A 112,030-nucleotide genomic window follows, 5' to 3' on the forward strand; every position below is an offset into this window, starting at 1 on the left:
GGCGCCCGACTGGTAGGCTCGGGCGATATCCTCGCGGCCCTGTTCGGTGCTCATCATGACAGCGGGAATGGTCCGCAGATCGGCATGACGCCGCACTTCCGCGAGGAAGGCGTAACCGTCCATCTTTTGCATGTTTATGTCTACGACGAACAATTCGAAGCGCTGGTGCAGCGCTTGCTCAAGGCCCTCGAGCCCGTTGATCGCCTCGCTCACGGCATAGCCGGCGCGCTTCAGAAGTTGGGAGCAGTACAGGCGGACGGTCAGGGTGTCGTCGACGATCAGGATCCGCGCCTTTTGGGCGCCATCGGAAGTGGTCGAGTTGGCCTCGGCAGGCACGCGTTCGGTAGCAGTCATGGTCATGCGAGCGGCCTCTGATGGACCAGCGCTTCGGGGAACTTGCGCGGCAGGAAGATGGGCGAAATCCGGCTCATGCTCTCGGAATGACCGAGAGCCACGAAGCCGCCGGGGTTGAGCGCGTCGAAGAAGTTTTCGGCGGTCTGGCGGCGGGAAAGGTCGTCGAAGTAGATGAGCAGGTTGCGGCAGAAGATCACGTCGATCCCGCGCATCCGCGACATCTGCACCGGGTCACTCACGTTGACGATTCCGAAGTCGATCGAATCGCGCAGGTCCTCGACGACCTGCCAGCTTTCGCTATCGACCTTGCGGAAATAGGTATCGCGCACCCGCTGGGGTACCCGGTGAAGCGCGCGTGCTTGGTAGATGCCGTTGCGGGCCTTGCCCAGAGCGCGGGTGTCGATATCCGATGCAATGATCTCGATGTCGAAATCGCTGGCCCTGGGCCAGTTTTCCAGGATCGAGATCGCGATCGAGTACGGCTCTTCGCCGGTGGAGCAGGGCACTGACCAGATGCGGATGCGTTCGCGACGCGGATCCTTGCGGTTTGCGATCTCGTCCAGCATCCGCTTGGTCAGGCAGTTGAACTGGTAGTCCTCGCGGAAGAAATAGGTCTCGTTGACCGTCATCTCGTTGATCAGCGCCTGCATCTCGGCACCGCCGGGCTGGAACTTCACCAACGAGAGATATTCACGAAAGCTGCGGCACTCGTTCGCCGCCATGCGCTCTTCAAGCCTGCGATCGATGAAATAGCGTCGGCTGGCATCCATGCTGATGCCCGTCTTCTTGTAGAAGAAGTCGCAGAACACCGTGACGTCTTCTGCGGATATCCGCGCCGCGCCAAGGTCTGGGGCTGGGAAGCTCGCCACGTTTCAGGCCTCGTGCAGGCGCTGCAGCGCGGTCTCGACCGCGAAGGCCAGGAACGGCTCGTCAGGGAACCGGGCCGCGATCGCTTCGAGAGCGGGCACGGCATCTGGCAAACCTGTTCCTCCAAGCGCTTCGGCGAGGTTGGAGCAGACGTTGGGGTCCGTCTCGCTCGCTGCGAGGCTGAGGAGCCAGGCGCCAGCGGCGCTGTCCTGCAGTTCGCCGGCCAGCAGCACGGCAAAGATACGCACGTCCGGATCTTCATCGCGGCCGAGCGGTTCGAGCAGACCGCCGGCGTGGGTGGGCATCGAGGCGAGTGTTTCCAGCGCGCCATTGCGCAGGGCGGCATCCGCGTCAGACAGCATGACGGCAACGCCGTGCGCGGCCTTCTCGGAATTGAGCGAAGCGAGCGCCAGGAAGGCAGCCTGGCGGACGAGGTTATCGCCTTCCTCGCGCAGAAGCGCGACTAGCACGCTGACGCTCTCGGGGTCGCCATGAAGAGCCTGCACGGCGCGACGGCGCAGCATCGGATCGGGATGATCGAGCCGCGGTTCTTCTGCAGCGTCTGCCGCAGCAGGGATCGCAGAGCCGGAACGCGCTTTCAGGAGGCCCATGTCATACTCCCCGTGTTGGTGCGCATCGCGCGCATCCGCGCGAACGCCACTCGTTCCAGCCGGGCCGCGATCTGCGAACCGTGTAGGATTTCGCTCGCCCCGCCGCGTTCGACCAATGCCCGCGGCATGCCGTAAACCACGCAGCTGTCTTCGCTTTCGGCGATGGTGTGGCCGCCAAGCCGCCGCAATTCGGCCAGTTCCGCCGCGCCATCGTCGCCCATCCCGGTGAGCAGGACACCGATCAGGGAATCGGGAGTCAGCGTCTTCATGGCGCTCGCGACCATGCGACTGACGCTCGGGTGCCAGGTAAACTCGCGCGATGGCGGTGTGGTGGTGGCCATCAATCGGCCACCACGCTCGACCACCAGCATGTCCGCATCGCCGCGGGCAACGTAGATCGTGCCGGCTTCCAGCTCGGTCTGGCGGCGCAGTTCCTCCACCTGCAGCGCGCAGCAGCTGTTCAGCCGTTCCGCAAAGTGGCGCGTGACCGTTCCGGGCATGTGCTGGCAGACGAGCACCGGCATCGGATAGTCCGGGCTGAGACCACCAAGCAGGTCCTCGAGGATGGCCGGCCCGCCCGTGGAAGCGCCGATCAGCGTAAGCGCCTCGCTACCCGGGCCGTAGCTCGCCAGGTTTCGGCCGCGCAGGGGCGGCGGATTGCGCAGGATCGTCTCGCGCTTGGCGACAAGGCGCTGCCGCAGGCCATCGCTCCTCCGGACGCGCGCGCCGACGGCCGCCTTCACTTTGGCGATGATCAGGTCTTCCTGCTCTCGCAACGCGGTCGACACGGTCCCACCGGGCTTGTGCACGAAGTCGACCGCACCAAGCGCAATGGCCTCGAGCGTTGCCAGCGCGCCTTCCTCGGTTAGCGAGGAAATCATTACAACGGGCGCGGGACATTCCGACATGAGCCGGCTGAGGCAGGTAAGGCCGTCCATCTCGGGCATGTTGATGTCGAGCGTGACCACGTCAGGGCGCTCTTCGCGCGCACGCTCGAGCGCTTCAGCGCCCGTGCGTGCGGTCGTGACGGCAAAGCCGCCCCGCATAAGGATGTCTCCGATCTGGCGGCGCATCAGCGCGGAATCGTCAACGACTAAGGCTTTCATCGCGGCAGTCTCGTAACCTTTGGCCTCTCTCTTCCTGGGGGTGCTGGTCAGGCCGCCTCGGCTGCGGGAACGGCGGTTGCCAGCATCTGCTCGGCATCCAGCAGCAGGATCATCCGCCTTGCCTCAGGCAAGTTGGCGACGCGGCGGATCATCCGTCGCTGGCGGTCCGAGATTTCAGGTGCCGGCTTGATCAGGTCGCGTCGGATACGCATCACCTCGGACACGGAATCGACGATGAAGCCGGTCTGGACGCCGCCCATGGTGAAAACCACGATGCGCTGGCGGTCGTTGTCATCAAGTGCAGGAAGATTGAAGCGGGCGCGCTGGTCGATCAGCGGGATCACCGCGCCGCGCAGGTTCATCACTCCCCGGATATAGTCCTCGGTACGCGGCACTTTGGCGAGATCCTCGGGCACGCGGACGATTTCCTGCACAGCGGCGATGTCGACGCCGAATTCTTCGTCCATCAGGCGGAATACGACGAACTGTTCCTCTTCGCCGGTACCGCCGGCGGCACGTGCATGGCTCGTTGCAGAAATCGCCATCGTCTCTCCCCCTGCTGCCTCTATCGCGCTTTCGAGCGCTCCCTCGATCGCGCGCCGATCGAACATGGCTTCGGCCGACAGGATCGAGACCAGGCGCTTGCCGCCATCGAGACGGCAGATCGCGCTGAATTCGGACAAGTCGGCATTCTCGGCCAGCATCGGCGGCATCGCGTCTATCCCGCCGCGCCGAACGCGCAGGACCTCGTTCACGCGATCGAGGACCACGCCGACGATCAGGCCCCCATCGCCGACCGAGACAACCGCGACACGGTTGTGGTCGGCGCGCTCTGCAGCAGGCAGTCCGAACAGGCGGCGCAGGCAGACCACGGGCAGCAGGCGGTCACGCAGGCTGATCACGCCCATCACGCTTGGCGCGGCGCGGGGAACCCGGGTGACGTTTTCCGGGAGCTGTACGATTTCCCGCACGCTGTGGATTGGCAGCGCATATTCCTGGCCGGCTACCTCGAAGCTCACCAGCTGGATTTCGTCCTGCGCCGTATCGGTCGCTTCGGAATGCGCCACCCCCGCGTTGGCCGTGGCTCCGATATCGCTCGCCTCGCTCCGTGCCAACGCGAGCGCTTCGAATTCCTGTTCGATGAGGCGCCCGCTATCGAGGATCATGACAAGGCCGAGCTCGCCCTGATCCTTGATCACGCCACGCAGCAGTTCGGAACGAACGCTGGTTTCGACCGAGGCGGCATCCTCGATGCGGCTGGTCTCAATCGTCACGACGCTGACCACGCGATCGACGACAATGCCGATCGGCTGGCCGTGGTCGAGGATCACGACACGCGTGGCATCGTCGGGCGCAACAGGTTCGCTGCCGAACAGGCTACGCGTATTGACGATCGGCAGGACCGTCCCCCGAAGGTTGGTCAGACCTTCGAGACTTTCCGGCGCCAGCGGCACCCGCACCACGTCGGGCATGCGGATGATCTCCTTTACCTCGTCGAGCGAGACCGCAAACGTCTCTCCCTCCACGGTAAAGATGGTGAACTGTCGCGACGTCCGCAGGTCGCCCGGCGTCATGCTTTCCGGCGCCGGACCGGCCACTTCGCCGGGAACGATTTTTGACTGGTACATCGCTTGAGTCCTCGCGCCTTGGCGGGATGAGTGGGGGCGGCAGCCTGGCGCCGATCCTTGCGGATCAGGCGTTGGTCTGCAGCTCGTCCGCCATCGACGCGATTTCCTCGATCGCAACAGCCAGTTCCTCGGCACCCTGGCTCTGCTGCTTGGCTGCGCTTGCGGCCTGGGTGCTCGCCTGATCGGCCTGCGTGGCGGCCGCAGCAATCTGGTTGATGCCCGTCTGCACTTCGGTCACCTGTCGCAGCATTTCGCTGGCACTGGTCTGGATGGCGCGATTGCCCTGAAGCACTTCGGACATGTCGTCGGTCACGCGGGCGAGGTCTGCGGTAATGACCTTGTTCTTCTCGACCTCGTCGAGAGCTGCGCGGCTTATCTCGTCGAGATCGCGGGCAACATTGGCGATCTGCTCCTGGATCGTCTTGACCAGGTCCTTGATCCGATCGGCGTTCTCCGACGATTCCTCGGCAAGGTTGCGGATATCGTTGCTCACTACCGCGAACCCCTGGCCGAACTCGCCCGCGCGCGCGGCTTCGACCGATCCATTCACCGCCAGCATGTTGGTCTTGATACCGACCGTGGTGATCGCTTCGACAATCTTGTCGATGCGGCGCGATACCTGCCCAAGCTGCGTGACCTGGGCGCGCAGTCGCGTGTTGCCCTCTACCGATTCCGCCACCCCGCTGATCATTTCGTCGACTGACGCGCGGCTCTGCGCGATCAGCTGCGAAACGGCTTCACCGCGCTCCAGGCCCGCCGTTGCGGCCTCGCTCGATCGCTCGGCCCCCTTGCGGATCTGCTCCATGGCAGCCGCCGACTGGTTGGCCGCCGCAGCAGACGTCCGTGCGCCTCCCGAGATCTGGTCGATGGCCACCAGGATCTGGCTTGCCGACCGGTTGATTTCTTCGACGGCCGACGACAGCTCTTCCGCCGCTGACGCAACTTCCTCGGCACTTTTGCGCACGTCGGTCGAATTCTTCATGTCTTCGGCGATTTCGGACAGGTTCTGTGCCGTCTGATCGCTTTCGCGCAGCGCAGAGCCCTGCTGCTCGAGCGTCGCCAGGACTTCCTCGCACGCTGCCGACTGTTCGGCCGCGGCGCTCGAGATCGCTTCCGAACCCTTCTGCGCCTCTACCACCGCGGTTTCCGATTCCGCATTCAGGCGGGCGATGTCGCTTGCCCCGGCAAGGATAGCATCCATGTCCGCGCGCAGTTCGCCCAGGCGCTCGGTCACTTCGGCGCCCTTCTGCGCTTCGCTGCGCGCGCCTTCGGCCGAATGGAGGATGCCCTCGGCAATGACCTGCACTTCGGCCTGGATCTGCGCAACAAGTGACTGGATTTCGGTCGCGCTCTTTTCGGAGGTTTCCGCAAGCGTCCGCACTTCATCGGCGACGACGGCAAACCCCTTGCCATGCTCGCCCGCGCGGGCTGCCTCGATCGCGGCGTTCAGCGCTAGGAGGTTGGTCTGGTCCGCGATGCGCGCGACCGCCTTGACGATATCGCCGATGTTGGTCGCTTGGGCTTCGAGGTCGGCAACAGTCTTCACCGATGCGGCCTGACGCTCCGAAGCGGTTTCGAGCGCGCGGACCGAGGCGCCGATCTGGACGCGGTTTTCATCGAGCAGCTTCTGCAGGGCGCGGGTCTTGCCGAGCGACTGGTCGGCTGCCACGCGGCAATCGCGGACAAGGTTCGCGATCGCGCCGACATTGTTGAGCGACTGCTGGGCGGCGCTGGAGGCTTGCTCGGCACCGGCGGAAATCTGGGTCATCGCGGACTGGAGCAGGTCCAGCGCTTCGGAGGCTTCCGTCACCCCGCCGGCGAGCTGGATGCTGGCGGCGGCGATGCGCTCGGCTGCCTGCTGCTGGCGGGCGTATGTGCGAGCAGCGCGCTTGCGGGCATCGGCCTCGCGGCTGCTCGCCCCATCGCTTGCAGCCGCCGGACGCGCTTTCGGCGCGCGTCGTTCGGCGAGCGCCTGGTTCGCCAGCACGCCCTTGTCGGGGCCGGCGCCATTGAGGTTTTCCTTCTTAACCAGGGCCATCGCCATCTCTCCGTTGCGGACCTGCCGGCAAGAAGAGGATGGGACTCAGACGTCCCGGAAAGCCGGCTCGTCACGGAAAATGGCGCTGATGCCTTACCGTCCGCTCCCCGTCAGGACACAGGTTATCCCTAAGGGGAGTGCGGTGAAGAGATGCTAACCCTTTTTCCTGTTCAGGCGAAAGGGATCTCGAGCCCCGGATCCGCTTTGGCGAGCGCCGCGCGCGCCTTTGTCGTGTCGAGCACGCGCTGGATGTAGGCGCGGATATTCGGGAAGCTGGAAAGGTCCTTGGGCACGAACAACCGACCGGTCGTCAACGTGAAGAAGTTCATCATGTCCGCTGCCGTAAACTGCTCGCCAGCAAGGTAGGGAACCTTGCCCAAACGCTCCTCAAGCGAAGCCCACGCAGTGTCGCCCCGCGCGGTCAATGCTGCTACTTGCGCCCGATCAACGCCCAACATTGCGATGATGATCTCCACCAGCATCGCCGGTTGCACGGTGCCTGCTGCATAATGGAACCAGTAGAGGTAGTCGGCATAATTCGGTGCATCCGGCGCCACGGTCAGCCGCCCCGCACCGTACTTGCCGAGGATATATTCGAACACCGCCGCGCTTTCGGCGAGGGTTACGTCACCGTCCTGGATCGTTGGCGCTGTCCCTGCCGGATGCAGGGCCTTGTATTCGGCAGGGGCCAGCCGGGTAACGGAATCGCGAGCGTAGAACTTCAGTTCGTAGTCGAGGCCCAGTTCCTCGCACAGCCAGACGACCTTGTCCGACTGGCTCACTCCCAGGTGGTGGACGATCAGCATCGATTGCGTTCCTTTCGCGTGCCGGGTGTGGCCGGACATCTGGTGTTCAGTGCATCCCGCCGTCGCAGCGGATGATTGCGCCTGTGACGAAGCTCGACGCATCGCTTGCCAGCCACAAGGCGGTGCCGACGATTTCTTCCGGCCTGCCCGGACGGCCGAGCGCGTTGGCCGACGTTTCGCGCATTTCTTCGGGCCAGGCCTTGGCGATGTCGGTCAGGAAGGGGCCTGCGCTGATGGCGTTCACTCTCACGTTCGGGCCGTAACCATGCGACAGCGACACGGTCATTGCGTTCAGCGCGGCCTTTGCGCCGCCATAGGGAATGGTGTTCGGGGCGGGGACCAATGCCCCGCTGGACGAAGTAACGATGATCGTGCCGCCCCGTCCCATCTTCATCCGATGCCCGATTTCGGCACAGAGCCGGAACGGGCCCTTGAAGTTGAGGTTCATGACGCTGTCGAACAACGCCTCGGTCACGTCTTGCGGAGGCACGGCCGGCGACATTCCGGCATTGGCGACAAGGATGTCGATCTGGCCGAACGCGGCGTAAGCCTGCTCGATCAGGCTGTTGACGTCATCCCAGCGTCCGGCGTGGACCGCGATGGCCGCCGAGCGCCGCCCTTTCCCACGAATTTCGTCGGCGACTTCGTTACAGGCCTCGATCTTGCGACTGGCAATGATCACATCTGCACCGGCATCGGCAAAGGCAAGAGCCATCTGCCGGCCGAGGCCCCGCGATCCGCCGGTGATCAATGCCACTTTGCCCGACAGGTCGAACAGGCCGGGATGCGACATCGCGCTCATCAGGCAGAAACTCCCCTTCTGGCGCCCGTCCAGAAAGGGAGCGGCCAGCTTGTTACTTGGTTGGACAAGTAGCGTGCATGGCGATCGGCATCAACCCGCCGCAGCCGGTGCGAACTTGTGTGTGTAGACTTCGTTGAAAACAATTAGTCCATCCTGCAGGCGGCAGTGGTCGAACCCGCGCATGCGGATCGCTTCCGCGCCCGTGCCAAAGTCCATGTACCAGCGACCGATGAAGCCGCCATCGATGGCCTGAACCCATTCGGGCGCATAGTCCCACGCAGGCACTGCTGCGAACAGCCCTGCAAGGTAGGCGCGCAGGGCTTCCTTCCCCTTCAGCCCGGCCGGCACCCCTTCGTCGTAATACTCGATATCCTCGTGATAGAACGAGAGTACGCCCTCCACCGACTTCGCTGTCCACTGTTCCAGCCACCGCCGGTTGAAATCCTCGATATCCATGAGCCTGTCTCCCTTTCACGCTCAGCCGCGCTGGATGCCTTCGACGATGTGACCCTCTCGGTCGGTGAACATGGCATAGCTGATGCCAAGCTGATCGAGCCGCGTGATCGGCGTGGTGGTCTTGCCGCCATTGGCCTCCACGCGGCCGGCAAATGCGGACAGATCGTCGGTATCGAACACGAGGATCGCTTCGCCCGTGCCAGGCGAGGTGTCATCGGTCAGGATAACCAGGCCAGCGCCCTTGCCGTCGGCCGAGGCCATGATCACTTCGGTCATCGGTCCGGCCGAGAACCGTCCTGTTTCCTTGAAGCCGCACACGGCGGCGTAGAAGGCCACTGATGCCTCCAGATCAGCCACCACAAGCTTCGTCATCGTCAATCTTGTCACGCATCTCTCCCGAACTGGTCGATTCTGACCACTAATTCATGGTGGAAGGCATTATCAGCGTTGACAACACAATTCGCCCGCAGGACCTTGGCACCAATCAAGGCAGGCCGCGCAGATGGCCGCCGCTTTGGAGTGGAGCTGAAATGGCGACCCTTGCCCGGGCGGATGCGCCCCCTCGAGATCTTTGCGCGGAAAAGCAGCAGCTTGCAGAAGAGGGCTTTTGCGTCGTGCCCGATGTGCTGCCGCTGGGTGAAGTCGCCGAAGTCGTTCGCCGCCTCTATCGTGCGGCGGAGGCGAGCGAGCGCAATGGTGTGGCCACCTACATGCCGATCCTCGATCCCAACGCAGCCAATGTGCGCGTGTTCTATCTTCTCGAACATGACGAAGTGTTCCGCGATCTGATCCGGCACCCTTTGGCGGTCGAACTAGTTCAGGCGTTGCTGGGGCAGGAATTCCTGATTTCGAACTTTACTGCCAACATCGCCCGGCCCGGCTCGGGATCGATGTTCCTTCATTCCGACCAGTCGCTCGTCGTGCCCGAGCCCTGGCTCGAACCATGGGCAATCAACATCATCTGGTGCCTGTCCGACGTGCATTTCGAAAATGGCGGCACCTTGCACATCAAGGGCAGCCACAGGTGGCGTACCCGCGCAGACGTGCCCGACAATGCGCAGGACCTTCTGCAATCCTTCGTTGCCCCGGCGGGGTCGATCGTGGCGATGGATGGTCGCATGTGGCACACGTCGGGCGCGAACATCACCAAGGATGAGGAGCGACCGCTGCTCTTTGGCTATTACACCAAGCCGTTCCTGCGGCCCCAGGTGAACTGGAACGTTGCGCTTAGCCATGAAACCCAGGCTTCGCTCGATGAGCGCATGCAGATCTGGCTGGGGCTCGGCCTGACCGCCAATACCGGCATTGTCGATGGACATGTCAATCGGCAGTCCGGGAACGGGGGCCGTTCGTGAGCGCCGCCCTCGAAACCGCGCGTCCCGTCGTCTTGCCAGAACCGACGCGTGATCTTGCCCAAGGGCTGCGCAACATCGCCGAACACGGCCTTACGCTGGTTCCCGACGTCCTGACCGGCGACGCCCTGAAATCCGCCCGCGACGCCTTGTATCGTGCGGCCGCATCCGACAGGGCCAGGGGGCGCGAGCAGAAGTTCTCGCTCGACTACGGCCACGATGACAGCAACCAGCGCGTGTGGAACGTGCTCAGCCGCGATCCGGTGTTCGAGGACTTGGCGTTCCATCCCATCGCCATCGAATATGTCCGCGCTCTGCTTGGATGGCCCGCGCTGCTCGGAAATCTCTCTGCCAACATCACCGGGCCGGGCGGGGGCGAAATGATCCTCCACGCCGACCAGATCTTCGTGCCCGAACCTTGGTCGGTCGAACCGCAAGGCATGAACGTGGCGTGGTGTCTCGACGAATTTACCGAGGAAAACGGCGGCACGCGCTTCGTGCCGGGCAGCCACAAGCTCAACCGCGCGCCGCGACCCGATGAGGCCGAAGTCGAGACGGCGGCGATCGTTGCCCCTGCGGGCTCGATCGCGATCTTTGAAAGCCGTGTCTGGCACAAGACCGGTCACAATCGCACGTCTGACCAGACCCGTGCGGGTGTCTTTGCCTGGTATACCAAGCCAATCTATCGCCAGCAGGAGAACTGGGCCCTGTCACTGCGCCCCGAGACGCGCCAGTTCGCCAGCGATGACGCGCTGACCTTGCTCGGTTTCAAGACGGAAGGGCTGGGCCTGGTCAACGGAAGGTCGCCCGACTGACCTTTTGCGCCTGGCCGGGTGCACCGCCGTCAGTGAACCTGCCGCTCCATTCCTTCCCAATAGGGAGCGCGCAGCGCCCGGCGAAGGATCTTGCCCGAGGCATTGCGCGGCAGCGTCTCGATCACGTCGACGCCCTTTGGGACCTTGAACCCGGCGAGCCGTTCGCGCGTCCAGGCGATTACGCTTGCCGGCTCGATGCTGTGGCCGGGGCGGGGGACGCAGACCGCCTTGACTGCTTCACCCCACTTCTCGTCCGGGACGCCGATCACCGCGACTTCTGCAACGTCAGGATGACCGTAGATGGCGCTCTCGACTTGCGCCGGATAAACATTCTCTCCGCCCGAAATGATCATGTCCTTGATCCGGTCCTGGATGTGAACATAGCCATCGGCATCGAGCGATCCCGCATCGCCCGTCGCCAGCCAGCCATCATCGGTCAACGTCGCGCGGGTTGCCTGCGGGAGTTTCCAGTAACAGATCATGTTGTTGGTCGAACGCGTCTGGATCTCGCCGACTTCGCCGGCATCCAGGACCCGCCCATCTTCGCCGACGATCCGCACCTCGACGCCGGGCAGGGGCCGCCCCGCAGAGCGCATCCGCGCATTGCCCTCGGGACTATGATCCTCGGGCGGCAATGTGCAGAACGTGCCCGCAGTCTCGGTCATGCCATAGGCCTGAACGAAGCCTGCATCAAACATCGCAATACATTCGCGCAGCAGCTCGAGTGGGATTGGGCTTGCTCCGTACACGATATAACGGATGCGGCTGAAATCCACGCGTGCACAATCGGGATGGCGTAGCAGCATCTGCAGCGCAGCGGGCACGATGAAGAAGCGTGTCACGCCCTTCTGCTCAACCGCGTCGAACACTTCGCGCGGGTCGAATTCGGCGAGGATCACCGCCGGGAGCCCCGCCGCTAGCGCATTCACGCCAAGCCCGGTCCCGCCGATGTGGGCGCACGGCATGGTGACAAGGATCGCCTCGTCATCGTCGAAGGCCTGGTGCGGCTCCTGCCCTTCATGCTGCTTGCGCAACCCGAACAGGTTCATGTTGGACAGCACCGCACCCTTGGGATTGCCGGTCGTGCCGGAGGTGTACAGTTGCAGCACCGGATCATGGGGCCCGGCGGGCGCAAAGACTGCGGGCCTCGCAGCGGCGATCCGTGCGCGCGCTTCGCTTGCGGTAAGACAGGCGTGGGTGTCAGCCGCTGTTTTGAAAGGTTCGACGAGGTGGTCGAAGCCGTCGCCCAGAAATACCGCCCGGGCCTCGGCATTTTCGGCAATCCAGGTTGCCTCGGCAGTTGCAAGCCGCCAGCCGATGGGGACCATCACGACACCGGCGCGTGCTGCCGCGTAGAACAGCGAGAAGTACAGCGTGCAGTTCTTGCCGATCCAGGCAATTCGATCGCCCTTGCCAATGCCGAGGTCCGCCAGCACACCCGCGATCCGCGCCGTCGTCTCCTCGAGCTGCGCGAAATCCAGCGTCCTGTCGGGCCCGTCGAGCGCGATGCGCTGCGGCCGGTCGGCCGCCCAAAAGCGGATGAACCCGTCGAATGTGAACAGATGCGCCGTTCGTGCGACCGTATCCGTCGCCGCGCGGGCGATCGTGCCTTGTTTCATCCCAGTCCCCTGCAACCTGCTTCGTGGCGGGCTGCTTTTGTTTAACTTCTTGTGAGCATGCGTCGCTGCCTATCGCTTGGCAACCATGCAAAATGACCAGGCAGACCGAGCCGCTCCGCCGCCTGCCAGGCAGGAGAGGTCGTGTCGCGCCAAGCATCGGCCAGGCGTCCGGCAGCCTTGAGTGCAACACGCTCGATCGGGGAGAGGTCCCATTCAGGCCCCAGTTCGAGCCGTTGGCGCACCACTGGTGGCAGGATCGACACCGCGCCTCTGGCAAGCGCGCGATGCAGGGCCTTCGGCGTGCCCGGCGCGGCTTTGCCCGAGGCGATGATGTTCAGGAATTCCGTGTTGATCGGGTGCGGTTCGAAATCGGGCAGAAGTTCCTCCATCATGGTCAGGAAGTCCGCTTCCGAAGCGGCGACTTGGGTTACGCCATAAAGCGCGGCAACCGGTGCGCCTTCCTCGAAGAAGCGGGTCTGGTCAGCTGGAGATAGAGGCCTGACGAATGTGTGATAGGCCTTCATGAAGCCATATGCCGCTGTCGCATGGACCCAGTTGAGCAGTTCGGGTTCAAGCGCCTTGTAGGGGCGACCCGCAGGTGTCGTTCCGCCCACCTTGGCGTGCATGCGGTTGACCCCGCCGATCACCTTGCGCGCCATGGATTCAGGGCCATAGACCCCGACCATCGCCGCCATCCCGGTGCGGCGTGAACGGCCGATGGGATCGACCGGATAGACCGAATGCTCCCACACTCCAGTCCGGATGCGGGCATCCGCGAACTCCAGCAGCACAGCCGCGACACCGCCGACACCCATCGCGATCATGTTGCGGAACACTTTCCACTGAACGGAATCGGGCGGCACGAGCGATGGCTCACCAGCCGGATGGCGGTAGTCGACGGTCCACTCGCGCTTTGCGGCAGCTCTGGCGCGCTCTTCCACCGTGGAATCGAATTGACCGTCTTCGGGATCACGTAGCGCCATTATTCGAACTCACTGAACCTATCACATGATATACGGCGTATCATCCGATAGGTTTCCCCGCAAGCGCTTAGCGGCTATGTACGGTGTGATGATCGACAGCCTGCTTTCCGCCGCCGTAACCACCCACGATGCGCCAGCCTTGCCCGAAACGACACGCGAACGCATCCTGCGGGTGGGCATGGCCTGTTTTGCGCAGGAGGGCTTCGCCGGGGCAACCACGCGCATGATCGCCAGTGCGGCGGGTGTGACGCTGCCGGTTATCGCGTATCACTTCGGCAACAAGGATGGCCTGCACCTCGCCTGCGCCGAAGAGATCGTGGAGCAGCACCGCCGGCGCCTGCTGCCCGTTGCAGCGGCTGCGCGCTGTGCCGCTGATGACGGAAGCCTGACCGGCGATCAGGCGCGCGTCTGGCTTGAAAAGATCCTCGCCGCGCTTGTCGCGGCCATCACCGCCGACGACGAGCAGCGGCTGGCTACCGATTTCGTCCTGCGTGAACTCAGCGAGCAGGGGCCGGGCTACCACCTTCTTTACGAGGAGCTGTGGAAGCCGGGCATGGAATTGGTGGCAGAGCTGATTGCCATCGCGCGCGGCAAGGGAGCCGCCGACCAGAGCGATCGGGTGGGCGCGATGATGCTGCTTGCTTCGTTGTCCTCGCTTACTCGTGACGAGCCGGTGGCCAGCGCCTTCCTTGGCGGGAGCGCGTCCGAAGACCCGCACAAGACGCTTATCGGTGAATGCGCTCTGCGTATGCTTTCAGGACTTATTGCCTCGTAACACGCCTTGCAGGTCTATCCCCCGCTTGTTATCAAGCTTGATAAACAAGTGACAGGAAGAGTGGAATGGACCTGGACTGGACGGCTGAGGATCTGGCTTTCGCTGCGCAGGCGCGCGAATTCTTCGAAAGCGAACTGACGCCCGAACTGCGCGATGCCGGCCGCTTGATGACCAGCGTCTACGGCGATCATGACCTTGGCATGGAATGGCAGGCCAAGCTGCATGCCAAGGGTTGGGCAGCCCCGCACTGGCAGGTCGAACACGGTGGTCAGGACTGGACAGACGCGCAGCATTACCTGTTCGAGCGCGAGCGCATCCTGGCGGGCGCGCCGCCGGTCTCGCCCATGGGCATCCACATGGTAGCCTACGTCATCCAGGCTTACGGTACACCAGAGCAGAAGGCGTTTTTTCTGCCACGCATCCTGTCGGGCGAAGTGTTCTTCTGCCAGGGCTACAGCGAACCACAGTCCGGCTCGGACCTCGCCTCGCTGCAGATGCGCGCCGATTCCGATGGCGATGATCTCGTCCTCAACGGCTCCAAGATCTGGACAACCCACGCGCAGCAGGCGAACTGGATGTTCTGCCTCGTGCGTACCACGCGCGGGCTTCGCCCCCAGCAGGGCATCACCTTCCTGCTGGTCGACATGACCACACCTGGCGTGCTTGTCCGCCCGCTGGTCATGACATCGGGTGAGACGGTGCAGAACCAGGTGTTCTTCACAGACGTGCGCGTGCCGAAGTCCAACGTCATCGGCGCGATCGACGATGGCTGGACGGTAGCGAAGTACCTGCTCGAATTCGAGCGTGGTGCGCGTGGCTATTCCGCGGGTCTCAAGGTTCGAGCCGAGGCGCTGCGCGAGCATGCGCGCACCACGCCCACGCCGGAGGGCATGCTTCTCGACGACGAGGTGTTCGCCTCGCGCCTCGCGCGCCTGATGATGAAGCTCGACGTGCTTGAAGTGCTGGAATTCAAGCTGCTTGCAGGTGCGCGGGACGATGGTTCGGTCGGCGCCCTTTCCTCGATGATGAAGGTGCTGGGCACCGAGCTTGCGACCGAGATGACCGAACTCGTCTATCGAGCCGCGGGTACCACCGGCACGGTCTACCAGCCACACGTTACCCGGCCCGGCGGCGCGGTGCCCAACTACACGCCGCCCGACGATGGCGGCAGCATCGGCGATGTGTGGCAGGCCCTTGCGCCCTTGCGCTATTTCAACGAACGTGCGGGGCCGATCTACGCCGGCTCGAACGAGATCCAGCGCAACATTCTCGCTAAGCGCGTGCTCGGTCTCTGACCCTGTCGGACACAAAAAGGGCCCCGGTACCAGCACGGTACCGGGGCCCTTTTTTGTCCTGGTTGCGGCTCAGGCGACCTTCAGTTTGCGATACCGCCTGGTGTGCGCGTCGGCATCGCCAAACTGGTTTTCGATCGCGGTCGTACGGCGGAAATAATGGCCGACGCGCAGTTCTTCGGTGAGGCCCATGCCGCCGTGCAATTGCACCGCCTGCTGTCCGATGTAGCGTGCCGCTTCACCGACCTGGGCCTTCGCGGCGGAAACCGCTGCTGGATCGTTGCCGCGCAGAGCGGCAAGAATTGCTGCAGCGGCGCTCTGCTCAAGCTGGATGCGCATGTCGACCATGCGATGCTGCAGCACCTGGAACGAGGCCAGGGCCTGTCCGAACTGCTTGCGCTGCTTCGTGTATTCGACGGTGTCATCAAGCAGCGTACGCATCAGGCCAACACCCTCGGCACAAACGGCCGCAGTGCCGGCATCAACTGCCGCTGCGATGGCAGCCGCTGCACCATCGCCTGCAGCAATCAGCGTCGCCGCCGTGCCGTCGAGCAGCAGATCGGCGGCAGGATGATCATCGATCAGGCGGTAATCCCGGGCGGGTACGTCACCATCGATGCGGAAGACGCCAAGCCCTTGCGGCGTCCGCGCCGTCACCAGCACGGTGTCCGCCTGCGCAGCCCAGCGCACCGCGCGCTTGGTACCGGTCAGCCGCCATACGTCGCCGTCCAGGGTTGCTTCGGTCAGCACCGAAAGTGCATCCCCACGGCTCTGCGCCTCTTCCCAGCCGAGCACCACGACCTTGCCGGCCGCAAGCGCCGTGCCGAGTTCGTCCTGTCCGCCGAGGCGCTCTAGCAGCGTGCCGACCGTCACTGCAGCCTCGATATAGGGCGTTGCCGCCAAGGCGCCGCCAAGCGCTTCGGCCACCACCATATGCGCCTGCGATCCATGGCCGAATCCGCCCCAGGCCTCGGGCAAGCCCGCACCGGCAAGGCCCAGCGCACCCTGCATCTCGTCCCAGAAGGCCCGCATTGCCGCCCCGCCACGCATCTCGCGCCGACGGTCAAAGGGCAGGTACTGCTTCAGCCAGCCAGACACGCTGTCGGCCAGCATGCGCAGGTCTTCGTCGAGTTCGAGATTCACCGAGCGTTCTCCCAAGGGTCGTTTATCAGTTCTGATAACGAGCCTTTTCAGAGAAGCAAGCCGCGCATGAGTGTTTCGACCGTATGCTCGCGATAACGTTCGTGCAGCGCCTGGTCGGCGCTCGGCAGACCGCCAAAAACCGCCGATAAGGTGAAGCGGTTGGAATAGAGACCGTCGGCAGATCCGATAGTGTTGAAATAGAACAGCTTGGGGTCGACGTCGCGGAATTCTCCCGCCGCGATCCCTTCAGCGATGATCCGGGCCTGGGCGGCGGCGATCGGGATCAGCAGTTCATCGGCGATGTGCTGCACGCGTTGCGGATCGGCTTCGCGCACCATCACCTGGATCAGGCGGTTGAGGTACGGGATCTGGTAATAGGTATCGAGGATGCCGCGCAGGTGCACCCGCATGCGCTCGGTGGGGGTTACATTGAGCGCGAACAGCCGGTCCAGTTGGCGGATGCGGCGATAGACGTCGCGATCCAGCAGCGCGAGTAATAGCCCTTCCTTGCTGCCAAAAAAGTAGCGGATCATCGCGTGGTTCACGCCCGCGCGCTGCGCAATGTCGACGATCCCTATCTCGATCGTGTCGAGTTCACGCATCAGCGCGCTGGTGGCATCGAGCAGCGCCTCCCGACTGTTTTCCCGCGATCCGCGTCCCGCGTTGGCGGGAAGGGGGGAAGGGTCTGCGCGATCGCTTTTGCTCATGACCCGGTTTGATCGCGCAAAGCGGCACTTGGCAAGCCTTTGCCGCGCCTGTCTGGCAAAAATGCCACACGTTTATGTTTGTTCGTTATCATGATTGATAACTACCTATCACATGATAAAAGCGCGCCGAAAGAGGTTTCAAGGGAGAGAACAAATGTCCTTCACCAAGACGCACCTGCTCTGCGCGCTTCTCGCCGGGTCCGCTCTGGCCACGCCAGTTCTTGCTCAGGCTCAGTCCACGCCTCAGGCCGATCAGGCCGATGCCGGCGATACGCAGGAAATCATCGTCACGGCACAGCGGCGCGAACAATCGTTGAGCGAAGTTCCGGTTTCGATCCAGGCATTCGGCAGCGAATCGCTCAAGAACCTACGCGTTACCTCGACCGAAGACCTGCCGTCGGTGGCGCCGTCGCTGAACATTTCGCGCGGGTATCAAGGCGTGCCGATCTACACGCTGCGCGGCGTCGGCTTCAACACGATCAACCTGTCGGCCACGTCGACCGTCGGCACCTATCTCGACGAAGTGGCACTCGCCTACCCGTTCATGAATTCGGGCCCCGTCTACGATCTCGAACGCGTCGAAGTGCTGAAGGGGCCGCAGGGCACGCTCTATGGCCGCAACACCACTGCGGGTCTGGTCAACTTCATCACCGCCAAGCCAAAAGATACGCTTCAGGCAGGGCTGACGGTCGAGGCTGGCAACTTCAAGACCTTCAATTCGGAAGGTTTCATCAACCTGCCGCTGGGCGAAAGCACTGCCCTGCGTGCCGCCTTCCGTACCGAGGACAGCTGGGATGGCTGGCAGAAGAGCGCCAGCCGTGACGAAACGCTGGGCGAAAATCACCGCTATGGCGGGCGCCTCACGCTGACGATCCGTCCCGTTGACGGCATGAAGATCGAACTCGCCGCAAACGGCTGGATCAACAAGTCGGATGCGCTAGCCGGGCAGGCTGTCGGCTTCACGCCGAATACCGATCCAGCCAATGGCACCTTGTTCAGTGCGTTCAATGCCGCGGGCGTCGCCGATTACGTCGCAGCCAACAAGAACAAGTGGGACCAGGACCATGCCGACTGGGCGCCGCTTTCGCAGCGCGGCCCCGACATCGGTCGCGGCGCCGGCATCAGCGATCCGCTGCGCGAGGACGACTGGTTCATCGGCTTCCGCGGCCTGCTCGAATTCGAGATCACCCCTGACGTCACGTTCGTCGCGCTCACCGGCTACAATAAGGTCAAGCGCAAGGCGACGTTCGACTGGTCCGGCGCGCCCTACGAGATCCTGATCCAGAAGGCCGAGGGCGAGGCGCGATCGATCAGCCAGGAAGTGCGCTTCCAGGGCAAGACGGGACCCGCGCAGTGGACAATTGGCGGGTACTTCTCGAACGACAAGGTGACTGACAACAACCGCACCCTGCTCGGCCAGAACGCCAACGTCGGGGCGGTACGCGGATTGATTTTCGGCCTTGGCCTGCTCAACTCGCCGTTCAATTCGCCCGGCTACACTGCTGCCGATGTTGCGACCTCGTTCCGCACCTACCGTGATACGGCCGATTTCGACGTCGAGACCAAGAGCGTGTTCGCCAGCGCCGACTGGACGCTGACGCCCAGCCTGACGCTGACCACCGGCATCCGCTATACCCGCGATACGCAGGACTACGCCGGCTGCTCGCGTGACTTCAACGGTTCGATGCAGCCCAACGTCAATCTGTTCAACCGCGCGTTCTTCTACCAGGTCTACGGTGCCTTCACCGCGCCGATCGGCGTCAACCAGTGCAACACCTTCGATCCGGCGACCGGAACGTTCGGCATCGTCAAGTCGAAGCTCGATGAGGACAACGTGGCCTGGCGCCTCGCGCTTGGCTGGGAAGTCACTCCGGATGCGCACCTCTTTGCGTCGGTTTCGCGCGGCTACAAGTCGGGTTCGACACCGGTCAATGCGGCCAACATTTCAACGCAGAACGGTCCGGCGCGGCAGGAAAAGCTGACGTCCTACGAACTCGGCGCAAAGGTCTCGCTCGCCAACCGGGCCGTGAACATCAACCTGACCGGGTTCTACTACGATTACGGCGACAAGCAGCTCGCGGTCTATTTCGCGGACCCGATCTACACGACGCTACTGCGGCTCGACAACATTCCGAAGTCGCGCGCTTACGGCCTCGACGGCGACATGAGCGTGAACATCGGGCAGCATCTCAACGTCGCGCTCGCCGCGACATTGCTCAAGACCGAGATCCAGGGCTACGTCGGCATCGACGCGGCCGGTCTTCCCAAGAGCTACGATGGTGCCACTTTCCCGCTCAGCCCCAAGTTCTCGGGCGCGGCGACGGTCACTTGGGACTCGCCGATCAACGACAAGCTGGCGTTCCGCGCGATCGTCAACGGTCGCTACCAGTCGTCGGCGAAGAACACGCTCGAGGATGATCCGCAGCTCAATCTGAAGCCCTACGGCACGATCAACGCCAGCATCGGCGTCCATGATGTCGATGACAAGTGGGACCTGTCGCTGTGGGCACGCAACCTGACCAACGAATACTATTGGGTCTCGGCCGCGACCAACGCCAACCTTGCGGTGCGCTTCCCCGGCCATAGCCGTACCTGGGGTGTCACGCTGCGGACCCTGTTCAAGTAAGCCGCAACATCTTGCGGTAAATGACGGAAGAATAAGGAAAGGGAGGCTTGGGAATGCAGCGCCGCGAGGTCGATGCCGTTGTTGTCGGAGCCGGATTCGCCGGCATGTACATGAGCTATCTGCTGCGGCAGGCAGGCTACGATGTGCAAGGCATCGAGGCGGCGGCCGACGTCGGGGGGACGTGGTACTGGAACCGCTACCCCGGTGCGCGTTGCGACATTCCCAGCCTTCTCTACCAGTATAGCTGGAACGAGGAGATCCGCACCTCCTGGAACTGGAGCGAGAAGTACGCGACCCAGCCCGAGATCCTTGCCTACGCCAACCATTGTGCGGACATCCTCGACATCCGCCCGCTGTACCGGTTCAAGACGCGGGTCACTGCCGCACACTGGGATGAGGCGGCGGACCGCTGGCTGGTGGACACGGACAAGGGCGAGGCCCTTTCGGCCCGGTTCGTCATCATGGCGACGGGCGCGCTGTCCGTGCCAAAGGAACCTGACTTCCCCGGCCTCGACAGCTTCAAGGGTCCCCAACTTATTACCGGCCGCTGGCCGCACGATCCGGTCGACTTTGCCGGAAAGCGGGTTGCCGTTGTCGGCACCGGCAGTTCGGCCATCCAGTCGCTGCCGCACATCGCGGCGGCCGCCAGCCAGGTCTACGTGTTCCAGCGCACGCCCAATTTCAGCCTGCCTGCGCTCAATTCCCCGATCTCTGCCGACGAGCGCGAGGCGTTCGAAGCGGCTTGGCCGCTATACAAGCAGGCGATCGATACGGGCGAGGCCGGCGTCGAACTGCTGCCCGAAGACTGGGACCCGACCGACGAGGAACTCGCCGAACACGTGAAGATCCTGTGGAACGGCGGCGGCCTTGTCTCGACGGTGCAGATCCCGCGCCTGACCAAGGACGAACGTATTAACGATGCCGCCTGCGACTTCGTGCGCAGCCAGATCCGCGCGCTCGTCAAGGATCCTGTGACAGCCGAGAAGCTCTGTCCGACAAGCTTCCCGATCTCGACCAAGCGCGCCTGCGTCGATACCGATTACTACGTCACCTACAACCGCGACAACGTCACCCTCGTCGACCTGAACGAAGGCGCGATCGAGGAGGTCACCACGCGCGGTATCCGCACGGCCAAGGCGGAATACGAAGTCGACATGATTGTCTGGGCGCTCGGCTTCGATGCCATGACAGGTGCGCTCACCCGCGTCGACATTCGTGGCGAGGAGGGCAGGGCGCTCAAGGATGCGTGGTATGCAGGCCCCGCGATGTGGATGGGCATGATGGTCGCGGGCTTCCCGAACCTTTTCACGATCACCGGACCCGGCAGCCCCTCGGTGCTGATGAACGTCATCCTTGCCGGAGAACACAACGTCGAATTCGTGCATGCCGTGGTAGAACACATGCGCAGCCAGGGACATGCTCGTGTCGCCGCCGACGAAGCAGCGCAGGATGCCTGGGTCGATCACGTCCGGCGCGAGGCGGAGGGCACGCTCTTTCCGCGCGCCAACTCATGGTACATGGGGGCCAATATTCCCGGGAAACCGCGGGTCATGCTTCCCTATGTCGGCACCGACTACAAAAAGCGCCTGAATGCCATACTTGAAGAGGGTTTTCCGGGCCTTCGCTTTTCGACCTGACGTTCAAAGGACACGAAGCTTGCAGCGCGGCCTTCGGGATGCTTGACCGGCGTCAAACGAAAGGGAGACGTCGCCGATGGCATCGCCAATCCGCCTGCACGGCTATTTCCGCTCGAGCGCGTCCTGGCGCGTGCGCATCGCACTCGCGCTGAAAGGCCTATCGTGGGAGACCATCCCCCACTCGCTCGTCGATGGCGAACAGCGCGATCCAGGCTTCCTTGCGCTCAATCCGCAGGGCCTGGTCCCCGCACTCGAGATAGATGGACTGGTTCTCACCCAAAGCCTGGCGATCTGCGAATACCTTGACGAGACCCATCCACAGCCTCCCTTGCTGCCACCCGACGCGGCCGGACGGGCACGGGCGCGGGCGCTGGCCCAGGCGATCGCATGCGATCTTCACCCGGTGCAGAACCTGCGCGTGCTCCAACGCATTCGCGCGATTGCCGGGAATGCCGATGCAGGGACGATCTGGGCCCGCGAAACCTGCGACCAGGGGCTCGATGCCTTTGCCGAGTTGGTCGGGGAAGGCGCGGGCGCGTTCTGCCTGGGCGACGCGCCGGGCCTTGCCGATCTGATCCTCGTCCCCCAGCTTGCCAACGCCCGTCGCTTTGGCTGTGACATGCGTTGGCCGCGCTTGCTGGCGATCGAGGAGGCGTGCCTTTCCCTCTCGGCGTTCGCGTCGACTGCGCCCGGTGCCGTTGAGCAGGGTTGAGTCGCCAATCCCGCAGGTGCGAAGCGCCAGCCAAAAAATGTCCGATCACTCAAGAAGACCCGAACCGGTTTCTTTAATTGTCTTGCCGGACAATCGGTTGGCGAGGTCGCTTCGTTGTGGAGAAATTTACCACTTCCGGTCCCTGCACATTTGTACAACGAACATTGGCAGGGAACGGAACGGTGGCAGTAAATAACGACTGTCTCCCGTAAAGGCAGGTGTCGCGCTTGCCGGATCAACCAGCGCCGCGCCCTTCGGGAAAATCCCGACCAAGCGTGGAGAAATGCGCCAGATGAGCCTGACGATCCGCACCCGCAACTCCACGATAACCGTTACCACGCCCTCAGGGTATCCGATCGGCACCGCCGCCCAGCCCAACAGGGCGAACGACACCGCACTCGATGACGCGGCATTCCACCTGCGTGAAGCGCTGGTCCATCTGGACCTGACCGAGAACCTGATCGCGGCAGCCTATGTCGATCAGGCACTCTCGATGCTGCGAGGGCACCGCGTTTCTCGCGCCAGCGAAGCCTGAGCGGTCCGGCTTGGTTCGCTGCGGGGTCAGGCGGCGCGCAAAGCGATAGCTACGCGACCTTCGAGTTGAACGGTGAAGTCCGCATTGCCTGCACCGTCGGCGACCAGCTCTTGCTCCAATGCACCTTCCAGCACATAGCGCCGACCCGGTTCCAGCTGGGAAAGTCCAATTCGCCGCGGGCCGGCGTCGGCGCCTTGCACCAGCGTCGCTTCCAGATCGGTTCCGTCGCTCCAGGCGCGCGCGACCAGTACCGCCGGGTATTCCAGCGTTTCGATCATCGGCCCGGCGAGCGCTGCCTTGGCCGGCCCCTCGGTAAAGGTGCGGCGGAAGTCGCCGGTTTCCATCAGCAGGCCCATGATCGCGGTGGCGTTGCTGATGTTGGATCCCTTGTTGAAGCGAAGGACGCCGTCGCGCACCTCCGGATCGCAATCGTGGAACAGCCCGGCTTTTGCCGCATGTGCGATCCGCGCATCGCCGAACTCGCGCGCCGACACAAGGTACGTGCCATAGGCGCCGACATGCCCGGTACCGTACTTGCCGGCATCCAGCCCTTCGCCGGGCATCACCATGCGTGGACCGGCCGCTTCCTCGACGATAATGGGCTCGATTTCCTCGCGGGCGATGGCCCATAGCTGGCGGGCACGCTGGGGCAGGAAGGCGCTTTCGAAGAAGGCATAGCCTGCCTCCCCGACGGGGAAGGGCACCGGCATCCCGGTCCACTGCGAACGCAGGCCGACGATCGAGCCCGAGCTATCAGTGAACTCCTCGTCGATGCCGCGCAGCCAGTCGGTCATGTGCCGGTCCACGAGCCGCGATCCGGTGACCGCGTCGTGGGTGACCAGGCTCAGCATCCCGTAGTGGTTGCAGATCGGATAGAGCCAGTTGGGTTCGCAGGCGAAGATGCCGAACTTGGCGACGGCGTAGTTCCGATCCACCGAGGCGTTGAGGCTACCGAAATCGTGTTTCCAGGCCTTGCTGTCGTTCAGCCGGAACGTCAGGCTGCCCGGCTCGAGATAGCGCCGGTCGCCGGTCGCGAGCGTATAGCCGCCGACATGGGCGCCGAACCAGCCGGTCAACATGATGTTGTCCTTGGCTGCCGGGTCCCAATCGGTGAAGTTGAAGTGGCCCCAGCAGCTCTCCAGCACCCAGTAGTCCCACACCTTCTTCTCGAGGTACTTCTCGATCAGGTTCCGCTGGGCAAGGCCCATGTAGCCACGGAAATTGGGGACGTAGGCGGTCTGCGCAATCGCCAGCGCGAAGCCCATGTGGTTGATCTGGTAGCGCAGCGCGGCAGGCTGGAACTGGTCGATCACGGTGAAGCCGCCGAACTCGCCCACCGGCTGCAGCGCGCGGTCGAGCAGATAGCGCAAGCCTGCAAGCTGCTCGTCGTCCATCTCGCGCTTTGCCGGATCGGGCTCGCGCGCCGATTGCTGCGTCACGTCCATGAACGCGCGCGGCAGGAATGCCTCGCGTGCCTTCGCCTTTTCGAGCCCTGCGGCATGCGCCCTGCGATTGTTGCGGGCGAAGGCAAGGATGATAGCGCCCGCTGCCAGCGGTGCGGCAATCGGTGCGCCGGCCCAGGTCGTCTCGCCTGCCATCGCGCTGGCCAGGATCGCGCTGCCAAGCCAGACGGTCGCCGGCGCGATCACGGCGCCAGCCCAGAACCAGGCGACGAGCGAGGCCACGAATATTACTGCCGTCAACGCGAACAGCAGCATCGCCCAACCCCCTACAGCGAGGAAGCCGCCACCCGGCACGATCAGGCCGATACCGGCCGCCTGAAGCGCCGGGCTCGATCCCAGCAGTGTCGGGGCAAGGCCGAGCGCGCACATGCCGAGGTAGATCGTCCAGGTTCGCCGCTGGCGCGCTGCGGTCACCGGTCCCTTGCGGCCACGGTGTGGCGAAAGCCCGGGAATGTCGCGGGAAAGGGGTATCGTGGCCATCAGTTCCTCCAGCCCAGCGGGGCGCAGATGTTCTTGTGAATAAGGGCAATGATCGCGGGATCGGTCGCGGACGCGGAGGCCGGAAGGGGGGCGGAAGCCACGGCCGGTCCCGCCAGCGCGGCGAGCACCAGCGCCTCCACCGCGAGAACAGGGTGCGACAACAGGCCATGGCGCCGCGACGCGGCCGCACGCTTCGGCGCGGGTGTCACCGTTGCAAGGCTCCACGCGACGGCGGCGTCCTTGCGCTCGGTGCGGGCAAAGCCCAACGCGCGCATCATGGCCCGCAGCGGTGCGAGCAGGCGTATCAACAGGAAAACCGCGAAAGCACAGCAGGCCATCGGCGCATCCATCTCCATGAGCTATTTTCTGGTCAAGCTATCCTAGAAAATGGATGCCGTCCAGCCCGTGGTTGCGATGCCGTCGCGTCTGTCGGTCAGGCCGGTGCGCTGCCCGGCGCCAGCCGGTCGGTGATGATCCGGTCGCGCGCGGCGCGCACGTCGCCCGCCGCGATCTGCACTTCGAGCCGCTCCCGGTCGTTGTTGCGATACCGGTCCTCGGCCTTGTTGATCGCTTCTTGGCTCAGCCCAAGCGTGTCGAGCGCCGAACGGGACATCAGCACGGCCGATTCCATCACTTCACGCACCACCAGCGTGGTCGGGGCATCGCGCAGCTTTACCATGGCGCGACGATCGAACGCCCGCACGAAGATGGCTGCGTCAGGAAAGGTTTCGTGTACCGCTTCGATCAGGTCGGGCGAAAGCTGATCGCCATCCAGGCAGAACAGGATGACCTCCGCCTCCGCCGCCCCGGCCTGACGCAACATGTCGATGCGCGTGCCATCGCCGAAATAGACCTTGGCGCCGAACTGTCCGGCAACGTCGATCATTTCCACGTCGGTGTCGATTAGTGTCACGTCGATCCCGCTCGCCAGCATCATCTGGCCGACTGTCTGGCCGAAGCGGCCATAGCCCACGATAAGCGCGCCGGCGCGCTCGCCGGTGGGGCCTTCGCGAACCTCGGCAGCGCCTGCCGGGGCCTCGCGGAAGCGTGCCGTGGCCATCATCAGGAATGGCGTCGTCGCCATCGACAGTGTCACCACCGCTCCGAAGATGCTCGCGGCCTCTGGTGCGATCAGAAGTGCGTTCTGCGCCTGTGCAAACAGCACGAAACCGAATTCGCCGCCCTGGCTGAGCAGCAAGCCCATGGCGAGCGCGGGGCGCCATCCCATCCCGAACAGGCGAGCAAGGCCGAAGATGACAACCGCCTTTACCGCGATCAACGCGAGCGCCATCGACAGGACGAAGACTGGATTGCGCGCGATCGCGCCAAGATCGAGCATCATGCCAACGGCCAGGAAGAACAGGCCGAGCAGGATCGAACGGAACGGTTCGACGTCGGCTTCCAGTTCGTGGCGATAGGGGCTGTCGGCGAGCATCACGCCGGCGATGAACGCGCCTAGCGCGGTGGAAAGCCCCAGTGCTTCCATCACCGCGGCGCTCGCCATCACCGTGAACAGCGCGGCGACCACGAACATCTCGCGTTCGCCAAGGTTGCCGATCAGGCGGAACAGCGGCCGGATCGCGAAGCGGCCCGCCAGCACGAGCCCCACAATCGCGCCGATCGTCTCCAGCCCGAGCAGCCAGCCCGGAGGTCCGCCCGCATCGGCGGGATTGCGGCTCAGCGCTGTGATGATCGTGATCAGGGGAATGATCGAAAGATCCTGAAACAGCAGGATCGAGAAGGTGCGTTCCCCAAAGCGCGTGCGCAGACGCCCCGCCGATTGCAGCATCGGCAATACCTGCGCGGTCGAGGACAGCGCGAGCGGCAGGCCCAGCGCAAATGCCGCCGGCGCGGAGAAGTCGGTGAACGCGAAGATCACGCCCGAAATGGCCAGACCACACAGGATCACCTGCAGGCCACCAAGGCCGACGATGTCCTTCTTCATCCGCCACAGCCGCGACGGATCGAGCTCCAGCCCGACAAGGAACAGCAGCAGCGTGATGCCCAGCTCGGCAAAGCCCAGCTTCTGTTCGGCCTGGCCGACAAGGCCCAGCGCCTGGGGCCCCACGACCGCGCCTGCCAGCAGGTAGCCCAGTGTGGCGCCAAGGCCCAGCCGCCGGAACACGAGCACGAAGACGAGCGCAAAGCCCAGCAGCAGGAAGCCATCGTGGAGCATTGATCCGGCTTCGTTCACTTATGGCCGCCTTTCAGTTGACCGGGCGACGATATGGCGAATGCCTGCATCGTCAAGCGTGCGTCCAATTCATGTCGAACGATAGGAATCAATTGACACCGGTGTAGGTTGCGGTGACGTATCGCCCATTCAGAAGGAGGATGCCCATGTCGATTTCCGGTACCTATGAATGCATTACAAAGAGCCCGATGGGCGAGCAGAAGTCTACCCTGACGATCACCGCCGATGGCGACAGCTTTACCGGCACCAATGCAGGCCCGATGGGTTCGGTCGACATCAGCGACGGCAAGATCGACGGCAACACGCTGACCTGGACGATGAAGCTGACCGCGCCGATGCCGATGACGCTGGAAGGCAAGGCCACCGTCGATGGCGATTCCTTCGCCGGCGAAGTGAAGGCAGGTCCCTTCGGAACCTTCCCGATGACCGGAAAGAAGGTCGGCTGACGTTTCCGTTCAAGGCGCTCCACCGTGCGTGGGGCGCCTTATCAGTGCGAGACGAACTTCGTCTTCACCCGTTTGATCGCGCCTGAAAATGCCAGCACGTTTACGCCTTCGCTGGTGATCATGCCGCGCACGAAGATCAGCCCGCCGCCCTTGCGGACAATTTCGCCCCGGGCATACAGCGGCACGTCGGCGGGTGCGCCGCTGACGAATTCCGAATTCATCGTCACCGTCACGCCGTGAACCACGTCGCCGTCCTCGGCTGCGATCATGAACAGCGCGAAGTCCGCAAAGGTCATCAGCGTTCCGCCGTGGACCATCCCGTGGCCGTTGAGGTTCTTGGTCGTCGGCAGGAAGCCGCACAGGATCTGGCCCCGTTCGTCGCGGCAGACCCTGAACGGGCCGGCCAGGCCCTCGAACGGGTCCTCGGGGAACCACTCCCACCACCCCTCGAACGGGGCGTCGGTAACCTGGCGCAGATAGCCGCCATTGAACGGGGGAGTGGGTGGCGTCGTCATGGCGATTCCGCTGCGACGGCAAGGGGCGCAGGTCAAGCGACAAAAAAGTCCCCCGGCCGCACATCGTGGCCGGGGGACAGTCGCGTCAAGCTTGTAACGTGCGGCAGGGTGTCGTTCGTCAGAACGCCGCGGTGAGCGAAAACACCACCGCTGCGCCGGCGATAGAGCCGGTGCCATCCTGCCCGCGCGAGAAGCTCGGCTGCAGGTAGGCGGCCTTTTCCTTGGTGATGTCGGTGTCGACGTAAGCGACGCCCACGGTCAGCGGGGTACCGGCAATGGCGTAGTCTGCACCGATCAGCCAATCCCAGTATTCGCCGGTCGGCGCGACCGAGGTGGCGAACGGCCCCAGGCCCTTGTTGCCCTTCGAATAGCCAATGTGGCCCTTCAGCGTCAGGCCGGTGTTGGGCACGCCCGCTGCGGCATCGCCCCACAGGTAGAGGTTGTCGTTCTTGTCGCCCGGGTTGGTATAGACACCGGCGGCGGCATCCGCGCCGGTTGCGTACCAGGCGCCTAGCGCTTCCTGTTGCGGAGCGTAGGCGACACCGGCAGTCAGCGTGACCGGGCCGGTCGTGCCCGAAACCTTGATATAGGGTTCGATGAAGTCGGTGTTGTCGAAGCCCTTGGGGTACATGTACCAGGTCGCGCCGACATCGATCGTCGCGTTGCCGACGGTCTTCTTGTAACCGGCGATCAGGTCCAGCTCCATGTTGGCGCCGCCGAAGGTGCCCCACCCGGCCAGGTTCGACCCCCAGGTGCCGACATAGAAGCCGCTTTCGTGGGCAATGGTCAGGCCGCCCTGGATGGCGAGATTGCGGTCCGACTGCGACACGCCGCGGAAGCGGTATTCGGAAACGAGGCCGACGCTGCCCGAAACGGTGATCGGCTTGGCTTCTTCGTCCTGTGCCATTGCGGGCGCGGCGAACGAGATCGACAGCAGCGCCGCGGACAGCGCGCAGAGGTTGCGGAACTTCATCTTGGAACGTCCTCCCTGACGTGGGTTTCCGTTCCACCTGCGGTCCTGGTGCGGCCTCTCTGGATGTGGAGACCATCGCCCGGGACTGTTCCTAGCTACGCACCACGCGTTGCCCTCCATTGGCTATTTCGTGACGAAACGTTGCTGTGTTCGCAAATGCAAAAAAATGCCGGACCGGCAGCCGATCGGGATCGGCGCCGGCCCGGCCAGCCAGGGTTGCCGGAAAACGGGGGTCTTTGCTTCCGGCGCACCCCGTCCGATCCGCAACGAACCGGACGGGGAACCATCAGGCCGAATGGGCCAGCGGCCTGAGGATCGGTTCGGGGCCGGTGACGTGCACCGCAGCGCCGCGCTGGCGTCGGCGCGCAAGCCATTCGCCGAGCGTTTCCGCCGTGGTGTGGTCCATCACCTTCACGCCATTGAGGTCGAGGTGCACGCCCTTGTCGGCCGGCACGCCTTCCAGCACGGCGTTGATCCGGGTGAGGCCCAGGAACGTCGCCGCGCCTTCCAGTTCGACCTTGTGGGTATCGACCATCTCGCGCTCGGCAACCTTAAGCTTGAGGTTGCGAGCGTGCGGCAGCAGTTCGAGCAGCGACAGCGCAAGGCCCACCAGCACACCGGTCAGCAGGTCAGTTGCCACCACCAGCACGAAGGTCGCGGCCCAGATTAGCGCCGGCACCACGCCGTGCGTCTTGAACAGATGGGTCGGATGCTTGAGGCTGACGAGCTTCCACCCGGTCACCACCAGCACACCGCCCAGCGCCGCCATCGGCACTTCGCGCAGCAGCCAGGGCAGCAGCGCCACGAAGCCGAGGATCCACGCACCGTGCAGGATCGTGGAAAGCCGGGTGCGGGCGCCCGCCTGCACGTTGGCCGAAGATCGCACGATCACTCCGGTCATCGGCAAAGCGCCGAACACGCCGCACAGGAAGTTGCCGATGCCCTGCGCGCGCAATTCCTTGTTGTAGTCAGTGCGCGGGCCATCGTGCATGCGATCGACCGCTGCGGCCGAAAGCAGCGTCTCGGCGCTGGCGATGAATGCGATGGCGATGGCAGACGCGATCAGCGATGGGCTCGTCAGCAGGCCCAGCACGCCCGCTTCGGGCAGGGCAAAGGCAGAGGCGATCGAATCCGGCACGGCGATCTTGGCGACCTGCAAGCCGCCGAGCCACGCCACCATGGTAGCCGCCAGCACGCCCAGCAGCGCACCCGGAACCAGCGAAAGTCTGGCGGGCTTCAGCTTGTCCCAGCCGATCATCACGCCGATGGTCAGCAGGCCGAGCATCAGCGCCAGTTCGGTCGAACGGATATCGCTCGACAGGCCAAGGATGCGTCCGGGCATCGCGGCCAGGTTTTCGATGCCGTTCGACAGCGGCTTCGCGTCGAACAGGATATGGAACTGGCCGATCACGATCAGCGCGCCGATCCCTGCAAGCATGCCGTGCACCACCGCCGGGGAAATGGCGCGGAACATGCCGCCCAGCTTGGCCACGCCCGCCACCAACTGGATGGCACCCGCGATCAGCAGGACCGGACCGAGCGCCGACAGGCCGTTGTCGCGCACGAATTCGAACACGATCACGGCAAGGCCGGCGGCAGGGCCGCTCACCTGCAGCGGCGATCCCGCGAACAGGCCGACAACGATTCCGCCGATGATCCCGGTCACCAGTCCTTTTTCGGGCGGAACCCCGGAAGCGATGGCGATGCCCATGCACAGCGGCATCGCCACAAGGAACACCACGATGGATGCGGTGAAATCGCGCGCGCCGTGCGCAAAAAGGCCGCTGCGCGGCGGGGCGTCCGCGGTTGCGGATAGCGAGGTCATTCGGCAGCCTCGGCCAGCGCGGGTTCCACGGCAAAGCGCGGCGCGGCAGGCAGCGCAACCGGCAACGTGCGGTCCTCGCGCATCACCACGAACTGGCCGCTGTCGCCATCGAGGCCCAGCACCTGGCCTGCGCTGATGTCGACGAACCAGCCATGCAGCGCCATTTCACCGCGCGCGATTGCCGCCGCCACCGATGGGTGCGTGCGCAGATGCGCGATCTGCGCCTTGATGTTTTCAAGGCTTACGGCGCGGACGCGATCATTTCCGTAAAGGTGGGGCGAACAGGTCGACACCACGTGTTCGGCTGCTGCACCGTGGCGCAGCCACGCGACCACGTTGGGCATTCCTTCGGGCGCCTCAGGGGCGGCCAGCGCCTTCATCGCGCCGCAGTCCGAATGGCCGCAGACGATGATGTCGCGCACGCCCAGCGCGACGACGGCATATTCGACGGTGGAGGACACGCCGCCGTTCATCGTCGCATAGGACGGGACCATGTTGCCTGCGTTGCGGCAGACAAACAGCTCGCCCGGCTCTGCCTGCATGATCTGTTCGGGCACGATACGCGAATCCGCGCAGCTGATCATCAGCGCCTTGGGGCTCTGGCCCTCGGTGGAAAGCTTGCCGAACAGCTCGCGGCTGTCGGGAAATACGGTCTTCTCGAAGCTGAAGACCCTGCCGATCAATTCGTTCATGTTCGCGTCTCCTATCCGTAGCGGATCAGGCGACCGCGGCGATATGCCGCGACTGCGAACAAAAGTTAATGGGTCTACCTTGCGGCTTTCGGGCCCCCGCGTAACGAAGTGTTTCGGCTGTTTCCCGAAGGCTTCAGACCACCGCGCCGGGCAGGCGGATCACCGCTGTCAGCCCGCCGCCATCGCGATTGAGCAAGTGCAGCGACCCGCGCTCCAGCTTCACAGCGCGGCGCACGATGGGCAGGCCAAGCCCCATGCCCGGCGTGTCGCGTTGGCGCGCGTTATCGAGCCGCACGAACGGCTGGAGCACATCGTCCAGCCGGCCGTCGGGGATGCCCGGGCCGTCGTCCTCGATCAGAATCACCGCATCGCGTCCTTCGCGCCGGACGGACACGCGTGCGCGCTCGCCATAATGGATCGCGTTTTCGATCAGGTTGGACAGCGCGCGCCGGATCGACACGGAGCGGGCCATGATCTCGAGCCGATCCTCCCCATCGTAGGTCGCGTCCTTGCCTTCGTCCTGTGCGCTGTCGACCAGGGTCGCCGCCATCGCCGCAAGGTCGATGCGTTCGGCGGGAATGTTGGTGCCGCCACTTTCCACGAAGGCTTGCAGGCTTGCCAGCAAGTGGCGCATCTCGGAAATGTCGCCGTCCATCTCGGCCAGCGTCGCAGGACTTAGCGACGCATTTTCTAGCCGCAGCTGCAACCGCGAAAGCGGCGTGCGCAAGTCATGGCCGATCGCCAGCATCGATTGCGTGCGGGTCTGCAGCGAACGGTGAATGCGCTGCTGCATCTGGTTGAACGCCCGGATCAGCTGGCGCACTTCCTCGGGCCCCGCTTCCTCCAACGGGCGGGGTTGGCCCGAACCGACAAGGCGAGAAGCCTCGACCAGCCGTTCGAGCGGCCGCAGCGTGAAGTGGAACAGCGCCCAGGCGAGCACTGCCAGCACCACCGTGGGCAGCAGGTACGACGCGATCCGGCCAAGGTTCAGCGTCCACGCACCGCTGGCGCTGGTCTCGAAGCGCAGCACGGTGCGGTCGGGCAGGATCATCGTGCCCGAGACGTTACCGCCGCCGGGCAGCGACTTGAGCGAGAGCTGGAGGTCGGATGGCGCAAGTTCGGGCGAATGCTCGACCACTTGTGCGCGCAGCGTCGACAGCGCGAGCGACCCGCTCGCCCGGCTGCCGTTCGGAGTCCAGGCCATCACGAAGCGCGGCGAGCTCAACGCCTGCGCAACGCCAGGCCGGTCCTTCACCGGCGTACGCTCGATTGCGCGGCTCGCCACGACCAGCGTTTCGGCGATGCGCGCGGCATCGTCCTGGCGCAGGGCGAAGGCGCTGGCGCGGTCGAACAGCAGGGTGTTGGCGGCAAAGTCGATGAGCGCGACCAGCAGCAGGATCGCAAGCAGCCGTTCGGGCAGACCGAAGCGTCGCAACAGGTTCACTCCGTGTCTGTAGCGGATTTGCGCGGCTCAGTCGCGCTCGACTTCGGCCCGCAGCATGTAGCCGACCCCCCGCACCGTCACGATCGGGGCATTGCCCCCGGCCGAGGCGAGCTTGCGACGCAGGCGGCTGACCAGCACGTCCACGCTGCGGTCCGAACTGTCGCCCAGCCGCGTGCGCGAAAGTTCGATCAGGCGCTCGCGGCCAAGTACCCGCTGCGGCTGGCCCACGAACGTGGCCAGCAGGTCGAATTCGGCGCCCGTCAGGTCGACCATAGCGCCCGATGGCGAATGCAGCTCGCGCCGTGCCAGCGACAGCGTCCAGCCGTCGAAGCGCACTTCGCCGCCGCGCCGGCCGCCGGTGCTGCCCGAGCTGTCCTCGCCCGTGCTTTCCGTCCGGCGCAACACCGCGCCGATACGGGCGAGCAGCTCGCGCGAGCTGAACGGCTTGGGCAGGTAGTCGTCCGCGCCAAGCTCGAGGCCCAGCACGCGGTCTTCTTCGCTGCCGCGCGCCGAAACGAAGATGATCGGTACGTCGCTCTGTCGGCGTAGCCGACGGAACAGCTCGATCCCGCTGGTGCCGGGCAGCATGATGTCGAGCACCACCAGATCGGCGGGCTCGGCTTCGAGCGCCACCCACATTTCGGCCCCGGTCGCGGCGGTACGCACGGCATAGCCGTGTTCGCGCAGCGCCCGCGCCGTCAGCGTACGCAGGGGGCCGTCGTCTTCGACAAGGACAATGGAAGGGGCGGTCATGCGGCTCCGATGGGCAGTGGTTGTCGAGAGAGGTGTTTAGGGGTGGGCAGGGGCGCTTTCAACCACGCCCCTGCGCCATGTCGGATCAGCGGACCTCTTCCTTGGTCACCGCCGCCTTGCGCAGAGCGAGCGCTTCGGCATGGGGATCGGGGCGTGTGCAGCCGCGGTTCTTGCTCGGATCGGGATGGCAGAACTTGCGCGGGGTGGCTTCGGCGGTCTTTGTGCCGGCACCCGGCTTGTCGAACACGGCGAGCGCGCTGCCGCAGTGCTGCGGGCGCGGGCCGCTGGGGTTACAGGCAAGGGCAGCGCCGGCCGGCGACACCGGAGCGGCGAAAGCGAGAGCGAGGGTCGAAAGCAGCATCGGAAATCTCCACCGCAGGGATTGCGATGACGACCAGCTAATGTGTCCAGCTTTTCCGGCGCTCCTCTAAGCCGTGACAAAGTATTTCCTGCGGTCGATTGCCGCCGGTTTTACGCGGCCGCCCCGTTCGAACGGGCTTGCCACTGCGATGGCGGACGTTTAACCGCTCGATTAAGCCAAGCAGACGTAGCGGAAAAGGGAGATGCGCATGACTGGTCCAAGGATGCTCGAAGGGATGCGCGTCGTCGATCTGACCTCGGTGGTGTTCGGCCCTTACGCCACGCTCACGCTCGCTGATCTCGGCGCAGAGGTGATCAAGGTCGAAGGCCCGACCGGGGACCAGTTCCGCTACGCCGGCATGCCGGTCAAGACTCGCGGGATGGGCGCGTGTCACATGAACCTCAACAAGGGCAAGCAGTCGGTCGCCCTCGATCTCAAGACCGAGGACGGCAAGGCTGGCCTCACCCGGCTGCTCGCAACCGCTGACGTGTTCATCCACAATGTCCGCGGCAAGGCGGTTGAGCGGCTCGGCTTCGGGTATGAAGCAGTCAAGGCGATCAAGCCCGACATCGTCTACGTCCACTGCGTCGGCTTTGGTTCGGGCGGCCCTTACCGAGATCTGCAGGCCTACGATGACGTTATCCAGGCCGCGACCGGCACCGTCGGCCTGCTGCCGCGCGCCGATGGCAACCCGCGCCCGCGTTACATCCCTTCGCTCATTGCCGACAAGGTCGCCGGTCTCCACGCCGCCTATGCGACGCTGGCGGCGATCGTCCACCGCCTGCGCACCGGTGACGGCCAGTTCGTCGAAGTGCCCATGTTCGAAGCGTTCAGCCATTTCATGATGCTCGAACATCTCTACGGCAAGACGTTCGTGCCGCAGCCCTATCCCGCCGGCTACCCGCGCCAGATCGATGCCGAACGCCAGCCGTTTCCCACCGCCGACGGCTGGATTTCGATCGTGCCCTACACCGACCAGTCGATCGGCCTGCTGGCGGAACTGCTCGGCGCGCCGGAACTGATCGAGGAGCCCCGCTTCGCCGATCCGCTTTCGCGCATGCAGAACATGACCGCCTTCTATGCCGAAATCGCCAGGCGCACCCCTGCGAAGACAACCCAGGAATGGTGCCGCATCTTCGCCGAGAATCAGATCCCGGCCATGCCGATCCGCGACTTTGAGGACCTCGTCGACGATCCGCACCTGCAGGCGGTCGATTTCTTCCAGCATCGCCAGCATCCCACCGAAGGTGAATACCTGCGCACCCGCGCGCCGGTCAGCTTCTCGGTCGGTCTGGACGAACCCGGTCCCGCGCCCACCATCGGCGAACACAACGACGCGTTACTGGGGAAGGGCTGATAGAAGGAGAGGGCCGGAGCGTCGCCCCGGCCCTCCAGCCTCGGATCTCAGGCCTCAGATCTCTTCCATGTCGTAGTCTTCCTTGCCCACGCCGCATTGCGGGCAATAGAAGTCGTCGGGAATATCCTCCCACCGCGTGCCGGGCGCTATGCCATCTTCGGGCAGCCCCAGCTCTTCGTCATAGACGAAGGCGCAGTAGCGGCAGCGGAACTTACGGAACGGCCGATCCGACATCGCGCCGCTCCCGTCAGTTGGCCAGCGTGAAGCGGATCGGCACCGACTTCGGCCCGCTGACGAAGCTCGATTGCGTCAGCTTCGGGGTGCCGGCCAGCGCCACCGTGTCGATCTTCGGCAGCAGCTCTTCCCACAGGATGCGCATTTCCATGCGCGCCAGGTGTTGGCCAAGGCACACGTGCGGGCCCGATCCGAACGCCACGTGCTTGTGGATCGGCCGGTCGATGCGGAACTCGAACGGAGCCTCGAACACGTCCTCGTCGCGATTGGCGCTGTGGTAGGACAGCATGATCCAGTCGCCCGCCTTCACCGGCTTTCCGCCCACTTCGGCATCGACGATCGCGGTGCGCATGAAGTGCTTGACCGGCGATGCCCACCGGATCGTTTCCTCGATGAAGCCCTGCATCGCCGAAGGTTCGGCCTTCAACTTGGCCAGCACATCGGGATTCTCGGCCAGCGCCCACATCGCCGCAGCGGTGGTGTTGGCGGTAGTGTCGTGCCCGGCGGTCGCGGCGATGATGTAATAACCCATCATCTGCCGATGGGTGAGGTAATCGTCGCCGATCTTGGCATTGGCGATCAGGCTGTTGATGCACGCTTCGGGGTTGGCGCGGAACTTCTTGGTCACCTCGCCGAAGTAGCCTTCCAGGTCCAGCATGGTCTGCTGCATCAGTTGCATCACCTGCTCGGGCGGCACTTCCTTCTTCTCGCGGTTCATGTCCGGATCGTTCGGCCCGAACAGCTCCTGCGTCAGCTTGAGCATGAACGGCTCGTCCTCTTGCGGCACGCCCAGCACGCGCATCACCACGCGCAAGGGGTACAGGAACGCCACTTCCGAAGCGAAGTCGACTTCCGGCCCCTTGGCCAGCATGTCGGCAACGAATTCGCGTGCGATCTCGCGGATCTGCTCTTCCAGCACTTTCAGCGCCTTGGGCGTGAAGGCGGGGAAGGTAAGGGCACGCAGGTCCTTGTGCTCCTGTCCGTCCACCTGCACCAGTGAGCGGATCAGGTTGCGCTCGCCACCGGTGACGAACTGGACGAAGGCATCGCCGGCCTTGTCGGTCAACGTCGCCGAACGGGCGGCGTTGTGGAACACGTCGGCGCGGCGCTCGATCTCGAGCACGTCGGCATGGCGGCTCGCAACCCAGAACGGGTCGAAGCCCTCGGGCTCGGCAATGTCGAACGGCGCATTGTGTCGCAACTCGGTAAAGGCGGCATCGAGCCGGTCGCGGTCCGCATAGGCGCGCGGATCGACGATCGTCTGGGCAATCTCGGTCTTGATGGTCACGGTTATCCACTCCCGGCTTCTGGCTTGTCGCAATTAAGATACTATATGGCCGTCCAGCAAGTTGCAAATTGTCCGCGGTCAAATTTTCTGCCATTTGGCCTCCTGACCATGACGAAAGTGCGAAAGACCCAGGCGGAACGCCGCCAGCAATCCGAGCAGGGCCTGCTCGTCGCCGCGGCAGAGGTCGTGCTCGAACACGGCTACACCGGCGCTACATTCGACCGCATCAGCGAACGGGCGGGTTATAGCCGCGGCCTCGTCACGCTGCGCTTCGGCTCGAAGGACGGGCTGGTCGCGGCGATGATCGAATTCCTCGGCAACCAGCTCGAGGAGATATATCGCGAGCGCCTCGAAACCGCGCGTTCGGGTCGCGAAAAGATGCTCGATTTCGTCGATGTGTTCATGCTGCGGCTGGAAGAGGATCGTCTCACCCGTGCCTATTTCGTGCTTCTCGCCGGCGCGCTCGGCAACCTCTTGCCTCAGGCACGCTATTTCCTTGAGCAGCATGAAAAGGTGAAGCAACTGCTCGTCGGCCTGATCCGGGAAGGCATGGCGGACGGCACGCTCAGGGCGAACATCGACCCCGAAACCGCTGCGCTGGCGCTCGGCTGCTTCCAGCTGGGCGTTGCCATCCAGCACCAGCTCGATCCGGCCATGCCGCTCGACGCGATGCGTGCGTTTGTGCGCGGCTTTGCGGGCCTTCCGCAGCCGGCAACGCCTATTTCGCCAGCGCCAGCCTGACTCCGAACGCGATGAAAACGCCGCCGGTCACCCGGTCGAGCGCCCGGATCACCGTTGGCCGTCGCAGCAGCCGCCCGGCGGGCGCGGTTGCTGCGATCAGGATGGCGAACCAGATCGCACCCAGAAGCACATGGATCATGGCGAGCAGGAAGGAAAAGGCCGCCACGCTCGCTCCGGGCGGAATGAACTGCGGCAGGAAAGTCACGTAGAATACACCGACTTTGGGGTTCATCAGGTTGGTCAGCAGGCCCTGCCGCAGCAAGCGGGCAGATTCGTTCTTAACTGTCGAGCTGGGCAGCACGGCGTCGAACGTCGAACGCGGATGCAGTACGAGCCGCGCGCCGAGATAGAACAGGTAGACCGCGCCCGCCCACTTCACCGCCGTGAAGGCCATTTTCGACGTTGCAAGCAAGGCGCCCAGGCCGACCGACACCGCCGCACCCCAGACAAGGCAGCCAAGCCCGATTCCGACCGCGGCGAAAGCTGCCGGGCGCGGCCCTGCAGCCGTCGCTGCGCGCAGGACCATGGCAGTATCGACGCCGGGCGTAACCGTCAGCAGGGACGCTGCGGCGACGAACGCGAGCAGGGCTTGCAACGTAGTCATGGCAATCCGTCTCGCTAATGATGGGTCCGGAATGCGGTTGTTGAGAGGTTATCGGCGACAACAGGTTGCCGCCAACGCCCTTGTTCGAAGCATGCCACAGGCAAGTTGACACGAACCTTGCGTATGCAAGGATACCATGCGCTTTCCTACATCAACGACGCGGCCTAGATTGCGGTCGATGATGGCAGAAAAAAATATCAAAACCAGATGCTTGATGTGACGCGAAGGCGTCGGCGCGATGGCCTGCACAATGCCTGAAGTTTTACGCCAGGACACTGTCAACTTCGTCAACTTGGTGGACTGGGAAACGCGCCGCTGGAGTTATCCATGTCGTGGAGATGACGGGTCCAACACCGTGGCAGGGTGCCGATTTGGATCCATGATCGCGGTGCTCGTGGGCCCCCACGAATTTGATTCGTGGATATCACGTCATCTATTTTTTCGGCGGGATATTCTCGCTGGCCGACCCTAACGACACGAGAACAAGACAAACGCGCTTTTTACCTGGGGAGGAAAATCATGCGCACCATGCTACTGGCATCGACCGCTCTTATCATGTCATCCGTGTCGGCTCATGCCGCACAGGCGCAGGCCCAGCCTGCTGCCGGTCCTGAAGCATCTGCCACGGCCGATAGCGGCATCGGCGAAATCATCGTCACCGCGCAGCGTCGCGAGGAATCGCTGCAGAAGGCCGGCCTTGCGATCGACGCGGTGAAGGGCAGCGATCTGCTCGAACGCGGCATAGCCAATGCCGGCGAAATGACCAAGGCGGTGCCATCGCTTTCGATCCCGCTGCCGGGCGGCAACGTCGCTTCGATCTTCATCCGCGGCGTCGGCAACATCACCACCAGCAGCTACAACGATCCTGCCGTGACGCCCAGCTACGATGGTGTCGTGCTGGGTCGCGGCGGCGGTCTTCTTGGCGCGGCCTTTTACGATCTGTCGCGCGTCGAAGTGCTCAAGGGGCCGCAGGGCATCCTGTACGGACGCAACGCCACGGGCGGTGCGGTGAACATCATTCCGGCGCGCCCCGAAATCGGCAAGAATGCGATGGGCTTCAATGTCGCGTTCGGCAACTACGACGCGGTTGACGCCGATGCGCACGTGAACCTTGGCGTCAGCGAAAACAGCGCCCTGCGTCTTGGCGCCGCCTATTCGACCCGTGACGGCTACAACCGCGATGGTACCGACGACGTCAAGCGCGGTTCGCTTCGTGCGCAGTTCCTGGTCGAGCCCTCGAGCGATCTTTCGATCCGCGTTGGCGCCGATTATACCCATCTGGGCGGACGGGGCGCCGGCGGCACCTACATCGGCGGCTTCATCCCCGGGGCATCTGGCTACACATTCGTGCCTTCGGGCCTGGATTCGAGCGAGGGCTTCAACACCCCGACTGCGAATGCCTTTCGCCAGCAGAACCTCGGCGCTCCGGCGTTTGGCTTCCTTTCGGCGATGAACCGCGATCAGAGCCAGGACAGCACGTACTGGGGCGTGAACGCAGAAATCAACTGGAAGACGTCGCTGGGCAAGGTGACCGTGATCCCGGCTTATCGCGAGAGCGTAGACCACAGCTTCTTCTACGGTCCTGCGTTCAACATCGCCAACACCAATGAAAAGGCCAAGCAAGCCAGCCTCGAAGCGCGTCTCTCCGGCAGCGCTGGCATGTTCGACTACGTGCTGGGCGCATTCTACTACAACGAGAAGATCAACGCGCTCAACCAATACAACCAGGAATTCGTCCTTCCGCTGCAGACATACAAGCAGAAGACTGAAAGCTATGCCGCGTTCGGCCAGCTGACGGCCCACGTGACCGACAGCTTCCGTCTGATCGGTGGTGCGCGATATACGCACGACAAGAAGTCGATCGATGGACTGATCAACAACTTCATCACCTTCTGCGGCGGTCTGCCCCCCGCTTTGCTCACCCCGCCGGCGTCGTTCGGCGCGGGGTGCGCGGTGCCGGGCAACATGCCCCATTTCCCAAACTTCCTGACCACGGGCGATACCATCAACTGGCTGGTCTCCAACGGCTGGATTGCCGCGAACAGCACAGACCAGCCCGGCTATCAGGTGTTCCCGCTGAACAACGGCGTGGGTGCAATCCTCAAGACCTATAACCCGGTGGTCGATACCCAAGGCTATTCGCGCGTGACGTGGAAGGCTTCGGCCGAATACGATGTGACACCAGACAACCTGCTCTATGCCACGGTGGAAACCGGCTACCGCGCGGGCGGCCTGCAGATGACCGAGAGCAAGACCACCTACAAGCCCGAATTCATCACCGCCTACACCATCGGCTCGAAGAACCGCTTCTTCAACAACCGGGTGCAGCTGAACCTTGAAGGCTTCATCTGGAAGTATCGCGACCAGCAGATCACCTACTTCACGGTAGACACGTCGGGCACGTTGATCAGTTCGAACGAAAACGCGGGCAGGGCGACGATCAAGGGCTTCGACGTCGACCTGGTGGTCAAGCCGATGGCGACGACGACGCTGAGCGCCAAGGTCCAGTACCTCGACAGCAAGTACGACGACCTGCACCTGTTCACTGCTGCTCCGCGTGACAACTTCGGCTGCCCGTTCACCCTAACGGGGGCAGTTGCCGGCGGTGCGCCGGTGAAAGACTTCAACTGCTCGGGCAATCCGTTGCTGTTCAGCCCGAAGTGGACGGTCAATCTTGGCGCCGAACAAGTCGTTCCGCTAAGCGATGCGCTTGAACTGGTCGCCAACGTGGATACGGCCTGGCGCGACAGCCAGTGGGGGGCGTTCGAATACCTCGATTTCGAACGGATCCCTGCATACTGGACGACCGATGCTTCGTTGACCCTGCGCAAGCCGGGTGGAGCATGGTCGCTCACCGGCTACGTGCGCAACATCGAGAACAAGCGCCGTAATCTCGCACCGCAGGCGTCGCCGCTTGGCGTTGCGGTGGGGCACTTCTCGGCGCCGCGGACCTACGGTCTGCGCCTTTCGGGCAACTTCTGAGGTTCCGGCCGGACGAACAAGGGGGCCACTGGAAAGACGGCTTCGACGGGCTCTGGCTCGATCGCGGTCCGCTCGAAAGTGGCCACCACTTTCTGTAAGCCGGCTCGGCGGCCGCCGCGTTCCTCACGGATCTGGCAGCGGCGACGGTCAACCGCGCACATTTTGGGCATGACGCACTCCCTGCTACTACACCTCCAACGCGCCCGCGGGAGATTGAGGCGCTGCGGAGATGGCAATGCGTTTCGGAAGGCTTGACCTTAACCTTCTCGTCGCTCTCGACGCGCTTCTGGCCGAGCGCAGTGTCAGCCTTGCGGCAGAGCGGCTCTGCCTCTCGCAATCAGCGACATCGAGCGCGCTTGGACGACTGCGCGAATATTTCGGCGACGAATTGCTCGTCGTGAAGGGCCGCAGCATGATCCTGACAGCGCGTGCCGAACAGCTGATCGATCCGGTGCGGGCCGTGCTCGAGCAGATCCGTACGACGGTGTCGGTCGCACCCCCGTTCGATCCGGCGACGGCGGATCGGGTGATCCGGATCATGGCGTCCGACTATTCGACCGAAGTGCTGCTGGCCGGCGTCCTGGCGGAACTCGAGCGCGTTGCACCGGGCATTCGCTTCGAAATCCAGCCGATGAACGATGCTCCGGGCGAAGCGATCGATCGCGGCTACATCGATCTTTTGCTGACGCTGGACTACGCGATTTCTCCTGACCACCCCAGCCGCGTGCTGTTCGAGGACGATTTCGTGGTGGTGGGCGATCGCGGCAATCCTGCGCTGGCAGGTGAAATGACGCGGGATGTCTATTTCAGCCTCGGCCATGTGACCCCACGGTTCGGCAAGTCGCGGGTCCCGGCCTTCGAGGACTGGTTCGTTCGCAGACAGAAGCTGCAGCGGCGCGTGGAAGTCGTCGCGCCGACCTTCATGTCGTTGCCAGGGCTGATCGTCGGCACCACGCGGGTTGCCACGATGCACCGGCGAATGGCCGAGATCGTCGTCTGGTCGCATCCCGTCGTCACGCGCGAGATTCCGTTCGACATTCCCTCCATTCGCGAATGCATCCAGTGGAACATTACGAACAATAACGACCGCTGCTTGCAGTGGATCGTCGAAAGGTTCGTGGCTGCAGGAACCTCCGATAGTGGCGCGACAAACAACGTGGTGTCTATTGCAGGGCACCTTTCGATGGATCGGACGGTGATAGATGCGGACTTCCGGAAGGATCACGGCGAGTAACGGGGGGAGGGCGACGTGATGGTGCGCCGCCGCTCGATGCAATGATCGAAAGCTAGTGAGAGGTCATTCCTGAGCGGGGGAGGGGAGTGGGCCAGCCAGTTGGACTGTCCCGCTGAAGCCCCGTTCAGCGGTCATCCCACAGGTTCAGATCGGGCGCGCCAGGATGACGATGCTTTCGCCCATGATCTGCGCGACGCGCGCATCGTTACCGCCGGCCTGTTCAAGATCGCCGATCTTGACGCTGTTTTCGACGACGACCTTGCTCCGCTGCCAGCGACGTTCGCCGAATGCGGCGAGGGCGGACTCCACATCTTCGGCATCGGCAAGCATCTCGCCGATAAGCAGGCCGTCTTCGACCGAAAGGCCGGCCCCGGAGGCGAGGTGCGGCGTGGTTGCGTGAACCGCATCGCCGATAAGGCCGATGCGGCCTGCGTGCCACGGCAGGGGCACAAGCAAGGCTTCAAGCGGACGATAGTTGATGGCCGAATCTTCGCTCAGCCCGTCGTGCACCGTCCTGATCGTGCCGGCGAGCGGAGCAAGCAATTCGCGCATCCGGGGCAGCAGCTCGTCATCGGGAATATGGGGATTGCCGGGCATCTTCACGTTCGCGAACAGATACATCTGGTCAGGTGAGCAGGGATTCACGCCGACCTTGTAGTCCGAGCCGAAATAGATTTCCGGGCTGGTGACCGCCTCGGGGCGCGGCGCGAGAAGCCGCCAGCAACCCTGCCCGGTAAAACGGGGTCTGGGTGCATCGGGACGGACGAAACCTCGGACCACGGAATTGAACCCGTCGGCACCGATCACGGCGTCATAGCGGCCGGTTTCACCCGTGCTGAAGGTGGCGGTGACTCCCGAAGCGTCCTGCGACAAATCGGTGATCGTGATGCCAAGCCGGACATTGGTGCCAAGTTCCATTACTTTCTTGGAGAGGATTCCGTGCAGGTCCGGACGCAGGATGCCGCCGGCGACCGGCAGATCCTTGTCGATCGGTGGCGGCAGCATCTCGCCCTGCAAGGTGCCGTCGGCGGAAAAGAACTTGGTGCGGTCGGAAATGTAGCCCTTTTCGCGGACAGCATCCAATACGCCGAGCGAATCGAAGGCACGCAGTGTCGGACCTGTAATGGTCATGCCCGCGCCCAGCGCACGCCATTGGGGATCGATATCGATAAGATCGACGTCAACGCCATGCATCCGCAGCGAGATGGCAGCCGACATCCCGCCAACGCCCCCACCAACGACAAGAAAGGCCTTTGCGCTCACCCGATTTCCCCATCTTTCGCGCAGTACGCGCTTTGCTTGTCGCTATTGCTTCAAGTTGCGCGCCATAAGAAACGCGTCTTTCCGAATGTGAGGTATCGACCGCAGCGAAAGCTCGCTGCGCACCGTGCGGGGCGGGTTGGAAATGGCCATGGGCCGGGGTGCGGATGAGACGGGTGCTGCAGCCTTGCGCGGGCAGGGGTTGGCGCGCCCTACAGGATTCGAACCTGTGACCACCCGCTTAGAAGGCGGGTGCTCTATCCAGCTGAGCTAAGGGCGCGCGTCCTTGTTCGGGCTTCCCATAAGCGTGCTTTGCGCGCCGTGCAAACCGCGATAGCAAGCTGAGCCATGACCCAGACGCCTCACGATCCAGCAGCCGCGCCCGCCGACCCGTCGCATCTTGCCCGCATCGGAGGCACAGCGGGGGGAAGGCGCCATTTCCGTTACTTCGACGTGATGATGGCCGCCTTCGTTGCCATCCTGTTGCTGTCGAACCTGATCGGCGCGGCCAAGCTGGCGAGTGTTCAGGGGATCACGTTCGGCGCAGGTATCCTGTTCTTCCCTGTCTCCTACGTTCTCGGCGACGTGCTGACCGAAGTGTATGGCTATGCCCATGCGCGTCGTTGCGTCTGGGTTGGCTTCTTCGCGCTGCTGTTCATGGCGATGATGAGCTTCGTCGTCGTCGCCATGCCGCCCGCGCAGGTCTGGGGTTGCGCGTCGAGTGCGGACCCGATGTTCGCCGAACTTGTCGCCAAGACATCGCCCGGCACGATCTGCCAGACGACGTATGAATCGGTGTTCGGCAGCACGTGGCGCATCGTTCTCGCCTCGGTCCTCGCCTTCTGGGCAGGCGAGTTCGTCAATTCCTTCGTGCTTGCCCGAATGAAGGTGTGGACCGATGGAAAGCACCTGTGGACCCGCACGATCGGCTCGACGGTGTTCGGGCAGGCGGTCGACAGCGCGATCTTCTATCCGGTCGCGTTCCTGGGCACCTGGACCACGCAGGCAGTATTGACGGTGATGGTGACGAACTGGGCGATGAAAGTGTTGTGGGAAGTGGTTCTCACCCCGGTGACCTACGTGGTTGTCGGCACGCTCAAGAAGCGGGAAGGGGTGGACGTGTTCGACACCGACACCAATTTCTCCCCCTTCGCGACTGTCAAGGAGGGCTGAGCGTCAGGCCGCTCTGGACGTGTCCGCGGGCGCGATCAGCGAACGGCGGTAGCGGCCCGGGGGCGTTCCGAACCACGCGCGGAACGAGCGCCCGAACGTCGACATGTCGGTAAAGCCGATGGCGGAAGCGACCTCTGCGAGCGAGAGGCTTTCGCGCCGGATGAGGTCGGCGGTCAGCCGCTTGCGTTCTTCATCCACGATCGCGTGGAAGCTCGTTTTGGCGCTCGCGAGCATGCGCACCATCGTCCGGTTGGAAACGCCTTCCCGCCCTGCCACTTCCTTCAGCCGTGGGACGCGGCGATCGCGTGCGAGATGGTCGCACACGATCTGGCGGATTCGGCCGACGACGTCGATTTGCTTGGCCCGCTGCATCCGGTCGCGGTGCGCCGCCAGCATGGCACTCCATTCGACCGGATCGTGCTGCGCGTTGGGAATTTGGGCCCAGGATGCGGGAAATTCGAAGCGATCTTGCGCTGCCTCGGTAACAACCGAGCATCCGAAGCTGCGCTCGATCACCCCAACGGTTGCGGTGTGTGAAGAGCGTAGGTGCAAGCAGGCTTCGACCATTCGCGGACCTGCGTAGATCTGCGCCAGCTTGGCCGCGACGATCAGCGCGACAAGCGCGGTGGCATCGGACACTGGACCCATTTCGACCGGGTGATCCACCTCGAACGCCGCGCGCCCATGCGGGACTGTCCGATAGCAGTAACAAACGTGCGGGATGCCGGCGGAGGCGGCATCGGCCATGATCCCGAATGTCGAGGCAAGGTCTGGCGCGCCAAGCATCAACAGCATGTCAGCGCTGGAGACGACCGGCCAGCTCATTTCAGCGAGGCGGCCGGCCAGTGCGGGCAGGTGACCGGCATCGATGATGTTGGCAAGAAGCAGCACGTCGTCCGACAGCGTGATCGTCACAGGTAACGCGCCCTGGTGGCCGGCAAGGCCGGTCCCGCGATAGAGCCATTCGGGCCAGCCGAGCCACTGCGCGAAGCTGCGCAACATGCCCGAGCGGACGGGGCGGTCCAGATCGCGTTGCAGCGCAATCAGACCACGCAGCGCCGCCGCCCTGGCCGCGCCGACGAGGGCGGTTCCGTCCGGGACCGGACCCGGTGCCGGCTCAAAGAAGCCCGTTGCCACAGCCACGGGCTCGATGGAATGGTTCGATGGCGGCATCATCAGTCGCAGTCCCCGGATCTGGCTGGACAAACGAGGAAGCGCTGCGCGCCTCTTCAAATTATCCAGCAAAACCAGAAAGATAATTCAGAGCGAAAATTCGTCTTTGTTTTGTCGCGACCGCTTTGTCGGATGCAAAACCACTGCATCCGAGCGTTAAGGGTATATGGTGTGGCGCATTTAGCCAAGTTGTTCCGGAATGCCGGATCATGTCTTTTGGGGAAAGTTGCTGCCGGACCGTTCACCATGACGCGCTGCAGACCAGGCTATCGCATTGCCTCATTTGGCGCGTGTTGCCCATTTTCGGTCGTCATTTGTCAAATGGACTGATGCGTCGGCATCTCTACTGTCAGCTTGCACGCCAATGTCGGGCGGTAACAGGGGACAGCGACGATGCACACCTTCAAGCTTACAACGGGTATTGCAGCCGCCGTGGCGATGGCTGTGCAGGCAATGCCGGTCGAGGCCCAGGCTGGGCTGCCCGGATCGGTGCGCGACCTTGTGGGAGCGAGGGCCGCGGGCGGCGAGCAGGAGATGACCCGGCGGGGGTTCAAGGAAGTGCACACCAGCACCAGCGGTTCGCGCAAATACGGCACATGGTGGAACGAGAACACCAACGAGTGCATCGTCGTGACGACCTATGACGGCCGCTACGAGGCGCTGGCCGTCACCAACCACGAAGACTGCAAGAAGAAGGGCGATGGCGGCAAGACGGCTGCGATCGCCATTGGCGCGGCGGCGCTGATCGGTGCCCTGGCGATCGCCGGCAGCGGTCACAAGGACAAGGACGAAAACTATCGCCGGGCCTACGACCGGGGATACCGCGATGGCTATGACGGACGTCGCTACGACAACTACGACAACAACTCGGGCTATTCGGACGGCTACAACGAGGGCCGGCGCCAGAGCAACCGGCCGGGCGGCGGCAACTGGGGCGGCAATGGCGGTTCGTGGAACAACAACGGCAGCGGGTGGGTCAACGTCAACGATCTGGTGAACCGCTCCACCGGCCAGGCGTGGCGCGAACTGGGATTCCGCGGCTTTCGTGTACGCGATGACAAGTACAACCGCGACGAGCGCTATGCCACGTTCTGGCGTCAGCGTTCCGGCCAGTGCATCATCGTGCGGGCGCGCTACGAGACAGTACGGTCGATCGAGGATACGTCGCCGCGCACTTGCGATCGCTGATAGCGGTCAAGATCCGACGTTATGTCGCACGAAGAAGGGACGCGCCGCGCCAGTCGGTCATTTCCGATGGTCTGTGCGCTGTTGCTTCTGGTCGCCCCTGCAACTGTACAAGCGCAAGGCAGACAGACGTCTTCTCCTGTGGAGTTCGCGCGCGATGCGGACGCGCTTCGTCCCGGTGAGTGGGTCTGGGCTGAAAGCATAGCGCCGGCGGGGCCAGTGCTGATCTACGTCGACGTCGCGCGCCAGATTGCCACGGTCTATCGCAATGGCGTCCGGTTTGCGGTTTCGACTGTTTCGACCGGCAAGAAAGGCTACGCAACGCCGACAGGCGTCTTCACCATCCTGCAAAAGGACAAGGATCACAGATCGAGCAAGTACAACAATGCGCCGATGTACTACCAGCAAAGGCTGACCTGGGACGGAGTGGCGCTCCACGCGGGCGGACTGCCCGGCTATCCAGAGAGTCACGGCTGCGTTCACCTGCCTATCGCGTTCGCCAAGTTGTTGTTTGGAACGACGCAGATGGGTGGGACGGTAATCGTCAGCGGAAGTGCTGGCGTGGTAACAACGGCCAGCGAGGCGAGCGTGCTGTCCGATGTTGATCATCTCGGAAAGCCGGCCGAGCATTTGCCGCTAGCAGGCGGGCAGCAATGGCGGTGGGAACCGCAGAAATCGCCGACTGGACCGCTGTCACTGATCGTGTCGCGCGCTGACCAACGCGTAATCGTATTGCGCAACGGGCGTGAGATAGGTCGTTCACGCATTACCATGCCCGACGTCAGCGACGAAACGCACGTATATACGTTCAGCGCCATCGTTGAGGGCAAGTACCTGTGGACTGTAGCGGGGGTTCCCGGCCATGGTCAGGGCGCGAGTGACCGGGTGCAGCCGTGGCTGGCTGAACGGATCGACATTCCGGCTGAGTTCCTTTCACGCGTGCGGTCACACCTCCAGCCGGGCGCATCGATCCTCGTGACGGACGCACCAGTGCTCAAGAGCAACAGCGGAAGGCACATGACTGTACTGGCATCGGCCGCCGACAGGTAAGGCGAGCAGGGTTCCAGCGGCTACGGCGCCAAGTAATCACCAGATCTTCACGCGCTGATCGGGCGGCAGGTAGAGCTTGTCGCCCGGCTTGACGCCGAAGGCATCGTACCAGGCGTCGATGTTGCGGACGACGCCGTTGACGCGGAACGGGTTGGCGCTGTGATTGTCCGACAGAGCCTGGCGGCGCAGTTCCTCGGGCACGGTGACATTGCGCCAGACTTGTCCCCACGACAGGAAATAGCGCTTATCGCCGTTGAGGCCGTCGATCACCTTGTCCTGCCCGCCCAGCTTGTCGGCGACATAGCGTCTATAGGCGTCATAGGCGATCGACAGCCCGCCCAGATCGCCGATGTTCTCGCCAAGGTTCTGCTTGCCGTTGATGTGGGTGCCGGGCACCGGCTCGTACTGGTTGTACTGTTCGATCAGGCCGGCCGTGCGCTTGTTGAATTCGGTGCGGCTGGCGTCGGTCCACCAGTTGCGAAGACGGCCGTCGCCGTCCGACTGGCTTCCGGAATCGTCGAAGCCGTGACCGAATTCATGACCGATCACCGCGGCGATCGCGCCGAAGTTCACGGCCGCATCAGCCTTGGGATCGAAATAGGGTGGCTGCAGGAATCCTGCCGGGAATGTGATCGAGTTGAGCGAGGCCATGTAGCCTGCGTTCACTTCCTGAGGATGATATGGCCACTCCCAGTCGCGACGTCCCTCGAGCAGCAGCGCACGCTGGTCGTCACGGCTCCAGGCTTCCTTGCGCCGGACATTGCCGAACAGGTCATCGGGCCGGATGACGATCGAGGAGTAATCGTGCCACTTTTCGGGAAAGCCGATGTGCTGGCTGACTTTCGCAAGCTTGGCTTGTGCCTCCGCGCGCGTGGCGTCGTCCATCCATGGAAGCGCAGCGATGCGGTCGTGGAATGCCGAGCGCATGTAGCCGATCATGTCGGAAACCTGGGCGCGATAGCTCTCGGGGAAATGGCGCGCGACGTAGATGCGGCCGATCTGCTCCCCGACCAGCCCGTTCGTGCTGGCGATCGCGCGTTGCAGCGCCGGGCGCCGCACTTTGATCCCGAGAAGCTTGCGACTGTGAAAATCGAAGTTCGCCTCTTGCCACTCGCTGCTCAGCAACGGCGCTGCACCGTCCAGCAGTGAAAAGCGCATGTAGTCGCGCACAGTGTCGACAGGGGTGGCCAAAGTCAGCGCCACAATGTCCTTGATGGCGCTGTCCGTGCGGACGTTGATCTTCGGGGAAACATCCAGTCCGCCAAGGCCCGCCAGGAAGGACTTCCAGCCGACGCCCGGCGCATACCGGTCCAGTTCGGCGAGAGTCATCGGGTGGTACATCTTCTCCTGGTCACGCAACCGGTCGAGCGGCCACTGCCGGCGCGCCACCTCGATCTCGAAGGCAAGCGTCCGGTTCGCGCGGCCTTCTGCATCGTCGAATCCGCCCCGCTTGAACGTTGCAGCCATATAGTCGCGCAGCAGCTTGCGCATCGTCGCGTATGGTTCGCCGTCACCCAGGTAGTAGTCACGGGCGGGAAGCGTCAGCGGACCCTGCTGCAGTGCTGCAAGATTGCTCTTCGGATTGGCAGGGTCAGCCAATACGCCACCGACCACGACGCCGCCTTGCCCAGGCTGGGTCATCAGGTGGAACAACTGCACGTGGGTGCGCGCTTCGTTCAGCAACGCTAGGTCCGGCAAGATCGGCTTCATGCCGAGTGCGTCAAGTCGGGCCTGATCCGAGAAGGCGCGGTAGGCGTCCGCGATTTGTTGCTCCGGCGAGTTGCGAGCGTGCTTTTCGGCAAGCAGGTCGTTGATGATGGCGCCGATGCGCTGCTCGTTCGCAAGATAGATCCGGGTCGGATCGTCGTAGCTCGTCAAGCCTTGCGGAATGACGGCGGTTTTGAGCCAACCCTCGTTGACGTAGGCGTAGAAATCGTCGCCCGGGCGGATGGTTGTCGAGAAGTTCTTCGTCTCGACCCCCCAGGTCCCGAACTGCGGGGCATCGGAAGCGAAGGCTGGCGCGCAGAGCGCCATGACCGCGGATGCCGTGGCTAGGAGGTGACGAATTTTCATGACGGTCGTCCTGTTGGTCAGACGCTCAATTCCCCGAGACTTCCGTGGGAGTGGGCATATCGGGGCTCAGCAGGCGATAGGCGACACCGCCCAAGGCTCCGCCAATGAGCGGAGCAACCCAGAACAGCCAGAGCTGCTGCAGCGCCCAACCACCGACGAACAGCGCCGGGCCGGTGCTGCGCGCAGGGTTGACCGAGGTGTTGGTCACCGGGATCGAGACCAGGTGGATCAGCGTCAGGCACAGGCCGATGGCGATCGGCGCAAAGCCCTTGGGGGCGCTGCCATGCGTGGCACCCATGATCACGAACAGGAACGCGAATGTCATCGCGACTTCGGCGACAAAGGCAGCGCCTTGCGAGTAGCCGCCCGGCGAGTGCTCGCCAAAGCCGTTCGAGGCGAAGCCACCGGCGAGGCTGAAATCCGGCGTGCCGCTGGCGATCGCATAAAGCACGCCGGCCCCGAAGATCGCACCCGACACTTGCGCTGCGATGTATCCAGGAAGATCGGATGCGCTGAAACGGCCGCCGGCCCAGAGACCCACCGAGACGGCGGGGTTCAGGTGGCATCCCGAGACATGACCGATCGCATACGCCATGGTGAGCACTGTAAGGCCAAAGGCCAGGGAGACCCCCGCAAGGCCAATGCCGACTTCGGGAAAGGTCGCGGCAAGCACGGCACTGCCGCAGCCACCAAGCACCAGCCAGGCCGTTCCAAGAAATTCCGCAATCAGTCGTTTCGCCATCATCTGCCCCCCAAACCGCGCACTCCAGATACGCGGTGGAGCGTAGTCCTGCCGGGCGTGTGCCAGTATAGGGCAAATGGCGTCACAGCGTGGGCAACACGTGACACGCTGGACGGCTTTGATCGGATCCGGTTGACACCAGACCTTTCCCGAGCACACGCCTGTGCACCTGGAAGGCGGAAGGACACGTCATGACACATGATCGCTTGCTTGCACTCGCTGCGGTTCTGTCGGGGGCCTGGCTCGTCGGCGGCTGTGCGGCCGATGCAGTACCGCCGCCGACAACGGCGATCGCGCCGGCTCCCGCTTCGCCCGGCGGTCTGACGGGGACGAGCTGGCGGTTGGTCGAGGTACAATCGATGGACGATGCGCAAGGTACGTCCAAGGTGGGCGAGCGGGTGTACGAGATCGACTTCGGCGCCGACGGCCGCGCTGCGCTGAAGCTGGACTGCAACCGGGGTGGGGCGAGCTACACGGTCGTGCCGGCGAGTGAGCCCGGGGCGGGCAGTGTCACGTTCGGGCCAGCGGCATTGACCCGGGCGATGTGTCCACCGGGATCGCTAGACACCAAGATCGCGCGTGACCTGCAGTACGTGCGCGGTTATCGCGTAGCTGGCGACACGCTGTCGCTTTCGCTGATGGCAGACGGCGGCATCTATGTGTGGAAGCGCGTACCCTGATCAGGCTGAAAAGGGGGCTTCGGATGCGTTGCGCAGGATCACTTCGCGCTGGGGGAAGGGTATGGTGATTCCCCTCTCCACGAAGAGGCGATAGATCTCCATCCGCAGTTGCGATCGCACGAGCGGTGCAGCGGCCACGTCTTCCACCACGCACAGCAGCTTGAGCACGAGCGCGCTATCGTCAAACCGGTCCAGCACGACGAGCGGTGGAGGCTCGAGCACGACCGCCGGCACGGCGCGTGTCGCATCGGTGATCGCAGCGAAGGCACGGCCGAGGTCGGTGCCGTATGCCACGCCGACTTCGAGATCGGTGCGCCCGGTGCGGTCGGCCAGCGTCCTGTTGCGGACCGCGCCGGTGATGATTTCGGAATTGGGAATGATGACGTCGTCCATCGCCAGCGTGCGCAGGCGGGTCGATCGCACCGATATCTTCTCGACCGTGCCGGCAAATCCGCCAACCTCGATCCAGTCGCCGACGCGGACCGGGCGCTCGACGAGCAGGATGATCCCGCTGACGAAATTGGCGACGACACCCTGCAGGCCCAGGCCCGCGCCTACCGAAAGCGCGCCCGCGACGATGGCGAGACTGGAAAGGTCGAGACCCGCCGAGACGATCGCGGCGAGCAGCGATAGCAGCAGTCCGGCGTATCCGATCACCGTCAGCAGCGCGGATTCGACTCCGCGTTCCAGCTCAAGTGCTCGGAACAAGCTCAACTGGATGATCCGTTGGATCCACTTCGTGACGCCGTAGCCGATGGCGAAAACGGCAAAGAATACCAAGACGTCGCCCGCCGAGATCCGGAACGCTCCGATCGCCACGCCATTGCGCAAGGTCGTGAAGAAGTCGCCGATGGTTGCTGCGCGGATGCCCCAGACCATGGCGATCACGGGAATGCTGACGGCGGCGATCACGACGGCATACAGCGCTGGCAGCAAGCGGATACCATGGCGAGACTCCGTGCCGGTCCGTTCGATCACGGCGTTGGAGATCATCGTCAGCCGCCAGAAGGTCAGTAATCCGAGCCCGATGACGGCGAGTGTAAGCAGCGTGGGCATCAGGAATTCGCGTGCCAGTTCGACATAGCCGGCCGCGCCGGCCACGAGCCCGCCGATGCCGATCAGGCGGATCAGCCACGCGATGTGAAGCCGGACATCGATCGCGCGCAGCTCGCCGGCCCCATCTCCGCGGGCAAGAGGAGAGAGGATCTCGGCAAGAAGCCATAGCAGAATGCTGCTCCCCACGAGCACCGGGAAGGCGAGAACCGCCTTTACCGCAGGCGAGAAGGGGTAATTCTGGCTCGCGGCTTCCACGGCGATTTCCCCAACCAGCGCGAGGCCGAGCAGCGTCACCAGAAGCACCGCCCGGCGCGCCGCCGCGTCGCTGACTGCGATGAAGCGCTGTTCGGCGGTGCTTGGCGAGAACAGGCTGCGCCCAACCCAAAGCGCAAAAGTGAGCAGCACGCCCGCAGTGGCGACGAGGCTGATGATGGCATAGCCTGCATCGACCTTGGGGACGCGCGTCATCACCACGAGCACGACGATCAGCACGATGGCGGACGGGATGATCAGTGTGCCGACATCGAGCAGGAATGTCAGCAGGATCGCGCCGCCACGGCTCTGGGCGCGGACAAGCGCACCGCCGAGGCGCACGCGGAAAGCGCGCTGGACGGCAATCGCGACATAGAGGCCGACCGTGGCGAGCATGGCGGTCAGCAGCAAGCCGAGCGTGGAGGGGCTCTCGGTTGTTCCGTCCGAAGGCTTCAGTTGCTGCCGAAGCCTGGCGTAGGCAGAAGCGAGCTCTGCCGGTGTTCGGGACCATGAGACTGGCGAAAGAGGCGTCGGCTCGCGGGCGAACAGGTCAGTCGATGTCTTGCGCGTGATCCTCTGATCAATCTCGCCAATGAGAACGTCTGCCGTAACCTGGGCGTCCTGCGCTTCGAGCATGGGCGCGCGGGCAATCTTGATCTGCGCTTCCAGTTCGGCCCGCTTGTCGGCAGCCCACGCGGGCTCAGTCTGATCCTTTCCGGGAGTCGGTCCCAGCGCGGCGAGTTGGGCTTCAAGAATGCGCAGTGCCACGCTGGGTGTCTGCGCGGCGCGGAAGGCCTGTTCCCGATCAGCGGCGAGAACCTTGCGCATGGCCTCGAGCGGCTTGATGTCTTCCGGCAAGGAAGGCGTGGCTAGCAGAACCTGCCGCGCCTGCACCGCATGGCGAGACCACAGATCGAGGTAGGTTGGCGGTGCTGGACGCGCGGAGATTGCCGGAACGGGCGGGGGGGAGGTTGTCTCCCCCACGGCCTTGGCGGCAGAGGCCTGCGCACTCAACGGGATCAGTGCCGCAAATACTGCGGCAAGAACGGCCGTGATGACACGGATGCGCGTGGCGATGGCAGCGGTCGGCACGACGATGATCCCTCCGGGATGACGAGGCAATCATCGTTGGATGCTTCGGGAGAGGCAACGATCAGCGTCGGATCGTCCACAGCCGCAGCGCAAGTGCCGAAGGGGCAATTGAAAAATCGGGGCCGCGGACACGTCCATGAACCGGGATTGGGCTGGCGGCGTGTCGCGCGGCGGGGAAGCCGGCTAATGGAAGGCTCAGTCCGCGATCAGGCCAATGGCGAGATAGACCAGCAGCAGCGAACCGAAACCGGCGAGCGTGCCGATCACCCAGGCAATGCGGACGAGGGTGACGTCGATCCCGAAATAGTCGGCGATGCCGGCGGACACGCCCATCAGCTTGCCGCGCTGCTTGTTGAGGCGGAAGCCGCGACGCGGCGCTTCGAGGGGGCGAACGGACGAGTCTTCGAAACGCAGGTCGGTCATGCGACGTACTCCATGGAATGGGCGGCAGCAGGCGCGACTGCCGAGGGGACGGATACGGTGCCGCTGATCAGCGTCAGTGAGAGCGCGAGTGCGACCGCGGCGGTGGCGACATGGGCGGAGAGAGAGCGGATGGCAGTCATGGTCTGGGTCCTTTTCAACTGATTTGGGTGGGCGATCCGTGGGTGAACCGCCGATGCACAATGCATTGCAGAAGCCGTGCCAAATCGTGAAAGCCGCAGAAAACAGGGAAAATGCGGACGCTCCGACTTTTGTGAACGTCAGTTGAATGCCAAATATTGGCGTCATTCACCGATCATTTGGTAAACCCGATCCATGCCCTGACTGGCAGTGGATGGGCAGGGAGCCGGCCGTTCCCCCTTTTCGGCAGGCGACGATCGTGGGTACGGGTCCTCGTCGCTTCCGGAGAAATCCGGCGGCTCCCGACATCTGGCCGTGAAGTCAGGGTCTTCACGCTTGCAATTTCGCAAGCATGGGCGTATCTCGCCATCAATCCCGACATTGTTGAGGCAAAGTCAGGGCTGGCGCCGCGAGGGGCCGGCGCCGGATGGCTTTGGCCATGTCGGCTGGATGCATTTGGAGCAGGTACTGGAAATATGGCGGATATCGCGCGGATTATCGAGGTTGTGGAGCCGGAGGCCAAGGCGCTCGGCTTCGATCTCGTGCGCGTGCGCTATTTCAAGGGCGGCGAGATCGGCGACGAGGAGCACACGCTCCAGATCATGGCCGAGCGGCCCGCGACCGGCCAGCTGGTGATCGAGGACTGCGCCGCGCTCTCGCACCGCATTTCCGATCGCATCGATGCGCTTGAAGAAGCCGGCGATGTGCTGATCGAAGAGGCCTATCGCCTCGAGGTCAGCTCGCCCGGGATCGATCGTCCGCTGACCCGCCCCAAGGACTTTGCCGCCTGGATCGGGCACGAGGCGCGGATCGAGCTGTCCGAGCTGATCGACAATCGCAAGCGCTATCGCGGCGATCTCGTCGGGTTCGATGCTGAAACGCAGACGATCTCGATCGACGACGAAGGCACCGTTTTCGAAGTTCCTTTTGGCCTTGTCGCCAATGCCAAGCTGATTTTGACCGACAAGCTTATCGCCGCTTCCCGGCCGCTCGATACGAGCGGTGCGGATGAAATCCTCGAAGAACAGGAAGACTGAACGTCATGGCCAGTGCGATTTCCGCCAACCGCGCCGAGCTGCTCGCCATCGCCAACTCGGTGGCCTCGGAGAAGATGATCGACAAGTCGATCGTCATCGAGGCGATGGAAGAGGCGATCCAGAAGTCGGCCCGCAACCGTTATGGTGCGGAGAACGACATCCGTGCGAAGCTCGATCCGCGCACCGGTGACCTGCGCTTGTGGCGCGTCGTCGAAGTGGTCGAGCACGTCGAGGACTACTTCAAGCAGGTCGATCTCAAGCAGGCCGAGAAGCTGCAGCCCGGTGCCAAGATCGGCGACTTCATCGTCGATCCGCTGCCGCCGGTCGATCTCGGCCGCATCGACGCGCAGTCGGCCAAGCAGGTGATCTTCCAGAAGGTCCGCGATGCCGAGCGCGATCGCCAGTACGAGGAATTCAAGGACCGCGCCGGCGAGATCATTACCGGCGTGATCAAGTCGGTCGAATTCGGCCACGTGATCGTCAACCTCGGCCGCGCCGAGGGCGTGATCCGTCGCGATCAGCAGATCCCGCGCGAAGTGCCGCGCGTGGGCGAGCGCGTCCGCGCCTGGATCATGAAGGTAGAGCGCCAGAACCGTGGCCCGCAGATCTTCCTGAGCCGCGCGCACCCCGAATTCATGAAGAAGCTGTTCGCGCAGGAAGTGCCCGAAATCTATGACGGCATCATCGAGATCAAGGCTGCGGCCCGCGATCCCGGGTCGCGCGCCAAGATCGGCGTGATCAGCCGCGACGGTTCGATCGATCCGGTCGGCGCGTGCGTCGGCATGAAGGGCAGCCGCGTCCAGGCCGTCGTGCAGGAACTGCAGGGCGAAAAGATCGACATCATTCCCTGGAGCGAGGACACCGCGACCTTCGTGGTGAACGCGCTGCAGCCCGCGACCGTGAGCCGCGTCGTGATCGACGAGGAAGAGAGCCGCATCGAGGTCGTCGTGCCCGATGACCAGCTTTCGCTCGCCATCGGTCGTCGCGGCCAGAACGTGCGCCTTGCCTCGTCGCTGACGGGTTCAGCGATCGACATCATGACCGAAGCGGAAGCTTCGGAGAAGCGCCAGAAGGAATTCGCCGAGCGCTCGAAGATGTTCGAGGAAGAGCTCGACGTCGACGAAACGCTGTCGCAGCTGCTCGTCGCCGAGGGCTTCAGCGAGCTCGAGGAAGTCGCCTATATCGACATTGCCGAACTGGCTGCGATCGAAGGCTTCGACGAGGAACTCGCCGAGGAACTGCAGAGCCGCGCAACCGAGGCGCTCGAACGTCGCGAGGAAGGTCAGCGCGAGGAACGTCGCGGCCTTGGCGTCGACGATGCGCTCGCTGAACTTCCGCACTTGACCGAAGCGATGCTCGTCACGCTGGGCAAGGCGGGGATCAAGACGCTCGACGATCTCGCCGACCTGGCGACTGACGAGCTGATCGCGAAGAAGCGCGGTGGCGAACAGCGTCGCCGCAATCCGAGCCCCGAACGGCGCGAGCGTACCGAGCGTGAGCAGGACAAGGGTGGCGTGCTGGGCGAATACGGCCTGAGCGAAGAGCAGGGCAACGAAATCATCATGGCAGCGCGTGCGCACTGGTTCGACGACGAACCGGCAACTGAGGAGGCCGCCGATGCGGAATCCTCGCAATGACACGCTAGGCGCCGAAAGGCCGAAGGCACGCCCGGCGGGGGAGACCCTGCCGGAGCGCAAGTGCGTTCTTTCCGGCAGCCACGGCGGCCGGGACGAGCTGCTGCGCCTTGCGATCTCGCCCGATGGACTGGTCCTGCCCGACCCGCTGGCGCGTGCGCCGGGGCGAGGGGCCTGGCTGGGTGTTGCACGGGCCGACCTTGAAAGAGCGATTGCCAATGGCAAGCTTAAGGGGGCGATGGCGCGCGCGTTCAAGGGTGCGCCACTGACCATTCCAGATGACTTGGCCGTTCGCATCGAAACAGCACTTCGGCGCACGCTGACTGACAGGTTGGGGATCGAACTGCGCGCGGGCAACATCCTGCTCGGCACGGAAAAGATCGCGCAAGGATGCAGGGCTGGCGCCGTGCGCTTGCTCGCGCACGCCAACGATGCCGGAAGCGACGGGCCCAACAAGCTCGCACAGGCGTGGCGGGTGGGCGAAGAGGCCGAAGGCTCGGGGCTCAAGGGCACTATCTTGCCGCTGGACCGGGCGGCGCTGTCTGTGGCATTGGGCCGCGACAACGTCGTGCACCTGGGCGTAACCGATGCCGCCGCGGCCGAGCGCATAGCCGGCCATTTGCGGCGACTGACACGTTTTCTCGGGGTTGGGAATGAAGGCCTCGTTGAGGCCGACTCCGCCGCTCCGCCATCCGATGGCGCCGCGGCGAACGACGATATTGATACGAAGGGCGAATAAGTTCGATGAGCGATGACAAGAAGCCGACGCTGGGCCGCAGGCCGCTGGGCCTGAAGACTTCGGTCGAGGCCGGCGAGGTCAAGCAGACCTTCAGCCACGGCCGCACCAACAAGGTGGTGGTCGAGGTCAAGCGGCGCAAGCTGATGGGCCGCCCGGGCGAGGCTGCGGCCGCGCCTGCCCCCGAAGTGGCGAAGCCTGCCGCTCCGGCGCCCGCTGCCCCCGTCGCCCGTCCGACTCCGCCTCCCCCGCCGCCGGTTTCGCCCACCGCGTCGCGCGAGACCCGCCAGGAGCTTCAGGCCCGCCTGCTGCGCGAAGCCGAAGAGGCGCGCCTTGCCGCGCTTGAGGCGGCCAACCGTCGCGAACACGAAGAACGTCAGCGCGCGCAGGAAGAAGAGCGTCGCCGGGCGGAAGAAAACCGCGCGCAGGTAGCTGCCAAGTCTGGCGAGCCAGAGGCTGCTCCGGTCGCGGAAGTTCCGGCTGCGGCCGAGCCCGCTGCTGCGGCTACGCCTGCTCCCGTTGCTGCAACGCCTGCGGAAGCGCCGGCTGTTGCCGCCGCCCCGTCTGCAGAGCCTGCAGCCGAAGCCGCGACCGAAACCAAGGCTGCGGCGCCGGTCACACCCGCGCCGCGCCGGTTCACGCCGGTTGCTCCGGTCAAGCGCCCCGAACCTGCTGCCAAGAAGCCGCAGCCGCCGGCGCGCGATCGCAAGGGTGGCGATGAGCGCCGTGGTGGCAAGCTGACCGTCACGCGTGCGCTCAACGAGGATGAAGGCGCCCGCGCCCGTTCGCTTGCCGCGCTCAAGCGCGCTCGGGAAAAGGAACGCCGCGCGCACTTCGCCGGCCAGTCGCAGCCGCGCGAGAAGCAGGTGCGCGACGTGGTCGTGCCTGAAGCGATCACCGTGCAGGACCTGGCCAACCGCATGGCCGAAAAGGCCGCGGACCTGGTCAAGGCGCTGTTCAAGATGGGCATGATGGTCACCATCAACCAGACCATCGACCAGGACACCGCCGAACTGCTCGTCACCGAATTCGGCCACAACATCCAGCGCGTGAGCGAGAGCGATGTCGATATCGACACCGCAGCCGACGTCGATGCCGAAGACACGCTGCAGCCGCGTCCGCCGGTGGTCACGATCATGGGCCATGTCGACCACGGCAAGACCAGCCTGCTCGATGCGCTGCGCGGCACCGACGTGGTTCGCGGCGAAGCCGGCGGCATCACCCAGCATATCGGCGCCTACCAGATCAAGACCAAGGGCGGTGACCACATCACCTTCCTTGATACCCCGGGCCACGAAGCCTTCACCGAAATGCGCATGCGCGGTGCCAATGTCACCGACATCGTCATTCTGGTGGTTGCGGGCGACGACGGGCTGATGCCGCAGACGATCGAGGCGATTAACCACACCAAGGCGGCCGGCGTGCCGATGATCGTGGCGATCACCAAGGCCGACAAGCCTGAATTCAACCCGCAGAAGATCCGCGAACGCCTGCTCGAGCACGAAGTCATTGTCGAGGCGATGTCGGGCGACGTGCAGGATGTCGAGGTTTCGGCCAAGACCGGTGCGGGTCTCGACGATCTGATCGAGAAGATCCTGCTGCAGGCCGAACTGCTCGAACTGAAGGCCAACCCCGATCGCGCGGCCGAAGCCACCGTGATCGAGGCCAAGCTCGACAAGGGCAAGGGTCCGCTGGCGACCGTGCTGGTCAACCGCGGCACGCTGAAGGTTGGTGACATCCTCGTCGTGGGCACGCAGTCGGGCCGCGTTCGCGCCATGCTCGACGACAAGGGACGCCAGGTGAAGGTCGCGCCGCCGTCATTGCCGGTTGAAGTGCTTGGCATCGGCGGCGTGCCGATGGCCGGTGACACGCTGACCGTGGTCGAAAACGAGGCACGTGCCCGCGAAGTTGCCGCCTACCGTCAGGAGCAGGCGACCGCGAAGCGTACGGCAACGGCACCGACCAGCCTGGAGAACATGTTCTCCGCGCTGGCGGCAAAGGCTGCGGTGATCGAGTATCCGCTGGTCATCCGGGCCGACGTACAGGGTTCGGTCGAGGCGATCGTCAACGCGCTCAACAAGATCTCGACCGACGAGATCAAGGTTCGCATCCTGCAGTCTGGCGTGGGCGCGATCACCGAGAGCGACGTCAACCTTGCCCAGGCAAGCGGCGCACCCATCGTGGGCTTCAACGTCCGTCCCAACGCCAAGGCGCGCGAGCTTGTCGAGCGCAACAAGGTGCGGATGAAGTACTTCGACGTGATCTATCAGCTCACCGACGACATCCGCTCGGAAATGGCGGGCGAACTCGGGCCGGAGCGTATCGAAACCGTCGTGGGCCGCGCCGAGGTCAAGGAAGTGTTCCCCGCGGGCAAGAAGGACAAGGCTGCCGGCCTGCTGGTGCTCGAAGGGTTCATCCGCAAGGGCATCAACGCCCGTCTTACGCGCCAGGACGTCATCGTCAGCAAGACGGTCATCGCTTCTCTGCGTCGCTTCAAGGACGACGTGCCCGAAGTCCGCGCCGGCCTGGAGTGCGGCGTGGTGCTGCAGGACACCAACGACATCAAGCCGGGCGACATGCTTGAAGTCTTCGAGGTTGAGGAACGCGCCCGTACTCTGTGACGGCGGGGCCTCGCTTTCCGCGATGCACAAAGGAAAAGGGGCGACCTGCGCAAGCAGGCCGCCCCTTCTTCTGTCAGCTTTCGCTTAGAAGTTGTTTGCGATTACCGAGGCGATGATGCCGCTGCTGATCGCGACCAGCAGCGCGTCGTTGCCCGAGCGCACCCAGTGGTAGCCGCGCGGCGGCGGGCCAAGGCGGCGATACTGGCGATAGTCGACCACGCGGTAGTTGGGCGCGCGGCTCGACACGAAGCGCTGGCCCTTGCGGAACGGATTGCCGTGCGCCTTGGCGCGGACGCTGGCGCCATGATTGCGGTCTGCACGCACGTTCGCGTGCGCGCTCGGCCCGCGGTGGTCGTCGTTACGATGCGGCTGGGCAAATGCAGGTGTCGCCAGCGGCAGCGTGAGCGAAAGCGCCAGTGTGGCAAGAACGGTCTTCTTCATGGTGGTCCCTTTCCTGTGGAGGATCGTTGGGGGTAACGCACCGAAACCTGGCTCTATCCGTCGGAAAGTGTGGCATTGTGTCGCAGGACGATGGACGAATACGACAGCCAAGGCACCGAATGAGACGCGCGGCTTTCCTTTCCAGCATCAACGTGGGTGGCAACCGCCTCGGCATGGCCGAACTCAGGGAAGTTCTTGTGGGGGCGGGTTTCAGCGATGTCGAGACGGTGGTTGCCAGTGGCAATGTGCTGTTCGATCACCCCAATTCATCTGACATCGCCGTTAGCGAACTGATGACGGCAACCATTCTGGAGAGATTTGCCATCCGCACTTTCGCAGCGGTGCGCACGGTGCAAGACGTGCGTGCAGGTGTCGAAGGCAACCCCTTCACCGGCATCGGCGCGGACAATCTGGTGCACACGCACTTCCTTGAACGGCAACCGGACGAGGCCGCATTCCAGCGCCTTTGCGCCGACCACGCGGGACGCGGTCCCGAAAGGCTCGCAATCGGCGAGCGCTGCCTCTATATCGATTACGTCGATGGCATCGGCAATTCGAAGCTGACTGCCGCGTTCATGGAAAAACGGCTGGGATGTCGCGGCACCGCGCGCAACGTGCGCTCGCTTGCCCGGATCCTCGCGAAAATGAGATAGCCTTGGCCCGTCAACACACCACTCCCGAAACTCGCTCGGTCCGCTTGCTCAAAGTGGGTGAGCAGGTGCGCCACGTGATTTCCGAACTTCTTGCGCGGCAGACCGTGCATGACGATGTCCTGACCGGGCACACCGTTTCGGTGACCGAAGTTCGGATGTCGCCCGATTTGCGTCATGCCACGGTCTTCGTGAAGGCCCTGCTGGGCAAGGACGAGGACGAGGTGCTCAAGGCGCTGCGCACGAATACCGCGTTCTTTCAGAAGGAGGTCGCCGGCAAGCTGAAGCTCAAGTACGCGGCGAAGATCAAGTTCCTCGCCGACGAGAGCTTTGACGAGGCCAGCCGGATCGACATGCTGCTGTCCGATCCGCGCGTCCAGCGCGACATAGGTGCCGATGAAACCGAAGAGGACGATGGCGCGGCCTGAGCCTCAGGCTAGCCGGGTCAGGCGGGGACCATCTGTGCGTCGATGGTGATGGTCACTTTCCGGCTGACGATCAGGCGATAGGCCGTCATGCCGAAATCGGTACGGTCGATTGTCGTTCGCGCCGAGAGATGCATCGGCTGCTGCCCGTTGGCCTGTGCTGGAGGGGCGGTGAAGGTGACGGAAAGCCGCGCCGGACGGGTCACGCCGCGCGCGGTGAGATCTCCATCGACATAGGCGGTGACGGGGCCGGTCATGCTCATGGTCCGGCCGAGGAACCGCACGTCGGGATAGTGGGCCACGTCGAAGAAGTCGGCGCCTTTGAGCCGGGCGAGCGTGACCGAATCCCCGGCCTGCAACGCGCGAGCATCAAGCTGGACGTCCAGGCGGATGGCATCGAGCCGGGCTGGATCGATCTGAATTCCCCCGCTCATGGAGGGAAAGCGCGCCGTCTTGCTGGCAATGCCGAAGAAGCCAACGCGGGCATGGACGCTGCTTGCCTGGGCATCGAGCCGATAGCGCAAGGGCTGGGCCGGTGCGGAAGATGCCGGCATCGCGGGGCTCGCGCAAAGCAGGGAGATCGCGATGGCGGCGATGGCCCGGCGGGTGCTGGATCGGTGCATCATCAATCGGCGATCCTTGTTCTGCGACTTTCCGACAAAAAGTGCGTATCCCGCTGGCGTTCCCGCGCGATGCCCCTATTTCCCGGCAGGACATGGCCAAGCTCTACTTCTACTACGCCAGCATGAACGCGGGCAAATCGACCACGTTGTTGCAGGCGGACTTCAATTACCGCGAACGCGGCATGGCCACCATGCTGTGGACGGCGGCCGTCGATTCCCGTTCGGGCAGCGGCGGGATCGTCAGTCGCATTGGGCTGGACGCCGATGCGCACCGCTTCGATGCGTCCACCGATCTGTGGGCGCGGGTGCATGCCGCGCATCTTGTCCAGCCACTGTCCTGCGTGATGGTCGATGAAGCGCAGTTCCTTACCGGTGCACAAGTATGGCAACTCGCGCGGCTTGCCGATGAGGCCGATATTCCGGTGCTTTGCTACGGCCTGCGCACCGATTTCAAGGGGGCGCTGTTCGAAGGTTCGGGCGTGCTGCTCGGGATCGCGGACGCGCTGATCGAACTGAAGGCGGTGTGCCACTGCGGCCGCAAGGCAACGATGAACCTGCGCGTCGATGCCGATGGCGGCGCCGTGCGGGCAGGGGCGCAGACCGAGATCGGCGGCAACGATCGCTATGTCGCCTTGTGCCGCCGGCATTTCACCGAAGCGCTGCACGGGGACGAACGATGAGCGACGAAAGCCTCTATGTGCCACTGACCGACGGTGATCTGCGGCTTGAACCGATTGCCGAGGCGCACCGCGAGGGCCTTCGCGAGGCCTGCGCGCGTGATGGCGAGATCTGGCGGATCTATCCGTTCACGTATGAAGGTGCGGCCTTCGATCCGCAGTTCGATAGCCTGCTGGACGGAGGGCTGCGGCGCCGCGCCTATGCGATACTTCGCGGTGACGACGTCGTCGGCATGACCGCCTGGATCGAGCAGGGACAGCCAGGCTGGTCGATCGAGATCGGCAACAGCTATATCGTGCCGGAGGTGCGTGGCACAGGCTTCAACACCCGGCTCAAGAAGCTGATGATCGACCATGCTTTCGCCTGCGGGCTGGAACGGGTCGGCTTCAAGGTGGACGAGCGCAACAAGCGCAGCCAGGCGGCCGTGCTCAAGCTCGGCGCGGTACGCGAAGGCGTGCTGCGCCATGAACGCAAGACCTGGACCGGCCATGTGCGCGACACCGTGTCCTTCAGCATCCTGCGCGACGAATGGATCAACCGATGAATGCCACGCTCTATTCCATCGCCACGCTGGTCGTGCCGCTGGTCTTCGCCATCGTGTTCCATGAAGTGGCACACGGCTGGATGGCACGCGCGTTGGGCGATCCGACGGCGTGGGAGCGGCGCCGGCTGAGCCTCAACCCGCTGCGCCATGTCGATCCGGTCGGCACGATCATCCTGCCGGGCGCACTCAAGCTGATGGGCCTTCCGGTGTTTGGCTGGGCAAAGCCGGTGCCGGTAAACTATCGCCGGCTGAACAATCCCAAGCGGGACATGGCCTTTGTCGGCGCGGCAGGGCCGGTGACCAACTTCATCCTGGCGCTGTTGGCCGCGATCGCGCTGGGGCTGCTGGTGCGGGTGGCCGATACCCAGGCAGAGCCTGCGTTCTGGCTGCGCTTCATTGCCGACAACCTCCAGAACTTCATCCTGATCAACACCTTCGTGGGCATGTTCAACCTGATCCCGCTGCCCCCGTTCGATGGTTCGCGCATCCTGCGCGGCATCCTGCCGATGTCGGGCGCGCGAATGATGGACCGGATCGAGCCTTACGGAATCCTGGTGTTCATGGGGATTTTCCTTGTGCTGCCCTATCTCGTCCCCGGCCTGCACCTCGTCGATCGGATCGTGCTGCCGCCGGTGCAGTGGCTGGTCGAGCAGTACCAGCATGTCGCCGCCTGGGCCGCCGGGCCGGAGCCGATGTAACGCCGATGGTTGATGGCTGGATCATTCTCGACAAGCCGCTCGAGCTTGGCTCGACGCAAGGCGTGGCTGCGGTGAAGCGCAACCTGCGGCAGGCGGGGCATGGCAAGGTGAAGGTTGGCCACGGCGGCACGCTCGATCCGCTGGCGACCGGCGTTCTGCCGATCGCGGTGGGGGAGGCGACCAAGCTGTGCGGGCGAATGCTGGATGCGACCAAGGAGTACGCGTTCACGATCGAGTTCGGGCGGGAAACCGACACGCTCGACCTTGAAGGAAAGGTCATCGCGGAAAGCGATGCGCGGCCTACGCTGGATGCCCTGACGGCTGCTCTCGTTCGCTTCCAAGGCCCCATCGAGCAGGTCCCCCCGGCCTATTCGGCGCTGATGATCGACGGGCAGCGGGCCTATGATCGCGCGCGTGCCGGCGAAGACGTCGCAATGCCAACGCGCACGGTGACGATCGGTGCGCTGACGCTGGAAACGCAAGAAGGACCCGATCACTCCGTCGAATCCGCAACGCTCGTCGCTTATGTTTCGAAGGGCACCTATATCCGCAGCCTGGCACGCGACATCGCGCATGCGCTGGGCACGGTAGGCCACGTCACGATGCTGCGCCGCCTGCGGGCCGGGCCGTTCGGCTTGTCAGAGGCGATTTCGCTGGACAAACTGAACGAGGTCGGTAAAGGCGCGCCCCTTGAACACATACTCTTGCCGCTGGAGGCAGGGCTGGTCGACATCCCGGCTCTAGACCTCGATCCCGAGCAGGCAAGGGCGGTCCGACAGGGCCGCGTTCTGACGGGATTGCCCTGCAACGACGGGCTCTTCTGGGCAAGACTGGGCAGGGTGCCCGTCGCGCTGGTTGAGCTTTCGGGCGGAAGCCTGACGGTTGCCAGGGGGTTCAACCTACCCGATGTCGCGGAGTGAATGACATGTCGATTACCGCGGAAAAGAAGCAGGAAGTCATCCAGAGCAACGCTCGCGCTGCCAACGACACCGGTTCGCCGGAAGTCCAGGTCGCGATCCTGACCAGCCGCATCCAGACGCTGACCGAGCACTTCAAGGCCCACCACAAGGACAACCATTCGCGTCGTGGCCTCCTGATGATGGTCAACAAGCGCCGCTCGCTGCTCGACTACCTCAAGAAGAAGGACGTCGAGCGCTACAACGCGCTGATCCAGAAGCTCGGTCTTCGCAAGTAACCAAGCGGAGCGGCCCCTAGCGGGCCGCTTTTGCTTTTAGGCGCCCACGCAATCCGGCGAAGCGCCTTCGGGGCCAGGTGAAAGGCCCCACACCGGACCGGGACGGCATTCCCCGGCAGCAAACCCCGCTCGCAATAGGGCGCGCGGGCTGAAGGAAACGAAATGTTCGACGTCAAAACCGTATCGCTGGAGTGGGGCGGAAAGACCCTCACCCTCGAAACCGGCCGCATTGCCCGTCAGGCTGACGGCGCGGTCATCGCCACCTACGGTGAAACCGTGGTGCTCTGCGCGGTCACGGCCGCCAAGTCGGTCAAGGAAGGCCAGGACTTCTTCCCCCTGACCGTCCACTACCAGGAAAAGTATTCGGCAGCCGGCCGCATCCCCGGCGGCTTCTTCAAGCGCGAACGCGGTGCCACGGAAAAGGAAACGCTGGTTTCCCGCCTGATCGACCGTCCGGTCCGTCCGCTGTTCCCGGAAGGCTTCTATAACGAAATTAACGTCATCGCCCAGGTGCTGAGCTATGATGGCGAGACCGAACCCGATATCGTCGCGATGATTGCCGCTTCGGCTGCGCTGACCATCTCGGGCGTGCCGTTCATGGGCCCGATCGGCGCTGCGCGCGTCGGCTTCGTCGATGGCGAATATGTCCTGAACCCGAAGCAGGACGTGGCTCTGGCCGACGGTCGTCTCGACCTCGTCGTTGCCGCAACCGACACCGCCGTGATGATGGTGGAATCGGAAGCCAAGGAACTGAGCGAAGACGAGATGCTCGGCGCCGTGATGTTCGCGCATGACGAGATCCGCAAGGTCATCGGTGCGATCATCCAGCTGGCCGAGAAGGCCGCCAAGGATCCTTGGGAAATCGACCTGTCGGACAACACCGCCGACATCAAGAAGAAGCTCAAGGACCTCGTCGGTGCCGACGTCGCCGCTGCCTACAAGCTGACCGACAAGTCGGCGCGCTCCAACGCTCTGAACGAAGCCCGCGCCAAGGCCAAGGCCGCGTTCGCCGAGGACGGCGCGCAGACCCAGATGGTCGCGATCAAGACGATGAAGAAGGTGGAAGCCGACATCGTCCGTGGCGCGATCCTGAAGGACGGGCAGCGCATCGACGGCCGCACCACCACGCAGGTCCGCCCGATCGAAGCGATCGTCGGCTTCCTGCCGCGCACCCATGGTTCGGCGCTGTTCACCCGCGGTGAAACGCAGGCGATCTGCACGACCACGCTGGGCACCAAGGACGCCGAGCAGATGATCGACGGCCTCGAAGGCCTGCGCTACGAAAACTTCATGCTCCACTACAACTTCCCGCCGTACTCGGTGGGCGAAGTCGGTCGCTTCGGTGCTCCGGGCCGTCGCGAAGTGGGCCATGGCAAGCTGGCATGGCGCGCGCTGCACCCGGTGCTGCCGACCAAGGAAGAGTTCCCCTATACGATCCGCATCCTCTCGGACATCACCGAGTCGAACGGTTCGTCCTCGATGGCGACCGTCTGCGGCGGCTGCCTCTCGATGATGGACGCGGGCGTTCCGGTGAAGCGTCCGGTTTCGGGCATCGCCATGGGCCTGATCCTGGAAGGTGACAAGTTCGCCGTTCTCTCGGACATCCTGGGCGACGAGGATCACCTCGGCGACATGGACTTCAAGGTGGCTGGCACCTCTGAAGGCATCACCACGATGCAGATGGACATCAAGGTCGCGGGCATCACGCGCGAGATCTTCGAAGTCGCCCTGCGTCAGGCTTCGGAAGGCCGTGCGCACATCCTGGGCGAGATGACCAAGGCGCTGGGCGAAGCGCGCACCGAACTTTCGGCGCACGCTCCGCGCATCGAGACGCTGCAGATCGACAAGTCGAAGATCCGCGACGTGATCGGCACCGGCGGCAAGGTGATCCGCGAGATCGTCGCCACCACCGGCGCGAAGGTCGACATCGACGACGAAGGCCTGATCAAGATCAGCTCGTCGGATCTCGGTCAGATCGAAGCGGCCAAAAACTGGATACTCGGCATCGTCGAGGAAGCGGAAGTCGGCAAGATCTACGACGGCAAGGTCGTCAACATCGTCGACTTCGGCGCTTTCGTGAACTTCATGGGCGGCAAGGACGGTCTCGTCCACGTCAGCGAAATGAAGAACGAGCGCGTGGAAAAGCCGACGGATGTCGTCAAAGAAGGCCAGGCCGTGAAGGTCAAGGTCCTCGAGATCGACAACCGCGGCAAGGTTCGCCTGTCGATGCGCGTCGTCGACCAGGAAACCGGCGCCGAACTGGAAGATACCCGTCCGCCCCGCGAACCGCGTGAACCGCGCGGCGACCGTGGTGATCGTGGCGGTGACCGTCGTGGTCCGGGCGGCCGCGGTGGCGACCGCGGCGGTCGCGGTGATCGTGGTCCGCGTCGTGACGGCGGCGAAGGCCGTGGCGATCGCGGCCCGCGCCGTGACCGCGAAGACGGTCCGGCCCCGGATCACATGCCGGCATTCCTCAAGTCGGACGATTGATCGTCCCGACGAAGGGCTGAAAACGAAAGGACCCGCGAGCAATCGCGGGTCCTTTTGCTTTTGCACCTGCCAAAGGGTCAAAAGCCGCTGTCAGGCAGCCTTGCGCACCGGTTCACCCGGCGGTGCACATGCCATCACGATCTGGTTTCGACCGCTCTCCTTCGCCGTATACAGGGCTTCATCGGCGGCCTTCATGGCAGCGCTCTTGCCTGGATAGGCGAACACATCGGCGAGGCCGCCCGAGAATGTGACTTGCCCGAACGGCATGTCGGTTGCCCGATTTACCAACCGTCTTTCCGCAATCTCTGCTCGTGCGCCGTCCAGTCGTTTCCAGGCCTGCTGCAACGTCAGCCCCCGGAACAAGACCGCAAATTCCTCGCCGCCGTGCCGGGCGACATGGCAGCGCGCGTCGGAAATCCGGTCGAGCGTTTCGGCCACGACACGCAGCACCCTGTCCCCGGCGGGATGCCCATGGGTGTCGTTGATGCGCTTGAAATGGTCGATGTCGACAAAGGCAACCGATAGCGGTTCCTTTCTGGCTTGTGCTTCGCGGAGTTCGCGGTCGAACAGGTGATCGAAGGCGCGACGGTTGGGCAGGCCGGTCAGGTGATCCTGATCGGCAGCGCGCCGGGTTTCTTCCAGCGTCGCCTGCAGTTCCTGGGCGCGCTTCTCGCTGCGGGCAAGATCACCCTGCATCGTGCGCGTATGTTCGATCATCGCCCGGGTGAGGGCCGTCAGCTCGGCGATCGTCGCCTGGGTAGACGATGCGGCATGCAAGCTATCCACGTGTCTCGTCAGCGCGGTGTTGTATTCGCTCGTTGCGTCCTGCGCGCCCTTCATGGTGTCGCCGAACGAAGCAATGTCGCCTTCCAGCTGCTCCATCAGCGCGTGAAGCGTATCCTCGGCCTTCGCGGTCCCGGCATCGCGCACGGCCTCGTCAAGCCAGCGCAACGTCACGGGCAATCCTCGCTCTGTCCGCTCCAGGATCATCTGGACAAGGCGAGGGCTTGCCCCCGTCACGCAATCATAGGCGATGCCGAGCGTATAGGGCAGGATCTCGAGATCGTGGTCGATCAGGAAATCGGCAACTTTGCCGAGCATCCGGCGCTTGGCAGGAAGCCAGATCTCCCGGGCTGTCGGATCGCGATAGCTGCCTGACGCGGCAGGTACTGCCGATGCGACGGAGGCACCAGCGTTGCCTTCGTCGTCATCGTCATACTGACCCAAGCCAAACCATTGGCGCCAGCGGCTGCGCCGCCCATTCTCCGCGGAGTCCTCTTCGCTCATGCGTAAGGAGAACGGGCTGGCGGCGCTTCCCTTAATCCCGGTCGGTTGCGTAGACTTTAAGTAACGCCAACTTCACCGCCAGAAGCCCCGGAAATCGGACCTTAACGCACCCGGGGGCCGCCGAACGGCATCGGCGGGGGCGGGCGGCGATGACCGCGCGGCAGCTGCGCCTGATAGGCGCGGCCGCAGTGATCGACGCAGTATGGGAAGCCGGGGTTCACCTTTTCCCCGCAGAAGTGGAAGTCCGGTTCGCCCGGGTGACCCATCGGCCAGCGGCAGATGCGATCGTTCAGGTCGAGCAGGCTCGTCTTGTCGGCAATCTCGGGGCTCGGGCGTGCCGGAACGAGGCGACGCGGGGGCGCCGGCGGGATCGGTGCCTGCTGATCGCCAGGGCCCTGGCGCAGGAAGCCGCCCGGACCGACCGAGACGATGCGCGGCTGCGGCGCGGCGGGTGCGTCGTTCGTAGCGGCGACGGCTGGGGCCGCAGGTGCCTGCGAGGCAGGGCGCGGGGCTGGCGGGGGCGGCGGCGCGACGGGAGCGGCGGCAACCGGCGCGGCTGCCTTTGGTGCAGGAGCAGGACGCGGTTCGGGCGCTGGCGCTGGCTTGGCAGCCTTCGGCGCCGCTGCGGGCACGTCGGCCTTGTCGTTCGGCTTGACCGGGGAAGGTCGGGCCTTCAGCCCGAGGCGATGCGCCTTGCCGATAACGGCGTTGCGGCTGACCCCGCCGAGTTCGTCGGCGATCTGGCTGGCAGTCGCACCGCCCTCCCACATCTTGGTCAGCTTCTCGATGCGCTCGTCCGTCCAACTCATGCCGTCAGTTTTCCTTCGTGGAGTTGCAAGCGCGAACGCGTGCATCCCTTGCCTTGCCATAGGGCCGCCAGCGCGATACCGCACCGGGCATGGCCGATCAATCTCTACCCCTGACCGGGGGTGAAACCCCGACCGTGAACATCCGTGCGACCGGAGGTTTTCCAAACCCCGGGGAGCCGCTGTTCCGCAGCATCAACAGGTTGGGGCTGTGGACCCTCTATATGAAGGAGGTCCGCCGTTTCTTCAAGGTGCAGACCCAGACGATCTGGGCGCCTGCGGTCACCACGCTGCTCTATCTGATGATCTTCACCCTGGCGCTTGGCCGGGGCGGACGCGAAGTGCTCGGCGTGCCGTTTGCAAGCTTCGTCGCCCCGGGCCTCATCGCGATGGGGATGATCAACAATGCCTTCGCCAATGCGAGCTTCGGCCTGCTGGGCGGCAAGATCCAGGGCACGATCATCGACTACCTGATGCCGCCGATTTCCGAAGGAGAACTGCTCGCCGCGCTGGTCGGCGCAGCCGTGACGCGCGCGATATTGGTGGGGCTCGTCGTCTACGGCGCGATGCTGCTGTGGCCGGGCGTGAATATGGAAATTCGCCACCCCTGGGCGATCGCCTGGTTTGGCCTGATGGGATCGATCCTGCTGTCGCTGATCGGGGTGGCGACCTCGATGTGGTCCGAAAAGTTCGATCATTTGGCTGCCGTGACCAACTTCGTCATCACCCCTATGTCGATGCTGTCGGGGACGTTCTACGTTATCAGCAACCTTGCCCCCGCGTTTCAGGCTGTTAGCCGCGTGAACCCGATCTTTTACGTGATCTCGGGCTTCCGCTTCGGATTTCTTGGGCAGAGCGATATCGGCGATACCAACCTAGCGGTGCTGCACGGCGCCATTGGCCTCGGCGTCCTCAACGCCGTGCTGGCGGTGATCATCTACCTGCTGCTGCGCTCGGGCTGGAAGCTCAAGAACTGAGCTTGGTGCTTGACCGAGGGGCTTGATTGCCCCTTTCGGCTCAGTGCGACAGGGCGCGACGAAGGCGGTAGCGGCCGTCGCGGAAGTCTTCGAAGATCTGCTCGAGCGAAGGGTGGTCCACTGGGCCAGCCTCGGCGTCAGCAAGCAGGTTCTGCTGGCTGACGTAAGCAACATAGCTGCTTTCGTCGTTTTCGGCGAGCAAGTGGTAGAACGGCTGATCGCGTCGCGGACGGATATCCTTGGGAATCGATTCGTACCATTCTTCGCTGTTGGCGAAGACGGGGTCGATATCGAACACAACGCCACGGAATCCGAACAACCTGTGGCGTACAACCTCGCCGATATCGAAGCGGGCCTCTGCGACAGGAGGAGCAGAAATCTCGCGACCGGCCTGGGGCGAAAAGAAGCTCGTGCGGTTCATGCAACCGATATAGGTTTTCGGCGGAAGCTAAACAAGCGAGCGGCTGTGGATGGAATGCCCTTTTCGCTTGAAAGGGTGGAATCCATGCGCTAACGGCGCGCTTCCCGACCGGGAGCAGGCACCCGCCGCTTCCTTGGCACTTCACGGAGAGGTGGCAGAGTGGTCGAATGCGCCGCACTCGAAATGCGGTGTACGGGCAACCGTACCGTGGGTTCGAATCCCACCCTCTCCGCCAGCCATTCCGCGCAAAACCTTCTCTTAGGTGGCTTGCTTGGCCTGCCCCTGTGGGTGACCTATCGGCGGCACCTGAGCCGCGCTTCCTGGTAGGCTTCATGCGCCCCAAGGAACGCCTGCTTTTCACTATCGGTATGGAAGCCCAGTTGATCCATGGCCGTCACGATGACCTGACCATCCGCGCAATTTCCGCCGTTCAACTCGGGTAACATCGCTGCGATGTGCTCGACGAGCTCTCGGTCGCAGACTGCCAGAATTGATTCGACGCTGTCGTTGTCAGTCCAGGGGAAGGGGCCAGTCGGCACAGGGAGGCGGCCTTCGCAGGCCTCGAAAAGGTCGAGTTCGGGGAAGCAATCCATGAGGCCGCGCGCGACATCTGCATTCCGGCTAGCGACAACCTCGCGTGCTACCACCGAGAGCCCAATCTGGTTGCCGACCAGTTTGATTTCGTTGAGCGCCGTGAAAAATCGCACCAGCTCCGTGCTACGGGGCAGCAGGCTTCCTGCTTCGTTCGGATAGACTGCTTTCCTGAACATTTGCAGGACACGGGTTTGCTCCGCAGAAAGCGAGCGATTTGAAGAAGCTGGTGACAACGATATCTCAGTGCCGACGATGGTACCGAGTATCTGCGAGAAATCAGTTACGACGTCGCCCCGTGGAAGGAATTTCCTGCTGAATTGGCGGACGTGCAGACGGTCTTGACCGACCCGATCTTTCCACGCCTTCAACTTGTGGTCGACACGGCGATGATATGCTTCCGGCGCGGGAAACAGATGGCTTCCTTTCAGCAGTTGCTGAACGCTGGAAGCATACATTTCCGATGGATTGCGAACGTACGCAACGACATGGATCACTCCGATATCCGAACTGACCCGCGATACCAGATCGATTGCGGCTTCCGGGGAAAGGTTGATGAAGTTTTCCGCCGACAGGACAACCCATTCGTATCGTTGGCATTCGTCCTGAAGCAATTGCAGAGTTCGCGCAGCTACAGCCTCTCTTGCAGGGCTCGCGGCCCTGCTGCGCTGTCCAGCGAGAAGAGCGAGTACTGTATGTCCGGAATTCGGCGCAAGTGTGTCATAATGAATTCCGGCACCCGCCAAGGGAGCGCGCGAAGCATACAAGGAATTCTGGATGGCAGTGCTGCCACACTTGCCGTCTCCAATATGCAAGATGAAATTCGTCACCTTAATTCCCTGAGATAGGCGCTATGTGCGTTCTTATATTTGAACGCGATTGAAGCAGCGGCCTCATCGACTGCTCTGTCCGGCCGAAGTGTTTGACCAGCGAAACTTGGCAAGGAAGCTTGATGGGCAAGCTTGCCCCCATTGCGGCAACCGACAGGGCGAGTTCGCGTGATGGACCTCGACGCGGTTCGATCCGCAAATGGGGTATGGCTGGCACGTCATTCGGCAACCTCATTCCGATAATGAGAAGTCGATCGGATCCGCCGCGCTTCCCTTGAGTTCTGCTTGACTAACTATTTGTATTCCTCAAGCGACTTTTTGCAAATTCCGTGCATGGCACGGCCCTGAAGTGAGGGATTTCTTATGGGTCAGGCATGTCCGGCTAATGAAGCCGCGCCATTCGATCTGGGACCGGTGATCAGCGGATTGCGCCAGGTGCGCGACGACTGGCGCAGCGCCCAGGATCGCCATGCCGAGTTTGGTGCGCTGGGGTTCCCTTCGCGCCAGGCAATGTCCCGTGTGATCGACGTTCTGTCGGCAGCGCTGTTTCCGCTGCGGCTGGGGCCGCCCGACCTTCATCTCGAGAGCGAGGACGAGTTCGTCCAAGCCAGCCTTGAAACCGCGTTGCCCCTGCTGGCCGCCCAGGTCCGCATGGAGCTGCACTACAGCCGTCATGAGCGCGGTTCCGAAGCGATCGAGCGTGCTGTTACCGCGATCGTCGAGGAACTGGCGCGGCGCCTGCCGGACATCCGCCGCATGCTCGACAGCGACCTCGAGGCGGCATTCGACGGCGATCCGGCAGCCCGGAGCGTCGACGAGGTGCTGCTATGCTATCCCTGTGTCACTGCGATCATCCACCATCGCATCGCGCATGAGCTTTACACGCTCGGTGCGCCGCTGGTGGCGCGCATCATTGCAGAGATCGCGCATTCGCGGACCGGGATCGACATTCACCCTGGCGCGCAGATCGGCGACAGCTTCTTCATTGATCATGGCACCGGGGTGGTGATCGGGCAGACAGCCATCATCGGCAATCGCGTGCGCATTTATCAGGCGGTCACGCTTGGTGCGCGAAGCTTCAGCACCGATGAGGAAGGCCGCCTGGTGAAGGACGAGCCGCGCCATCCGATCATCGAGGATGACGTCACGATCTATGCGGGGGCGACGATCCTCGGCAGGATCACGATCGGCCGGGGCTCGGTTATCGGCGGCAACGTCTGGTTGACCCGCTCCGTGCCGGCCGGCAGCCGCGTACGCCAGACCCAGCCAAGCGTCAGCATCGAAGCCAGCGACTGCTTCGACTGAGCGCCAGCGTCCGCTCAAAACGGCGCATCGTGGCTGCCCAGCGTCGTGGCTAAGACATCGATAGCGTGCGATGCGCAATCACTCCGGGTGTGGAGCGAGCGTTGATCGATCTTTTTTCTGACGACAAAGATCAGTGATCTGCGCGCAAACGTGTTGAGATGACTTGGCAAATTGCCGGAGGTCCTCTCTCAATCGCATACGTCCAATGCTGCGGAAGATTTGCCAGGGAAGGCAGCGTCATTCCGTAGATTCTGACATCGGTCCTCGCCGGTAGTTCCGGGCATTGCTTCGACCATGTGCGATTTCGATTTGCCCTCGCCGGCGAATCATGGTCCTATATCACCTGATAAGTGTGCGAGAGTCGCCGTGCCCTGCACGCGGCTGATCGACACAAATGGTGGAGAGAAGATCGTGACCTCGATGACCGCAGAGCTGTCGCCCGTCCGCAAATCGATTCTGCCCAAGGGCGGTGATACCTGGACCAGCATCGCCGCGCGCGAACTGCCCGGCGTGGCCGAAGCCGATGCCGTTGGCATGCTGCAGAGCTGGAACCTGCACGTGTTCATGCGCGCCGCTGGTGGCGTTGGCCGGATGCGTGGCGACAACCCGATCCTTCCGAGCGACGTCATCTTCGTTGAAGCACCGCGCGCCTGAGCGATGGGTGCCGCTGCGATCAGTGACGTCCGCATTGCCGCCGCGCACGACGGCGACGCCGAGCTGGTCGTCACGCTGACTTTTCCGAATGGCGGCAAGTCACTCGTCACGCTCGATGAATTCGCGGCGCGCAGCCTGATGGCGTCCGCCAACGCAACACACGCCGACCAGTTGATCGGATTGGGGTGGGACCGGGTGCGCGATGCCCTGATCGCATCCTCCAACCGCTTCGCCGACGCGGCCGAATGAACAAGAACACCGGGAGAATGGACATGTACGATCTTGTTATCCGCAACGGGCGCGTCGTTGACGGCTCGGGTATGCCGGCCTTCACTGCCGATGTCGCCGTCAAGGGCGATCGCATCGTCAGGATCGGCCGCGTCGAGCAGGCCGGCGCGCGTGAGATCGACGCCAGCGGCAAGGTCGTGGCGCCCGGTTTCATCGATCCGCACACCCACTTCGATGCGCAGCTGCTGTGGGATGGCGCCGCCAAGCCCGCGCTCTCGCACGGGGTCACCACGATCGTTTCGGGCAATTGCTCGCTTTCGCTCGCCCCGCTCAAGGCCGAGCACCGCATGAAGCTGGTCGGCATGTTCAACCAGATCGAGGAAATGCCGCTCAAGGCCTTCAAGGAAGGCGTCGTGTGGGATTGGGAGACGTTCCCCGAATACCTCGCCCGCATCCGCAAGGGCCTGTCGATCAACGTGGGCCAGCTCGTCGGCCACAGCGTCCTGCGTCTGTGGGTGATGGGCGAAGCCGCGATGGAGCGTACCGCGACAGACGCAGAGATCGCCGAAATGCAGGCGCTGCTGCGCGAATGCCTCGACGCCGGGGCAATCGGCCTGTCGACCAGCTATGTCGACATGGACGAAACGCTCAAGCCCGTGCCGAGCCGCTATGCCGATGCGGGTGAGGTGGAGGCGCTTGCCGCCGTTCTTTCGGAATACGGCCGCATCCTTCAGATCGTGCCCGAATTCTACGATCCGGATCTCACCATCGCCCGGCTGGACCAGTTGGCAGAGATTTCGCTCAAGTACGGCATTTCGACCACGTTCTCGCCATTGTTCGTCAATGCCGACAACATTGCCGCGGTGGACCGGGTCATGGCCCGCGTGGACGAACAGTTTGCCCGCGGCGCGCGCGTCTGGCCGCAGGTGCAGACCCGTCCGATCGACATCAGCTTCAGCTTCGCGGTGCCGAGCCTGATCTTCATCCGTCTGCCCGGCTGGTACAACATCATGCGCTTCGGCAGCCCCGAGGAAATCGTTGCAGCCTTCGCCGGCGGTGAAAGCCGTGAGCGCCTGATTGCCGAAGCGACGCCGATGATGGACCTGTGGTCATTCCTCAAGCTGCGCCAGGTCGCCAGCGAGGCGAACCAGCAGTATGTCGGCAAGACGCTTGCCGAAATCGGCAAGCTGCGCGGCGTCACAGCGCTCGAGGCGATGATCGATCTGTCGGTCGAAGAGAACCTCGATGCGCACTTCATGGCCGAGAACATGGGCCACAACGAGGACGGCAAGGTCGGCTCGCTGCTGCGCCATCCGCGCGTCCACATCGGCGCGAGCGACGGTGGTGCGCACATCCTCTCGTTCTCGACCTATGGCGATACCGGCTACCTGTTCGGCCACTTCGTCCGTGATGCCAAGCTGCTGAGCCTTGAGGAAGCGGTGAAGAAGATCACCTCCGATACCGCTGCGATCTGGGCAATTCCTGAGCGCGGCCTGATCGCCAAGGGCCTGATCGCCGACATCGTCGTGTTCGATCCCGCTGCGATCGATCGGGGCGAGGAAGTTTACGTGCAGGATGTGCCGGGCGAGGGCAGCCGCTATGTTCGCGATGCCCATGGCGTCGACACCGTGATCGTCGCGGGAGGTGTCGCCTGGAGCGCGGCCGAAGGCTACACCGATGACGCGCGTGGTGCGATCGTGCCGCCCGCCATCGCCGCCTCGGCGGAGCTCGAAGCCGCATGAGCTGGGAGGGGGTTACCGAGCGTCGTATCGAAACGAACGGGATCGCGCTCAACATCGCCGAAGCCGGGGAAGGGCCGCTGGTGCTGCTCCTCCACGGCTTTCCCGAAAGCTGGTATTCGTGGCGCCACCAGTTCGCACCGCTGGCGGCCGCCGGCTACCATGTCGTCGCGCCCGACATGCGCGGCTACGGCAAGAGCGACAAGCCCGAGGCCATCGACGCCTACAATCAGGTGGAAGTCGTCAACGATATCATCGGCCTGATCCCGGCGCTGGGCTACGAACAGGCGATCGTGATCGGGCACGACTGGGGCGCGCCCACCGCGTGGGCCACCGCGCTGTTCCATCCGGACAAGGTGCGCGCGGTCGGCGGGCTGTCGGTGCCGTTCATGCCGCGTTCGCCGGTCCAGCCGATGCCGGCCATGCGCGAGATGTTCAAAGGGCAGTTCTTCTACCAGCTCTATTTCCAGGAGCCGGGCGTGGCCGAGGCCGAGTTCGAAAAGGACATCAGGACCGCGCTGCGCAAGTTCCTGGTCATGGCGGGGGGCGAGACCGATCTGACCAAGCTGGCGCCCAAGGGTGAGCATGACGACATGCTGACGAGCTTGCCCGATCCCGAAGTGCTGCCGCACTGGCTCAGCGAAGCGGACCTCGATTTCTATGCCGGGGAATTCACGCGTTCAGGGATGCGCGGACCGCTGAACTACTACCGCAATCATGACCTCACCTGGCGGCTGACCCACGGCGCGCCGACCCAGATCCACCAGCCGGCGATGTTCGTTGCCGGTACGGCGGACGGGGTCGTGATGATGGCCGCCGCCGCGATAGAGGCTTTGCCGCAGACGGTCACCGATCTCAGGATCAATCGCATGATCCCGGGTATCGGCCACTGGACGCAGCAGGAAGCGCCCGAAGCGGTGAACGCGGCAATCCTCGAATTTCTCAAGATGGTCGACGGCTAGGGAAGGGACGACCAATCATGCCTGAAAAGGTTCTGGTAATCGGTGCAGGGATCGGCGGTCTCTGCACCGCGCTCATGCTCGCGCCCTCGGGCCGCGATATCGTCTTGCTCGAACGCGATGGCCCGCTCGAAACGGCGGACCCGGACGAGCTGTTCCGCACCTGGAAGCGCAACGGCGTTGCCCACGTACGGCAAAGCCACGCGTTTCTCGCGCGTTTGCGCACGATCATGAAGACCGAGCATCCCGCGCTGCTCGACCAGCTTCTGGCCAACGGCGTGCGCGAGTTGCCGTTCGAGCTGATGCTGACCGAGGCGCAGCAGCAGGCATACCAGCCGGCGCCCGGTGACGAGGAACTGACCATCGTCACCAGCAGGCGCACCACGCTCGAGATGACCATGCGTCGCTACGTCGAAACCCTGCCCAATGTTGAACTTCGCTGCGGCTTCAAGGTGCGCCGCCTGATCACGCGCAAGGCTGGGGACGGTGTCATCGAAGTGCGTGGCGTTGCGGGCGAATGGAACGGTGACGACGTGCGGCTTGAAGCCGACATCGTCGTCGATGCGTCGGGCAAGGGCGGCACCACGATCAAGCAACTGATCGACGAAGGCGCACCGATCCGCGAGGAAAACGAAAGCGCGGGCATCCTGTACTTCACCCGCCATTATCGGTTGCTGCCGGGGCAGGTCGAACCCGAACGCAGCGCGCATCCACCCGCCTCGGGCGATCTCGGCTATCTCAAGTTCGGCATCTTCCCCGGCGACAACGGCAATTTCTCGGTCACGGTCGCGATACCCGAAGTCGAGACCGTGCTGCGCCAGGGCATCGTCGATCCCGATATATTCCACGCCGCAACGCTGGCGCTGCCGGGGCTGCAGCCCTGGACGAACGCCACCCGCGCCGAACCGACCAGCAAGGTCATCGGCATGGGCGATCTCGTCAGCCGTTGGCGCGACCTTGTCATCGACGACAAGCCCGTAACGCGTGGCTACTTTGCCCTTGGCGATACGCTGGTGCGGACCAATCCGCTCTATGGTCGCGGCTGTTCCTTCGCCGCGGTCAGCGCGCAGGCGCTCCGCCAGGTGCTCGACATGACGACCGATCCGACAGAACGCTCGCGCGCCTTTCACAAGGCGATCCACGCCGAACTGCTGCCCTACTACCTCAATCAGCGAAAGCAGGACCGCTCCGCGATCAAGCGTGCGCGGCGGGCGCTCATCCCGGGCCATGTGCCGAAGCTGAAGGCGCGCCTTGCCACCGGCTTTGTCGAGGACGGCGTGCGCATCGCGCTGCGCTCGGACACCCGCCTGCTGCGTGAAGCGATGCGCGGCTTCCACATGCTCGAACACCCCGACGCCTGGCTCAAGCGACCACGCAATCTGGCGGGCGTGCTATGGTACTGGGCGCGCGGCAAGGCGCGCAACGCCGCCGCCTATCCCCCGCCGCCCGGGCCCGAGCGCGTCGAAATGATGCAGCTCCTCGGCCTCGATTGGCAGGCCGACATGATCATTCAGGAAGGTGAGGATCGCCGCGCTGCGTGACCGGCGCCCTCGGCGCGGGCGCCGCGCGTGATCAGCCGCGCCGCGCTGTGGCGCAGCGTGTCGAACGGCAGCGCCGGGTCGAGCTTGCCCGCCATCTGCAGCACGACCAGGCCGTGCAGCACCGCCCAATAGGCATGCGCGATCTCGCTGGCATCGCCGTCGAGCAGTCCGGCCTCGACCATTTCGCGCACGTAGCGCGTCATCAGGTCGGCCGCCCGGGCCTGCGCCGCACGCAGTTCCGGGCTCTTGTCCTTCTCGTCCTGCTCGAAGGCGAAGATCAGCTGGTAGGCGGCTGGCTCGCGAAACGCGAAGTCGGCATAGGCATCGCCGATCGCGCGCGACTTGTCCCACAAGTCAGCGCCGCTCTGTCCGGCCGCCTCGATGCAGTTCGAAAACCGCTCGTACGCGGCAGCGCGCGTCGCATCCAGCAGTTCGGCCTTGCTCGCGTAATACCGGTACAGCGACGCAGCCGTCCAACCGATCTCCGCCGCGATCGCGCGCATCGACGCGCCCTGCGGCCCGTCGCGCGCGATGTGCCTTTCCGCCACTTCACGGATTTTCTGCCGAACGTCGGCGACCTGTTCTTTGGTGAGCAGCACGGCCATGCGCTTGCCATAGTGAACACTGTTCGTTACGTCCACGCCAAACAGTGTTTAGCATGAGGGGATTCGCCGTGAGCACCAAGTACCCGCACGTGTTCTCGCCGCTGAAAGTCGGCCACACCACGATCAAGAACCGCATCCTGATGGGTTCGATGCATACGGGTCTGGAAGACGTGCCGAACGCGGCCGAGCGCCTGTCTGCCTATTTCGTCGAGCGGGCCAAGGGCGGCGTCGGCATGATCATCACCGGCGGCATCGGCCCGCATCCCACGGCTGGCCACGGCGCCAAGCTGATCGATGCCGAAGGCGTCGCGTTGCACAGCCAGGTCACGCGTGCCGTCCACGATGCGGCGCCCGACGTGAAGATCGTGATGCAGGTGCTTCACACCGGACCGCTCGCCGGCACGCCCGATTGCGTCGCCCCGTCGCCGGTCAAGTCGCGTATCGGCCGCTACCAGCCCAACGAACTGACCGAGGAAGGCATCGAGGAACAGATCGAGGCATTCGCCCGCTGCGCCGCGCTCGCCAAGGAAGCGGGCTACGATGGTGTCGAGATCATCGGTTCGGCCGGCTACCTCATCTCCACCTTCCTCGTCTCCAAGACCAACCAGCGCACCGACCGCTGGGGCGGCGAATGGACCAACCGCATGCGCTTCCCCGTCGAGATCGTGCGCTGCACCCGCGCGGCGGTGGGCGAGGACTTCATCCTCATCTTCCGCATTTCGGCGATGGACATGCTGCAGGAAGGGCTCGCCTGGGACGAAGTCGTCAGCCTTGCCAAGGCGCTCGAGGCCGAAGGCGTCGATGTCATCTCCACCCACTTCTGCTGGCACGAAAGCTTCGTGCCGACGATCGCCACGATGGTCCCGCGCGCCGCGTTCACGCAAGTCACCGGCCGCCTGCGCAAGGAGCTGTCGATCCCGCTGATCACCTCCAACCGCATCAACATGCCCTCGGTGGCCGAAGAAGTGCTGGCGCGCGGCGATGCCGACATCGTGTCGATGGCGCGGCCGATGCTGGCCGACCCGGAACTCGTCAACAAGGCCGCGCAGGGTCGCGAGGACGAGATCAACACCTGCATCGGCTGCAACCAAGCCTGTCTCGACCACACTTTCACCGGCCGCCTGACCACTTGCCTCGTCAACCCGCGCGCCTGCCGTGAAACCGAGCTGTCGATCGTTCCCACGTCGACGCAGCGCAAGGTCGCCGTCGTCGGCGCCGGGCCAGCAGGTCTCGCCTATGCCGTAACCGCTGCCGAGCGCGGCCACGCGGTCACCCTGTTCGACGCGGCGAGCGAAATCGGCGGGCAGTTCAACTATGCCAAGCGCATTCCGGGCAAGGAAGAGTTCTACGAAACCCTGCGCTACTACGGCCGCATGCTCGAAAAGCTCGGCGTCGACGTCCGCCTCAACACCCGCGCCGACGTCGCGACGATCAAGGCGGGCAACTTCGACGAAGTCATCATCGCCACCGGCATCGCACCGCGCACGCCTCCGATCCCCGGCATCGACCATGCCAAGGTCGTCAGCTATGTCGACGTCATCACCGGCCGCGCCGAAGTCGGGCAGAAGGTTGCGATCATCGGCGCAGGCGGGATCGGCTTCGACGTTGCCGAACTGATCACCCACGCTGGCACCAGCAGCGCGCTCGATGTCGATGTCTTCGCGCGCGAATGGGGGATCGACTTCAAGAACCATCCGCGCGGCGGCGTCACCGGCGTCACGCCGCAGGTCGCCACCAGCGGCCGCGAAGTCACGCTGCTTCAGCGCAAGGAAACCGCCGTGGGCGCAGGGCTCGGCCGTACCACCGGCTGGACTCACCGCATTGCGTTGCAGCGTCGCGGTGTGAAGATGATCGCGGGCGTCACCTACGACCGGATCGACGACGCCGGCCTTCACGCCACCGTCGGGGGCGAGCCGGTGCTGTTCGATGTCGACACGATCATCGTCTGCGCCGGGCAGGATCCCTTGCGTGACTTGCACGATGCGCTCGCGGCCGAAGGCATCAAGTCGGAGCTAGTCGGCGGTGCTTACGAATCTGCAGAGCTCGATGCCAAGGCGGCGATCAAGCAGGCGACCGAACTGGCCGCCGCCGCCTGATCGCCGGCCCGATCTGGCTCAGCGCTTGCCGTCGCCCGCTCCGGCGGCGGCGAGCGCCCGGGCCGCCGCAGCCGCAATCTGGCTCGCGCTGTAGGGCTTCTGCACCATCGGCACGTCGTCGAACCCTTCGATTTCCAGCGTGTCGCCCAGTCCGGTCATGAACGCGAACGGGATGCCCCGCTCGCGCAGCCGCTCGGCTACGGGCAGGCTCGTGGTGTCGCCCAGGTTGTAATCGAGCGCGGCGAAATCGGGCGCCGCCTGCTCGACAAGCTCCAGCGCTTCCTCGGTCGTCGGTGCCACAAGCACGTCGGCGGCGCCGAGATCGAACAGGTGGCTTTCGGCATCGAGCGCGATGATCATGTTGTCTTCGGCCAGCAACACCTTCAGCCCCTTGAGCGGAGCGGCGTCGGGCTGCGGCGGGGCAGGGCGCGGGCGTTCGGCTGCGGGCGTGCCACCGGTTCCGATCACGTGCCGGGCCGGAATGCGGAAGTGGCCTTCGAAGCCGTGGCGGCGATATTCGATCGAGGCCTCGCCCCCAAGGTCGTGGGGGATCGAGGTCTCGATGATCACCGATCCGAACCCGCGCCGCGTCGGCGGAGCGACCGGCGGTCCACCGCTTTCGACCCAGTCGAGCAGCAGGTCGCCCTCTGCATCGCGCCGCCACGAGATCAATACCGTGCCCGTGTGCTCGCCCGAAAGCGCGCCATACTTGGCAGCGTTGGTCATCAGCTCGTGGAACACCAGCGCCAGCGCGGTGAAGGCGACCGGCTCCACCAGCATGTCGGGGCCCTTCATCACCAGCGCCTCGCGCCGTTCATCGAGATAGGCGCTCGCTTCCACGTCGAGCAGCTCGATCAGGCTGGCCGGGCCCCAGTGGTCGCGCGTCACCTGATCGTGCGCGCGCGCCAGCGCCTGAACGCGGCCATCGAGGTTGAACACGAACTCTTCGATCGTCGCGCTTGATCGCTCGGTCTGCGAGATCAGCCCGCGGATCAGCGACAGGATATTGCGCACGCGGTGGTTCAGCTCGGCGATAAGCACTTCCTGCCGGTCGTGCGCCCGCTCACGCTCGAGCGCGGCATCGTCGGCCAGCCGCAGAAGCACTTCGAGCATGCCGTTGCGCAGCGTTTCGGCCACTTGCCGCTCGGCTTTGGTGAAAGGCAGGCTGGTCCCCTGCACCAGACGGGTCCACGCCTCGAAGCTCTTGCGCGGGGTCAGCCGGTCGCCGTTGGGCCCATGCTCGACCGACTTTTCCGGATTGCCGGCCCAACGCACCGTGCGAAGCTGCTCGGCGCGGAACAGCACGATGTGGTTGCGCGGCGAACGGGACAGCGGGATTGCCAGCATGCCCGCAGCGATATCAGCATGGACGCGCGCCGCCGGCACCAGGCTGGCGATGGAATCGGTCGTTACCACGTTGCCCGCCGCCTCGGCGTTGAGATAGTCGAGGATTTCGCCGCACTGCTCGATCGTCGGGGTCAGGCCGCTCAGCGATACGTCGCCCTCCAGGAAGACCGCCACGCCATCGGCAGGGATCAGCTCGAACGTCACTTCGCCCAGCCAGGCCGGATCGTTCAGCAGCGAGGGGTTCTGCGCCACCGTCGCCATGATCCGGTCGCTCGCCCGCCTTGCGCGCAGCTCGTATTCGCTCGTCTCGCTGCGCAGCCGGCTTTCGAGCATGAACGAAAACAGCTGGCCGAACAGCTCGGCGGTCGTCCGCATGCCAAGATTGGGCAGCCGCGGACCGTAGTGGTGGCACGCGAACAGTCCCCACAGCCTGCCTTCGACGATGATCGAGATGGAAAGCGACGCACCAACGCCCATGTTGCGCAGGTATTCGACGTGGATCGGCGATACCGCGCGCAGCAGGCCGATCGACTGGTCGAGCGCGGTGCCCCGTGCGCTTTCGGCCGAAAGCAGCGGCACCGGCTGGGCGGTGACGTCGGCGATCACGCGGAAGATGTTGCGCAGATACAGCCGCCGGGCCTGCGCCGGAATGTCGGACGCCGGGTAGTGCAGGCCGTAGAAGCTGTCGATGCCGGGCGAAAGCGCTTCGGCCACGACTTCGCCCGATCCGCTTTCGTCGAAGCGGTAGACCATCACCCGGTCGAACCCGGTCAGCGATTTAACCTGCCGCGCCGCTTCGCGCAGGAACGACTGCGTCGTTTCCGCCTGCCGCAGCCGCCCGGTGAAGGTGCGCATCGGGTTGCCGGCTTCGGCGGCATTGCTCGACGCAGGCTCCGCCTCGACGACGAACTCCTCGCCCGAAAAGTGCACCGCCACGTCATAGGCGGTGCGCCGGTCGAACAGCTTCACGCCAAACAGCCGCTCCACCGCGTCGCCGCCACGCAGCAACTGCATCCGCTCGCGCAGCGCCACCAGCGCGCCGGCGTCGAAGATCTCTTCCGCCTCGCGTCCCAGCGCGTCCTCGGCTGACAACGTCGCGAAATCGCCGAGGTTGGCTGAGGCACGGCGCACGCGGGATTCGGCATCGAGCGAGACCAGCACGCCGAACGGCTGGATCGTTCCAAGGATGTGGATCGGCTCGCGATCGCAGTTGGTCAGGTCGACGGGGTCGTCAAGGCGATCAACGGTATGCAGCTTGAACCTCCTGCGCTGCGGCGTGGAACAGGGCAAAGGCACGACTTGCGCCTTCGAGGGCGCGCTGCCGCCAAGGCGTGCCGCCCTCGCTTCCCTTGCTCTCGAGCAGGGTCAGCAGCGCCTGCCACTGTCCCGGCGCCGCGCGCGAGGTGAGATAGCCATTCGGAAGATCGTCGGAAACATCGCGGGCCAGCACGGCGGCACCCATCCGCGATCCTTCGAGAACGTAAAGCGCGCCAAGCCGTGCTGCCTCGTCGCGGGGCCATTCCAGCGCGGGCGCCTCGGGCACCGGTTCGGCAAGCGCGTGCAGGTCTTCTACCACGGCCTCGCTGCGCCCGCGCCAACCAGGCAACAGCGCGCCCGCGCCGATCCAGCGTTCAAGCGGCAGAAGCGCCCGGCCGTGGGCGGCAAGGAAGTCAGCGTAGGATGAGCGGTCGCTCAGGCGAAACGACGCAAACGCGTCATCGACGCGCGCATGATCGTCACGGGTGCTATCGCGCAGCCACGCCCGGATCTCACCCACGCGAAGGATTCCGTCGGACTCCGTCCGACCGTGACAGCCTTCTTACGAAATCTGGGGTCATCTTGCCTTCGTTCAGCGCGCCAGACCGCCACTACGCATGACTACGGTTCCCGGTTCCCGTCCGCTGACAAAAAGTCACAGTGCCCCCCGGTGCCAAAATTTGCTTAACCGATTACTTGACATGAGAGGGCAGCCGACTCCACCCACTGCAGCCACCCACAAGCATTGCAGGAAAATGACGCTCATGGCGCAAACCATCACGCCGCCAAACGAAATGCTCGCAACGCTTGGCCTGCAGCGGATCGTGTCGATGACAGGTGGGCGTTCGCGCATGGAATTCCTCGCCGGCATGCACATGTGTCATTCCGGGGGCGTGGTGCAGGGCGGGTTCGTCAGCGGCTGGATAGACGCGGCGATGGCCCACGCCATTCTGGGGCTCCACCATGAAAGGGGGGATTTCGATGTCTCGCCGATCTCGCTCGAACTCAAGATCAGCTTCTTCGCTCCCGCTCGTCCCGGTCTCCTGGTCGCGGAGGGCTGGATAGAGCAGGGCGGGCGTTCGACCTGCTTTGCCGAAGGCCACTTGCTCGATACCTCGGGCAAGGTTCTGGCGAAGGGGACCTCGACTATCCGCCTCATGTCCAACGCGAAGATCGAGGCTGCCAGCCGCGCCGCGATCGGCTGATCATCGCCCAATGCGCCATTTGAGCGGCGACAAGGGCTGCCACTTGGTCTAGGCTTCATCCTGGACGCGACACCGGATCAATCGATCAAGGGTGATTGGCGATGCCTGTCCTGCGTACCTCTTTGCTGCAAACATCTGTTGCTGTTCTTCTCGCCGGCACCATGCTGGCTGGTTGCTCGGGCGGTTCGCCAGAAGTTGCGCCAAGCGCAGAGCCAAGCGCACTTGCCTCGATCGATGCTGCTCCTTCCGCGACGCCTGCTGCCGCTGCAACGGCGGGCGATGGTGATGGGCAGGGGGACGCCAAGGTTGCCGGCACGGATTACAACGCCACTGCGGAAATTCCCTGCGGCGGTGGCAAGACCTGCAAGGCCGGCGTCAACCGTCAGGCCGAAACCGGGCCCTACATCGACGTGACCAAGCCCGACGGGCGCCCTCGCACGCTGTTCTTCACCAAGGACGGCAAGTTCCTCAGCATCAATTCGGCGCAAGCGGATGGTTCGGCCGGATTCAAGGTGTCGTCGCGCAAGGATGGTGACACGACGATCATCGATGCCGGCCCTGAACACTACGAGGTGCCCGACGCCTTCCTGCTGGGCGACTGACGGCTTAATCGCCCGATTAATTCGGGTTGCCGCCCGGCGAACGCTGGTGCAATCAGCGTCTCCACGGAATTCGAAAAAGGAAAACGGTCATGGGCGAACACACCGGCGGCTGTCTCTGCGGCGCGATCCGCTACACCATCGCGATCGATCCGCCGATCCAGGCCGTCTGCCATTGCAAGAACTGCCAGAAGCAGGCGGGCAGCGCCTATTCGATGCTCGTCGGCGTGCCCCAGTCGGCGATCGCCATCACCGGTGAGCCCAAGGTCTACATGGACAAGGGCGACAGCGGCGCGTCGGTTACCCGCCAATTCTGCGGCACCTGCGGCTCGCCGCTGTTCTCGCTTGTCGAAAGCGCGCCGGGGCTGGTCTTCGTCAAGGCAGGCACGCTCGACGACACAACCGGGTTCAAGCCCTCGGCGCAGTTCTGGACCAAGAGCCGGCAGGATTGGGTCGATCTTGGCGCCTTGCCTGGGTTCGAAACCGTTCCAGGCTGATCGCTCAGGCAGGGGCGACGTCGCCTTGCGTGCCGTCGTCGGCCGGCGCTTCCCCGACATCGTCGTCATAGGGGGAGACATCGCGCGCCTCGCGATGGTCGTCGCCACCATAGTCTCCGTCATCGACCGCTATCGTGTCGTCATACGATGGATCGACTGCGCGATCGTTGCGTGATGGATCGCTGCGCACATCATCCATGCGCCAGTCGTCATCGTCGGCAAACCGCGCGCTCGCGGGCGGCACCGCCTCTTCGTTATAGCCGTGCAGCCAGCGCTGCGCCGGATAGACTTCGTAGGTCGAGGCCGAGAAATAGGGCGCGCCTGCCGCCTGGTCCTCGCCGGGCACGTTGAGCCGCTGTGACGTCGGCAGCCGCCATGACGGTTCGGGTGCATCGAGCATCCGCGTCGGCGTTGTCGCTGCCAGAACGCCACCGAAGGCAAGGCCACCAGCCACCAGCATCATCGGCAGGCGATAGCGCAGGTTCTTCGCCACAGATCGTCTCCATCGCCCCGCCCACGGCATCAATCCGCGAAAGCGCAACGATGTTCCCGCCTGACGCGGTGGCGGAACTCCAGAACGCGAAAGCCCCCCGCCTTGTTCGAGCGGGGGGCTTCCGGAATTCTGGCGACACCGGGCGCTGTTGCACCCGGCGCGATCGTGACAGCTTTACTGGGCGTCGACGATGATGCCGGCCTTCTTCGCTTCGGCCAGCGAGAAGGTCACCGGCTTGTTGTTGAAGGTGCCTTCGACGACCTTCTTGCGCACGTGCAGTTCGAACGGAACCTTGCCCGAATAGGCGGTGCCGCGGACAACCTGCTCGCCGTCCTTGGTTTCGGTGGTGTAGCTGTACTCGACGCCCTTGTGCTTGAAGGTGTCGGCGTTGGCGACAGCCGGAGCGGCAACGAGGAGAGCGGCGGCGGTCAGTGCGAAAGTCTTGATCATGGCAATATCCCTTTTTCTGCGTCGCGGGGATGCCGCGGCGAGGCTGGATCTTGCCTTCGAGCACCCATCACTTTGTTCTGGTTGCAGTGCGATATAAGGATGCTGCAGGTGCGAGCAATTGCAATCGTCGCTGCTCCGGTTGCGACAAATGCAATTGGGTTGCGTTTTGGTACTGAATGCGAAGATTTGCGCGAAAAATCAGGCAATCGCCGTCGCCTGCAAGTGGCCGGACCTGCACCAAGGAACAGGTCCGACCGCGAGCGACGTTATGCCGAGAGCGTCTTTTCGAGCGTGATCTCGCACGAAAGAAGCTTAGAGATCGGGCAGTTTGCCTTTGCTTCGTCGGCAATCCGTTCGAATTCTGCCTGATCGATGCCGGGGATGTTCGCGCTGAGCGACAGCGCCGACTTGGTCACCGCAAACCCGCCGTCCTGCTGGTCGAGCGTTACCTTGCAGGTCGTCTCCAGCGTGCCATCCTTGTGGCCCGCGCGGTCCAGCGCAAAGCTCGTCGCCATCGTGAAGCAGGCTGCGTGCGCTGCAGCAATCAGCTCTTCGGGATTGGTGCCGGGCTTGCCCTCGAAGCGGGTGCCAAAGCCATAGGGCTGGTCGGACAGCACGCCCGAACGCGTGCTGATCGCGCCCTTGCCGTCCTTGCCGAAACCGTCATAGCGCGCCGAAGCGGTGCTGGTGGGCATTGGGGAATTCCTTTCGTCTGGAAACGTCGTGGCAGACACGCCGTCGCCAGCAAACGCAGCGCGTCTCTCCCCGTTCCGTACTCGCTGCGACGCGCCGCCCTCCAGCCGCGCATCAGCGCTTGCGCACGAATTCCGCGCGCAGGACGAGCCCCTTGATCCCGTCGAACTTGCAGTCGATTTCCTGCGCATCGCCGGTCAGGCGGATCGACTTGATCAACGTGCCGCGCTTGAGCGTCTGGCCTGCGCCCTTGACGTCCAGGTCCTTGATCAGCGTCACCTGGTCGCCATCGGCCAGCAGGTTGCCCACCGCATCGCGCACTTCCACCGCGCCTTCCGACGCGCGCCTGGCGGCAAGCTCGCTCGCCGGCAGCCATTCGCCGCTGTCTTCGTCATAGACGTAATCGTCGTCGCTCATCGCGTGATCCCCCTGCAGTTTCCCGTTGCGCCCCGCAGCGCCCATGGCATGTTCCCGGCAAAAGGGAAGGGAACTTCGTGGATCGCACCATCATCCGCCTCGGCGCCGAACACCGTGAACGCGCCGTGGCCACTCTTGCCGCCGCGTTCCAGAACGATCCCGCCATGTGCTGGATGCTTCCCGATACCGCCAACCGCGCGCGCCGCCTGCCGCGACTGATGGGCTGGATCTTCGACGATCACCTGGCCAACGCCATTTTGCTGGGCACGCCCGGTGCCGAGGCGGTCACGCTGTGGCGCCCGCCGGGCCTGATCCATGTCCACGCCCCGCTCACGCCGGGCGCCATCGTCAACTTCGTCTCGATCCTCGGCACCGCCGTGCTGCGCGGCGAGAAGCTCGACCGCACGATCGGAAAGCACCTGCCCTATGGTGAGAACTGGTTCTACCTGCGGATGGCCGGGGTCCATCCCGATTACCAGGGGCAGGGTCTTGGCGGCCTTGCCATCCGCGCGGGGCACGCCATGGCGGCCGAGCGCGGGCTGCCGGCCGTCCTCGAGACTGCGACCGAAAGCAACGTCGGGCTCTACATGCGGCTCGGCTACACGCTGCTCAGCGAATGGGACGTCAGCGCGCGCGGTCCGCACTTCTGGACGATGACGAACGGGAACCCCTGATCGATCCGGTCCTGATCGATCGGCCACCGAACGGCCAGTCGATCGCCCCGCTGCACCATAGCGCCAGCCACACCAGCAGAGGCTGCGCGAACATGCGCGGCACGTGGTAGGCAAGGCCAAGCCCGTGGTCGGCGCGGCCCATGTCCATGGCAAAGTGATTGATGTTGGCGGGAAACACGCAGACGGCATAGGCGGCAAGGCCGATCCCGCCCCACGCCCGCAGTCGTAGCGACCACCCCTGCGCAAGCGCCGTCGCACCCGCCAGTTCGGCAAGGCCGGTCAGCAGGATGACGGTGCCGGGGAAGGGCACCCAGTCTGGCGTGATCGTCAGGAAAGGCTTCGGGATCATCACGTGCAGCACGCCCGCCAGCGCGTAGAACACCACCAGCACCCAGCGCAGCACCGTGCGCGCCGTCATGCTCCGGGCTCCCAGCCTGCCGGGGCGAGCGCGAAGCCGGCAAAATCGAACCCCGGCGCCACCACGCACGACACCAGCGCATATCCGTGCGTGCCATCGGGTACCGGGGCCGCCGCCTGCCAGTGCCCCGTCGGCACGACTTGCTGCACCGCGTGCCCAGCCAGCACCTCGGGCCCCAGCACGGTCGTCGTCACCGGGCCGGCATCGCCCGGCGCGATGCGCAGGTGCACCGGATCGCCGGCATGCCAAAGCCAGATCTCGCTAGCATCCACCGTGTGCCAGTGCGAGGCTTGCCCGGCTTCGAGCAGGAAGTGGATCAGCGTCGCGGTGGGACGCCCGCTTTCATTGGCGGGGCCACGCCAGGTCTGGCCATACCAGCCCCCTTCGGGATGGGGTTGAAGTTTGAGCTTCTCGATCAGGTTGCGCGCCGTCGTCATCGCACGAACCTTGCCACGCGCTTGCTGCCTGTCAACGCAGAGGCTGGCCTTTCACCAGGCTGCAGGGGCAAGCCGTAGCGGCCCACCGTCGAGCGATTCCCAGCCAAGCCGAGCGATCACATCATTGGATTCGCGCGCGCTGCGCCCTTCGGCAAGCGACCATGTGATGTGCCAGGTTCCGCCATCGGTGCGCGTGGTGCTGCCATCCAGCGCCACGACCAGCGCTTCACAACCTTGCCCGTCGTCGCTGCGGCCGACCACCCGGGCGTTTCCGATGCGCGGCGGCAGGGGACTTTCAGTCGAACCCTCGACATGGCGGGTCACATGGTGGGCCACGGTGCGGGCATAGCGCGGCGGAAAGCGCTCAAGCAGCTGTGCGCGACAATCTTCTTCGACAATCCAGCCCACGGCCATCGCGGCGCACTCCCCAGTGCAGAAATCAGGTCCTCCTGCAATTACAACGCATTGCGCGCACCGGGTTCCAGCCCGAAGCGCGCAATGCGACGAATCTGAATGTGTCGAGCCTAGTGGTGTGAAAGTTCGGAGGCGCGTTTCAATGCCTTGCCGCCGTCTTCCTGCTCCACCAGCACGGCGGGGTTGTCTGCCGTGCCATTGCGGCTGATGCGCTTGCCTTCGATCGTGCGCGATACGCGCCGTTCGAAAACCTCGGCAACCTTGCCCTTTGCGGTGCCGGAGCCCCAGTGCCAGGTCACCGGGGCTCCCTTGCGAAATGTCTTGCCACTCATCTTCGGATTATGCCGCCGGCGTGGCCTGCCCGCTGATCGGGCCGTTCTTGTCGGGTTGGGCCGAGGTCAGCGCTCCGGTGATCCAGATCGCCGACAGCGCCAGCACGGCGAGCGTGACCCCGATCAGCAGCACCCAGCGCATGATGTTGCGCGTTTCGCCGCTGCGGGCTTCCTCTGTGGTGAGGTGCGTTTCTGCGCCCTGACGTTCCATGACGGGCTTCTCCTGTTCGGCGGGGCGATGATACGCCCCATGTTGCCGAACCTACGCCCGTAGCCGCATCGGGTTCCTGTCCCATATGGGCGGGAACCCGCTGCGCAAGGCTCCGCGTCAGTCGCGCAGCAGCTCGTTGATGCCGGTCTTGCTGCGGGTCTGCGCATCCACCGTCTTGACGATCACGGCGCAGTACAGCGACGGTCCGGGCGTGCCGTCGGGCAGCGGCTTGCCGGGCAGCGAACCCGGCACGACCACGGCATAGGGCGGCACACGGCCGATGTGCACTTCGCCGGTCGCGCGGTCGACGATCTTGGTCGAAGCGCCCAGGAACACGCCCATCGAAAGCACCGCGCCTTCGCCCACGATCACGCCTTCGGCCACTTCCGAACGCGCGCCGATGAACGCGCCATCCTCGATGATCACCGGCCCGGCCTGCAGCGGCTCCAGCACGCCCCCGATGCCCGCGCCGCCCGAAATGTGCACGTTCTTGCCGATCTGCGCGCACGAACCGACCGTCGCCCAGGTGTCGACCATCGTGCCTTCATCGACGAAGGCGCCGATGTTGACGAAGCTCGGCATCAGCACCACGCCCTTGGCGACGTGCGCGCCCTTGCGCGCCACGGCGCCGGGCACCACGCGGAAGCCTGCGTCGCGGAAGCGGTTCTCGCCCCAGCCTTCGAACTTCGAAGGCACCTTGTCGAACGCCGGCGCGCCGCCCGCGCCGTGCTCGATCACCGCGTTGTCGTTCAGGCGGAACGACAGCAGCACCGCCTTCTTAAGCCACTGGTTGACGTGCCATTCGCCGTCCACCTTATCGGCCACGCGCACCTTGCCGGCATCGAGCAGTTCGAGCGCTTCCTCGACGACCTTGCGCACATCCGCACTGGCGGGGGTAACGTCGGCGCGTGCTTCCCAGGCGGCTTCGATGGCGGCTTCGAGCTGTGCGGTCATGGCAGGGTCCTTGGCGTTTCTGAATTCGGCGCGGCGGTTAGCCGAGGGGGCGCGTAACGGCAAGCTCCGCCAGCACCGCGTCGAGCCACTGGACGAGATCGTCGATCACCAGGTCGATCGCTGCGTCGTCCTTGGCCTGGCCGCCCCATTCGGTGGCGGCGTCCAGCCACACCGTCTGCATCCCCAGCGCCTTCGCCGGGGCCAGGTTGCGCGCCGAATCCTCCACGAACACCGCGCGTTCGGGATCGATGCCCAGCGCATCGACGATCCCGCTATAGGCGCTCGGCTCGGGCTTGGGCCGGTATTCCATCGCATGGATGTCCCACATCCCGTCGAAGCAGTGCGCAATGCCCAGCACGTCGAGCACGCGGCCCGCGTAGGGCGCATCCCCGTTGGTGAAGATTACCCTGCGGCCCGGCAGGGCCATCAGCTGCGCTTCCAGCCGCGGGGCCTGCTCCAGCAGGTCCAGATCGATGTCGTGGACGTATTCCAGCCATTCGTGCGGGTTGACGCCGTGATAATGCATCAGCCCCGAAAGCGTCGTGCCGTGGTCGTGGAAGTACAGCTTCTGCACCCGCCGGGCCTCGGTCGCGTCGCAGCCCAGCAGGTCGGCGATGAACTTGCCCATCCGCACGTCGATCCGGTCGAACATGTTGAGCGCGGGCGGATAGAGCGTGTTGTCGAGATCGAAGATCCAGCAATTCACGCGCGTGGGGTCGAAGGGCATCACTCGGCTTTCATCGGGGGGTCAGCTTGCGCAGGCGCCCCGGGTCCCCGTCCTCGAGCACCCAGATCGCGCCATCGGGCCCCTGTTCGATCTCGCGGATGCGATTGTCCAGCCCGATCCGCTCGACCTCCTTCGCTTTCTCCCCTTCGATCTTCACCCGCACGATGCCCGCCGCCGCGAACGAAGCGATCAGCACCTCGCCCTTCCATTCCTTGAACAGGTCGCCGTCGTAGATGATGAAGTCGCCGGGCGCGATCACCGGGTTCCAGCTGATCGCCGGCGCGGCAAGGTCGGGCCGCGTCCTGTGGCGCGGGATCGCCTTGCCGTCATAGTGGTCGCCATCGGAAACCAGCGGCCAGCCATAGTTCCTGCCCGGCTCGATCAGGTTCAGCTCGTCGCCACCTGCGGGCCCGTGCTCCAGCTCCCACAGCCGGCCCTGGCCATCGAACTTGATACCCAGCAGGTTGCGGTGGCCATAGGACCATATCTCGCGCGAAACGCCGCCCTTCACCGTGAACGGATTGCCCGCGGCGGGCGTCCCGTCGAGATTGAGCCGTAGCACCTTGCCCAGGTTGTTCGACAGGTCCTGCGCCGGTGTGAACTTCTGCCGCTCGCCCGATGTCAGGAACAGGTACTTGCCGTCGGGCGAAAAGGCGATGCGGTGCGAAAAGTGGCCGCGCCCGGTCACCTTGGGCACCTGCCGCCAGATCACCTTCAGGTCCTCCAGCTTCGGTGCGTCGGCGGGCTTCAGCACCGCCGTGCCCAGCACCGCGCCGCGCGTATCGCTGCTGCCCGCTTCCACCCAGGTGAGGTAGACCTTGTGGCTTGTCGCATAGTCGGGCGCCGGCATCACGTCGCCCAGGCCCCCCTGTCCGCCATAGTCGACCGGCGGCACGCCGCCGACTTCCACCACCGGGCCGCCTTCGCGCCACCATTTCAACCGCCCCGCCTTTTCCGTGATCAGCGCGCTGCCATCGGGCAGGAACGCCATCGCCCACGGCTCCTTGAAAGTGCCCTTGTCCTCGATGCGTAAGTGCGCGGGCTCGGGCGAGGGCGCCTGTGACTGGGGGTCATTCTGCGCCGATGTTGGCGCGCTGCAGCTTGCGAGCAGCAGCGCCAGCGGCGATAGGGCGGACAGGATCGGATTGAATCGCATGGTTTCCACAATGCCCGACGCGCGCGAAAGTGTCATGCTCCCCAACGGGGTCACCATCGGCGTGGACGAAGCCGGCCGCGGCCCGCTGGCAGGTCCCGTGGTCGCCGCCGCCGTCGTCCTGTGCAAGCCGCGCCCATCGGGCCTCGATGATTCCAAGAAGCTGTCGGCCGCCCGCCGCGCCGAACTCGAAGAACGCATCAAGCGCCGCTGCCGCTGGGCGGTGGGCGTGGTGGACGTCGCGGAAATCGACCGCCTCAACATCTTCGGCGCCACGATGCTTGCCATGACGCTCGCGGTGCAGGCGCTGTGCGAACAGCTGGCCGATGAACCGGTGGGAGAGGTGCTGATCGACGGCAACCTCACCCCACACGGCCGCCGCCCCGAATGGTGCTGGCCCGCCCGCCCGATCGTCGGCGGCGATGCGATCGAACCGTGCATCTCGGCCGCCTCGATCATCGCCAAGGAACACCGCGACCGCCTGATGCGCGAAGCCGCGCGCGAACACCCGCACTATGGCTGGGACCGCAACGCCGGCTACGGCACGCCCGAACACCTTGCCGCGCTGCGCACCCACGGCCCGACCCCGCTGCACCGCCGCAGCTTTGCCCCCGTGGCGCAGCTCGTGCTGCTGTGAGCCGCGAAACTTTTCGATCCAAGAGTCCTTCGCGCCACACCACCACATCTTGAGTCCGCACCGCATCGCCGGACTCAACATCTAGCTTCGGACTCGTTCCGTTCTCATCGATTGGCCAGCGCGACTCGCGGGAATCCGCCGAGTCGCCGCTTGACGCGAGTCCCCGCTTCGGTCAGATTCCGGCTCCTCCCTCAAGGAAAGAGACCCAGACCATGACGATTGCGGTGAAGCCGCGCGCCCGCGCGCTCCGGACCAGGGACGAAGCAATCGTCGCCGCGCCGGTGCTGCCGTTGAACCGCATCCTGCGCGGCGACTGCATTGCCGAGATGCGTGCGCTGCCGTCCGCTTCGATCGACATGATCTTCGCCGATCCGCCCTACAACCTGCAACTGGGCGGAGACCTTGCCCGTCCCGATGGCAGCCACGTCGATGCCGTCACCGACGATTGGGACAAGTTCGACAGCTTCGCCGCCTATGACGCGTTCACCCGCGAATGGCTGGCCGAAGCGCGCCGCCTGCTCAAGCCCAACGGCTCGATCTGGGTGATCGGCAGCTACCACAACATCTTCCGCGTCGGCGCGATCCTGCAGGACCTGGGCTTCTGGATCTTGAACGACATCGTCTGGCGCAAGGCGAACCCGATGCCCAACTTCAAGGGCACGCGCTTCACCAATGCGCACGAAACGCTGATCTGGGCGGCGAAGAGCGAGAAGGCGAAGTACACCTTCAACTACCGCGCGATGAAGACGCTGAACGATGAACTGCAGATGCGCTCGGACTGGGTCCTGCCGATCTGCAGCGGGCAGGAGCGCCTGAAGCGCAACGGTGCCAAGGCCCACCCCACGCAGAAGCCCGAAGCGCTGCTTTACCGCGTGCTGCTTTCGACCACCAACAAGGGCGACGTCGTGCTCGATCCCTTCTTCGGCACCGGCACCACCGGCGCCGTCGCCAAGCGCCTCGGCCGTCACTTCATCGGTTGCGAGCGCGAGGACGCCTACATCGAAGTGGCCGAGGAACGCATCGCCGCCGCGCTGCCCCTGGATGAAAGCGCGCTCACCACGATGCAGTCCAAGCGCACCGCGCCCAAGGTCGCCTTCGGCCAGCTCGTCGAAGCCGGCTGGATCGCGCCCGGCACCCGCCTGTTCGACAAGAAGCACCGCCTCTCCGCCACCGTCCGCGCCGACGGCTCGCTCGCCGCCGACGGCATCGAAAGCGGCTCGATCCACGGCGTCGGCGCCAAACTGCAAGGCGCGCCCTCGTGCAACGGCTGGACCTTCTGGCACATGGAGCACGAAGGCGAGATCAAGCCCATCGACGCCCTGCGCCAGCGCTACCTGCTGGCGGTGGAGGACTGAGGGGAGGGGGACGCACAGGCGAACGTCGGGTCACGCCCCCTTGCGGACGTTGAGGGGCGATGCGAGAACGGAGCAATGGAAACCGAGCAACCCGAATGGCTGCGCGTGCAGAATGAAAACAAGCGCCGTAGCAGGAACCTGACTAAAGCCACGTTCTTCGCTTATCTGACCTTGGCCCTGATTGGATGTCCGATTATCCTTATTGGGACACCCCTGTCGCCAATAGAGGTCGCGATTTTTTCAATTTGGTTCGCACTCGTCTTCATCGTGGCTGTATTCATTATTCGGCCACGAACGCGCGTCGGCTCGGTCTCTCGTTATACCTGCAACATCATTGCAACGATGACCGCCATCGTGTCGTCGCTTGGCTGCCTCGCTGCAATCGCGCGGTAACTGGTTCTCACCGCTGTCCGTCGTCGCCCCGTGCTTGACACGGGGCTTGGCTACTTCGCGCTCTCGCCTTGCGCCGCCGCTTACGGATATCCGTGGTCCCGATGCTCCAGCCGATGCAAACGTCGTCCTCGATCGGCGCGAAGTGCCATTAGCGGCACCATTTCCTAACCGGAAAAACTGAACTGAAAGCCAAGCCCCGTGTCGAGCACGGGGCGACGGATAGTGGGCTCGATCGCTCAACTGCCAATCACCCGATACCCGTCACCCCGGGCTTGACCAAGGGTCCCGCTTCCTGGCCAAACGCCCCAGGCTTCCGCAACTCAAACGCAGAAGTGCTTTCAAGCTTTCCGCCGGGCGTTTACCGGGGCAACTCATCCTCCCGCGCCAGGCGTTACCGCTGCGCGCACAAACGCAGTCACACATGAACTACCGCCACTCCTTCCACGCCGGCAACAGCGCCGATGTCGTCAAGCACGCCCTGCTGATCGCGCTGGTGCGCGCGCTGCAGATCAAAGAAAGCGCGCTCACCCTGATCGACACCCACGCCGGCTGCGGCATCTACGACCTCCACGGCGATGCGGCGCAGCGCACGGGGGAGGCGGCGCAGGGCGTGGTGCGCGCCTTTGCCGACGCCAATCCCCTGCTCGACGATTATCGCGCGGCGGTGCGATCAGTGAATGCGGGCGAAGAGCCGCTGCTCTATCCCGGCTCGCCCCGGTTCCTGTCCCAGCTGCTGCGCGCGCAGGATGCGCTGATCCTCAACGAAAAGCATCCCGAGGACGCGCTGGCCCTGCGCGATGCGATGCGCGGGACTCCCGCCGCCGTGCACCAGCGCGACGCCTATGAGCTCTGGCTGGCGATGGTGCCGCCCAAGACCCCGCGCGGCGTTGTCGTTGTCGATCCGCCCTACGAACAGGCCGACGAGCGCGACCGCATCGCCACGACGCTCGCCGCCGCGCATCGCAAGTGGGCACATGGCGTCACCGTGATCTGGTATCCGCTCAAGGACCGCGCCGCCCACGCACGCTGGAAGGAAAAGCTGCGCCGGCTCGGCATCCCCAAATTCCTGAACGTGGAGCACTGGCTCTACGATGCCGACCAGCCCGGTATCTACAACGGCGCCGGCCTGTTCATCGTCAATCCGCCCTACGCCTTCACGCAAGACCTGCTGCCCCTGCTCGAAGCCCTGCGCACCGCGCTCGCGCCCGAAGGCCACAAGGGCACGCTCAAGGCCGAATGGCTGGTGCGGTAGGGGCAGGACTGCGGCCGTCGCGCGCCAACCTCCCAACCCGTATGCCTTGAGCCCGTCGGCTGCTGTCCCTTCGCCAAGGATGCCCTGCCGAACGAAGGACAATCCTTCGACAAGCTCAGGATGGACGGTTAGGCGGGGATCAAATGGGTGCGATCTAAGGACCCGATGACGCGCGGAGTAGCCCCTAACCGGCGCTCCCGCCCGAAACCGTCCGCCCTGAGCTTGTCGAAGGGCTGCCTTTTTCCCCCGACGCGAACGCTGGATCGCCCCCGGATGCCTTCCCCAACCGCACGCCCCGCGATACCAAGCCGCGCCATGACCCAGCGCCTTTACCTCCGCCCGATCGCCTTTGCCGATAGCCCGCAAAGCGAACATGGCGCCGCCGTCCGTCTTGCCGGCGGCCTCGTCTATGCCAGCCGGTTCGCGCTGATCGTGCGCGAAGGCGGGAAGGTTGCCTCGCGCACCATCGTCGCCGCGCCCGATGTGCCCGGTGCGCTGTCGCGGCTGCCCGATGCACTGGCCGTGCAGGGTGATGCGCAATGGTCGGCCCTGCGCATGGCCCATCCGCCCCTGCAGTGCGGCGCGCGCACGTTGCGGCTCGATCAGCCGCAGGTCATGGGCATCCTCAACGTCACGCCCGACAGCTTTTCGGACGGCGGCAAGTTTCTCGACGATCCCGCAGCGGCGCTCGAACACGCCCACGCCATGCTCGAAGCGGGCGCCTCGGTGATCGATGTCGGCGGGGAATCCACCCGCCCTGGCGCCGCCGCCGTGTGGGAGGGGGACGAGGTCAAGCGCGTGGTTCCGGTGATCGAGCGCCTGGCCGCCAGCGGCGCGGCGATCTCGATCGACAGCCGCCGCTCCAGCGTGATCGAGGCGGCGCTCGCCGCGGGCGCGCAGATCGTCAACGATGTTTCGGCCATGCGGCACGATCCACGCACGCTCGAGGTCGTCGCCCGTTCGGGCGCGCCGGTCGTGCTGATGCACGCGCCGGGCGGGGAAGGGGACCTGCACGCCGATGGCGACTATGCCGATGTCGTGCTCGACGTCTTCGACTGGCTCGCCGAACGGCGCGACGCCGCCGTCGCCGCCGGCATCGCGCGCGATCGGATCGTGCTCGATCCCGGCATTGGCTTCGGCAAGTCGCTGGGCGAAAACCTGGCGCTGATCAACGCGCTGCCCCTGTTCCATGCGCTGGGCCAGCCGGTGCTGTTCGGGGCCAGCCGCAAGCGGCTGATCGGCGCGCTGTCGAACGAAGCGCCGGCGCACCAGCGCTTGGGCGGATCGCTCGCGCTGGCGCTAAGGGCGTTCGATGCCGCTTGCCAGCTCGTGCGGGTCCACGATGTCGCCGAAACGGTCCAGGCGCTCCACGTCTGGCGAGGCTTGCGCGATGCCGCGCTGACCGACTTTTCGCAGCTCAGCGGTGATTGACCCTTAGCTGACGTCTGCGTCAGGTATTTCGCGCTTTCCTACACCCGCCGGCATGCGCACAATCGCCGCGTGATGGACGAAAATCCTCTTTTATCAATATCTTGTCCTGAAGGGTCAGGGTGCGAACCGGGACCCGGAGTTTTGCTTCAGGACCGTGTCAACCCCGTCAACCCCCTGCCTTTCGCGCCCCCTCAGGCCGCGCGATCGGAGGCCGAATCGATGCCGAGTTCGGATAGCTTGCGGTACAGCGTGGACCGACCGATCCCGAGCCTGCGGGCGACTTCGGTCATCCGCCCGCGATAGTGGCCGATGGCCAGGCGGATGACGTCGGCCTCGATGTCTTCCAGCGGGCGCAGATTGCCGTCGGGGGCGAACAGGGTGACGCCCGCGCCGTCGCCAAACTGCGGGGCGGGGCGGGGGGCATCGCCCACCACGCTGGACAATTGGGGGAAGTCCTGCGCGGTCAGCATCTCGCCGTCGCAGAATACGGCAGCGCGGAACAGCGTCGCCTGCAGCTGGCGCACGTTGCCCGGCCAGTCATAGGCCGACAGCAGCGCCAGCGCGCCGTCGGTCACGCCCAGCGGGCGCAAACCGGGCTGCTCGCCGATGCGGGTCAGGAAGTGGCGGGCCAGCGCTGGAATATCGGCCACGCGCTGGCGCAGCGGGGGCAGCAGCACCACGTGACCCGACAGCGCATCGGCCAGCGCGGGGCTGAACATGCTGGCGTCGGCCAGGTCGCGCAGCGATGCGTTGGCGCACAGCAGCAGGCGGACGTCGACCCGGAACGAATGGCGCGCGCCGATCGGCTGGACGTCGCCGCGCTCAAGGAACTGGGCGAAGCGGTCCTGCACGCCCTCGGGCAGGCGGTCGATCTCGTCGATCACCAGCGTGCCGCCGTCGGCCTGCTGCAGCGCGCCGGCCTGCCGGTCGAACGCGCCGGGGAAGGCGCCCTTTTCGTGGCCGAACAGCACGGATTCGATCTGGTTGGCGGGGATGCCGCCGGCATTGACGATGCGCAGCGGCGCCTTCGAACGCGGGCTCGCGGCGTGCATCGCGCGGACCAGCATTTCCTTGCCGGTCCCGCTCTCGCCTTCGATCAGCACGGTATTCTGCGTCCGCGCGGCCTTGGCGGCAACCGCCAGCGCGGCGCGGAAGGCGGGGGCGGCGCCGATCATCGAATCGAAATCGAGCGCGGTGTCGAACTTTTCGGTCAGCGGCTGCAGCTCGGCGCTCGGCTGTTCGCGCGTCGTCGCGCTGCGCAACGCCAGCAGCAGCCGGTCAGGCGAGACGGGCTTGATCAGGTAGTCGGTGGCGCCCGCCCGCATGGCTTCCACCGCAAGCAGCGGCGAAGCGCTGTTGGTGACCATCAGGATCGGCAGCGCCGGGCGGCGCGCCTTCAATTCGGCGATCAGCGCGCAGGCTTCGTCACCCACCGCGCTCTGCTGAAGCATGATCGCGCCCAGCTGCATGCCCTGCCGCGTGCCGAGCGTGGCGATCCCGGTTTCGGCATCGCGCGCCACGATCGTGCGCCAGCCTTCACGGCCGGCAAGCGCTGTGACAAGGCGGCACTGCGCGGGGTCGCTGTCGATCAGCAGCAGCAGGCGATCTTCGGGCTCGGCCATCGTGGAAACGTCTCTCGCAATCCTGTCCGCACCGGCGCCCCCTTCTTTTGGAGAGCCCCTCATTTGGACAGGCGCACTGATAACCGGATCGGGTAAAGACGCGATTAAGCGAAACCGCCGCGCCCTTTCGGTTATCGCGCAGGGCAAGCCTGTGCTTGAGTCGTGCTGGGTCCTGTGGTTAGAGCATGCGCCGCGCTGCAGCGCAGTATTTTGAGGGAAACGACGAATGGCTCCTGCAAACGACATGAAGGCCGCGAACGCGACCTACGAAGGCTTCATCAACATGATCAAGTATTCGACCCCGGTGATCATCGCGATCGTCGCGTTCGTCATCCTGATCATCCAGTAAGCTCATCATGGCGGGGGGAACCACCATCGCCGTCCTGCGCGAGCGGGCGGAAGGCGAAACGCGCGTCGCGGCAACGCCCGAGACGGTGAAGAAATTCATCGCGCTGGGCGCAGCCGTGCGGATCGAGAGCGGCGCAGGCGCCACGGCTTCGATCGGGGACGACGACTATCGTGCCGTGGGCGCCGAAGTCGTGGCCGAAGGCGCGGCGCAGGGCGCGGACATCGTGCTCGGCGTGCAAGGGCCCGAGGTGGAGCTTCTCGCCGGGGCAAAGCCCGGTGCGTGGGTTGCGGCAGGGCTCGACCCCTTCCGCCGCCGCGACCGGGTGGATGCCTATGCCGCCGCCGGGTTCGAGGCGCTGGCGATGGAATTCATGCCGCGCATCACGCGGGCGCAGAGCATGGACATCCTCTCGTCGCAATCGAACCTTGCCGGCTACAAGGCCGTGCTGGTGGCGGCCGACCATTATGGCCGCGCCTTCCCGATGATGATGACCGCCGCCGGCACCGTTTCGGCGGCCAAGGCTTTCGTCATGGGCGTCGGCGTTGCCGGGCTTCAGGCGATCGCCACCGCCCGCCGTCTTGGCGCGCAGGTTTCTGCGACCGACGTGCGTTCGGCCACCAGGGAACAGATCCAGTCGCTGGGCGCCAAGCCGATCTTCGTCGAGAACGTCGCCGGGATCGAGGGCGAGGGCGCCGGCGGCTATGCAACGGAGATGAGCGAGGAATACCAGAAGGCGCAGGCCGAACTGGTGTCGAGCCACATCGCCAAGCAGGATATCGTGATCACCACTGCGCTGATCCCGGGCCGGCCTGCGCCGCGCCTGATTTCGGACGCGCAGATCGCCAGCATGAAGCCCGGTTCGGTCATCTTCGACCTCGCCGTGGCGCAGGGCGGCAACGTCGAAGGCTCGGTGGCGGACCAGGTGGTCGTGAAGCACGGCGTCAAGATCGTCGGTTATTCGAACACGCCGGCGCACCTGCCGGCCGACGCCTCGGCGCTGTTCAGCCGCAACCTCTACAACTTCCTCTCCGCCTTCTGGGACAAGGAGCAGGGCAAGCCCGTGCTCGACGAGGAAATCGGCAACGCCATCCGCCTGACGCACGGCGGCAAGGTGGTCAACGAACGTCTGCTTGGCTGAGGGGGCCGGACCAATGGACTTCATTTCAATCCTTAGCATCTTCGTGATGGCCTGCTTCGTGGGCTATTACGTGGTGTGGTCGGTCACGCCGGCCCTGCATACCCCGCTGATGGCGGTGACCAATGCGATCTCTTCGGTGATCGTGGTCGGCGCGCTGGTCGCTTCGGCGGCGGAAGGGTCTGCCGTTTCGAAGTGGCTGGGCCTTGGCGCCGTAGTGCTGGCTTCGGTCAACATCTTCGGCGGCTTTGCCGTGACCGAGCGCATGCTCGCGATGTACAAGAAGAAGGAGAAGAAGTGATGGAACACGTCGCTTCGGTTCCTTCGTGGGCGATGCTCGCCTACCTCATCTCGGGCGTGCTGTTCATCCTGGCGCTGCGCGGGCTTTCCAGCCCGGCGACGAGCCGCGCGGGCAACCGCTATGGCATGATCGGCATGACCATCGCGATGGTCACCACGCTGGTCACGCATGGCATCGCCAGCCTGCCGGAAATTGCGGGCGCCATCGCCATCGGCGGCGGCGTGGGCTTTGTTACCGCGCGCAAGATCAAGATGACCGACATGCCGCAGCTGGTGGCAGCGTTCCACTCGCTGGTCGGCCTTGCTGCCGTGCTGGTGGGCCTTGCCGCCTACCTCAACCCCGGCGCGTTCGGCATCCTTGGCGCCGACGGACTGATCGAGCCGCAGAGCCGCGTCGAGATGGGCCTTGGCATCGCGATCGGTGCGATCACGTTCTCCGGCTCGATCATCGCGTTCCTGAAGCTTGCCGGCAAGATGAGCGGTTCACCGATCCTGCTGCCGGGTCGCCACGTGCTGAACCTTGGCACGCTGATCGCGATCCTGGGGCTTGTCGCCTATTTCACGCAGGACCAGAGCCAGTGGGTGATCGCCACGATCACCGTGCTTTCGTTCCTTATCGGCTTCCTGCTGATCATCCCGATCGGCGGCGCGGACATGCCGGTGGTCGTCTCGATGCTCAACTCGTATTCGGGCTGGGCCGCGGCGGCGATGGGCTTCACGCTCCACAACACCGCGATGATCATCACCGGCGCGCTGGTGGGCTCTTCGGGTGCAATCCTCTCGTACATCATGTGCAAGGCGATGAATCGCGGGTTCCTGTCAGTGATCGCGGGCGGCTTCGGTGCCGACGCGGCGGCGGCCGGCGGCGGCGCGGCCAAGGAGCAGCGTCCGTGGAAGCGCGGCAGCGCCGAAGACGCCGCCTACATGATGAAGGAAGCCGAAAACGTCATCATCATTCCGGGCTACGGCATGGCGGTTTCCCAGGCGCAGCACGCGCTGCGCGAAATGGGCGACGTGCTGAAGAAGGAAGGCGTCAACGTGAAGTACGCCATCCACCCGGTGGCAGGCCGCATGCCCGGCCACATGAACGTGCTGCTGGCCGAAGCCAACGTGCCCTATGACGAAGTGTTCGAGCTGGAGGACATCCAGAGCGAATTTTCGCAGGCGGACGTTGCTTTCATCATCGGCGCCAACGACGTGGTCAATCCGGCGGCCAAGACCGACAAGTCCTCGCCCATCTACGGCATGCCGGTGTTCGACGTGGACAAGGCCAAGACGATCTTCTTCGTCAAGCGCTCCATGGGCGGCGTGGGCTATGCCGGCGTGGACAACGACGTGTTCTACATGGACCAGACCATGATGCTTCTGGCCGACGCCAAGAAGATGGTCGAAGACATCGTCAAGGCGCTGGCGCACTGATCTTCGCGCTTTGATTTGGGATAGCATGAACCGGGGGCGACAAGGTGCGCCTCCGGTTCACGTCTGTCGGCGTGGTGCGCCACGCGAAGCGGTGGATAGCCGCGATGAAGCGGTGACAGCGGCCCGGGGGCCGCTTGCCGCTCGCGCGGCGGTTGCGTAAGCCCCGGCGGGACAGGGGGACCGTCATCCCGCGGGGAGAATTCACGTTGCGCAAGATTGGCCTGATCGGAGGCATGAGCTGGGTTTCGACCCGGACCTATTACGAACACATCAACAAGCTGGTGCAGGCGCGCACCACCAAGCTCGCCAGCGCGCCGATGCTGATCGAGAACCTGGACTTTACCGACCTCGTCCGCCTTTCGACGCCTGAGGAATGGGCGCGCGCGGGCGACGTGCTGGAGGCAAGCGCGAAAAGGCTGGAGCAGGCGGGTGCCACCGCAATCCTGATCGGCGCCAATTCGATGCACAAGGTCTACGACCGGATCGCCGCTGCTGTCGGCGTGCCGGTACTGCACATCGCCGATGCGGTGGGGCGGAAGATGCAGGCGGCCGGCGTGAAGACCGCCGCTCTTATCGGTTCGCGCAACGTGATGGTCGAAAGCTTCTATCGCAAGCGGCTAGTCGAGCACGGCATCACGCTGCTGCCGCCGGTGATGGACAACGTCGAGGAAATCGACCGCATCATCTACGAGGAGCTGATGCAGGGCCGCGCCACGCGCAGCGCAGAACGCACGTTCCGCACGATCCTGACCAACATGGGGCAGGCCGGCGCGCAAGGCGTGGTGCTGGGCTGCACCGAGCTCGACATGGTGATCGACGTCGATGCCAACGTGCTGCCGATCTACGACGGCACGCGCATCCATGCCGAGGCCGCGGTGGAGTGGATCCTGGGCGGGTGAGCCAACGCGCGCCTTACGCTTCGGACCCGGCGCGCTCGCGCGGGCGGGAATACGGGCTCGAGCCGGAGACGGCGCGCGGGCCCCGTTCCGCGTTCCAGCGCGACCGCGACCGCATCGTCCATTCGATCGCGTTCCGGCGGCTGCGCCACAAGACGCAGGTGTTCATCGCGCCCGATGGCGACCACTATCGCGTGCGGCTGACGCACAGCCTGGAAGTCGCGCAGATCGGCCGGGTCATCGCGCGCACGCTGGGGCTGGACGAGGACCTGACCGAGGCGTTGTGCCTGGCGCACGACATCGGCCATCCGCCGTTCGGCCACGCGGGCGAGGACGCGCTGGAAGAGGCGCTGGTCGGCGCCGGCGGGTTCGACCACAACGCCAATTGCCTGCGCGTGCTGATGCGCCTTGAAAGCCCGTACTGCGGGCACGAGGGGCTGAACCTTTCGTGGGAGAGCCTGGAAGGCATCGCCAAGCACAACGGGCCGATCCACGAACCGACCTGGGCCCTGGCCGAGCTGGACGCGGCGTTTCCCCTGAACCTTGCCAGCCATGCCTCGCTCGAGGCGCAGGTGGCGGCGATCTCGGACGACATCGCCTACGACAATCACGACATCGACGATGGCCTGCGCGCCGGGTTCCTGACGATCGACGACCTGATGGAACTGCCTTCGGTGGCGGAACAGTGGCGCACGATCGAACAGCGCTTTCCGGGCGCCCCGCGCGAGCGGATGCAGCGCGAACTGGTGCGCGGGCAGATCGGCCGGATGGTCAACGACGTGATCGCCGAAACGCAGGCGCGGATCGCCGCGAGCGGCGTGCGGTCGGTCGAGGACGTGCGCGCCGCCGGGCAGACGCTGTGCCACTTCTCGCCCGCGATGCGCGAGGAAGAGCGCACGCTCAAGAAGTTCATGTACGACCGGCTCTACTACCACCCCGAACAGATCGCCGCGGCGGAGCGGGCGCGGCACGTGGTGTATCGGCTGTTCGAGGCCTACCGCGCAGATCCGGCGGCGATGTCCGAAGGCTGGGCCGCGCGATTGCCCGAGAGCGAGCCTGCGCGCAGCCGGCACATCGCCGACTTCATCTCTGGCATGACCGACCGCTATGCGGCAGACTGCTATGCCAGGCTGTTCGGGGAAGTGCCGGAGGGGTTGCGCAATGTCTGAGCCGAGACGCGTGCTGCTGGTGGGCGCGACAGGCCTTGTCGGACGCGAGGTAATCGCGGCCTGCGCGACGCGGGCGGACATCACGCTGTCGGGGCTTGCCCGGCGGGAGATACCGCTGCCGCAAGGCGCGCGGATCGAGCTGCTGCTGGCCGACACCGCGCACTGGCCGCAGGCGATTGCCGATGCGCGCCCCGATACGGTGGTGGTGGCACTGGGCACCACGATCAAGGCGGTGGGCGGCGACAAGGCGAAGTTCCGTGCGGTGGACCATGATCTTGTGCTGACCTGCGCGGAAGCGGCCAAGGCCGCCGGGGCGCGGCAACTTATCGTTGTTTCGTCAGTGGGTGCCGAGCTTTCTTCGCGCAACTTCTACCTTTCGGTGAAGGGAGAGGTGGAAGATCGCCTGGCCAAGCTGCACTTCGCCCGGCTCGATATCCTGCGCCCCGGCCTGCTGCGCGGGACGCGCGAAGGGCCGGCGCGCCCGGCCGAGCGGCTGGGCATGATCCTGAGCCCGCTTGTCGACCGGTTGCTGCGCGGGAGCCTTGCGCGCTATCGTTCGGTGCGGGCGCGGGACCTGGCGCGGGTGATCGTGGCGCTGATCGGCGCGCGTCCCGATGGGCGGTACGTGCACCACAACCCCGAATTCCGGCGGTTGCTGGCGCGCTGAGGCGCCGTTCCACCGAAAAGGCGGCGGCCCTGCATTGACTTGGGCGTGCTGCATGCGCGAAAGCACCGAAGTCGCTGATCGCGCGGGAGAGGTCCTGCGATTCGGGCTTCCGGTGACGGAGGCCGGGTTCGCAGGGCGCCGAAGGAGCAACCGCCCCGGAATCTCTCAGGCAAAAGGACCGCGTGGGTCGATAGCGTCGCTCTGGAAAGTGTCCCCGCGTGTCGGGGGCCGCCGAAGGGGTAACCTCGCCGCCATCCGATGGCGCCGGGGGAAAGCTCTCAGGTTTCCGTGACAGAGGGGGCACCGGAAATGGTGCCATCCTTGCGTGCGGAGTCCCTGTTTGTGAGCGACTTGAACGACATTCCTGCGAACGATTTCGAAGATCCGGACGTTCCTTCGGGCCCGCTCGAACTGCCGCTCGACGCCTGGCATCGCGCGCGCGGCGGCCGCATGGTCGAGTTCGCCGGCTATTCGATGCCGGTGCAATACGAAGGCATCATCGCCGAGCACCTCTGGACGCGGGAGAGCGCCGGGCTGTTCGACGTCAGCCACATGGGCCAGCTGTACATTTCGGGGGAGGGCGTGGAAGCCGCGCTCGAAGCCGCGCTGCCGATCGATCTGTCGACGCTGCCGCTGGGCGGCGTGCGCTATTCTCTTCTGCTCGACGAGACCGGCGGCATCCTCGACGACCTGATGGTCACGCGCTGGGGCACGGGGTTCTACCTGGTGGTCAACGGTGCGACCAAGTGGGACGACATCGCGCACTTGCGCGAGATCCTGCCCGATGACGTGACGATCAACCACCTCGACGACAGCGCGCTGCTGGCGCTGCAGGGGCCCAAGGCGGCCGAGGCGCTGGCGCCGCTGGTGACGGGCGAACAGGCGCTGGGCGACCTGAGCTTCATGCGCGGCGCGGCCTTCAAGCTTGGCGGCGTGGATGCGTGGATCAGCCGCTCCGGCTACACCGGCGAAGACGGCTTCGAAATCTCGATCCCGGCGGAAAGCGCGGCCGCGATCGCCGAGCTGATCGCCGGTCAGGCGCAGGTCAGGCCGATCGGGCTGGGTGCGCGCGACAGCCTGCGGCTGGAAGCGGGGCTGCCGCTCTATGGCCATGACATGACGCCCGAGCATGAGCCGATCGAGGCGGGCCTTGCCTTCGGCATCAACAAGCGCCGCCGCAGCGAAGGCGGCTTTCCGGGGGCTGATCGCGTGATCGCCGCGCTGAACGATGGTCCGGCACGCCGCCGCGTCGGCCTTTCGATCGAGGGCCGGATGGCCGCGCGCGAGGGCGCCGTCGTGCTTGCCGGCGATGCGCCGGTGGGCGTGGTCACCTCGGGCGGGTTTTCGCCGAGCCTCGAGCGGCCGATCGCCATGGCATACGTCGCCAGCGAACACGCCGCGCCGGGTACCCAGCTTTCCATCGACGTGCGCGGGCGCAAGCTTTCCGCCAGCGTCGTTCCCATGCCCTTCGTTCCCCACCGCTATTACCGCAAAGGAGCCGCCTGATGTCCCGCTATTTCACCAAGGACCATGAGTGGATCGAGGTTTCGGGCGATGCTGCCACCGTTGGCATCACCGAGTACGCGCAGAGCCAGCTGGGCGACATCACCTTCGTCGAGCTGCCCGAGGCGGGCGCCAGCGTGGGCAAGGGCGACAGCTGCTCGGTGGTGGATTCGGTCAAGGCGGCAAGCGATGTCTATGCGCCGGTTTCGGGCAGCGTGACCGAAGGCAATGCCGCGCTGGAAGACCAGCCCGAGCTGGTCAATTCGGATGCCGAAGGCGCGGGCTGGCTGTGGCGCATGACGCTGTCGGACACCAGCGAGCTGGCCGATCTGATGGATGAAGACGCCTACAAGGCCTACATCGCGGAGCTTTGAGCCGATGCGCTATCTTCCCCTCAACGATGCGGACCGCGCGGCGATGCTCGAGCGCGTCGGCGCAGGTTCGATAGAGGACCTGTTCGTCGACGTGCCGGCGGAGGCGCGGCTGGCAGGGCCGGTGCCGGGCCTGCCGATGCACGCCAGCGAAATGGCGGTCGAGCGCCACATGGCGCGGCTTTCGGGTGAGAGCCTGACTGCGGGCGAGGCGCCGTTCTTCCTTGGCGCGGGCGCTTACCGCCACCACGTGCCGGCGAGCGTGGATCATCTGATCCAGCGCGGCGAGTTCCTGACCGCCTACACGCCGTACCAGCCCGAAATCGCGCAGGGCACGCTGCAGGTTCTGTTCGAATTCCAGACGCAGGTGGCGCGCCTGTTCGGTACCGACGTTGCCAACGCATCGCTCTACGACGGGTCGACCGCGTGCTGGGAAGCGATAACGATGGCCGGCCGCGTGACCAAGCGGAAGAAGGCGGTGCTTTCGGGCGGCGTGCACCCGCATTATGTCGAGACGGCGCGCACGATGGCTAAGTTCACCGGCGACACGCTGGTGACGCGGCAGCCCGAGCTGGTCGCGGCGAGCGATGACGATGCGGTGATCGCCGACATCGATGGCGAGACCGCGTGCGTGGTGGTGCAGTATCCCGACGTTCTCGGGCGCATTCCCGACGTCGCCCGGATCGCGCAGGCGGCCCAGGCCAAGGGCGCGCTGCTGATCGTGGTGGTGACCGAGCCGGTCGCGCTGGGCCTGCTCGAAAGCCCCGGTGCGCTGGGTGCCGATATCGTGGTGGGCGAAGGCCAGTCGCTCGGCGTCGGCCTGCAGTTCGGCGGACCGTACCTGGGCCTGTTCGGGTGCCGCGAGAAGTATGTGCGCCAGATGCCGGGCCGCCTGTGCGGCGAAACGCTCGACGCCGATGGCAAGCGCGGCTTCGTGCTGACGCTGTCGACGCGTGAGCAGCACATCCGGCGCGAGAAGGCGACGAGCAACATCTGCACGAACTCCGGTCTTTGTGCGCTGGCCTTCTCTATCCACATGACGCTGCTGGGCGGCAAGGGTCTTGAAAAGATGGCCAAGCTGAGCCGCATCCGTGCGGCGCAGACGGCGCAAGCCTTGGCCAAGGTGCCCGGCGTGAAGATCGTGAACGACAGCTATTTCAATGAGTTCGCAGTCGTTCTTCCCAAGGATGCGCGCGCCGTGGTGCGCTCGCTTGCCGACAAGGGCGTGCTTGGCGGCGTGTCGCTGGGCAGGCTTTACCCAGGAGCCGAGGCGCTTTCGGGCGGGTTGCTGGTGACGGCGACCGAATGCACGACGGCGGACGATATCGCGGCGCTTGTCTCCGCACTCGAGGAGGTGCTGGCATGAACGAGATCAACCCCTCGGGCTGGCGCCCGGCGATGCGCGAATCCGGCGTTCCGGCCTCGGCAATCGAGACGTTCACCGGCAACCGCGCGCTGCAGCTGGAAGAAGCGCTGATCTTCGAGATCGGCAATCTGGAGCATTGCGGCGTCGACTTCGATGAGGACGACTTCGACGAGACGCTGCTGGCTGGCCTGCCATCGCGCCGCAGCGCGCCGGTTGACCTGCCCGGGCTGACCGAGCCGGAAGCCGTGCGCCACTACACGCGGCTGTCGCGCCAGAACTATGCGATCGACCTGGGCCTGTTCCCGCTGGGGTCGTGCACGATGAAGCACAATCCGCGCCTTGACGAAAAGGTCGCGCGGATGCCGGGCTTTGCCGATGTGCATCCGCTGCAGCCGCAGTCGACGGTGCAGGGCGCGCTCAAGGTGATGAACGAGCTGGCGCAGTGGCTGATCACGCTGACCGGCATGCACGGCGTGGCGATGACGCCCAAGGCCGGCGCGCATGGCGAGCTTTGTGGCCTGCTGTGCATCCGTGCCGCGCTGGAAGCGCGGGGCGATGCGCGCGAGGTGATCCTGGTGCCCGAGAGCGCGCACGGGACCAACCCGGCGACGGCGGCCTTCGCCGGCTACCGCGTCGAGAACATCCCCGCGACCGCTGACGGCCGCGTCGATGTCGCGGCGCTGACCGCACGGCTGGGGCCGGACGTTGCGGGGGTGATGATCACCAATCCCAACACTTGCGGCCTGTTCGAACGCGATCTCAAGACGATCTCGGACGCGGTGCATGCGGCGGGCGGCTTCGTCTATTGCGACGGCGCCAACTTCAACGCCATCGTCGGGCGCGTGCGTCCGGGCGACCTGGGCGTCGATGCGATGCACATCAACCTGCACAAGACCTTCTCAACGCCGCACGGCGGGGGCGGACCGGGCTCGGGACCGGTGGTGCTGTCCGAAGCGCTGGCGCCGTTCGGGCCGCTGCCGTTCACCGCGCGCCAGGTGGATGGTACTGTCCATCTGGTCGAGGAAGAAACCGCGGCGGAGGAAGGCCACGGGCAGGCGTTTGGGCGGATGTGCGCGTTCCATGGGCAGATGGGCATGTACACCCGCGCGCTCGCCTATATCCTGAGCCATGGCGCCGATGGCCTGCGGCAGGTTTCGGGCGATGCGGTGCTCAATGCCAACTATGTGCTGCGCAGTCTCGACGACGTGCTCGATGCGCCGTTCGGCGCGGCGGGGCCCTGCATGCATGAGGCGCTGTTCAGCGACGATGGCTTTGCCGAAGGCTTTTCGACGCTGGACCTTGCCAAGGGGCTGATCGACGAGGGATTCC

General features: G+C 64.7%; 113 protein-coding genes, 2 tRNA genes, 1 pseudogene and 2 riboswitches (2 of these 118 cut by a window edge). Of the genes and pseudogenes, 58 read left to right on the forward strand and 58 right to left on the reverse strand.

What is annotated here, in order from left to right; translation table 11 throughout:
* The 11 genes and pseudogenes from AACH40_RS06460 to AACH40_RS06505 all read right to left on the reverse strand — a co-directional run.
* A protein-coding gene (locus AACH40_RS06460) for a response regulator (protein WP_338644904.1) crosses the window boundary here: on the reverse strand, positions 1-360 show its 5' portion. 81 nt of this gene lie to the left of the window's left edge; the window shows 360 of its 441 coding nt (coding positions 1-360); its start codon is at positions 358-360; its stop codon lies off the left edge, out of view.
* On the reverse strand, positions 357-1,223 hold the full coding sequence (locus AACH40_RS06465; protein WP_338114847.1) for a protein-glutamate O-methyltransferase CheR: 867 nt from the start codon (positions 1,221-1,223) through the stop codon (positions 357-359). Before AACH40_RS06465 ends, AACH40_RS06460 begins: the two co-directional genes overlap by 4 nt.
* Positions 1,224-1,226: 3 nt before the next feature.
* The gene (locus AACH40_RS06470; RefSeq protein ID WP_169492738.1) at positions 1,227-1,832 is read right to left on the reverse strand and encodes a HEAT repeat domain-containing protein; all 606 of its coding nucleotides are present in this window, start codon (positions 1,830-1,832) and stop codon (positions 1,227-1,229) included.
* Positions 1,820-2,938: a chemotaxis-specific protein-glutamate methyltransferase CheB gene (gene cheB, locus AACH40_RS06475; protein WP_338644907.1), complete on the reverse strand. Its 1,119-nt coding sequence runs from the start codon at positions 2,936-2,938 to the stop codon at positions 1,820-1,822. Before cheB ends, AACH40_RS06470 begins: the two co-directional genes overlap by 13 nt.
* A 47-nt stretch (positions 2,939-2,985) precedes the next feature.
* Positions 2,986-4,566, reverse strand: a complete 1,581-nt coding sequence (locus tag AACH40_RS06480) for a chemotaxis protein CheW (protein ID WP_338644909.1) — start codon at positions 4,564-4,566, stop codon at positions 2,986-2,988.
* A gap of 64 nt (positions 4,567-4,630) precedes the next feature.
* Complete coding sequence (locus AACH40_RS18895) at positions 4,631-5,548, reverse strand: methyl-accepting chemotaxis protein (RefSeq protein ID WP_422394900.1); 918 nt, start codon at positions 5,546-5,548, stop codon at positions 4,631-4,633.
* Between the two features lie 162 nt (positions 5,549-5,710).
* Positions 5,711-6,610, reverse strand: a pseudogene (locus AACH40_RS18900) (methyl-accepting chemotaxis protein); the annotation flags it as partial.
* Between the two features lie 164 nt (positions 6,611-6,774).
* On the reverse strand, positions 6,775-7,410 hold the full coding sequence (locus AACH40_RS06490; RefSeq protein WP_338644914.1) for a glutathione S-transferase family protein: 636 nt from the start codon (positions 7,408-7,410) through the stop codon (positions 6,775-6,777).
* Positions 7,411-7,456: 46 nt separating this feature from the next.
* Positions 7,457-8,212, reverse strand: coding sequence for an SDR family oxidoreductase (locus AACH40_RS06495; RefSeq protein WP_338644916.1), 756 nt, complete (start codon positions 8,210-8,212; stop codon positions 7,457-7,459).
* A gap of 90 nt (positions 8,213-8,302) precedes the next feature.
* Positions 8,303-8,668, reverse strand: coding sequence for a nuclear transport factor 2 family protein (locus AACH40_RS06500; protein WP_338644918.1), 366 nt, complete (start codon positions 8,666-8,668; stop codon positions 8,303-8,305).
* Positions 8,669-8,689: 21 nt separating this feature from the next.
* A complete protein-coding gene (locus AACH40_RS06505) occupies positions 8,690-9,040 on the reverse strand; it encodes a VOC family protein (protein ID WP_169492744.1) in 351 nt (116 codons plus the stop codon).
* Positions 9,041-9,198: 158 nt separating this feature from the next.
* Between AACH40_RS06505 and AACH40_RS06510 the strand changes: the two genes are divergently transcribed.
* Both AACH40_RS06510 and AACH40_RS06515 read left to right on the forward strand, forming a co-directional pair.
* Positions 9,199-10,023 (forward strand): phytanoyl-CoA dioxygenase family protein, encoded by an 825-nt coding sequence (locus AACH40_RS06510; protein WP_338644920.1) that lies wholly within the window; start codon positions 9,199-9,201, stop codon positions 10,021-10,023.
* On the forward strand, positions 10,020-10,835 hold the full coding sequence (locus AACH40_RS06515; protein WP_338644922.1) for a phytanoyl-CoA dioxygenase family protein: 816 nt from the start codon (positions 10,020-10,022) through the stop codon (positions 10,833-10,835). Before AACH40_RS06510 ends, AACH40_RS06515 begins: the two co-directional genes overlap by 4 nt.
* Positions 10,836-10,864: 29 nt before the next feature.
* On the opposite strand, the gene AACH40_RS06520 is transcribed toward AACH40_RS06515, so the two are convergent.
* Positions 10,865-12,454: a fatty acid--CoA ligase gene (locus AACH40_RS06520; protein ID WP_338644924.1), complete on the reverse strand. Its 1,590-nt coding sequence runs from the start codon at positions 12,452-12,454 to the stop codon at positions 10,865-10,867.
* A gap of 41 nt (positions 12,455-12,495) precedes the next feature.
* A complete protein-coding gene (locus tag AACH40_RS06525; RefSeq protein ID WP_338644926.1) occupies positions 12,496-13,437 on the reverse strand; it encodes an oxygenase MpaB family protein in 942 nt (313 codons plus the stop codon).
* An 88-nt stretch (positions 13,438-13,525) separates the two neighbouring features.
* Between AACH40_RS06525 and AACH40_RS06530 the strand changes: the two genes are divergently transcribed.
* Both AACH40_RS06530 and AACH40_RS06535 read left to right on the forward strand, forming a co-directional pair.
* On the forward strand, positions 13,526-14,212 hold the full coding sequence (locus tag AACH40_RS06530) for a TetR/AcrR family transcriptional regulator (RefSeq protein WP_338644928.1): 687 nt from the start codon (positions 13,526-13,528) through the stop codon (positions 14,210-14,212).
* A gap of 65 nt (positions 14,213-14,277) precedes the next feature.
* Positions 14,278-15,507, forward strand: coding sequence for an acyl-CoA dehydrogenase family protein (locus AACH40_RS06535; protein WP_338644930.1), 1,230 nt, complete (start codon positions 14,278-14,280; stop codon positions 15,505-15,507).
* Between the two features lie 69 nt (positions 15,508-15,576).
* Here the strand turns inward: AACH40_RS06535 and AACH40_RS06540 are convergent, their stop codons facing one another.
* Complete coding sequence (locus AACH40_RS06540) at positions 15,577-16,647, reverse strand: acyl-CoA dehydrogenase family protein (protein WP_338644932.1); 1,071 nt, start codon at positions 16,645-16,647, stop codon at positions 15,577-15,579.
* A 47-nt stretch (positions 16,648-16,694) separates the two neighbouring features.
* On the reverse strand, positions 16,695-17,249 hold the full coding sequence (locus AACH40_RS06545) for a TetR family transcriptional regulator (protein ID WP_169492845.1): 555 nt from the start codon (positions 17,247-17,249) through the stop codon (positions 16,695-16,697).
* A gap of 259 nt (positions 17,250-17,508) precedes the next feature.
* On the opposite strand from AACH40_RS06545, the gene AACH40_RS06550 reads away from it, so the two are divergent.
* The 4 genes from AACH40_RS06550 (at position 17,509) to AACH40_RS06565 (ending at position 22,864) form a co-directional block, all read left to right on the forward strand.
* Positions 17,509-19,980, forward strand: coding sequence for a TonB-dependent receptor (locus AACH40_RS06550; RefSeq protein ID WP_338644934.1), 2,472 nt, complete (start codon positions 17,509-17,511; stop codon positions 19,978-19,980).
* Positions 19,981-20,033: 53 nt separating this feature from the next.
* Entirely contained in the window at positions 20,034-21,617 is a 1,584-nt protein-coding gene (locus AACH40_RS06555; RefSeq protein ID WP_338644936.1) for an NAD(P)/FAD-dependent oxidoreductase, read from the forward strand.
* 76 nt (positions 21,618-21,693) lie between these two features.
* Positions 21,694-22,329 (forward strand): maleylacetoacetate isomerase, encoded by a 636-nt coding sequence (maiA, locus tag AACH40_RS06560; protein ID WP_338644939.1) that lies wholly within the window; start codon positions 21,694-21,696, stop codon positions 22,327-22,329.
* Positions 22,330-22,621: 292 nt separating this feature from the next.
* Entirely contained in the window at positions 22,622-22,864 is a 243-nt protein-coding gene (locus AACH40_RS06565) for a hypothetical protein (RefSeq protein ID WP_338644941.1), read from the forward strand.
* A 26-nt stretch (positions 22,865-22,890) separates the two neighbouring features.
* Here the strand turns inward: AACH40_RS06565 and AACH40_RS06570 are convergent, their stop codons facing one another.
* From AACH40_RS06570 to AACH40_RS06580, 3 genes are all read right to left on the reverse strand, one after another.
* Positions 22,891-24,807 (reverse strand): hypothetical protein, encoded by a 1,917-nt coding sequence (locus AACH40_RS06570; protein WP_338644944.1) that lies wholly within the window; start codon positions 24,805-24,807, stop codon positions 22,891-22,893.
* Entirely contained in the window at positions 24,807-25,163 is a 357-nt protein-coding gene (locus AACH40_RS06575; protein ID WP_338644946.1) for a hypothetical protein, read from the reverse strand. The genes AACH40_RS06570 and AACH40_RS06575 overlap by 1 nt, the downstream gene beginning before the upstream one ends.
* A 77-nt stretch (positions 25,164-25,240) precedes the next feature.
* Positions 25,241-26,983, reverse strand: a complete 1,743-nt coding sequence (locus tag AACH40_RS06580; protein WP_338645945.1) for a cation:proton antiporter — start codon at positions 26,981-26,983, stop codon at positions 25,241-25,243.
* A gap of 164 nt (positions 26,984-27,147) precedes the next feature.
* Between AACH40_RS06580 and AACH40_RS06585 the strand changes: the two genes are divergently transcribed.
* On the forward strand, positions 27,148-27,447 hold the full coding sequence (locus tag AACH40_RS06585) for a hypothetical protein (RefSeq protein ID WP_338644949.1): 300 nt from the start codon (positions 27,148-27,150) through the stop codon (positions 27,445-27,447).
* 41 nt (positions 27,448-27,488) lie between these two features.
* Here the strand turns inward: AACH40_RS06585 and AACH40_RS06590 are convergent, their stop codons facing one another.
* From AACH40_RS06590 to AACH40_RS06620, 7 genes are all read right to left on the reverse strand, one after another.
* Positions 27,489-27,962, reverse strand: coding sequence for a PaaI family thioesterase (locus AACH40_RS06590; protein ID WP_169492758.1), 474 nt, complete (start codon positions 27,960-27,962; stop codon positions 27,489-27,491).
* Positions 27,963-28,080: 118 nt separating this feature from the next.
* Complete coding sequence (locus tag AACH40_RS06595; RefSeq protein WP_169492759.1) at positions 28,081-28,935, reverse strand: TorF family putative porin; 855 nt, start codon at positions 28,933-28,935, stop codon at positions 28,081-28,083.
* A 286-nt stretch (positions 28,936-29,221) separates the two neighbouring features.
* Positions 29,222-30,760, reverse strand: coding sequence for a SulP family inorganic anion transporter (locus AACH40_RS06600; protein WP_338644952.1), 1,539 nt, complete (start codon positions 30,758-30,760; stop codon positions 29,222-29,224).
* Positions 30,757-31,452: a carbonic anhydrase gene (locus tag AACH40_RS06605; protein ID WP_338644954.1), complete on the reverse strand. Its 696-nt coding sequence runs from the start codon at positions 31,450-31,452 to the stop codon at positions 30,757-30,759. Before AACH40_RS06605 ends, AACH40_RS06600 begins: the two co-directional genes overlap by 4 nt.
* Positions 31,453-31,585: 133 nt before the next feature.
* Positions 31,586-32,896, reverse strand: a complete 1,311-nt coding sequence (locus AACH40_RS06610; RefSeq protein WP_338644956.1) for an ATP-binding protein — start codon at positions 32,894-32,896, stop codon at positions 31,586-31,588.
* Between the two features lie 27 nt (positions 32,897-32,923).
* Positions 32,924-33,649, reverse strand: coding sequence for a response regulator transcription factor (locus AACH40_RS06615; protein WP_169492763.1), 726 nt, complete (start codon positions 33,647-33,649; stop codon positions 32,924-32,926).
* Between the two features lie 85 nt (positions 33,650-33,734).
* Positions 33,735-34,010: a hypothetical protein gene (locus tag AACH40_RS06620; protein WP_169492764.1), complete on the reverse strand. Its 276-nt coding sequence runs from the start codon at positions 34,008-34,010 to the stop codon at positions 33,735-33,737.
* Between the two features lie 208 nt (positions 34,011-34,218).
* Here AACH40_RS06620 and AACH40_RS06625 point away from each other — a divergent pair, with 208 nt between their 5' ends.
* A complete protein-coding gene (locus AACH40_RS06625) occupies positions 34,219-35,367 on the forward strand; it encodes a CoA transferase (protein ID WP_338644961.1) in 1,149 nt (382 codons plus the stop codon).
* A 54-nt stretch (positions 35,368-35,421) separates the two neighbouring features.
* On the opposite strand, the gene AACH40_RS06630 is transcribed toward AACH40_RS06625, so the two are convergent.
* Both AACH40_RS06630 and AACH40_RS06635 read right to left on the reverse strand, forming a co-directional pair.
* A complete protein-coding gene (locus AACH40_RS06630; protein ID WP_169492766.1) occupies positions 35,422-35,601 on the reverse strand; it encodes a rubredoxin in 180 nt (59 codons plus the stop codon).
* 13 nt (positions 35,602-35,614) lie between these two features.
* The gene (locus tag AACH40_RS06635) at positions 35,615-36,889 is read right to left on the reverse strand and encodes a cytochrome P450 (RefSeq protein WP_338644963.1); all 1,275 of its coding nucleotides are present in this window, start codon (positions 36,887-36,889) and stop codon (positions 35,615-35,617) included.
* A gap of 108 nt (positions 36,890-36,997) precedes the next feature.
* On the opposite strand from AACH40_RS06635, the gene AACH40_RS06640 reads away from it, so the two are divergent.
* On the forward strand, positions 36,998-37,630 hold the full coding sequence (locus tag AACH40_RS06640; RefSeq protein ID WP_338644965.1) for a TetR/AcrR family transcriptional regulator: 633 nt from the start codon (positions 36,998-37,000) through the stop codon (positions 37,628-37,630).
* Here the strand turns inward: AACH40_RS06640 and AACH40_RS06645 are convergent.
* Positions 37,608-38,234 (reverse strand): LysE family translocator, encoded by a 627-nt coding sequence (locus AACH40_RS06645; RefSeq protein WP_338644967.1) that lies wholly within the window; start codon positions 38,232-38,234, stop codon positions 37,608-37,610. The two genes, AACH40_RS06640 and AACH40_RS06645, sit on opposite strands and share 23 nt — an antisense overlap.
* A 519-nt stretch (positions 38,235-38,753) precedes the next feature.
* Here AACH40_RS06645 and AACH40_RS06650 point away from each other — a divergent pair.
* Both AACH40_RS06650 and AACH40_RS06655 read left to right on the forward strand, forming a co-directional pair.
* On the forward strand, positions 38,754-41,216 hold the full coding sequence (locus AACH40_RS06650) for a TonB-dependent receptor (RefSeq protein ID WP_338644969.1): 2,463 nt from the start codon (positions 38,754-38,756) through the stop codon (positions 41,214-41,216).
* A 229-nt stretch (positions 41,217-41,445) separates the two neighbouring features.
* Positions 41,446-42,450 carry a LysR family transcriptional regulator gene (locus tag AACH40_RS06655; protein WP_338644971.1) on the forward strand — a complete coding sequence of 335 codons (1,005 nt, stop codon included), beginning with the start codon at positions 41,446-41,448 and terminating at the stop codon, positions 42,448-42,450.
* Positions 42,451-42,594: 144 nt separating this feature from the next.
* Here the strand turns inward: AACH40_RS06655 and AACH40_RS06660 are convergent, their stop codons facing one another.
* Both AACH40_RS06660 and AACH40_RS06665 read right to left on the reverse strand, forming a co-directional pair.
* Complete coding sequence (locus AACH40_RS06660; RefSeq protein WP_338644973.1) at positions 42,595-43,668, reverse strand: FAD-dependent monooxygenase; 1,074 nt, start codon at positions 43,666-43,668, stop codon at positions 42,595-42,597.
* A gap of 245 nt (positions 43,669-43,913) precedes the next feature.
* A tRNA-Arg gene (locus AACH40_RS06665) sits at positions 43,914-43,990 on the reverse strand.
* Positions 43,991-44,058: 68 nt separating this feature from the next.
* Here AACH40_RS06665 and AACH40_RS06670 point away from each other — a divergent pair.
* Positions 44,059-44,883 carry a queuosine precursor transporter gene (locus AACH40_RS06670; protein ID WP_338644976.1) on the forward strand — a complete coding sequence of 275 codons (825 nt, stop codon included), beginning with the start codon at positions 44,059-44,061 and terminating at the stop codon, positions 44,881-44,883.
* Positions 44,884-44,886: 3 nt separating this feature from the next.
* Here the strand turns inward: AACH40_RS06670 and AACH40_RS06675 are convergent, their stop codons facing one another.
* The gene (locus AACH40_RS06675; protein ID WP_338644978.1) at positions 44,887-46,059 is read right to left on the reverse strand and encodes an AraC family transcriptional regulator; all 1,173 of its coding nucleotides are present in this window, start codon (positions 46,057-46,059) and stop codon (positions 44,887-44,889) included.
* A 390-nt stretch (positions 46,060-46,449) separates the two neighbouring features.
* Here AACH40_RS06675 and AACH40_RS06680 point away from each other — a divergent pair, with 390 nt between their 5' ends.
* Both AACH40_RS06680 and AACH40_RS06685 read left to right on the forward strand, forming a co-directional pair.
* Positions 46,450-47,244, forward strand: a complete 795-nt coding sequence (locus AACH40_RS06680) for a hypothetical protein (RefSeq protein ID WP_338644980.1) — start codon at positions 46,450-46,452, stop codon at positions 47,242-47,244.
* 21 nt (positions 47,245-47,265) lie between these two features.
* Positions 47,266-48,291: a L,D-transpeptidase gene (locus AACH40_RS06685; RefSeq protein ID WP_338644982.1), complete on the forward strand. Its 1,026-nt coding sequence runs from the start codon at positions 47,266-47,268 to the stop codon at positions 48,289-48,291.
* Between the two features lie 36 nt (positions 48,292-48,327).
* Here the strand turns inward: AACH40_RS06685 and AACH40_RS06690 are convergent, their stop codons facing one another.
* Together AACH40_RS06690 and aqpZ are read right to left on the reverse strand one after the other, a co-directional pair.
* The gene (locus AACH40_RS06690; RefSeq protein ID WP_338644984.1) at positions 48,328-50,364 is read right to left on the reverse strand and encodes a M13 family metallopeptidase; all 2,037 of its coding nucleotides are present in this window, start codon (positions 50,362-50,364) and stop codon (positions 48,328-48,330) included.
* Between the two features lie 25 nt (positions 50,365-50,389).
* Positions 50,390-51,106, reverse strand: coding sequence for an aquaporin Z (gene aqpZ / locus AACH40_RS06695; protein WP_338645947.1), 717 nt, complete (start codon positions 51,104-51,106; stop codon positions 50,390-50,392).
* Positions 51,107-51,297: 191 nt separating this feature from the next.
* Between aqpZ and AACH40_RS06700 the strand changes: the two genes are divergently transcribed.
* Entirely contained in the window at positions 51,298-51,786 is a 489-nt protein-coding gene (locus tag AACH40_RS06700) for an META domain-containing protein (RefSeq protein WP_338644986.1), read from the forward strand.
* Here AACH40_RS06700 and AACH40_RS06705 read toward each other — a convergent pair whose 3' ends face one another.
* The 3 genes from AACH40_RS06705 to AACH40_RS06715 form a co-directional block, all read right to left on the reverse strand.
* A complete protein-coding gene (locus AACH40_RS06705; protein ID WP_338644988.1) occupies positions 51,787-54,186 on the reverse strand; it encodes a DUF3772 domain-containing protein in 2,400 nt (799 codons plus the stop codon). It lies immediately after the preceding gene.
* Positions 54,187-54,381: 195 nt separating this feature from the next.
* Entirely contained in the window at positions 54,382-54,609 is a 228-nt protein-coding gene (locus AACH40_RS06710; RefSeq protein ID WP_169494042.1) for a PspC domain-containing protein, read from the reverse strand.
* Positions 54,606-54,749 (reverse strand): hypothetical protein, encoded by a 144-nt coding sequence (locus AACH40_RS06715; protein ID WP_338644994.1) that lies wholly within the window; start codon positions 54,747-54,749, stop codon positions 54,606-54,608. Before AACH40_RS06715 ends, AACH40_RS06710 begins: the two co-directional genes overlap by 4 nt.
* Positions 54,750-55,223: 474 nt before the next feature.
* On the opposite strand from AACH40_RS06715, the gene rimP reads away from it, so the two are divergent.
* Genes rimP through infB form a run of 4 tightly spaced genes read left to right on the forward strand, consistent with a single transcriptional unit; the run spans position 55,224 to position 60,775 of the window.
* Positions 55,224-55,784 (forward strand): ribosome maturation protein RimP, encoded by a 561-nt coding sequence (gene rimP / locus AACH40_RS06720; protein ID WP_169494044.1) that lies wholly within the window; start codon positions 55,224-55,226, stop codon positions 55,782-55,784.
* A 5-nt stretch (positions 55,785-55,789) separates the two neighbouring features.
* Positions 55,790-57,421, forward strand: a complete 1,632-nt coding sequence (gene nusA / locus AACH40_RS06725; RefSeq protein ID WP_169494045.1) for a transcription termination factor NusA — start codon at positions 55,790-55,792, stop codon at positions 57,419-57,421.
* Positions 57,402-58,157, forward strand: a complete 756-nt coding sequence (locus AACH40_RS06730) for a DUF448 domain-containing protein (protein ID WP_338644998.1) — start codon at positions 57,402-57,404, stop codon at positions 58,155-58,157. Before nusA ends, AACH40_RS06730 begins: the two co-directional genes overlap by 20 nt.
* 5 nt (positions 58,158-58,162) lie before the next feature.
* On the forward strand, positions 58,163-60,775 hold the full coding sequence (gene infB / locus AACH40_RS06735; RefSeq protein ID WP_338645000.1) for a translation initiation factor IF-2: 2,613 nt from the start codon (positions 58,163-58,165) through the stop codon (positions 60,773-60,775).
* Positions 60,776-60,859: 84 nt separating this feature from the next.
* Here infB and AACH40_RS06740 read toward each other — a convergent pair whose 3' ends face one another.
* On the reverse strand, positions 60,860-61,216 hold the full coding sequence (locus AACH40_RS06740; RefSeq protein ID WP_338645002.1) for an RcnB family protein: 357 nt from the start codon (positions 61,214-61,216) through the stop codon (positions 60,860-60,862).
* Positions 61,217-61,389: 173 nt separating this feature from the next.
* On the opposite strand from AACH40_RS06740, the gene AACH40_RS06745 reads away from it, so the two are divergent.
* On the forward strand, positions 61,390-61,869 hold the full coding sequence (locus tag AACH40_RS06745) for a DUF1697 domain-containing protein (RefSeq protein ID WP_338645004.1): 480 nt from the start codon (positions 61,390-61,392) through the stop codon (positions 61,867-61,869).
* A gap of 2 nt (positions 61,870-61,871) precedes the next feature.
* Positions 61,872-62,294, forward strand: a complete 423-nt coding sequence (gene rbfA / locus AACH40_RS06750) for a 30S ribosome-binding factor RbfA (protein ID WP_169494049.1) — start codon at positions 61,872-61,874, stop codon at positions 62,292-62,294.
* 17 nt (positions 62,295-62,311) lie between these two features.
* Here rbfA and AACH40_RS06755 read toward each other — a convergent pair whose 3' ends face one another.
* Entirely contained in the window at positions 62,312-62,917 is a 606-nt protein-coding gene (locus tag AACH40_RS06755) for a YceI family protein (protein WP_338645006.1), read from the reverse strand.
* Positions 62,918-63,006: 89 nt separating this feature from the next.
* Here AACH40_RS06755 and AACH40_RS06760 point away from each other — a divergent pair, with 89 nt between their 5' ends.
* The 6 genes from AACH40_RS06760 to pnp all read left to right on the forward strand — a co-directional run bounded on the left by AACH40_RS06760 (position 63,007) and on the right by pnp (position 68,519).
* On the forward strand, positions 63,007-63,594 hold the full coding sequence (locus AACH40_RS06760) for a thymidine kinase (RefSeq protein WP_338645949.1): 588 nt from the start codon (positions 63,007-63,009) through the stop codon (positions 63,592-63,594).
* Positions 63,591-64,136 carry a GNAT family protein gene (locus AACH40_RS06765; RefSeq protein WP_338645008.1) on the forward strand — a complete coding sequence of 182 codons (546 nt, stop codon included), beginning with the start codon at positions 63,591-63,593 and terminating at the stop codon, positions 64,134-64,136. Before AACH40_RS06760 ends, AACH40_RS06765 begins: the two co-directional genes overlap by 4 nt.
* A complete protein-coding gene (locus AACH40_RS06770; RefSeq protein WP_338645010.1) occupies positions 64,133-64,834 on the forward strand; it encodes a site-2 protease family protein in 702 nt (233 codons plus the stop codon). Before AACH40_RS06765 ends, AACH40_RS06770 begins: the two co-directional genes overlap by 4 nt.
* A gap of 5 nt (positions 64,835-64,839) precedes the next feature.
* On the forward strand, positions 64,840-65,754 hold the full coding sequence (gene truB, locus AACH40_RS06775) for a tRNA pseudouridine(55) synthase TruB (RefSeq protein ID WP_169494052.1): 915 nt from the start codon (positions 64,840-64,842) through the stop codon (positions 65,752-65,754).
* Positions 65,755-65,759: 5 nt separating this feature from the next.
* The gene (rpsO, locus tag AACH40_RS06780; RefSeq protein ID WP_169494053.1) at positions 65,760-66,029 is read left to right on the forward strand and encodes a 30S ribosomal protein S15; all 270 of its coding nucleotides are present in this window, start codon (positions 65,760-65,762) and stop codon (positions 66,027-66,029) included.
* A 162-nt stretch (positions 66,030-66,191) separates the two neighbouring features.
* Positions 66,192-68,519 (forward strand): polyribonucleotide nucleotidyltransferase, encoded by a 2,328-nt coding sequence (gene pnp, locus AACH40_RS06785; protein ID WP_338645013.1) that lies wholly within the window; start codon positions 66,192-66,194, stop codon positions 68,517-68,519.
* Between the two features lie 90 nt (positions 68,520-68,609).
* On the opposite strand, the gene AACH40_RS06790 is transcribed toward pnp, so the two are convergent.
* Positions 68,610-69,806, reverse strand: a complete 1,197-nt coding sequence (locus AACH40_RS06790) for a GGDEF domain-containing protein (RefSeq protein WP_338645015.1) — start codon at positions 69,804-69,806, stop codon at positions 68,610-68,612.
* A 101-nt stretch (positions 69,807-69,907) separates the two neighbouring features.
* Positions 69,908-70,615 (reverse strand): GcrA family cell cycle regulator, encoded by a 708-nt coding sequence (locus tag AACH40_RS06795; RefSeq protein WP_338645017.1) that lies wholly within the window; start codon positions 70,613-70,615, stop codon positions 69,908-69,910.
* An 89-nt stretch (positions 70,616-70,704) separates the two neighbouring features.
* On the opposite strand from AACH40_RS06795, the gene AACH40_RS06800 reads away from it, so the two are divergent.
* Positions 70,705-71,589: an ABC transporter permease gene (locus AACH40_RS06800; protein ID WP_338645019.1), complete on the forward strand. Its 885-nt coding sequence runs from the start codon at positions 70,705-70,707 to the stop codon at positions 71,587-71,589.
* 40 nt (positions 71,590-71,629) lie between these two features.
* On the opposite strand, the gene hspQ is transcribed toward AACH40_RS06800, so the two are convergent.
* On the reverse strand, positions 71,630-72,010 hold the full coding sequence (hspQ, locus tag AACH40_RS06805; protein WP_169494058.1) for a heat shock protein HspQ: 381 nt from the start codon (positions 72,008-72,010) through the stop codon (positions 71,630-71,632).
* 145 nt (positions 72,011-72,155) lie between these two features.
* Between hspQ and AACH40_RS06810 the strand changes: the two genes are divergently transcribed.
* Positions 72,156-72,245 (forward strand) — tRNA-Ser (locus tag AACH40_RS06810).
* 58 nt (positions 72,246-72,303) lie between these two features.
* On the opposite strand, the gene AACH40_RS06815 is transcribed toward AACH40_RS06810, so the two are convergent.
* Complete coding sequence (locus AACH40_RS06815) at positions 72,304-73,431, reverse strand: hypothetical protein (RefSeq protein WP_338645021.1); 1,128 nt, start codon at positions 73,429-73,431, stop codon at positions 72,304-72,306.
* A gap of 363 nt (positions 73,432-73,794) precedes the next feature.
* Between AACH40_RS06815 and epsC the strand changes: the two genes are divergently transcribed.
* From epsC to AACH40_RS06845, 6 genes are all read left to right on the forward strand, one after another.
* Positions 73,795-74,736 (forward strand): serine O-acetyltransferase EpsC, encoded by a 942-nt coding sequence (gene epsC, locus AACH40_RS06820; RefSeq protein ID WP_338645023.1) that lies wholly within the window; start codon positions 73,795-73,797, stop codon positions 74,734-74,736.
* A gap of 420 nt (positions 74,737-75,156) precedes the next feature.
* The gene (locus AACH40_RS06825) at positions 75,157-75,390 is read left to right on the forward strand and encodes a hypothetical protein (protein ID WP_169494247.1); all 234 of its coding nucleotides are present in this window, start codon (positions 75,157-75,159) and stop codon (positions 75,388-75,390) included.
* Between the two features lie 3 nt (positions 75,391-75,393).
* On the forward strand, positions 75,394-75,639 hold the full coding sequence (locus AACH40_RS06830; protein WP_169494061.1) for a hypothetical protein: 246 nt from the start codon (positions 75,394-75,396) through the stop codon (positions 75,637-75,639).
* A 23-nt stretch (positions 75,640-75,662) separates the two neighbouring features.
* Positions 75,663-77,360 carry an N-acyl-D-amino-acid deacylase family protein gene (locus tag AACH40_RS06835; RefSeq protein ID WP_338645026.1) on the forward strand — a complete coding sequence of 566 codons (1,698 nt, stop codon included), beginning with the start codon at positions 75,663-75,665 and terminating at the stop codon, positions 77,358-77,360.
* Positions 77,357-78,319, forward strand: coding sequence for an alpha/beta hydrolase (locus AACH40_RS06840; RefSeq protein ID WP_338645028.1), 963 nt, complete (start codon positions 77,357-77,359; stop codon positions 78,317-78,319). Before AACH40_RS06835 ends, AACH40_RS06840 begins: the two co-directional genes overlap by 4 nt.
* Positions 78,320-78,336: 17 nt before the next feature.
* Positions 78,337-79,857, forward strand: coding sequence for a hypothetical protein (locus tag AACH40_RS06845; RefSeq protein ID WP_338645030.1), 1,521 nt, complete (start codon positions 78,337-78,339; stop codon positions 79,855-79,857).
* Here the strand turns inward: AACH40_RS06845 and AACH40_RS06850 are convergent.
* The gene (locus AACH40_RS06850; RefSeq protein WP_338645032.1) at positions 79,827-80,462 is read right to left on the reverse strand and encodes a TetR/AcrR family transcriptional regulator; all 636 of its coding nucleotides are present in this window, start codon (positions 80,460-80,462) and stop codon (positions 79,827-79,829) included. The two genes, AACH40_RS06845 and AACH40_RS06850, sit on opposite strands and share 31 nt — an antisense overlap.
* A 68-nt stretch (positions 80,463-80,530) precedes the next feature.
* Here AACH40_RS06850 and AACH40_RS06855 point away from each other — a divergent pair, with 68 nt between their 5' ends.
* Positions 80,531-82,558: an NADPH-dependent 2,4-dienoyl-CoA reductase gene (locus AACH40_RS06855; RefSeq protein ID WP_338645034.1), complete on the forward strand. Its 2,028-nt coding sequence runs from the start codon at positions 80,531-80,533 to the stop codon at positions 82,556-82,558.
* A gap of 18 nt (positions 82,559-82,576) precedes the next feature.
* Here the strand turns inward: AACH40_RS06855 and AACH40_RS06860 are convergent, their stop codons facing one another.
* Together AACH40_RS06860 and AACH40_RS06865 are read right to left on the reverse strand one after the other, a co-directional pair.
* Positions 82,577-85,159, reverse strand: a complete 2,583-nt coding sequence (locus tag AACH40_RS06860; RefSeq protein WP_338645951.1) for an HWE histidine kinase domain-containing protein — start codon at positions 85,157-85,159, stop codon at positions 82,577-82,579.
* Complete coding sequence (locus AACH40_RS06865; RefSeq protein ID WP_338645036.1) at positions 85,146-85,682, reverse strand: biliverdin-producing heme oxygenase; 537 nt, start codon at positions 85,680-85,682, stop codon at positions 85,146-85,148. Before AACH40_RS06865 ends, AACH40_RS06860 begins: the two co-directional genes overlap by 14 nt.
* A 244-nt stretch (positions 85,683-85,926) precedes the next feature.
* Between AACH40_RS06865 and AACH40_RS06870 the strand changes: the two genes are divergently transcribed.
* The 3 genes from AACH40_RS06870 (at position 85,927) to AACH40_RS06880 (ending at position 87,463) form a co-directional block, all read left to right on the forward strand.
* Positions 85,927-86,367, forward strand: coding sequence for a PaaI family thioesterase (locus AACH40_RS06870; protein WP_338645038.1), 441 nt, complete (start codon positions 85,927-85,929; stop codon positions 86,365-86,367).
* Between the two features lie 101 nt (positions 86,368-86,468).
* Positions 86,469-86,969 carry a hypothetical protein gene (locus AACH40_RS06875; protein ID WP_338645040.1) on the forward strand — a complete coding sequence of 167 codons (501 nt, stop codon included), beginning with the start codon at positions 86,469-86,471 and terminating at the stop codon, positions 86,967-86,969.
* An 89-nt stretch (positions 86,970-87,058) separates the two neighbouring features.
* The gene (locus AACH40_RS06880) at positions 87,059-87,463 is read left to right on the forward strand and encodes a GFA family protein (RefSeq protein WP_338645042.1); all 405 of its coding nucleotides are present in this window, start codon (positions 87,059-87,061) and stop codon (positions 87,461-87,463) included.
* A gap of 4 nt (positions 87,464-87,467) precedes the next feature.
* On the opposite strand, the gene AACH40_RS06885 is transcribed toward AACH40_RS06880, so the two are convergent.
* The 4 genes from AACH40_RS06885 to AACH40_RS06900 all read right to left on the reverse strand — a co-directional run bounded on the left by AACH40_RS06885 (position 87,468) and on the right by AACH40_RS06900 (position 89,516).
* Complete coding sequence (locus AACH40_RS06885) at positions 87,468-87,956, reverse strand: hypothetical protein (RefSeq protein ID WP_338645044.1); 489 nt, start codon at positions 87,954-87,956, stop codon at positions 87,468-87,470.
* A gap of 174 nt (positions 87,957-88,130) precedes the next feature.
* Positions 88,131-88,406, reverse strand: coding sequence for a hypothetical protein (locus tag AACH40_RS06890; protein WP_169494072.1), 276 nt, complete (start codon positions 88,404-88,406; stop codon positions 88,131-88,133).
* A 266-nt stretch (positions 88,407-88,672) separates the two neighbouring features.
* Entirely contained in the window at positions 88,673-89,101 is a 429-nt protein-coding gene (locus tag AACH40_RS06895; protein ID WP_169494073.1) for an OsmC family protein, read from the reverse strand.
* Positions 89,102-89,213: 112 nt separating this feature from the next.
* Entirely contained in the window at positions 89,214-89,516 is a 303-nt protein-coding gene (locus AACH40_RS06900; RefSeq protein ID WP_338645048.1) for an alkylphosphonate utilization protein, read from the reverse strand.
* A 77-nt stretch (positions 89,517-89,593) separates the two neighbouring features.
* On the opposite strand from AACH40_RS06900, the gene AACH40_RS06905 reads away from it, so the two are divergent.
* Entirely contained in the window at positions 89,594-90,190 is a 597-nt protein-coding gene (locus AACH40_RS06905) for a GNAT family N-acetyltransferase (protein WP_338645050.1), read from the forward strand.
* On the opposite strand, the gene AACH40_RS06910 is transcribed toward AACH40_RS06905, so the two are convergent.
* The 8 genes from AACH40_RS06910 to AACH40_RS06945 all read right to left on the reverse strand — a co-directional run bounded on the left by AACH40_RS06910 (position 90,141) and on the right by AACH40_RS06945 (position 94,839).
* Positions 90,141-90,608: a DoxX family protein gene (locus tag AACH40_RS06910; protein WP_338645052.1), complete on the reverse strand. Its 468-nt coding sequence runs from the start codon at positions 90,606-90,608 to the stop codon at positions 90,141-90,143. The genes AACH40_RS06905 and AACH40_RS06910 overlap by 50 nt on opposite strands.
* On the reverse strand, positions 90,605-91,045 hold the full coding sequence (locus AACH40_RS06915; RefSeq protein ID WP_338645054.1) for a cupin domain-containing protein: 441 nt from the start codon (positions 91,043-91,045) through the stop codon (positions 90,605-90,607). Before AACH40_RS06915 ends, AACH40_RS06910 begins: the two co-directional genes overlap by 4 nt.
* Before the next feature lie 51 nt (positions 91,046-91,096).
* Complete coding sequence (locus AACH40_RS06920; RefSeq protein ID WP_338645057.1) at positions 91,097-91,459, reverse strand: hypothetical protein; 363 nt, start codon at positions 91,457-91,459, stop codon at positions 91,097-91,099.
* Positions 91,460-91,569: 110 nt separating this feature from the next.
* On the reverse strand, positions 91,570-91,758 hold the full coding sequence (locus tag AACH40_RS06925) for a DUF2945 domain-containing protein (RefSeq protein WP_338114908.1): 189 nt from the start codon (positions 91,756-91,758) through the stop codon (positions 91,570-91,572).
* Between the two features lie 40 nt (positions 91,759-91,798).
* Positions 91,799-92,002: a hypothetical protein gene (locus AACH40_RS06930; protein WP_169494080.1), complete on the reverse strand. Its 204-nt coding sequence runs from the start codon at positions 92,000-92,002 to the stop codon at positions 91,799-91,801.
* 117 nt (positions 92,003-92,119) lie between these two features.
* Positions 92,120-92,956: a 2,3,4,5-tetrahydropyridine-2,6-dicarboxylate N-succinyltransferase gene (gene dapD, locus AACH40_RS06935; RefSeq protein WP_338645060.1), complete on the reverse strand. Its 837-nt coding sequence runs from the start codon at positions 92,954-92,956 to the stop codon at positions 92,120-92,122.
* A gap of 37 nt (positions 92,957-92,993) precedes the next feature.
* Complete coding sequence (locus AACH40_RS06940; protein WP_338645062.1) at positions 92,994-93,683, reverse strand: pyrimidine 5'-nucleotidase; 690 nt, start codon at positions 93,681-93,683, stop codon at positions 92,994-92,996.
* 10 nt (positions 93,684-93,693) lie between these two features.
* A complete protein-coding gene (locus AACH40_RS06945; RefSeq protein ID WP_338645064.1) occupies positions 93,694-94,839 on the reverse strand; it encodes a PQQ-dependent sugar dehydrogenase in 1,146 nt (381 codons plus the stop codon).
* Between AACH40_RS06945 and AACH40_RS06950 the strand changes: the two genes are divergently transcribed.
* The 5 genes from AACH40_RS06950 (at position 94,838) to folP (ending at position 99,904) form a co-directional block, all read left to right on the forward strand.
* On the forward strand, positions 94,838-95,473 hold the full coding sequence (locus AACH40_RS06950) for a ribonuclease HII (protein ID WP_338645066.1): 636 nt from the start codon (positions 94,838-94,840) through the stop codon (positions 95,471-95,473). The genes AACH40_RS06945 and AACH40_RS06950 overlap by 2 nt on opposite strands.
* A gap of 212 nt (positions 95,474-95,685) precedes the next feature.
* Positions 95,686-96,828, forward strand: coding sequence for a site-specific DNA-methyltransferase (locus AACH40_RS06955; protein WP_338645068.1), 1,143 nt, complete (start codon positions 95,686-95,688; stop codon positions 96,826-96,828).
* 75 nt (positions 96,829-96,903) lie between these two features.
* On the forward strand, positions 96,904-97,221 hold the full coding sequence (locus tag AACH40_RS06960; protein ID WP_169494086.1) for a hypothetical protein: 318 nt from the start codon (positions 96,904-96,906) through the stop codon (positions 97,219-97,221).
* 421 nt (positions 97,222-97,642) lie between these two features.
* Entirely contained in the window at positions 97,643-98,473 is an 831-nt protein-coding gene (locus tag AACH40_RS06965; RefSeq protein ID WP_338645072.1) for a 23S rRNA (adenine(2030)-N(6))-methyltransferase RlmJ, read from the forward strand.
* 315 nt (positions 98,474-98,788) lie between these two features.
* Positions 98,789-99,904 carry a dihydropteroate synthase gene (folP, locus tag AACH40_RS06970; RefSeq protein WP_338645074.1) on the forward strand — a complete coding sequence of 372 codons (1,116 nt, stop codon included), beginning with the start codon at positions 98,789-98,791 and terminating at the stop codon, positions 99,902-99,904.
* A 191-nt stretch (positions 99,905-100,095) separates the two neighbouring features.
* Here folP and AACH40_RS06975 read toward each other — a convergent pair whose 3' ends face one another.
* Positions 100,096-101,526, reverse strand: a complete 1,431-nt coding sequence (locus AACH40_RS06975) for a sigma-54 dependent transcriptional regulator (protein WP_338645076.1) — start codon at positions 101,524-101,526, stop codon at positions 100,096-100,098.
* 226 nt (positions 101,527-101,752) lie between these two features.
* Here AACH40_RS06975 and AACH40_RS06980 point away from each other — a divergent pair, with 226 nt between their 5' ends.
* From AACH40_RS06980 to gcvPB, 11 genes are all read left to right on the forward strand, one after another.
* Positions 101,753-101,875 (forward strand): aa3-type cytochrome c oxidase subunit IV, encoded by a 123-nt coding sequence (locus AACH40_RS06980; RefSeq protein ID WP_169494090.1) that lies wholly within the window; start codon positions 101,753-101,755, stop codon positions 101,873-101,875.
* A gap of 7 nt (positions 101,876-101,882) precedes the next feature.
* Positions 101,883-103,013 (forward strand): NAD(P) transhydrogenase subunit alpha, encoded by a 1,131-nt coding sequence (locus AACH40_RS06985; RefSeq protein WP_338645079.1) that lies wholly within the window; start codon positions 101,883-101,885, stop codon positions 103,011-103,013.
* A gap of 13 nt (positions 103,014-103,026) precedes the next feature.
* On the forward strand, positions 103,027-103,311 hold the full coding sequence (locus tag AACH40_RS06990; protein ID WP_169494092.1) for an NAD(P) transhydrogenase subunit alpha: 285 nt from the start codon (positions 103,027-103,029) through the stop codon (positions 103,309-103,311).
* The gene (locus tag AACH40_RS06995; RefSeq protein ID WP_338645082.1) at positions 103,311-104,729 is read left to right on the forward strand and encodes an NAD(P)(+) transhydrogenase (Re/Si-specific) subunit beta; all 1,419 of its coding nucleotides are present in this window, start codon (positions 103,311-103,313) and stop codon (positions 104,727-104,729) included. The genes AACH40_RS06990 and AACH40_RS06995 overlap by 1 nt, the downstream gene beginning before the upstream one ends.
* A 206-nt stretch (positions 104,730-104,935) precedes the next feature.
* On the forward strand, positions 104,936-105,628 hold the full coding sequence (locus AACH40_RS07000; RefSeq protein WP_338645084.1) for an aspartate/glutamate racemase family protein: 693 nt from the start codon (positions 104,936-104,938) through the stop codon (positions 105,626-105,628).
* Positions 105,625-106,794 (forward strand): deoxyguanosinetriphosphate triphosphohydrolase, encoded by a 1,170-nt coding sequence (locus AACH40_RS07005; RefSeq protein WP_338645086.1) that lies wholly within the window; start codon positions 105,625-105,627, stop codon positions 106,792-106,794. Before AACH40_RS07000 ends, AACH40_RS07005 begins: the two co-directional genes overlap by 4 nt.
* A complete protein-coding gene (locus AACH40_RS07010) occupies positions 106,787-107,461 on the forward strand; it encodes an NAD(P)H-binding protein (protein WP_338645088.1) in 675 nt (224 codons plus the stop codon). Before AACH40_RS07005 ends, AACH40_RS07010 begins: the two co-directional genes overlap by 8 nt.
* Positions 107,462-107,534: 73 nt before the next feature.
* Positions 107,535-107,652: riboswitch (glycine riboswitch) on the forward strand.
* Positions 107,653-107,766, forward strand: a riboswitch (glycine riboswitch). It begins immediately after the preceding riboswitch.
* A gap of 46 nt (positions 107,767-107,812) precedes the next feature.
* On the forward strand, positions 107,813-108,967 hold the full coding sequence (gcvT, locus tag AACH40_RS07015; protein WP_338645953.1) for a glycine cleavage system aminomethyltransferase GcvT: 1,155 nt from the start codon (positions 107,813-107,815) through the stop codon (positions 108,965-108,967).
* On the forward strand, positions 108,967-109,338 hold the full coding sequence (gene gcvH, locus AACH40_RS07020) for a glycine cleavage system protein GcvH (protein WP_338645090.1): 372 nt from the start codon (positions 108,967-108,969) through the stop codon (positions 109,336-109,338). Before gcvT ends, gcvH begins: the two co-directional genes overlap by 1 nt.
* A 4-nt stretch (positions 109,339-109,342) precedes the next feature.
* Positions 109,343-110,701, forward strand: a complete 1,359-nt coding sequence (gene gcvPA / locus AACH40_RS07025; RefSeq protein ID WP_338645093.1) for an aminomethyl-transferring glycine dehydrogenase subunit GcvPA — start codon at positions 109,343-109,345, stop codon at positions 110,699-110,701.
* Positions 110,698-112,030, forward strand: the 5' portion of a protein-coding gene (gene gcvPB, locus AACH40_RS07030) for an aminomethyl-transferring glycine dehydrogenase subunit GcvPB (protein WP_338645095.1). The gene runs 230 nt beyond the window's last position; the window shows 1,333 of its 1,563 coding nt (coding positions 1-1,333); it begins with the start codon at positions 110,698-110,700; the stop codon falls past the right edge of the window. The genes gcvPA and gcvPB overlap by 4 nt, the downstream gene beginning before the upstream one ends.

The sequence above is a fragment of the Novosphingobium olei genome, assembly GCF_037076535.1.
In the GTDB taxonomy this organism is placed as follows: Bacteria; Pseudomonadota; Alphaproteobacteria; order Sphingomonadales; family Sphingomonadaceae; genus Novosphingobium; species Novosphingobium olei.

Coding starts and splice junctions, on each gene's coding strand:
- AACH40_RS06470 (WP_169492738.1), bottom strand. CDS start 1,832: ATGGGCCTCCTGAAAGCGCGTTCCGGCTCTGCGATCCCTGCTGCGGCA.
- cheB (WP_338644907.1), bottom strand. CDS start 2,938: ATGAAAGCCTTAGTCGTTGACGATTCCGCGCTGATGCGCCGCCAGATC.
- AACH40_RS06480 (WP_338644909.1), bottom strand. CDS start 4,566: ATGTACCAGTCAAAAATCGTTCCCGGCGAAGTGGCCGGTCCGGCGCCG.
- AACH40_RS18895 (WP_422394900.1), bottom strand. CDS start 5,548: ATGAAGAATTCGACCGACGTGCGCAAAAGTGCCGAGGAAGTTGCGTCA.
- AACH40_RS06490 (WP_338644914.1), bottom strand. CDS start 7,410: ATGCTGATCGTCCACCACCTGGGAGTGAGCCAGTCGGACAAGGTCGTC.
- AACH40_RS06495 (WP_338644916.1), bottom strand. CDS start 8,212: ATGAGCGCGATGTCGCATCCCGGCCTGTTCGACCTGTCGGGCAAAGTG.
- AACH40_RS06500 (WP_338644918.1), bottom strand. CDS start 8,668: ATGGATATCGAGGATTTCAACCGGCGGTGGCTGGAACAGTGGACAGCG.
- AACH40_RS06505 (WP_169492744.1), bottom strand. CDS start 9,040: ATGACGAAGCTTGTGGTGGCTGATCTGGAGGCATCAGTGGCCTTCTAC.
- AACH40_RS06510 (WP_338644920.1), top strand. CDS start 9,199: ATGGCGACCCTTGCCCGGGCGGATGCGCCCCCTCGAGATCTTTGCGCG.
- AACH40_RS06520 (WP_338644924.1), bottom strand. CDS start 12,454: ATGAAACAAGGCACGATCGCCCGCGCGGCGACGGATACGGTCGCACGA.
- AACH40_RS06525 (WP_338644926.1), bottom strand. CDS start 13,437: ATGGCGCTACGTGATCCCGAAGACGGTCAATTCGATTCCACGGTGGAA.
- AACH40_RS06530 (WP_338644928.1), top strand. CDS start 13,526: ATGATCGACAGCCTGCTTTCCGCCGCCGTAACCACCCACGATGCGCCA.
- AACH40_RS06535 (WP_338644930.1), top strand. CDS start 14,278: ATGGACCTGGACTGGACGGCTGAGGATCTGGCTTTCGCTGCGCAGGCG.
- AACH40_RS06545 (WP_169492845.1), bottom strand. CDS start 17,249: ATGCGTGAACTCGACACGATCGAGATAGGGATCGTCGACATTGCGCAG.
- AACH40_RS06550 (WP_338644934.1), top strand. CDS start 17,509: ATGTCCTTCACCAAGACGCACCTGCTCTGCGCGCTTCTCGCCGGGTCC.
- AACH40_RS06555 (WP_338644936.1), top strand. CDS start 20,034: ATGCAGCGCCGCGAGGTCGATGCCGTTGTTGTCGGAGCCGGATTCGCC.
- maiA (WP_338644939.1), top strand. CDS start 21,694: ATGGCATCGCCAATCCGCCTGCACGGCTATTTCCGCTCGAGCGCGTCC.
- AACH40_RS06565 (WP_338644941.1), top strand. CDS start 22,622: ATGAGCCTGACGATCCGCACCCGCAACTCCACGATAACCGTTACCACG.
- AACH40_RS06570 (WP_338644944.1), bottom strand. CDS start 24,807: ATGGCCACGATACCCCTTTCCCGCGACATTCCCGGGCTTTCGCCACAC.
- AACH40_RS06575 (WP_338644946.1), bottom strand. CDS start 25,163: ATGGAGATGGATGCGCCGATGGCCTGCTGTGCTTTCGCGGTTTTCCTG.
- AACH40_RS06580 (WP_338645945.1), bottom strand. CDS start 26,983: ATGCTCCACGATGGCTTCCTGCTGCTGGGCTTTGCGCTCGTCTTCGTG.
- AACH40_RS06585 (WP_338644949.1), top strand. CDS start 27,148: ATGTCGATTTCCGGTACCTATGAATGCATTACAAAGAGCCCGATGGGC.
- AACH40_RS06590 (WP_169492758.1), bottom strand. CDS start 27,962: ATGACGACGCCACCCACTCCCCCGTTCAATGGCGGCTATCTGCGCCAG.
- AACH40_RS06595 (WP_169492759.1), bottom strand. CDS start 28,935: ATGAAGTTCCGCAACCTCTGCGCGCTGTCCGCGGCGCTGCTGTCGATC.
- AACH40_RS06600 (WP_338644952.1), bottom strand. CDS start 30,760: ATGACCTCGCTATCCGCAACCGCGGACGCCCCGCCGCGCAGCGGCCTT.
- AACH40_RS06605 (WP_338644954.1), bottom strand. CDS start 31,452: ATGAACGAATTGATCGGCAGGGTCTTCAGCTTCGAGAAGACCGTATTT.
- AACH40_RS06615 (WP_169492763.1), bottom strand. CDS start 33,649: ATGACCGCCCCTTCCATTGTCCTTGTCGAAGACGACGGCCCCCTGCGT.
- AACH40_RS06620 (WP_169492764.1), bottom strand. CDS start 34,010: ATGCTGCTTTCGACCCTCGCTCTCGCTTTCGCCGCTCCGGTGTCGCCG.
- AACH40_RS06625 (WP_338644961.1), top strand. CDS start 34,219: ATGACTGGTCCAAGGATGCTCGAAGGGATGCGCGTCGTCGATCTGACC.
- AACH40_RS06630 (WP_169492766.1), bottom strand. CDS start 35,601: ATGTCGGATCGGCCGTTCCGTAAGTTCCGCTGCCGCTACTGCGCCTTC.
- AACH40_RS06640 (WP_338644965.1), top strand. CDS start 36,998: ATGACGAAAGTGCGAAAGACCCAGGCGGAACGCCGCCAGCAATCCGAG.
- AACH40_RS06645 (WP_338644967.1), bottom strand. CDS start 38,234: ATGACTACGTTGCAAGCCCTGCTCGCGTTCGTCGCCGCAGCGTCCCTG.
- AACH40_RS06650 (WP_338644969.1), top strand. CDS start 38,754: ATGCGCACCATGCTACTGGCATCGACCGCTCTTATCATGTCATCCGTG.
- AACH40_RS06655 (WP_338644971.1), top strand. CDS start 41,446: ATGGCAATGCGTTTCGGAAGGCTTGACCTTAACCTTCTCGTCGCTCTC.
- AACH40_RS06660 (WP_338644973.1), bottom strand. CDS start 43,668: ATGTCGGCTGCCATCTCGCTGCGGATGCATGGCGTTGACGTCGATCTT.
- AACH40_RS06670 (WP_338644976.1), top strand. CDS start 44,059: ATGACCCAGACGCCTCACGATCCAGCAGCCGCGCCCGCCGACCCGTCG.
- AACH40_RS06675 (WP_338644978.1), bottom strand. CDS start 46,059: ATGATGCCGCCATCGAACCATTCCATCGAGCCCGTGGCTGTGGCAACG.
- AACH40_RS06680 (WP_338644980.1), top strand. CDS start 46,450: ATGCACACCTTCAAGCTTACAACGGGTATTGCAGCCGCCGTGGCGATG.
- AACH40_RS06685 (WP_338644982.1), top strand. CDS start 47,266: ATGTCGCACGAAGAAGGGACGCGCCGCGCCAGTCGGTCATTTCCGATG.
- AACH40_RS06690 (WP_338644984.1), bottom strand. CDS start 50,364: ATGAAAATTCGTCACCTCCTAGCCACGGCATCCGCGGTCATGGCGCTC.
- aqpZ (WP_338645947.1), bottom strand. CDS start 51,106: ATGGCGAAACGACTGATTGCGGAATTTCTTGGAACGGCCTGGCTGGTG.
- AACH40_RS06700 (WP_338644986.1), top strand. CDS start 51,298: ATGACACATGATCGCTTGCTTGCACTCGCTGCGGTTCTGTCGGGGGCC.
- AACH40_RS06710 (WP_169494042.1), bottom strand. CDS start 54,609: ATGACCGACCTGCGTTTCGAAGACTCGTCCGTTCGCCCCCTCGAAGCG.
- AACH40_RS06715 (WP_338644994.1), bottom strand. CDS start 54,749: ATGACTGCCATCCGCTCTCTCTCCGCCCATGTCGCCACCGCCGCGGTC.
- rimP (WP_169494044.1), top strand. CDS start 55,224: ATGGCGGATATCGCGCGGATTATCGAGGTTGTGGAGCCGGAGGCCAAG.
- nusA (WP_169494045.1), top strand. CDS start 55,790: ATGGCCAGTGCGATTTCCGCCAACCGCGCCGAGCTGCTCGCCATCGCC.
- AACH40_RS06730 (WP_338644998.1), top strand. CDS start 57,402: ATGCGGAATCCTCGCAATGACACGCTAGGCGCCGAAAGGCCGAAGGCA.
- infB (WP_338645000.1), top strand. CDS start 58,163: ATGAGCGATGACAAGAAGCCGACGCTGGGCCGCAGGCCGCTGGGCCTG.
- AACH40_RS06740 (WP_338645002.1), bottom strand. CDS start 61,216: ATGAAGAAGACCGTTCTTGCCACACTGGCGCTTTCGCTCACGCTGCCG.
- AACH40_RS06745 (WP_338645004.1), top strand. CDS start 61,390: ATGGCCGAACTCAGGGAAGTTCTTGTGGGGGCGGGTTTCAGCGATGTC.
- AACH40_RS06755 (WP_338645006.1), bottom strand. CDS start 62,917: ATGATGCACCGATCCAGCACCCGCCGGGCCATCGCCGCCATCGCGATC.
- AACH40_RS06760 (WP_338645949.1), top strand. CDS start 63,007: ATGGCCAAGCTCTACTTCTACTACGCCAGCATGAACGCGGGCAAATCG.
- AACH40_RS06765 (WP_338645008.1), top strand. CDS start 63,591: ATGAGCGACGAAAGCCTCTATGTGCCACTGACCGACGGTGATCTGCGG.
- AACH40_RS06770 (WP_338645010.1), top strand. CDS start 64,133: ATGAATGCCACGCTCTATTCCATCGCCACGCTGGTCGTGCCGCTGGTC.
- truB (WP_169494052.1), top strand. CDS start 64,840: ATGGTTGATGGCTGGATCATTCTCGACAAGCCGCTCGAGCTTGGCTCG.
- rpsO (WP_169494053.1), top strand. CDS start 65,760: ATGTCGATTACCGCGGAAAAGAAGCAGGAAGTCATCCAGAGCAACGCT.
- pnp (WP_338645013.1), top strand. CDS start 66,192: ATGTTCGACGTCAAAACCGTATCGCTGGAGTGGGGCGGAAAGACCCTC.
- AACH40_RS06790 (WP_338645015.1), bottom strand. CDS start 69,806: ATGAGCGAAGAGGACTCCGCGGAGAATGGGCGGCGCAGCCGCTGGCGC.
- AACH40_RS06795 (WP_338645017.1), bottom strand. CDS start 70,615: ATGAGTTGGACGGACGAGCGCATCGAGAAGCTGACCAAGATGTGGGAG.
- AACH40_RS06800 (WP_338645019.1), top strand. CDS start 70,705: ATGGCCGATCAATCTCTACCCCTGACCGGGGGTGAAACCCCGACCGTG.
- hspQ (WP_169494058.1), bottom strand. CDS start 72,010: ATGAACCGCACGAGCTTCTTTTCGCCCCAGGCCGGTCGCGAGATTTCT.
- epsC (WP_338645023.1), top strand. CDS start 73,795: ATGGGTCAGGCATGTCCGGCTAATGAAGCCGCGCCATTCGATCTGGGA.
- AACH40_RS06825 (WP_169494247.1), top strand. CDS start 75,157: ATGACCGCAGAGCTGTCGCCCGTCCGCAAATCGATTCTGCCCAAGGGC.
- AACH40_RS06830 (WP_169494061.1), top strand. CDS start 75,394: ATGGGTGCCGCTGCGATCAGTGACGTCCGCATTGCCGCCGCGCACGAC.
- AACH40_RS06835 (WP_338645026.1), top strand. CDS start 75,663: ATGTACGATCTTGTTATCCGCAACGGGCGCGTCGTTGACGGCTCGGGT.
- AACH40_RS06840 (WP_338645028.1), top strand. CDS start 77,357: ATGAGCTGGGAGGGGGTTACCGAGCGTCGTATCGAAACGAACGGGATC.
- AACH40_RS06845 (WP_338645030.1), top strand. CDS start 78,337: ATGCCTGAAAAGGTTCTGGTAATCGGTGCAGGGATCGGCGGTCTCTGC.
- AACH40_RS06850 (WP_338645032.1), bottom strand. CDS start 80,462: ATGGCCGTGCTGCTCACCAAAGAACAGGTCGCCGACGTTCGGCAGAAA.
- AACH40_RS06870 (WP_338645038.1), top strand. CDS start 85,927: ATGGCGCAAACCATCACGCCGCCAAACGAAATGCTCGCAACGCTTGGC.
- AACH40_RS06875 (WP_338645040.1), top strand. CDS start 86,469: ATGCCTGTCCTGCGTACCTCTTTGCTGCAAACATCTGTTGCTGTTCTT.
- AACH40_RS06880 (WP_338645042.1), top strand. CDS start 87,059: ATGGGCGAACACACCGGCGGCTGTCTCTGCGGCGCGATCCGCTACACC.
- AACH40_RS06890 (WP_169494072.1), bottom strand. CDS start 88,406: ATGATCAAGACTTTCGCACTGACCGCCGCCGCTCTCCTCGTTGCCGCT.
- AACH40_RS06895 (WP_169494073.1), bottom strand. CDS start 89,101: ATGCCCACCAGCACCGCTTCGGCGCGCTATGACGGTTTCGGCAAGGAC.
- AACH40_RS06900 (WP_338645048.1), bottom strand. CDS start 89,516: ATGAGCGACGACGATTACGTCTATGACGAAGACAGCGGCGAATGGCTG.
- AACH40_RS06910 (WP_338645052.1), bottom strand. CDS start 90,608: ATGACGGCGCGCACGGTGCTGCGCTGGGTGCTGGTGGTGTTCTACGCG.
- AACH40_RS06915 (WP_338645054.1), bottom strand. CDS start 91,045: ATGACGACGGCGCGCAACCTGATCGAGAAGCTCAAACTTCAACCCCAT.
- AACH40_RS06920 (WP_338645057.1), bottom strand. CDS start 91,459: ATGGCCGTGGGCTGGATTGTCGAAGAAGATTGTCGCGCACAGCTGCTT.
- AACH40_RS06930 (WP_169494080.1), bottom strand. CDS start 92,002: ATGGAACGTCAGGGCGCAGAAACGCACCTCACCACAGAGGAAGCCCGC.
- dapD (WP_338645060.1), bottom strand. CDS start 92,956: ATGACCGCACAGCTCGAAGCCGCCATCGAAGCCGCCTGGGAAGCACGC.
- AACH40_RS06940 (WP_338645062.1), bottom strand. CDS start 93,683: ATGCCCTTCGACCCCACGCGCGTGAATTGCTGGATCTTCGATCTCGAC.
- AACH40_RS06950 (WP_338645066.1), top strand. CDS start 94,838: ATGGTTTCCACAATGCCCGACGCGCGCGAAAGTGTCATGCTCCCCAAC.
- AACH40_RS06945 (WP_338645064.1), bottom strand. CDS start 94,839: ATGCGATTCAATCCGATCCTGTCCGCCCTATCGCCGCTGGCGCTGCTG.
- AACH40_RS06955 (WP_338645068.1), top strand. CDS start 95,686: ATGACGATTGCGGTGAAGCCGCGCGCCCGCGCGCTCCGGACCAGGGAC.
- AACH40_RS06960 (WP_169494086.1), top strand. CDS start 96,904: ATGGAAACCGAGCAACCCGAATGGCTGCGCGTGCAGAATGAAAACAAG.
- AACH40_RS06965 (WP_338645072.1), top strand. CDS start 97,643: ATGAACTACCGCCACTCCTTCCACGCCGGCAACAGCGCCGATGTCGTC.
- folP (WP_338645074.1), top strand. CDS start 98,789: ATGACCCAGCGCCTTTACCTCCGCCCGATCGCCTTTGCCGATAGCCCG.
- AACH40_RS06975 (WP_338645076.1), bottom strand. CDS start 101,526: ATGGCCGAGCCCGAAGATCGCCTGCTGCTGCTGATCGACAGCGACCCC.
- AACH40_RS06980 (WP_169494090.1), top strand. CDS start 101,753: ATGGCTCCTGCAAACGACATGAAGGCCGCGAACGCGACCTACGAAGGC.
- AACH40_RS06985 (WP_338645079.1), top strand. CDS start 101,883: ATGGCGGGGGGAACCACCATCGCCGTCCTGCGCGAGCGGGCGGAAGGC.
- AACH40_RS06990 (WP_169494092.1), top strand. CDS start 103,027: ATGGACTTCATTTCAATCCTTAGCATCTTCGTGATGGCCTGCTTCGTG.
- AACH40_RS06995 (WP_338645082.1), top strand. CDS start 103,311: ATGGAACACGTCGCTTCGGTTCCTTCGTGGGCGATGCTCGCCTACCTC.
- AACH40_RS07010 (WP_338645088.1), top strand. CDS start 106,787: ATGTCTGAGCCGAGACGCGTGCTGCTGGTGGGCGCGACAGGCCTTGTC.
- gcvH (WP_338645090.1), top strand. CDS start 108,967: ATGTCCCGCTATTTCACCAAGGACCATGAGTGGATCGAGGTTTCGGGC.
- gcvPA (WP_338645093.1), top strand. CDS start 109,343: ATGCGCTATCTTCCCCTCAACGATGCGGACCGCGCGGCGATGCTCGAG.